This window comes from Pseudomonas parafulva, from assembly GCF_000800255.1.
Taxonomy (GTDB): domain Bacteria; phylum Pseudomonadota; class Gammaproteobacteria; order Pseudomonadales; family Pseudomonadaceae; genus Aquipseudomonas; species Aquipseudomonas boreofloridensis.
The window spans coordinates 1,255,531-1,366,246 of sequence record NZ_CP009747.1; the positions used below are offsets into that span (position 1 = coordinate 1,255,531).

A 110,716-nucleotide genomic window follows, 5' to 3' on the forward strand; every position below is an offset into this window, starting at 1 on the left:
ACGCCAGTACCTTGGCAGGGTTGGCCATGCCGGCGAGCAGCAGGCCGAAGCCGAAGATCAGGCCAGCGAGAAGCGCGGTTAACCTGCGCATCTTCAAACCCCCAGCACGTGGCGCATGAGGTAGACCGTGGCAAAGCCAGCAGCCATGAAGCACAGGGTGGCCAGCAGCGAGCGAGGCGAGAGGCGAGAAATACCGCACACACCATGGCCGCTGGTGCAGCCCCCGCCGTAGCGCGTGCCGATGCCGACCAGCAGGCCGGCGATGGCCAAGATCGGCCAATTGGCGTGGATGTCGATCTCAGGCAGCACGGTGAACAGTCCCCACAGCAGCGGTGCCAACAGCAGACCCAGCAGGAATAGGGCCTTTTCACTCCAGCCCTCGCTGCCGCGCTGCAATACGCTGCCGAGCAGGCCGCTGATGCCGGCGATGCGGCCGTTGGCGACGATGAACAGGCTGGCGGACAGGCCGATCAGCGCGCCGCCGGCCAGTGACGCCCATGGCGTGAAATTGCTCCAGTCGATAGTCATGCGGCCTCTCCTGTGGAGACGGTTGTGTCGGAGTCTGGCGGGCGATGATAGCAAAATGGCTGTCTGGACAGCGTCGCCGCGGGCCCGGAAAATCTGACGTTTGAGCTGCGGACCAGGGCCGGTCATGAATTCTTCCTACAGCGCACTATTGCTCCCGCTGATTCTCGTTGTTACCTCGCTCGCTGCCTGCGTACCTTAGCAGCGCGAACGGCCAGCCTACGCGGACCTGTGCCAGTCCGCGTTCGAGTTCAAAGCAGTCGGCCCCAAAGGCGAAACCACGCTTCACCTGGAAACCTACCTCTACGATCATGCTGCGCGCTGGAGCGACCAGCCGTTCCAGCAGGTGCTGCATGTGCGGTATCCCGGCGAGCAATACAAGCGAGCGGAGTTCTACGTGCAATTGATCGCCTACAACGAGGACCGGCGCCGGCCCACGTTTACCTCCAGTCGCGGTGAAGCACCGATTCCGATGCTGTACGACAGCCGACAGGCGTACATCACTTTCGAGGACGGCTCACAGCTCAAAGCGCGGCCTGAAGTGTACGTGGGGAGCAACGAGACCTACGACTATCCATGGAAAGACGAGCGCGACGCTCGGCCTTCGCCGTACGACATCAACAGTGATGAAGTGCACCGGCTGATTCCAAAGATCACCAACAACACACGTTATGGCTCGACGTACGTGATTTTTCCGACGGATAAGTTCGCACCGGACTCGAAATGGACTATTCATCTGGGTGAGCTGCAGGTTCAGGGGCGCAGGATCGAGATCCCGCCGCTGGAGCTTTGTCATCATCCGGTCAAGCGCTGGATCGGTATCGAGCCTTTGATGCGGCCCTGATCATAAGGGCCGGCGCTCTATTTGCTTGCGACCCGTATCCTTGGCCAGTAGCCTCGACGCTTCCTTGCATCTGCTTCGAGGATGCTGCGGCCAGCCGCGACGCTCGGTAACCGGGCGATGTTGATCGGATTGAACGTTTCAGCTCGCGATTGCGTCGGTACTTCCAAGTGTCTTTCAACGGAGGTACCCCATGAAGTATCGAGCACTCGGCAACACTGGCCTGTTGGTATCCGAGCTGGTGGTGGGCACGGTCCCATTCGGTGGGCGTGGCGCATTCGGGAAAACCGGCAGTGTGGACGTTGATCTGGCTCGACGTCAGTTCGACCTGGCGTTCGAGGCGGGAGTCAACCTGGTCGACACCGCTGACTTGTACTCTCACGGTTTGGCTGAGGAAATCGTCGGCAAAGCACTGGGTGCCAAACGTCAGTCGATCATTCTCGCCAGCAAGGCGCGCAGCCCGATGGGGGATAACCCCAACGACAGCGGTGCCTCGCGTTATCACCTGATCCGCGCCTGCGAGGCCAGCCTCAAGCGCCTGGGCACTGACCATATCGACCTGTACCAGATCCACAACTGGGACGGTATCACCCCGGTGGAGGAAACCCTGGCGGCGCTGGAACACTTGGTGCAGAGCGGCAAGGTCCGCTATTTCGGCACTTCCAACTATACCGCCTGGCAGATGATGAAGACCCTGGGCAGCGCGCGACTCAATGGCTGGCAACAGCCGGTGTCGCAGCAAATCTATTACACCCCCGAGGCACGCGAGGCGGAGTACGAACTGCTGCCGATGGCGCTGGACCAAGGCTTGGCGACCCTCGTATGGGGGCCGCTGGGCGAGGGTCTGCTTACCGGCAAGGTGCGCCGTGGTCAGCAGACGCCGCCAGGCACACGCCAGGGTAATAACTGGCCAGAACCCTACGTGCATGACCGTGAGCGCGCCTACGACATCATCGAGACCTTGATCGAAGTTGGTCAGCGCCACGGCTGTTCGCCGGCGCGGGTGTGCCTGGCATGGCTCAAGGACCGCCCGGGCATCACCAGTGTGATCACTGCTGGCCGTTCGCTCGAGCAGTTGCAAGACAACCTGCAGGCGGTGGATCTGGTGCTGACGGCCGAGGATCTGGCACAGATCGAGCAAGCTACTCGCATTGCACCGCAGTATCCCTACTGGCATCGGATTGCAGCCGAGATGGATCGCATCGACCCGGCCGAGGCGCCGTTCATCGCACTGTATCGTGAAACCATGAAGCAGCGCGGCGAATGACAGGATGCGAGGCGGCAGTCTGTCTGCCGCTTTCCCACGACTCGGCGGCTGTCGGCCTTCCTACTGAAACAGTGATTTCAGGAACGAGCCAGGCCCTGGCAATGTTCCAATTTCGACCTCCGCGGCATCTGCCGCCTGAGCCCTCACCCCGAACACCGTACTGTGGTCGTCTTGACTGCGAGCGAAAGCGATATAGCCATTCTCCAAGGGATGCACGTACTCGCCGGAGCGATAGCCGGGATAGTTCGGCGTTTGGTGGAAGTCGCTCTTGAACGCGACGATCGTCACCAGTGCCTTGAAGGTCGGGCTGAAGTTTTCCGTAGCGTAGCTATAGCCCATTGAAAGGAGAACGCCGGCATACAGGGCGCCCAGACCATGGAAGATCATCATCTGGCGGGGCGGCCCGGTCATAGGCTTGCTTCGCCACGGGTTGATCAAAAAGGCCAATTGTTGCCACACCGCCTCGAAGGGCAGGGTGATGAAGGCGACGATCATGATCATTACCGCCGCCAGTCCGAGCAGGATCCCCACCACCGCAAACCAGGCTGGCAGATAGAACAGCGCAGCCAGGAAGCCGACTGTGAGATCGAAGCTTTGGGGCGGTAGGCCCAGGCTCTCGGCCACCGCAAATCGGGCGCAGGCAGTGGCGATCAGCAGCGCCAGCAAATGCAGCAAGATGATGGGCGTTTTTGCGAAGGGCCTGTCCCAGGCGGCGTGCACCCAACGCGTCAAAGGCAGGCACCAAGCGATGAATCCGCACAGTACCAACGCACTGGTCAGGCCGGTGAGCGCAGTGAGCGAAGGAAGCCCAGTCTTCAGGTGACAGGCGAAGCCGAGCAGGTAGAGGACTATCGATGCGAGGTAGAAACGGTGGGAGACGGGGGTGTGCCGGTAGGCGTCGAGCAGTTTGGTTTTTAGCGCGTTCATGGGCAGGTCAGATTCCATTCAGTCAGTTCAGCCACGACCGCACGCCTGGGTGGCGATGGATCGGTTGCGAATTTTCTGAGGTGGAAGCTGTTCCTGCAAGGTGAAGCAGGCGCGCCGCGCTGTAGGTCGGTTCGCAAAAGCCGCTTGTCGCCTAGGCGACAGGACGCTGGCAGCCGAAGTGCTGTCAGCGCCACGCCGCGGTTCAACAGACCGCGATATGCGAATCCGCTCGCGGCTCGGTGCCGCCGCACAGCACGCCCGTGACAGGGTCGCGCACGATGATCTGGCCGCGGCCGAAATCGGTCAGGTCATGGGCGATTTCCACTTGGTGTCCACGCCGGGCCAGGGCGAAGGCCAGATCTCGCGAGGCGCCTTGTTCGATACCGACCTTCATCTCGCCCAGCCACTGCCAGCGCGGGGCATCCAGGGCGGCCTGGGGATTGAGGCCGAAGTCCACCAGGTTCATCACCATCTGCACATGGCCCTGGGGCTGCATGTAGCCGCCCATCACGCCGAATGGACCGACCGCCACGCCGTCCTTGCTGAGAAAGCCCGGGATGATGGTGTGGAAGGTCTGCTTGCCCGGCGCCAGCGCGTTGGAATGCCCAGGGTCGAGACTGAACTCCGAGCCGCGGTTTTGCAGGCCGATGCCGCTGTCGGGCAGCACCACGCCGGAGCCGAACCCGTGGTAGGCGCTCTGGATGAACGAGACCATGTTGCCTTCGCCGTCGGCGGTGGCAATGTACACCGTGCCGCTGGCGTGCGGATCGCCGTGCAGCGGGGCCTGGGCGCGCTCGCCGATCTCGGCGCGGCGGCGGGCGGCGTAGGCTTCGCCCAGCAACTGCTCGGTGGCCATGCGCATGTGTTCGGGGTCGGTAATGTAGTGCAGTCCGTCGGCGTAGGCCTTCTTCATGGCCTCGAGCTGGCGATGCCAGGTGAGCTGGCTGTCGCGCTGGTCGAAGGTGTAGCCCTGGAGAATGTTGAGGGTCATCAGCGCGATCAGACCCTGGCCGCTTGGCGGAATCTCCCAGACGTCATAGCCGCGGTAGTTGAGCTTGATCGGCTCGACCCATTTGGGCCGGTAGCCGGCCAGGTCGGCGGCGCTCAGGTGTCCACCGCTGGCTGCCGCATGGTCGGCCAGGCGCTGGGCCAGCGGGCCGCGGTAGAAGCTTTCGCAGCGGGTTTCGGCCAGCTCGGCCAGGCTGCGGGCCTGGGCCGGATTGCGGAACAACTGGCCCGCCTGGGGTGCCTGCCCGTCGATCAGGAAGGTGTCGAACCAGGCTTGCAGGGCCGGTTCGCGTTCCAGGCTCGCCTGGTATTCGTCCTGGGCAATGCGCCACTGATGGGCGACCACCGGCGACACCGGGAAGCCATCGCGGGCCAGGGCGATGGCCGGTTGCAGCAGGTCGGCGAAGGGCAACTTGCCGAAGCGCTCGGACAGCGCGGCCCAGGCCGAGGGGATGCCGGGCACTGTGACTGGCAGCCAGCCGTGCACGGGCATCTTGTCGTGACCGGCGGCCTTTACCGCCTCGATCGACAGCGACGCCGGGGCGCGGCCGCTGGCGTCCAGGCCGTGCAACTGGTCTTTGACCCAAACCAGCGCGAACGCGTCGCCGCCGATGGCGCAGCCGGTGGGCTCGACCACTGTGAGCGCGGCAGCGGTGGCGATGGCGGCGTCGATGGCGTTGCCGCCGGCGCGCAGCATGGCGATGCCGGCCTCGGCCGCCAGGGGCTGCGAGGTGGCGACCATGCCATTGCGGGCGAAGACGCTTTGGCGCTGGGAGGCGTAGGGGTATTCGTGGGCGGAGAAATCAAGCATGTCGGGGACTCTTAAAAAGGGCTCTGCAGCCGTCATTGGCCAGTCTTGATCCGGGTCCATTCGCGGGTCATCACGCGCTGGATCTTCGGCGGCAGGTCGGCGGAGACGAACAGTTTCTCGATCACCGCGTCGCTGGGGTAGATGCCGGGGTTATCGCGCACCTTGGGGTCGAGCAGGGCGGTGGCGTCGCGGTTGGGGTTGGCATAACCGACGTAGTCGCTGACCTTGGCGATCACCTCGGGGCGCAGCAGGTAGTCGATCAGCGCCAAGGCGCCCTTGGGGTTCTGCGCGTCACGCGGGATGGCGAGCATGTCGAACCACAGGTTGGCGCCCTCCTTGGGGATCGAGTAGCGGATGTCGATGGGCTTGCCGGCTTCCTTGGCGTGGCTCTGCGCCTGCATGACATCGCCCGAGTAGCCGATCGCCACGCAGATGTCGCCATTGGCCAGGTCCGTGGTGTAGCGCGAGGAGTGGAAATAGGTCACCGACGGCGCCAGTTTCTGCAACAGGGCCGAGGCCTTGCGGTAATCGTCGGGATTCTGGCTGTTGGGATCCAGGCCGAGGTAGTGCAGGGCCTGAGGAATGATCTTCACCGGCGCATCGAGGAAGGCCACACCGCACTGATGGAGCTTGGCCAGGTTTTCCGGTTTGAACACCAGGTCCCAGGAGTCCACCGGCGCGTTGTCGCCGAGCACGGCCTTGACCTTGGCGACGTTGTAGCCAATGCCCACGGTGCCCCACATGTAGGGTACCGCGAAGCGGTTGCCAGGGTCGGCGGCCTCAAGGCGTTGCATCAGTCGCGGGTCCAGGTGCTTCCAGTTGGGTAACTGGCTACGGTCCAGCGGCTGGTAGATGCCGGCGTTGATCTGCTTGGTGAGGAACTGGCTGGACGGCACCACCAAGTCATAGCCGGAGTGGCCGGAGAGCAGCTTGGCTTCGAGCATCTCGTTGGTGTCGAAGACGTCGTACTGGACCTTGATGCCGCTGGCCTGATCGAACGCCTTGAGGGTGTCGGGGCCAATGTAGTCGGACCAGTTGTAGAAGCGTACCAGTGACTGGTCGGCCTGGGCGTTGACGCAGGCCAACAGGCCAAGTGCGGCGAGGGACGGCAGGGATGTGCGCATGGGTCGACCTCTACAGGACGCGGCTGAGAAATTCCCGCGTGCGCGGGTGGTGAGGGTTACCGAACACTTGGGCCGGCGGGCCTTGCTCGATCAGCTCGCCCTGGTGCAGCACCACCACGCGGTCGGCCACTTCGCGGGCGAAGCCCATCTCGTGGGTCACGACCACCATGGTCATGCCGTCCTCGGCCAGCTCCTTCATGACCTGCAGCACTTCGCCAACGGTCTCCGGATCGAGGGCGCTGGTGGGTTCGTCGAACAGCATGGCCTGGGGCTTCATGGCCAGCGCGCGGGCGATGGCGACGCGCTGCTGCTGCCCACCTGAAAGCTGCGCAGGGTAGTGCTCGGCCTTGTCGCTCATGCGCACCCGGGCCAGCAGCGCTCGGGCCTGCTCCAGTGCCTCGGCGCGGGGCACGCCGAGCACGCCGGTCGGGGCCTCGATGATGTTCTCCAGCACCGTCATGTGCGGGAACAGGTTGAAGCGCTGGAACACCATGCCGATGTCGCGACGGCGGCGGGCGATGTTGCTTTCGGAGTCACGTACGCGCTTGCCGTCAGGGCGCTCGCGGTAGCCCATGAGCTCGCCGTTGACGCGGATGCTGCCGCCCTGGATGTCCTCGAGCAGGTTGATGCAGCGGATGAAGGTGGTCTTGCCGGAGCCGGAGGCGCCGATCAGCACCACCACCTCGCCTTTGTGCACCTCCAGGGACACGCCCTTGAGGATCTGCAGTTCGCCGAACGACTTGTGCACGTCGTTCGCCTGGATCACCACCGGGTGATGTGTGCCCGTCATCTCAGCGCCCCCTCAGCAGTTTCATGGCCTGCAGGCCGAACATTCGTCGTGGTGCCGACGCCACGTGGCCGTCGGCGCGCCCGAAACGTTTCTCCAGCCAGCGCTGGAACAGGCCCCAGAGCGTGGTCAGTGCCAGGAAGTAGATCGCGACCACCAGATACAGCTCGAACACCCGGAAGGTCGCGGAGGTGACCATCTGTGTGCTCAGCAGCAGTTCCTGAACGCCGATCACGCTGACCAGCGTGGTGTTCTTGAGCATCACGTTGAACTCGTTGCCCAGCGGCGGCACGATCACCCGCAACGCCTGGGGCAGCACGATGCGCCGCATCAGTCGAGCAAAGGTCATGCCCAGCGAGCGTCCGGCCTCGTACTGGCCCTTGTCTACCGCGCCGATGCCGGCGCGGATGATCTCGGCCATGTAGGCGCCTTCGTTCAGGCCCAGGGCGATGATCGCTGCCTGGATGTTGCCGGGCAGCACGAACAGCCCCAGGTCCAGGTCCTGGAAGCGGAAGATGCCGCCGGCGGCCAGTGCGGTGTAGAGAAACACGATCTGCACCAGCAGTGGCGTACCGCGCATCAGCCACACGTAGCAGCGCACCGGATATTGCAGCAGCGGGTTGGACGACAGCCGCATCAGGGCTGCCAACAGGCCCAGCAGACACCCCAGGAGCATGGCGCTGACCGCGATCACGCAGGTCAGCCACAGGCCGTACAGGTAGATGTCGCTGGGTCGCAGCAGGTATTGCCAAAACACGTCCCAATTGAAATTCATCGTGGTCGCCTCAGGTCAGTCCAGCTTGTCGCCTTCGATGTGCCACTTGGCGAGCAGCGCCTGGTAGCTGCCGTCGGCCTGCATGTCCTTGATGATCTGCGTCACCGCCGCGCTCAACTGCGGGTCGTCCTTGCGAAAGCCGAAACCGGTGAGGATGCGGGCGAAGGCCGGCACGCCGGTCTCGAACAGGTCGGGGGCCATGCCCTGGTAATAGCCTGCGGTTTCCAGGGTGGTGCCGTAGGCATCGGCCTGCTGGATACGTAGGGCTTGGAAAGCGTCGGTGTCGGAGTTGTACACCACCACCTGCATGGGCGCTTTGCCGGCCTGCTTGAGTTTTTCGTTGTGGGCTTCGAGCAGGGTGCGGATGGTGGAGCCGTTGAGCACCGCGACTTTCTTGCCGGAGAGGTCATCCAGGGTATGGATGCCCTTGGGGTTGCCCTTGCCGACCACCACGGCCTGGCTGGAATACATGTAGTTGACCATGTCGATCACTTCGCGCCGTTCGGGCTTGTCGAACAGTTGGTCGGCGAGCATGTCGCACTGCCCGGCCAGCAGCGCCGGAATCAGCCCGGAGAAGGGCGTCACCCGCCAGTCGATGGGCTTGTCGCCCAGGCGTTTGGCAATCGCCTGGCCCAGTTCCACGGTGACCCCGGCCGGTTTCTGCGCGGCGTCGAAGAAGCCCATCGGCGGCGAGTCCATGGCACCGCAGAACACCAGTTTGTCGGCGTGCTGCAGACGCTCGGGAATCTTGACCGCATCGGCATGCGCCAGGGGCGCGGCAAGGCAAAGGGCGATGAGGCACTGCGGGATCCTGCGTACGAACATGGTCAGCTCCAGAAGGTGAGGTTGCCGTGGCAGTTCAGTGGGACAGTCGAAGTGCGGGTCTCAGGTGCCCGTTGCTTCGAGGAATTCCAGCAGCGAGGGCACCGTGCCCTCGATGTGTTCGCAGAGCACGCGCTGGGCCTGGACGGCATCGCCGCTGCGCAAGGCATCGAGGATGGCGGCGTGTTCTTCGCGGGCGCTCAAGGGTTTGTCGACATGCTGCAGCCACAGGCGCAGGTGCGGCTCGATCACCGAGTACAGCGCGCTGATCTGGCGCAGCAGGCGCGGGCGCTCGGCCAGGCTGCACAGGTAGTGATGAAAGGCGCGGTGACGGCCGATCCATTCGGCGCTGTCGTCGCGGCACTCGTCCATCTCGTCGAGCAACCGCTCCAGGCGATTGAGGTGGCGTTCGTTCAGGTGCGCGACGGCGAGGCGGATGGCCAGGCCTTCGAGGGCGCTGCGCATCTCGAACACTTCACGCATTTCTTCGATGTTCAGGCCGCTGACGATGGCGCCACGGTTCGGCCGCAGGTTCACCAGGCCTTCGGCGGCCAGGCGGCGGAACGCCTCGCGCACCGGCATGCGGCTCATGCCGATGTCATTGGCGATGTCTTCGGCGATCAGCCGGTCACCGGTGCGGTAGCGGCCCTTGCAGATGGCGTCGAGTAGAAAGGCGTAGGCCTCTTCTTCGGCGGTGGCGGGCTGACGGGGGTAGGGCGAGACCAGATGCATACCGGATTCCTTGTGGATTTTTGTATCCAATTATCCATGTAGGCAGTAATGCACGGCGCGTGCCAGTTTTTGTGTTCGAAGCAAGCTGTTGAATGGCAAAGGAATGTTGAAAAGACGCGGGTGCGATTGCTGCGCTGAGTCGGAGCAGGTGTCACTTTTGTGCCCCGTCGGCGGGCGTCTGGAAACGTTCGGTAACAAAGGGGGCTTATTGCTGGCCACGCCCGTATCAACCGCTTTTTGAGAGGCGGTTCACGTCTGGAGCGTGGACAAGTCGACCGCTGAGCAATCTGCGTTGCTCTCAAGGGAACGTATCCAAGTCGCTGATTTCATACGCTCAGAATCCGCTAATCGTGCCGTAAAAACCCTGATGGTCCGCCCAACATGAACTCAATCAAGGACAGCGATACATCCCGTACTCGCTCGCTTGAGCCCGGCTTTCTGCGCGATGGCGGAACGGTCGCCACGTTGCTGCAGCAGCGGGACTGGAGCGCGTCGCCCCTGGGCGATCCTCAGGGCTGGCCGCTGGGCCTGAAAACCTTGATGGGCACCATTCTTCCTGCCCAGGCGCAAATCGTACTGTTCTGGGGGCCGCAGTACTTAGCGCTGTACAACGATGCGTACGCCCCGACCATCGGCGCCAAGCATCCGCATGCCTTGGGCCGCCCGGCCATCGAGCACTGGCGCGAGCTGTGGGACGACCTTGAGCCGCTGTTGCGCAACGTGCGCGAGACCGGCGAGACGTTTTCTGCCAAGGACCGTGCCTTTTACCTAGAACGTCACGGCGTCGGTGAGACCGTGTATTTCGATGTGTCCTATTCGGCGGTGCGCGAGGCCGATGGCAGTGTCGGCGGCGTGCTGTGCATCGTCACCGAGACCACTGAGCGGGTGCAGTTCGAGCGGCGCCAAGCGTTTCTATTGGCGCTGGGCAAGGCCTTGCCGGAGATCGCCGAGGCCGAGGCCATCGAGGTTCACGTCACACGCAGACTCGGCGAAGAGTTGCGCGCGTCACGGGTGTGGTTGGCCGAGGACCTGGGCGATGGCGAGCGCTATCGTGTCACCCGCGACTGGGTCGACGGCGTACCGTCGCAGACCGGTGAAGGCGCCTGGAGCGAGCACGGCGCACAGGTGCACGCGTATTTGCAGACCGGCCATCCGCTGTTCGGGGATCGTCTGGCCGGCGCATCGGCTGAGCCTTGCGCCAGCCTGAAGGTGCCGTTGTTACGTGCGGGTGTGTTGGAGGCGATGCTGTGCGTGGATTTCGACCGTCCCCAGGTGCTCGCCGTGGACCAGTGTCGCCTGGTGGAAGAAGCCGCCCAACTGGCCTGGTCGGCGATCCTCCATGCCCGCGCCCAACAGGCGTTGCACGCCAGTTCCGCGCACCTGGAAGCCACGCTGCTGGAATTGATGACGCTCAATGCCACGCTGGAGGAGCGCGTCGCCAGCATGCTGGCAGAGCGTGAGTCGGACCTCATGCAGTTGCACGAAGCGCGCAAGATGGAAACCGTCGGTCAGCTCACTGGCGGTATTGCCCATGACTTCAACAACATGCTCACGCCCATCATCGCTACGCTGGAGCTGATCGCACGACGCCCCGACGACACCGCGCGCTCGGCGCGCCTGATCGAAGGTGCGCTGCAGGCGGCGGACCGCGCCCGCAGCCTGGTCGGCCGCCTGCTCAGCTTTGCCCGGCGCCAGACCCTCAAGCCGCAACCGGTGTCACTGGCGACGCTGGTCAGCGACATGCACGAACTGATCAGCCGTTCGCTGGGGCCGACCATCGCTATCCACATCGACATTGCCGCCGACCTGCCCGCCGCGGTGATCGATCCGCATCAATTGGAGGTGGCGCTGCTCAACCTGGTGGTCAACGCCCGTGACGCCATGGCTCAGGGCGGTCACCTGCGGATCAGCGCCGGCCTGGACAGCGCGCGCGAGGATCGTCCGGCAGGCTTGGAGGCAGGCGAGGTGATCTGGTTGGAGGTGGCCGACACCGGCTGCGGCATGAGTGAAGACGTGCTGGCCCGCTGTTTCGAACCGTTCTATTCCACCAAGGGCGTCGGCAAGGGTACCGGGCTGGGACTGCCCATGGTTCAGGGGCTGTCGCTGCAGTCCGGCGGCGACTTCGCCATCCGCTCGCAACTGGGCAAGGGGACGGTAGCGACGCTGTGGTTACCAGTGAGTGCCGATTACCGGCCAAGCCGGGAAGACTACGCACAGGAGGTGCCCAGCGCCCAAGGGCCGGTGCGGGTGCTGTTGGTGGACGACGAAGCTATCGTGCGTCAGGTGACGGCCATGCAGTTGCGCGATCTGGGCTACCAGGTCACCGAGGCCGCCAGTGCCGCCGAAGCACGGACGCTGCTGGAGCAGGGCTTGGCGCTGGAGGTGCTGGTCACCGATCAGGTGATGCCCGAGCAGACTGGGGCCGAGCTGGCCAAGCACTTACGCATGCATCTGCCCGAACTGCCTGTGCTGATCATCACCGGTTACGCCAACCTCACGCCCCGTGAACTGTGCGGGTTCGAGGTGCTGCGCAAACCCTTTCGGCGGAGCGAGCTGGCCCGTAGCCTGGCGCGGCTGGTGCCGTCGGTCTGACGCCGAGTTCGCGCGACGGGCGGTGCTAGCCGCCCAGGACGCTGTCGAGCAGCTGACACACCTGTTCGGCCGAGTAAGGTTTGGCCAGGAAGGGAAAGCCTTGATGGCCGCCTTCAGCGATGGCATCGCTGTATCCGGAAGCCAGGATCACTGGCAGGTGCGGTTGGCTGCGACGCAGTTGGCGGGCCAGGGCCAAGCCGCCCATGCCAGGCATCACCACATCTGAGAACACCACGTCGAAGGGGTCTTCGGTCATGTGCATCTGCGCCAGGGCATCTTCGGCCGAGGTGGCCCAACTGACTTGGTAGCCGTGGTCCTTGAGAATCTGCGCGGTGAAGCTGCCCAGGTCGCGGTTGTCTTCCACCACCAGTATTCGCCGTGGCCCGTGCTCCACGGTGACCGGCGAGCTGGGCTCGGGGGCGGCGTGGGCGTCGGTAGCGATTTCCTGCGGCAGATAAAGGGTAAAGGTGGTGCCCTGGCCGGGCACGCTGGTGACCTGGACGTCGCCGCCGGATTGCTTGACGAAACCGAACACCTGCGACAGGCCCAGGCCCGTGCCCTGGCCGGACGCCTTGGTGGTGAAGAACGGGTCGAAAATACGTTCGAGCAGGTCCTGGGCGATGCCCACGCCGTTGTCGATCACCGAGATCGCGGCGAAGGTTCCACCCAGGCCCGGTTGCCCATGCAGCGTCGGCGCCACCTGGTCCGGCTGCAGGCGCAGGCGCAGCACGCCTTCACCATTCATGGCATCGCGGCCGTTGATCATCAGGTTGATCACAGCCGTCTCCAGTTGGGCGAGGTCGGCACGGATATGGCACGGCTGGTCCGGCAGTTCCAGGTTGACCTGGATGCGTGCGCCGGTCGCGGTATCGAGCATTTCGGCCATGGCCTCGAGCCGTGGCCCGGCTTCGAATACCTGCGGGCTGAGGGCCTGGCGCCGGGCGAAGGCCAGCAACTGGCCGGTGAGCTTGGCGCCGCGATCGACGGTGTCGGCCACGGTTTTGAGATAGCGCTGACGGCGGCTGTCGTCCAGGTCCGGACGCTGCAGGAAGTGCAGGGAAGAGCGGATGATGGTCAGCAGGTTGTTGAAGTCGTGGGCCACGCCGCCGGTGAGCTGGCCGATGGCTTCGAGTTTCTGGGTCTGGCGCAGCAGCGCTTCGGTGTGCAGCAACTGTTCGGTGCGTTCCTCCACCCGCTGTTCCAGCGTGGCGTTGAGCACCTCTAGCGCCTGTAGCGTCTCGCGCGCCTCGGTGCTGGCCTGCACGCGCTGGATGTGTGCCCAGGAGCGCTCGGTCACTTCGCTGATCAGCGCGTACTCGTAGCCGGTCCACAGCCGGGGCTGCTGGTCGTTGATGGCCATCAGGGCCGTCAGGCGCCCGTCCTTGACCAGCGGCCTGCAGATCGTCGCGCTGACGCCCATGCCGGCGAAAGCCACGGCCTCGGCGGGATCAAGTTCGGCGTCGCGGTCGTTGATCACCAGCGCATCACCGGCGCGCAGGCGCTGCTGGGCCAACTGCCCGAAGTCGGCCAGCCGGTACTGGCCAAGCAATTGCGGTAACCCAGGGGCGACCCAGTCGCCGCAGACGGTGAAGCCATCCTGGTCCGGGGCCATTAGCGCGTAGGCGCAACTGGACAGGTTCAGATGCTCGCCCAGTCGAGCCGTGGTGATGGCCAGAATGCACTCCGGCTCGGTGACGTTGGCCACGGCGCGGCCAAGGTCGTCGAGAAATTTCAGACGCTGGTTGGCCACCACGTTGGCGGTGGTTTCGTTGACCGTGTCGAGCATGCCGACCACGCGACCGTGCTGGTCACGGATCGGGCTGTAGCAGAAGGTGAAATAGGCCCGTTCGGGCCGATCATGGCGTTCGATGATCAACGGGAAGTCTTCGATGTACACGGCTTCACCCGCGAGGGCGCGCTGCGCCATACCTTCGATCTCGCTCCAGGCCTCCTGCCACACATGGCTGAACGGACGGCCCAGGGCCAGGGGCTTGTCCCCGAGGATTTCGATGAAGGCGTCGTTGTACAGGGTGATCAGCTCGTCGCCCCACAGCACCGCCTGGGCGAAGCGCGAGCCCAGGCACAGCGCCACGGTGGTCTTGAGGACATCGGGCCAAGTGTCCAGAGGGCCAAGCGGCGTTGCCGCCCAGTCGTGGGTGCGGATGCGCTCGGCCATGTGTCCGCCGCCTTCCAGCCAATTCGCCATGAAAATTGCCGCTTCGCTTGTCAGGAGCGCATAGGGTGCACCGGGAATGGCTGGCTGGCGAGCGATTTGTGCCGATCGGACGTGCAGTGCGGCTCAGCGCATGAAGTGCACTTTGCCGCTGTCGTCGTTGCCCATGTATATGCCATACACACCTGCCTGGCGTTCGAGGATATAGCGCTCGAGGATCTGCCGGATCGCAGGGTAGTAGATCTCGTCCCAGGGAATGTCTTCGGGTGCGAAGAAACGGTAGTCGAGGGTTTCGGGGCCGAATTGGCCGGTTTCCTCGGTGGCGATGGCGCGGAAGACGATGTACACCTCGCTGATCTTCGGCACGCTGAAGATCGAGTAAGGCGAGACGATGTCGGCGCGCACGCCGGTCTCCTCCCACACCTCGCGCAGCGCCGCCTGCTCGGTGGTTTCCCCGGCCTCCATGAACCCGGCTGGCAGCGTCCAGGTACCAGGGCGCGGCGGGATGGCGCGCTGGCACAGCAGGTAGCGACCGTCGCGCTCGATGATGCAGCCGGCGATGATCTTCGGATTGATGTAGTGGATATAGCCGCAGGCCGGGCAGTGCTGGCGAGCATGGGTGTCGCCGGTGGGGACGCCCCGGTCCAGTGCCGTGGTGCAGTGCGGGCAGTAGCGCGGGGCGTTGGGCATGTCAGCGGCCTATGCGAGGGTCCTTCAGGGCCAAGGGCGCGACGATGTCGCGCACCTGGGCGTTGTCGTCCTGCTTCTGGCGCAGGTACTCAAGGGCCACCTTGGCGGCGGCGCGCACGTGATCGACGGAGGCCTGGTGCGCTGCTTTCGGGTCGCCGCTCTTGATCGCCTCGACCATCTTCTCCATCTCCCGGTTGCTGGCCCCACGGCGGTTCTGCTGCGACACCGAGGTGGCGCGCAGGTAGCTGATGCGGGCCTGCAACTGGCGCAACTGGGTGGCGGCGACGTGGTTGCCCGAGCCTTCGAGCAGCACATCGTAGAAGCCTTGCACCGAATCGAGCACCTGCTGCAGCTCGCCTTCTTCCAGCGCTTCACGGTTCACTTCCAGGGCACGCTCGAGGGCGCGGATGTCCTTGGCCTTGGCGTTGAGGGTGAACAGTTGGACGATCAGCCCTTCGAGTACGCAGCGCAGCTCGTAGATGTCGCGCGCATCCTCCAAGGTGATGATTGCCACTCGCGGGCCCTTGGCGTCGGCGAACTCCACCAGGCCTTCGGACTCCAGGTGACGCAGCGCTTCACGCACCGAGGTGCGGCTGACGCCCAGGCGGTCACAGAGGTCGCGCTCGACCAGGCGGTCGCCGGGCAGCAGGTGGAAGTTCATGATCGCCGCGCGCAGCTTGTCGAGCACGATTTCGCGGAGCGTGACGGGGTTGCGGTTGACCTTGAAGCTGTCGTCGAGTGGCTGGCGTTTCATCAGGGGAGCTCTGTGTGTGGCTGTTGCGCCAGGCTCGAAGCGCCCCGAACCCAGACGCTCCTTGCAGTGGTTCGACAGCCCGCTGTTAACGGGTGGGCTCCGCGTCGGCTTCGGCGAACGCTTCGCGGGCCAGGCGGAAGCTGTCCACCGCCGCGGGTACGCCGCAATAGATGCCGACCTGGAGCAGGATTTCACGAATCTGTTCCCGGCTCAGACCATTACGCAAAGCGCCGCGGATGTGCAGCTTGAGCTCGTGGGGGCGGTTGAGGGCGGAAATCATCGCCAAGTTTATCATGCTGCGCTCTTTGAGCGACAAGCCGTCACGGCCCCAGACATGGCCCCAGCAGTATTCGGTGACCAGGTCCTGCAGCGGCTTGGTGAAATCGTCGGCGTTCTGCATCGAACGGTTGACGTACGCCTCGCCCAGCACCTGGGTGCGGATCTGCAGGCCTTTTTCGTACTTCTCGTTGCTCATCGGCAGGGCTCCTGGAGAGGGTCGATAAGATGAAATGAGCGCGAAGGCTGGGGTGAATCCATCGTCGGCTCACCGACGATGAATTCAACCCCGGTTCTCAGCCCAGCGGCGGCAGCGCGCCGAGCTTGCCCTTGTGATAGAGCATTGGCGTCACCGGTTCGGCCGGCAGCACCAGGTTCTTCACGGCGCCGACGATGATCGCATGATCACCGCCATCGTACTCGCGCCACAGCTCGCACTCGATGATCGCCGTGGCCTTGGCCAGCAGCGGGTTACCCAGCTCGCTCAGGTGCCAGTCGATGCCCTTGGCCTTGTCCTTGCCTTTGCCCGCGAAGGCATAGGCCTCGGCCGTCTGCTCGGCGGACAGCAGGTGGATGGCGAACTGCTTGCTGTCGCGCAGGATCGGGTAGGTGTCGGAGGCGTAGTTGGGGCAGAACAACACCAGCGCCGGTTCGATCGACAGCGCACTGAAGGCGCTGGCGGTGATGCCGACGATACCGCCCTGCGGATCGAGGGTGGTGACCACGGTGACGCCGGACGGGAAGGAGCCCATCACGTCTTTGTAGATGCCAGGTTCGATCATCTCGTGCTACCTCTTCAACGCATCACAAACGGATCGGGCATCGGCGCGGTGGACAAGTTGATCCACACGGTCTTCAGCTCGGTATAGGCGAGCACCGAATCGATGCCGCTCTCACGGCCGTAGCCGCTGTTCTTGAAACCGCCGATCGGCGCCATGGCCGAAACGGCGCGATAGGTGTTGACCCAGATGATGCCCGAGCGCACGTCGCGCGCCAGGCGATGGGCTCGGCCCAGGTCGCGGGTCCAGATGCCGGCGGCCAGGCCGAACTGCGAGTCGTTGGCCATGGCCAGGGCCTGTTCCTCGGTCTTGAAGCGGATCACTGCCGCGACCGGACCGAACACTTCCTCTTGCATGATGGTCATCGAATGGCTGTCGCATTCGAACAGGGTCGGTTCGTAGAACCAGCCGTCGCCCTCGACCTCGGCGCGCTTGCCGCCCAGGCGCAGCTTGGCGCCTTCGGCCTGGGCCGCGGCCACCAGGCCTTCCACCACCGCCAGTTGCTGGGCCGTGGCCATGGGGCCCATTTCGCTGGCCTCGTCCTGCGGGTTGCCGATACGAATACGCTTGGCGCGCTCGATCAGGCGTGCGACGAACTCATCGAAGATCTCGTCCTGCACCAGCAGGCGCGAACCGGCCACGCAGCTTTGCCCGGAGGCGGCGTAGATACCTGCGACCGCGCCATTGATGGCACTGTCCAGGTCGGCGTCGGCGAAGATGATGTTGGGCGACTTGCCGCCCAGTTCCAGCGACAGCTTGGCGAAGTTTTCGGCACTGCTGCGCACCACATGGCGGGCCGTGACGGCGCCGCCGGTGAAGGCGATCTTGCGCACCAGCGGGTGACGGGTGAGGGCGGCACCGGTACTGGGGCCGTAGCCCGTCACCACGTTGACCACGCCCGCAGGGAAGCCTGCCTCGAGGGCCAGGCGGGCCAGTTCGAGAATGGTCGCCGAGGCGTGCTCGGACGGCTTGAGGACGATGGTGTTACCGGCGGCCAGTGCCGGGGCCAGCTTGATCGCGGTCAAGTACAACGGGCTGTTCCAGGGGATGATGCCCGCTACCACGCCGATCGGCTCGTGCACGGTGTAGGCGAACAGGTCGGGCTTGTCCAGCGGCAGGGTGCCGCCTTCGAGCTTGTCGGCCAGACCGGCGGTGTAGTGGAAGAACTCCGGCAGATAGCCGACCTGGCCGCGGGTCTCGCGGATCAGCTTGCCGTTGTCACGGCTTTCCAGTTGCGCCAGGTGTTCCTTGTTCTCGGCGATCAGGTCGCCGAGGCGGCGCAGCAACTTGCCGCGCGCAGTGGCGGTGAGGCTGCGCCAGGCTGGGTTGTCGAAGGCGCGTTGGGCGGCCTGCACGGCCAGTTCGACGTCCTGCGCGTCGGCATCGGGCAATTGCGCCCAAGCCTGGGCGGTGGAAGGATCGAGGCTGTCGAAGGTCTTGCCGCTCTGGGCATCGCGCCACTGGCCGTCGATGCACATCTGGAAACGAACGAGGGTCATGCAACTATCCCCTTGGCGGATTCGGTGAGGGTGCGCGCTTCGCGCAGGAAGTCCAGCAGCATGCGGTTGACGTCACGTGGGGCTTCCACCGGCATCATATGCCGTTGCTCGGCCAGCACCACGCTGCGGGCGCCGGGAATGCGCGCGGCGAGCTGGCGGGTCATGGCCGGGGTGGAGCCGGTGTCGAGTTCGCCGGTGGCGATCAGCGTCGGCACCTGGATGCTGCCCAGGTCGGCTTCGCGGTACATGTCCTGGGTGGCGAACAGCGAATAGGTGGTGTGGTAGCCCTGCGGGTCGTTGCCGGCCAGCACCTGACGGATGGCCGCGACCTGGGCCGGATTGGCGGCCTTGTATTCACGGCTGAACCAGCGCTCCAGCGCCGCATCGACGTTGGCGTCCGGGCCCAGTTCGGCGGCCTGGGCGGCGCGGGCGATGACCCCGGCGCTTTGCTCGGGGCTGCGGTTGAACACGCTGTTGAGCACCACCAGCGCCGACAGCCGCTGCGGATAGTGCAGGGCGAAGGCGCGAGCGATCAGCCCGCCCATGGAGAAGCCGATCACGGTGGCCTGGGCGATCTGCAGATGATCGAGCAACTCGACCAGTTGCGCGGCGTAGCCTTGCAGGTCGGTATCGACAGCGGGGCGAGCGCTCTGGCCATGGCCGAGCATGTCGTAGGCGATGACCCGGTAATCGGCGGCCAGGCCGACGAATTGTCCGCCCCACATTTCCTTGTTCAGGCCCACGCCGTGGATCAGCACCACGGGTTGGCCCTGGCCGAGGCTCAGGTAGCTGGTCCCGGCCGGTGTACGTTCAGCGACAGGCTGAATCATGGGTGGTGCTCCTTGAAGGCCGCAGCGTCGACGCGTCGCTGCGGCCGGTGTGCAGGTCGTTATTGGGCGCTGGCTTTCTCGGCCGCCAGTTCTTCCAGGTCGATGTAGCGGTTACCGATGCGCGGATGCAGGCGGCCGCCGTCGGCTGCGCCCAGGACCACGACGATCTCGTCGGCGCGCGGGGCGTCTTCGATCTGCATTTCCAGGGTGATGTAGTGCGAACGCAGGCCCTCGTCGTCCTTTTGCATCATCGGGATCTGGATCGAAGTGCCAGGGCCGCCGCGCTTGTTTGTGAAGCTCAGGTAGCTCTTGGCCTGCACGGCCTCGCGGTAGTGATTGCCGAAACGCAGGGTGTGGATCACCGCCGAGGCGTGCTCGATCTCGCCGTCGGCACCCACTACCGCTGCCTTGCCGTAGGCTTCGATCTTGTCCGCGCCGCCGATGGCTGCCGTGAGGCGCTCGACCATGAGGGCGCCCAGCTCGGAGCAGTTGGCACGGATTTCTGGCTTGAGGTCTTCAACGAAACCGCGACCGGCCCATGGGTTCTTGATCACCACGGCCAGGCCGACCATGGTCACTGGCTTGTCGGTGGCCTTGCCGCCTTCGATGCGGGTTTCTTCGGAGTAGGTGACGATCTTGCGGATTTCGAAACTCATGGGGGGCTCCTGGTGAGGAAAGACAGTGATTAACCAGTTTTGTCTTATGGTATGCCATAATACCAATTATGGAAGTGCCAAGTGGCGAGCTTCAAGCGGCAAGTCAACGCAGGCTGCGATCAACCTGCCGCTTGTGACGGCCTGTCTCAGGCAAAGGCCGGGACCACTTCCTTGATGAACAGCTCCAGCGACTTGCGCTTTTCTTCGTGCGGCAGGCTGTTGTCGCACCAGAAGCTGAACTCATCGACACCTAACGCCTGGTAGTAGCGGATGCGCGCGATGATTTCTTCGGGGGTGCCGATCATGGTGTTCTTGCGGATGTTGTCCAGCGCGAACGCCGGCACTTCGGCGAACTTGGACTCCGGGCTCGGCTCCAGGAAACCATCGACCGGCGTGGTCTTGTTGCCGAACCAGGCGTCGAAGGTGCGGTAGAAGCGCGAGATGGCCTGGGCGCCGACTTTCCAGCCGTCCGGGTCGGCCGGGCTGTGCACGTGGGTGTGGCGCAGCACCATCAGTTGCGGGCGTGGCACCTCGGGGTTGTTATCCAGAGCGGCCTGGAACTTGTTTTTCAGGTCCAGCACTTCCTCGTCGCCCTTCATCAATGGGGTGACCATGACGTTGCAGCCATGCTTGACCGCGAAGTTGTGCGAGTCCGGGTCGCGCGCAGCGATCCACATCGGCGGCATGCCCGCCTGTACCGGCTTGGGCACGCTGGTCGAGGTGGGGAAGTTGTACACCTCGCCTTGGTGGGCGTAGTCGCCCTGCCACAGCGCGCGCACCGCCGGGACCATTTCGCGCAGGGCCTTGCCGCCGTCGGTGGCGGGCATACCGCCGGCCATGCGGTCGAACTCGAACTGGTAGGCGCCGCGGGCCAGACCCACTTCCATGCGGCCGTTGCTGATGACATCGAGCAGGGCGCATTCGCCCGCCACGCGGATCGGGTTCCAGAACGGCGCGATGATGGTGCCGGCGCCCAGGCGAATGGTTTCGGTGCGGGCGGCCAGGTAGGCCAGCAGCGGCATTGGGCTTGGCGAGATGGTGTATTCCATGGCGTGGTGTTCGCCGATCCAGACCGTGCTGAATCCGCCGCGCTCGGCCATCAGGGTCAGTTCGGTCAGGTCCTCGAACAGTTGGCGGTGGCTGACCTGGTCATCCCAACGTTCCATGTGCACGAACAGCGAAAATTTCATGGGGTTTTCCTCGGAGCGAGTGGTGGTCGCCTGGCGGGGCAGGGGGCGGATGACAACGGCTCGGGCCGTGTACTCAGGTCAGATCCCTGTCGCTCGCTCAGACAGGTGGTGTCAGGCGAGCGCGGGCAGGCTGGCCATCTTGCCGCGGCAATAGATCATCGGGCTGGGGGCCTCGTCGGGGACGATCAGGTTGTGCACCTTGCCCACCATGATGGCGTGATCGCCGCCTTCGTATTCGCGCCACAGCTCGCACTCGATGATCGCCGTGGCACCGGTCAGCAGGGGATTGCCCAAGGCGCTCAGGGTCCACTCGATGCCGTTGGCCTTGTCCTTGCCCTTTTTCGCGAACGCATAGGCTTCGGCCTGCTGATCGCCGGAGAGCAGATGGATGGCGAAGCGCTTCTGCTTGATCAGCACGGGGTAGGAGTCGGAGCTGTAGTTGGGGCAGAACAGCACCAACGGCGGGTCCATCGACAGGGAGGAAAAAGCGCTGGCAGTGAGGCCGACGACCGAGCCGTCGTCGTCCAGGGTGGTGATGACGGTGACGCCGGAGGGGAAGGAGCCCAGGACGTGCTTATAGAGGGTTGCGTCGATCATGGCGTTACCTCGATGGGGCGTGCGGTGGTCCGCGGTTTTTATCGTTGATGTGTCTGATGGTATACCGTAATACCTATATTGCAAGCGAATTTTTCCGCGACCCAGGGGCGGCGATGAACGGTGCAAAGCCCGTAATCACTGGTCCGCTGGGCTAGGCGACTGCCCTGGCGTGAGGCGCTAAACGGATCAGGTGCGCCGAAAAAGTGCGGAGCAGTGTTGTCAAAAGTTTGGAATACCATAATATGGTCTTCAGCTGAGAGGCCGCCCAGAGCGGTTTCCATACAACGATAAAAATGATCCTTTCGAGCTGAAATCCTATGTCCCAACCGTCGTCGCAACACCAGTTTGTCGAGAATCATACGGTCGATCATGTTCCCCCCTCCGAGCGCCACGGGAAGGCGCGCGACCTGTTCACCCTCTGGTTCAGCACCAACATCGCCCCCCTGCCGATCGTCACCGGCGCGATGGTGATCCAGGTGTTTCACCTGAACCTGATGTGGGGTCTGGTCGCCATCGTGATGGGGCATCTGCTGGGCGGTATCGTCATCGCCCTGGCCTCTGCGCAGGGACCGCAGCTGGGCATTCCGCAGATGGTGCAGAGCCGCGGTCAGTTCGGGCGCTACGGCGCGTTGCTGATCGTGTTCTTCACCGCGTTGATCTACGTCGGCTTCTTCATTTCCAATATCGTCCTGGCGGGCAAGTCGATCCATGGCATCGCCCCGAGCGTGCCGATGCCGAGCGCGATCGTGATCGGCGCCCTGAGCGCTACGGCCATCGGGGTGATCGGCTATCGCTTCATCCATAGCCTGAACCGCATCGGCACCTGGGTGATGGGTTCGGCGCTGCTGGCCGGCTTCATCATGATGTTCGCCCAGGACCTGCCGGCCGACTTCTACAGCCGCGGCGCCTTCAACCTGTCGGGCTTCATCGCCACCGTGTCGCTGGGCACCATCTGGCAGATCAGCTTCTCGCCCTACACCTCGGACTACTCGCGCTATCTGCCCAAGGAAATCGGCATCGCCAAGCCATTCTGGGCGACCTACTTCGGCGCCACCCTGGGCACTATCCTGTGCTTCAGCTTTGGCGCGGTGGCGGTGTTGTGCGTGCCCGAAGGCACCGATGCCATGGATGCGGTGAAGCAGGCCACCGGCTGGCTCGGACCGATTCTGATGGTGCTGTTCCTGCTCAACATCGTCAGTCACAACGCGCTGAATCTGTACGGGGCGGTGCTGTCGATCGTCACCGCGATCCAGACGTTCGCCGCTCGGTGGACGCCGAGCGTGCGCGTGCGGGTGGTGCTGGCTTCGCTGATTCTGCTGGGCTGTGCGCTGGTGGCACTCAACGCCTCGGCCGGCTTCATCGGTCAGTTCATCGGCTTGATCCTGGCACTGCTGCTGGTGCTGGTGCCCTGGGCGTCGATCAACCTGGTGGACTTCTACCTGATCAAGAAGGGCGTGTACGACATCGCCTCGTTCTTCCGCGCAGATGGCGGCATCTATGGACGCTTCAACCATCACGCCATCGTCGCCTACGTGTGCGGGATTCTGGTGCAGTTGCCGTTCGCCAATACCGCGCTGTATGTGGGGCCCTACTCGAATCTTGTCGAAGGTGCGGACTTGTCGTGGTTGTTCGGTCTGCTGGTGACCGTGCCGCTTTACTACTGCCTGGCCACGCGCGGGCAGCCGGTGAAGGCGGGGAGGGTGGTGCGGGTAAATGAATGAAGCGCTAGGGGCCGCAGGGCGGCCCCGGTCTCTCTGAATCAGACTTTGAACTTCGCCACCATCCCATTCAACTCCACCGCCAGGCGCGATAGGTCCTGCGCCGCCGCGCTGGTCTGGTTGGCTCCCGCCGAGGTCTGCATCGCCAGGTCACGGATGTTGACCAGATTACGGTCCACTTCGCGGGCCACCTGCGCTTGCTGTTCCGAGGCACTGGCGATCACCAGGTTGCGCTGGTTGATCGCCGCGATGGCCTCGGCGATCAACTCCAGCGCTTGGCCAGCGGCCTGGGCCACTTTCAAGGTGCCGCTGGCACGCCCCTGACTGCTGTGCATCGAACCGACGGCGCGCTCGGTGCCGGTCTGGATACCACCGATCATCTGTTCGATTTCCGCCGTGGACTGCTGCGTGCGGTGCGCCAGTGCCCGCACCTCGTCAGCCACCACGGCGAAGCCGCGTCCGGCTTCGCCCGCGCGCGCCGCTTCGATGGCCGCGTTGAGTGCCAGCAGGTTGGTCTGCCCGGCAATCGAGCCAATCACATCCAGTACGCGGCTGATCTCATTGGCGCTGGTGGCCAGCGCTTCGATCTCGCTGGAGGTGCCGGTAACGTCTTCGACCAGATGCTGGATCGAGCTCAAGGCCTGGTTGACCTGATCGCGGCCGTCGCGGGTGGTCTGGTCGGCGCCTTTGGACGCATCGGCCGTGCTGACCGCGTTGTTCGCCACTTCTTCTACCGCCGCCGTCATTTGGTTGACGGCAGTGGCCGCCTGATCGATCTCGGCACTCTGCTGATGCAGGCCGCGGCTGGTGTCTTCGGTGACCGTGTGCAGCTCTTCGGAGGCCGAGGCCAGTTGGTCTGAGGACGCTGCGATCTGCCGGATGGTGTCGCGCAGGTTCTGCTGCATGCGGCTCAGGGCGCGCAGCAGCAAGGCCGGCTCGTCACGGCCGACGATGTGAATCTCTTGGGTGAGGTCACCGGTGGCCACGCGTTCGGCTACCCGCACGGCCTCGCCCAAGGGCAGCACGATACTGCGGGTCAGCAACACGGCGATGGCGGCCAGGGCGATGAGAATGGTGACCAGCGCGGCGACGATCAGCAGGAAGGCTTCGTCGTAGGTGTCGCTGCTCAGTTGAGAGGCTTTGTCCGCGCCGTTGGTGTTGTACTGCATCAACTCGCCGAGGGCTTTCATCATGGTGTCGGCGTATTCGGCGAGCGGGCCGTTGACCAGGCGCTGGGCCTGGGCGATATCGCCATTGGCGGCAGCCTCGCGGATGGACTTCTGCAGGCCGTGGTAGCGCTCGGACAAGCGGGTGAAGGTGTTGAACAGGGCGCGGTCGTCCTGTTCCTCGATGGTAGCCTCGTAGGTCTTGATACCTTCGGCAAGCTCGTTGTTGATGTCGCCGATGTGGCTGAGCGTGGCTTGGCGTGCGGTGGGGTCTTCTTCGATCACGCTGCGCAAGGTGAGTGCACGGGCCCGGCCCAGGCTGGTACCGACCTCATTGAGGGCGATGATCGCCGGCATCCAGGTCACGCGGATTTCGTCGGTGGCGCTGTCCATGCGCCGGGTCTCGTACAGGGCGACCAGGCCCATGATCAGCACCAGCACGCCCAGCAGTGCGAAGACACACGCCGCCCTGATTCCGATCTTCATATTCCTTAACTGCATCTCGCTACTCCTTGGATGTGGCAGGCAGGCCCTCGGTGGCCGGCGTGTCGCGGGATCTAGGCAAAACATCTGGCGCCGGGTGAGCTACGGCAAAGTATGCTTTCGTCACGATGTGTAAGATTTTTGACGTCAATGATGCCATGTCGCCACGATTCGTGACCACTTGTTCGATGTAACAACGTTTACAAACTGATACGTCATTCTTTGACGAATCTGTCAGATTTTATCTGTTAAGTGACTGCTTTGCGGTGTTCTAAAGCCGGTTTTGCGTCTGTGATCCGCCGCGACCCTGGGTCGCAGTCAGCTACTTCGCGCATCTCGCGTCCTCATGGTTTCCTCCGCGCTGCGTAGCCGCTAAGGTGCGCGGCATACTCCGCCCGGTATGAATCTGACCATGACAAGTCCCCGCACCTTGACTTCACCCGCCGCCGCGTCAATGAGCCGAGGTCTGGTGATGCTGCTCGCGTTCTGCTGCGGCGCCATCGTCGCCAACCTGTACTACGCCCAGCCCATGGTCGGCCTGATCGCGCCGGACCTGGGGCTGTCCACCGAGCGCGCCAGTCTGATCGTGTCGCTCACCCAGATCGGCTATGCCCTGGGCCTGCTGCTGCTGGTACCGCTGGCCGACTTGCTGGAGAACCGCCGGCTGATGATCGCCACGGCTGTCCTGGCGTGCGTCAGCCTGTTGCTGGCCGGCAGCAGCGGCCAGGGGCAGGGCCATCTGTTCCTGGCCTATGCCTTGCTGATCGGCTTCAGTTCGGTGTCGGTGCAGATGCTCATTCCGCTGGCGGCCCACCTGACACCGGAGCATCAACGCGGGCGTGTGGTGGGCAACATCATGGGCGGTCTGCTGCTGGGGATTCTGCTGGCGCGTCCGCTATCGAGCCTGATCGCCGACCATTTCGGCTGGCGTGCCGTATTCATCGCGGCCGCGGGGCTGATGGCGGCGATGGTGCTGTTGCTGGCACTGACCTTGCCGCGTCGGGTGCCTGAACACAGGGCCAGTTATGCGGCGCTGATGGCCTCGTTGGCCGGGCTGTTGCGGCGCCACCGGCCGTTGCGACAGCGCGCGTTGTATCAGGCGCTGATGTTCGGTGGGTTCAGCCTGTACTGGACTGCCGTACCCCTGGCGCTGACGCAGGAGCACGGTTTGTCGCAGAGCCAGATCGCCGTATTCGCCCTGATCGGCGCGGTGGGCGCGATCGCCGCACCGATTGCCGGGCGCATGGCCGACGCGGGCCATGCGCGTCTGGGCACCCTGTTGGCCCTGACGCTGGCGCCGCTGTCGCTGCTGTTCGGGCTGACAGCGCCGGGGGCGAGTGTGGTGGGCCTGGCGCTGACCGGTGTGCTGCTGGATTTTGCCGTGCAGATGAACATGGTGATCGGTCAACGCGAGGTGTATGCACTGGATCCGGCCAGCCGTGGACGGCTCAATGCCCTGTACATGACCAGTATCTTCATTGGCGGCGCGCTCGGCTCAGCGGTGGCCAGCGCCGTTTACGCCGGGCACGGCTGGACAGGCGTGGTGCTGGTGGGCGCGGCGTTGCCGGCAATCGGGCTGTTGGTCTTCCTGATACAGGGGCGACGCGCTCGGGGTTGAGCGCTGCGCCCCTGGCATTCGTGCATCAGGCGTTGGCTTGCATGGACCTGATCAGTGTCCATAGGCGCGGGTCCTGGTAATCGTCGATCACCAGTCCTGCCCCCGCCTGCAGCAGGCGCTCGGCCGGCTGGGTGGTGGCCAGGGCCACGGTGAAGATGCCGGCATCGACCGCTGCTTTCACGCCCGGCAGCGAATCCTCGAAGGCCAGCGCCTGCTCGGCCTTGGCGTTCAGGCGTTGCAGCCCAGTGAGATAGGGCAGGGGATCGGGCTTGGGCCGCGCCAGCTCGTCAGCCACCAGCACATGCTCGAAGCGTTCGATCAGCCCCAGGGCCTGAAGCATGTGTTCGGCATTCAGGCGTGGCGCATTGGTGACCACGCACATACCCAGGCCTTGCTGCTCGGCGTGCGCCAGCAGGCGCAGCAGACCGGGCAGGGGTTCGAGGCGGGGCGACAGCTCGCGGAACAGTGCCTCCTTGCGTTCGGCCAAGGCCTGGCATTGGGCGGCATCGGCCTGAGGGAACAGTTCCTTGAACAGCAGGCCGTTGGAGCGACCGCTGACCTGTTCGTTGAACTGTGTCTGGGTCAGCTCGCGACCGTCGTGATCGTGCAGCAGCTTGCGAAAGGCCTGCAGGTGCAGGGTGTCGGTATCGGTAAGGGTCCCGTCGAGGTCGAACAGCAGGGCGGTCAGCATCGGGCTTCCTGTCAGGTGAAGAAACAATTCAGCGGCCACTATAACCAATGTGGCGACGAAGGGGGCTGTTCAGTGTTTTACGAAAAGAGTACAAATGTGCTCCATGAATACGCTCACTCCCAAACGCCGCGCCATCCTCGACTTTATCCGTGAACGCATCGCCGAACACGGTCAGCCACCGAGTCTGGCCGACATCGCCCAGCGCTTCGGCTTCGCTTCGCGGAGTGTGGCCCGCAAGCACATCAGCGCCTTGCATCAGGCGGGGTTCATCGAGGTCACGCCCAACCAGGCGCGAGGCATTCGCCTGGCCCAACCCGCGCGCCGTCCGCAGGTGCTGGAGTTGCCGGTGCTCGGTCGGGTGGCCGCCGGTGCGCCGATCGGGCCGGATCTGGACATCCACGAGCAACTGCTGATCGACCCCAGCCTGTTTCGGCTCACACCGGACTATCTGCTGAAGGTGCGCGGCGACTCGATGATCGGCGACGGCATACTCGATGGCGATCTGGTGGGCATCCTGCAGCAGGCCGAGGCCCGCGACGGGCAGATCGTCGTCGCCCGGCTCGACGGCGAGGTCACCATCAAGCGGCTGGAGCGGGTCAACGGTGGGTATCGGCTGCTGCCGCGCAACCCGGCCTATGCTGCTATCGAGGTCGGCCCCGAGCACGACTTCTGCATCGAAGGGGTGTTCTGTGGCCTGGTGAGGCGTGACTGATGGGCGCGGTGGTCGATCTCGACGCGCTGCTCGACCAGCGTCGTGTCTGGCGCGGGCGACAGGCTCAGCCCCGTGCCCTGGGCCTGCAGCCCACCGGTCATGCCGACCTGGATGCACGCTTGCCCGAAGGCGGCTGGCCACCGGCGGCGCTCAGTGAACTGCTGCTGGCCAGCCCGGGCTGCGGCGAGTTGCACTTGTTGTGGCCGACGTTGGCGCGCCTGAGCGGTGAGGGCGGGCGGGTGCTGCTGGTGGCGCCGCCGTTCATTCCCTATGCCCCGGCCTGGCAGGCCGCCGGGGTCGACCTGCGCTGGCTGGCGCAGGTCGAGGCCAAACCGGACGAAGCGCTCTGGGCTGCCGAGCAATGCCTGCGTTCGGGCAGTTGTGCGGCGGTGCTGTGCTGGCCGGAGCGGGTCGACGATCGCGCCTTGCGTCGCTTGCAGGTGGCTGCCGAAACCGGTGAGGCGCTGGCGTTCGCCTGTCGCCCGCAACAGGCGGCACACAACCCATCGCCTGCGGCCCTGCGCATCGCTATCGATACCCGCCCGGCGCAGTGGCGGGTGCTCAAGTGCCGCGGTGGCCTGGTGCCTGCGGCCCCCATCAGCACTGCCGGGCGAGGTTGATGCGCCATGCTCTGGGCTTGCATCCTGCTGCCGCAACTGGCGCTGGACACCGTCCTGCGCGGACGCGACGACGCCGATGCGCCGCTGGTGCTGTTGGCCGGTCCCGCGCAGCGTCGGGTGTTGCAAGCGGTCAATGGCGCCGCCGCAGCGCTGGGGCTGCGTGCGGGCCAGACGCTGACCGCCGCCCGCGCCTTGGCCGAAGGATTCACCTGTGTCGAGGTGGAACCGGCGCGCATCGAGCAGGTCCAGCAACTGCTGGCAGCCTGGGCCTACCGCTTCAGCGCCCAGGTCAGCCTGCACTACCCACGCGCACTGCTGCTGGAAGTGGGCTCGAGCCTGCAATTGTTCGGCCCCTGGTCACGTTTCGAGGCGCGCCTGCGCGAAGAGCTGCAGGCGTTGGGCCTGCGCCATCGCATCGTGCTGGCGAGCAATCCAGTGGCCGCTCGCATGCTGGCAAACGGTCACGATGGCCTCGCGCTGACCTGCCCCGAGCAGACCCGCGCCGCGTTGGCGAACATGCCGCTGGACCGCGTCGGTTTGCCGACCGAGGCTGCCCAGGCGTTGTCCCGCATGGGCCTGCATCGACTCGCGCAGGTGCAGGCTTTGCCTCGCGATGCCGTGGCCCGACGCTTCGCCGCCAGTGTGCAGTTACACCTGGATCACCTGTTCGGCCTGCGTGCCCTTGGCCTGGATTTCTATCAGCCGCCTGATCGCTTCGAGTCACGGCTGGAATTGAATTTCGATGTCGAGTCGCATCAGGCGTTGCTGTTTCCGTTGCGCCGTCTGCTCAACGACCTGGCAGCCTTTCTTGCCGGACGTGACTGTGGCGTGCAGCGCTTCGAGCTGCACCTGGAGCATGTCGAAGGTCCGGACACCGTACTCAAGGTTGGCCTGCTGGCTGCCGAGCGGGAGCCTGCGATGTTGTTCGAGCTGGCGCGTGGTCGCCTCGAGCCCTTGCGTATTGCCGCCCCAGTGCGCACCTTGCGCTTGCTGGCCGAGGACCTGCCAGCGTTCGTGCCCCAGCACCGAGCGTTGTTCGACCCGCGTGCGCAGCAGGCCCAGCCCTGGGAGCAATTGCGCGAGCGTCTGCGCGCCCGCTTGGGCGACGAGGCGGTCAAGAGCCTGTGCGCCGCTGCCGATCATCGTCCGGAACACGCTTGGCAGACAGCGGAGCAGGGCGCGGCGAGCGGCCTTGTGGTCATCCCTGGCAGCCGTCCTGGCTGGCTGCTGAGCCAGGCTCAAGCCTTGCCCGAATCGGGTGTGCACTGGTTGGGCAAGGCCGAACGCATCGAGTCGGGCTGGTGGGACGGTGGCGACGTGCGCCGCGACTACTACCGCATCGAAACCCGCGACGGCTTGCGCGGCTGGGCCTATCGCGATCTCGCGCAGCCTGGACCCTTGTGGCTGCAGGGCTGGTTCGCATGACGCCGCCCGAATACGCCGAGCTGCACTGCCTGTCGAACTTCAGCTTCCAGCGCGGCGCCTCAAGTGCCGACGAGCTGTTTCGTCGGGCAGGTGAGCAGGGTTACCAGGCCCTGGCCATAACCGACGAATGCACCTTGGCCGGTATCGTCAGGGCCTGGCAGGCGGCCCGCGAGCACGGCGTGCGGCTGATCGTCGGTAGCGAAGTGCGGATGCACGACGGGCCATGCCTGGTGCTGCTGGTCGAAAACCTCGAGGGCTACCAGAATCTCTGTGCGCTGATCACCCGTGCGCGGCGCCGGGCTGAAAAGGGCGAGTATCAATTGCTTGCCGAGGACTTGGAGCATCGCACCCAAGGTCTGCTGGCGCTGTGGGTTGCCGATTCACTCGCCGATCATGCCGATGCCGATTGGTTGCAGCGCCTGTTTCCCGAGCGCTTGTGGCTGGCGCTGCACCTGCACCGTGGCCCCGACGACGATCAGCGCCTGCGAGCAGTCCAGCTTCTCGCGCAGCAATTGCAATTACCGCTCGTGGCTTGCGGCGATGTGCACATGCATGTGCGCGGTCGCCGGGCCTTGCAGGACTGCATGACCGCCATCCGCCAGCACTGCAAGGTGGCTGAGGCAGGCCGCTACCTGTACCCCAACGGCGAGCGACATTTGCGCAGCCGCGATCAACTCGCTCAGCTGTATCCCGCGCCACTGTTGGCCGAGACCCTGGTCATCGCCGAGCGTTGCCGGTTCGACCTGAGCGAGCTCAAGTATCAGTACCCGCGCGAGTTGGTGCCAGACACCCATACCCCCGCCACCTGGTTACGTCACCTGTGCCTGCAGGGCGTACCGGAACGCTGGCCAGACGGCGCCGAAGACGAGGTTCATCAGGCGTTGCAACGCGAATTGGCCTTGATCGAAGAACTGGGCTACGAAAGCTACTTCCTGACGGTGCACGACATCGTCGCCTTCGCTCGACGCCAAGGCATTCTCTGCCAGGGCCGGGGCTCTGCCGCCAACTCAGTGGTGTGCTTCGTGCTGGGCATCACCGAGCTGGACCCCACCCGCCATCACCTGCTGTTCGAGCGTTTTCTGTCACGCGAACGCAATGAGCCGCCGGACATCGACGTGGACTTCGAGCACGACCGGCGTGAAGAGGTCATCCAGTACGTGTTTCGCCGGTATGGTCGTCATCGCGCAGCACTGACTGCGGTGGTCAGTACCTACCATGCTGCCGGTGCGGTACGCGATGTGGCCCGGGTGCTGGGCTTGCCGGCCGACCAGATCGATGCCCTGGCCCAGTGCTGCGGACGCTGGAGCGACCGCATACCCGACGCGCAACGCCTGAGCGAGGCCGGCTTCGAGGCGCAGAGCCCGTGGTTGCGGCGCATTCTGGTGTTGGCGGGCGAATTGATCGGCTTCCCCCGACACCTGTCGCAGCACCCCGGCGGCTTCGTCATCTCCGAGCAACCGCTGGATCGCCTGGTGCCGGTGGAGAACGCGGCGATGCCCGAACGCACGGTGATCCAGTGGGACAAGGACGACCTGGACATGGTCGGCTTACTCAAGGTCGATGTGCTTGCCTTGGGCATGCTCAGCGCTTTGCGTCGCTGCTTCGACCTGCTCAGGCAGCACCGGGGTCGTGATCTGACCCTGGCCACCATCCCCCAGGAAGACCCGGCCACCTATGCGATGATCAGCCGCGCCGAGACCATGGGCGTGTTCCAGATCGAGTCGCGGGCGCAGATGGCCATGCTGCCGCGCCTGCAGCCACGCACCTTCTATGACCTGGTGATCGAGGTGGCCATCGTGCGGCCTGGGCCGATCCAGGGCGACATGGTGCACCCGTACTTGCGTCGTCGCATGGGCGATGAGCCTGTCAGTTACCCGTCGCAGAAACTCGAAGCGGTGTTCGAACGCACCCTGGGTGTGCCTTTGTTCCAAGAGCAGGTGATGGAGCTGGCGATGGTCGCGGCCGACTACAGCCCAGGCGAGGCCGACCAATTACGTCGCAGCATGGCGGCATGGAAGCGACACGGGGGGCTGGAGCCACATCGTGTGCGGCTGCTCGAAGGCATGCAGCGCAACGGATACGAAGCAGCCTTCGCCGAACGCATCTTCGAGCAGATCAAGGGCTTCGGCAGTTATGGGTTTCCCGAATCCCATGCGGCCAGCTTCGCCTTGTTGTGCTACGCCAGCAGTTGGCTGAAGTGCCATGAGCCGGCGATCTTCACCTGTGCGTTGGTCAATAGCTGGCCCATGGGTTTCTACAGTCCCGACCAGTTGTTGCAGAACGCGCGTCGGCAGGGCATTGAGGTGCGTGCGGTGGATGTGTTCCACAGTGCATGGGACTGTACGTTGGAATTGAGGGAAGACGGCGACTTGGCGATCCGTCTGGGGTTGCGGCAGATCCGCGGCTTCAGCGAGGAGGATGCGCGGCGTCTGGAGCAGGCGCGGGCGCAGCGTGCCTGGCGCGATGTCGAGGATTTGTGTTTGCGTGCCGCCCTGGACAGCCGCGCCCGCGCGCGTCTTGCCGATGCTGGAGCCCTGAGGGCGCTGGCTGCGGACCGGCACCAGGCGCGCTGGCAGGTGGCTGCTGTGCAGGCGCAGTTGCCCTTGTTCGCAGGGCTCGAACCTGTGGCGGAAGCGGCGGTGTCATTGCCGGTGCCGACGGTGGCTGAGGAGGTGTTTGCCGACTATGCCTCGTTGGGTACGACGCTCGGACCGCATCCGTTGGTTCTGTTACGACGGCGTTTGCGGGGGTTGGGGTGCCGCAGTCTGGTGGAGCTCGAGGCGTTGGGGCATGGGGATGCGGTTGCCGTGGCTGGGATCGTGGTGGGGCGGCAGCGACCGCAAACTGCCAGTGGGGTGACCTTTGTGACGCTTGAGGATGAGCATGGGTTGCTGAATGTGGTGGTGTGGCGGGAGTTGGCGGAGCGGCAGCGGGGGGTATTGGTGGGGGCTCGGTTGTTGAAGGTCAGGGGGAGGTTGGAACGGGAGAAAGGGGTGCTGCATCTTGTTGCTCGGCGGCTTGAAGATGTCAGTGGGTTGTTGGAGGGGCTTGAGGTTAGGAGCCGGGATTTTCATTGATTCTTTTGGGGAGGGGACGGGTGGTTTGGGGGCTTATCCGGTGGCTTTGTTGAGGCTGAGTCACCTTTTCGCCCTTACGGCGACCCTCTTTTTTTCTTGGAAAAAAGAGGGGCAAAAACCGCTTGCTCCCGCATACGGCCCCTTCGCTGCGCTGCGGGGTTCCCTCGCGCCGGTGGCACTCCGGGGGTACCGCGCTTAGGGGCCATCCTGGCCCCAAGCGCTTGACGGGCATCCATGCCCGTCAACCCCCTCCATGCCACCTCTGCTCGGCCTCCTGAGGTCGCGATGGGCGGCGTCTGAACTGGCGCGCGCTTAGAAGCTGGGCGGTGGGGCAGATGTTCTGGAGCGCTGCGCGATCAAATCGGCGTTGCCGTTGCCGTTGCCGTTGCCGTTGCCGTTGCCGTTGCCGTTGCCGTTGCCGTTGCCGTTGCCGTTGATCTTGATCTTGATCTTGATCTTGATCTTGATCTTAGTGCGCGGTAGTTCAAACACCGCCAACCGCGACCTCAGGAGGCCGAGCATAGGCGTTGCGCAGGGAGGTGACGGGCATGGATGCCCGTCAAGCGCTTGGGGCCAGGACGGCCCCTAAGCGCGGTCCTCCCGGAGCGACGCCGGCGCGAGGGGACCCCTGCGCGCAGCGCAGGGGCCGGATGCGGGAGCAAGCGGTTTTTGCCCCCCTTTTTTCCAAGAAAAAAAGGGGGTCGCCGTAAAGGCGAAAAGGTGACTAAAACCCAATACAAATCAAAGAGATGCAACAAAAAATAGCAGGCACCACCAGCCCCCCTACAACCCCAACCGCCCCCGAACAACCTGCTCCAAGACCCCCCACATCCCCTCATCCAAACTAAACGCCACATTGAACCTCATCCACCCCGTCACCCCCGCATCGACCATGAACAACTGCCCAGGCCCCAACATCACCCCCGCCTCGAGCGCCTCGTCCAACAACGCCGCGCTATCAGGAATCCCCGGATGCCGCGTCCAGATATACATCCCCTCATCCGACTCGGTGAACAGCTCGAACCCCATCCGCTGCAGGCGCCCCCCGACCACTTGGTGCGCTTGCGCCAGGCGCTGGCGCAGACGCTTGAGGTGTTTGCGCCAGCGCCCATCGATCACCGCCGCATACACCACCCGCTCCATCACCTGAGAGGTGGTCAGCCCCGAGCGCATCTTCAACTGCAACAACCTTTGCATCAGTTCCGACTCAGCCACCAGATAGCCGACCCGCACGTTCGGCGAGATGCTCTTGGAATAGCTGCCCACATACACCACCTGCTGCAAGTGGTCGAGGCTGGCCAGGCAAGGCTGCGGATTGGCGATCATGTCCGCATACAAGTTGTTCTCCACCAAGCGCACCCCATGCTGCGACGCCAGTTGCAGCAGACGGTGCAGTTGCGCCAGCGGCGTGCGCGAACAGGTTGGGCTGTGCAGGTGCGGCTGGGTGAAGAACACCGTCGGTCGATGTTCGGCCAGCAGCCGCTGCAGTTGGTCCAGGTCATAGCCAGCCGGCGTGCGCGGCACCCCCACCAGCGTGGCACCCTGAAAGCGCAGGATGCTCATCAGGTTGGGATAGCCCGGGTCGTCGACCAGCACCACGTCACCCGGGCGCACCAGCGTGCGTACCGCCAGGTCCAGTGCCTGACTGGCGCCGTGGGTGAGCATCAGCTGCGCCGGGTTGACCACGATCGACAGCTCCTGCTGCAGATTCTGCGCGGTGAGCGCGCGCAGCTCCGGCAGGCCCATCGGGTCGCCGTAGCCGGACAGCTCCAGCGGACTGCCGGCCACCTGGCGCATGCCCCGGCGCAGGCCGTCTTCATACATCCAGTCGTTGGGTAGCCAGCCGCAACCGGGCTTGAACGGCAACTGGCGGGTTTCGAAGATCTGCTGCAGGTACCATTCCGAGTTGAACGATGGTCGGGTTGCGTCTGCGGTCGGGGTCTGGGCGTCGAGCACCTCGCCGGCCGTGCGACTGACGAAGAAACCGGCGTTGCCGCGACTGACCAGCAGCCCTTGGGCCACCAAACGGTCATAGGCTTCGACGACGGTGAAGGTGCTCACCGAGTAGGTCGAGGCGAACGCGCGGATCGACGGCACCTTGGCGCCGGGCTTGAGGGTCTGGTTGTCGATGAGTGCGCGCAGGCCGTCGATGATCTGGTTGACCAGCGGGGTAGGGGCGTCGGGGTGTAGTCGCAGCATGGGGGGGCCTTCAGGGGTGCAGAGCGGCGGGCGCCTGCGCGGTGTCGCAGGTGTATTGCATGGGCGGCCTGTACAGTGCAGTGCGGATTTCATGCCACTGTGCATGGCTCTCTGTGTCGGACATTTTTACATTAGGTGTCAGATATCGCCAGATGTAGCACGTTCAGTACGTCCGAGCGGCCACGTTCGGACGCGTCAGCAGGCCGCCATGGAAGGTCTGCGTGTGTTTCTCACACCTCCTGCCCGCATTAGCGCTGATGTAAAGGTGAGGCCGATAACCATCGGGGTTTCACAGTTTTCCTTGGATAAAAAGAAACACGGGGTACACAACTGATGGACGCAACATCCACATCCTCCACCACCGCGAAAGGCGGGCACGAGAGCCAGCTCAGTGCCTCGCTCAAGTCGCGCCACCTGACGATGATGTCGATCGCCGGGGTGATCGGCGGCGCCTTGTTCGTCGGCTCCGGCAGCGTGATCCACAGCGCCGGTCCAGCGGCTGTCCTGGCGTATCTCGCCGGCGGCATCCTGGTGGTGCTGATCATGCGCATGCTCGGCGAGATGGCGACGTCTTCGCCGGACACCGGCTCGTTCTCCACCTACGCCGACCGCGCCATCGGGCGCTGGGCCGGTTTCACCATCGGTTGGCTGTACTGGTGGTACTGGGTCATCCTCATGGCGTGGGAAGCCTACGTGGCGGGCAAGATCCTGCACGGTTTCTTCCCCGGCGTCAGCGTCAACGTGTTCGTGTTGGCGACCACTTTGCTGCTGATCACTGTGAACTTCTTCAACGTCAAGCACTACGGCGAGTTCGAATTCTGGTTCGCCTTGATCAAGGTGGTGGCGATTGTCTGCTTCCTGGTGGTGTGTACCGCGGCGGTGCTGAACATCTGGCAATTCGGTGAGGTGCGCGGGATTACCCACCTGACCGCCGAAGGCTTCATGCCCAACGGCATCACCACGGTGATCGGTGCCTTGCTCGGGGTGATGTTCGCCTTTCTCGGCGCCGAGATCGTCACCATTGCCGCGTCCGAAGCGAAGGACCCGGCCACCCAGATCGTCAAGGCGACCAACTCGGTGGTTTGGCGCGTGTGCCTGTTCTATGTCGGCTCGATCTTCCTGATCGTCTGCCTGGTGCCGTGGAACGACCCGCATTTGGGCGTTTCCGGCTACGGCGCCTACCGTCGCACCCTGGAACTGCTGGGCGTGCCCTATGCCGAACTGCTGATGAACTTCGTGGTGCTGACCTCGGTGAGCAGTTGCCTGATTTCCGGCCACTACACCGCCTCGCGCATGCTGTTCTCGCTGTCCCAGCGCGGCGACGCACCGTCGTTCTTCAAGATCACCCGCGCCGGTACTGGCGTGCCGGTGTACGCGATCATGGGGTCGTGCGTGGTGGCGATTTTCTGCGCACTGATCAACTTCAGCGACACCCTGCGTCCGAAGGATGTCCTGGACACGCTGATGAACACCACGGGCATGATCGCCTTGCTGGTGTACCTGGTGATCGCCTTCTCGCAGTTGCGCATGCGTCGCAAGCTGATCGCCGAAGGCCGCGAGGTACGCCTGAAGATGTGGCTGTTCCCTTGGCTGACCTACCTGGTGATCGCCTTCATCGTGGCCGCACTGGTGACCATGGCGTTCATGGCTGACTACCAGGAAATCGTGCTGTCCACCGGTATTGCCGCGGCCGTCGTGGTGGCCATGGGCGTCGTGCACCAGATCCGCAGCGCCAAGCGTCACTGACGTTTCGCCGCTCGTCACGCGCGGTCGACTCTCCCAGGGTCGGCCGCGTTTTTGTATGTGGCCGCTAGCGGCGCCTGACCACGGTGATCCAGTCGGTGTAGTGGCTGACCGTGATGGGCAGCGCGGCCTCCAGCGACTGCAAGGCCTCGTCGCTGTCGTCCAGCGCCAGATCGTCGGCCACTCGCAGGTCGGCCAGCGAGGCGGCGCTGAATAGCAGCACGCCACGGTGATGTCGAGCCAGGCGTTCGAGCACTTCGTTCAACGCTTGGCCAGTGCCCGGCAGGCGTTCCAGATACCAGGCCGCTTGGGCATCGCCACCATCGGCCTTGATCGGTGTGCTGTGGCCTTGGGCATCGAAGCGCAGGTAATGACTGCGGTTCAGTGACAGGCGCCCATCATTGCCTTGGAATTCGACCCGACCGTCGAGCACGGTCACCTCGCTGCTGTCCTGCAGCCGTTCGACGATCAGCGTGGCGTCCAGTGGCCGTAGGGTGGCGTACGGGGTGACGATGTACAGCGGTCGGGTGTCGCCCCTGGCCGCTTCCAGCAGCAGTTGCCCCTTGAGTAGGTGGATGCGGCGTTGCGTCCTGTCGAACTCCAGATCCACGGCCGAGCCGTTATCCAGGGTCAGCAGGCTGCCGTCTTCCAGTTGCCGGGTCAGGCGGTTCTGGCTATCGGTGGACAGATCCGACACGTCGAAGCCTTGGCCCATCCAGGGCGAGGCGAGCAGCAGCGATGCGCCGACCAGAGCGAGGAGGGCGATGGGCAAGGCAAGGGGTGAGGAGCGCAAGGATTTCATGGTTGGCAGCATGTATGGACTAAGCGGATGACCTTCGCCTTCGTCTGTCAGTTCCAGCCTTCGCAGGCATGATCTGTTTCTGACGAAACGAATCGGTGCGGCACTTACCCCAGACCAGCACCGAAAGGCATATGCTGATACTTCCCCCTGCCCAAGGAGCTGCCCATGGCCTGGTCTGCCACTCAGTATTCGTTGTTCGAAAACGAGCGCACCCGCGCCGTGCGCGACTTGCTTGCGGCGGTGCCGCCGCGCCCGGTCCGTCACGCTACCGACCTGGGCTGTGGCCCCGGCAACTCCACCGAAGTGCTGCTGCAACAGTACGGTGATGCGTTGGTGGTGGCGTTGGACAGTGATCAGGACATGATCGACAAGGCCCGTGAGCGTGCCCGTCTGAAGGTGCCCCGGGTACGCTGCGAGGTGGCGGACATCGCGCTTTGGAACGCCGCCGAACCTCAGGACCTGATTCTCGCCAACGCCTCCTTGCAGTGGCTGCCCGAGCATGGCGCGCTGTACCCACACCTGGTGCAACAGCTTTCCGAAGGTGGCAGCCTGGCGGTGCAGACCCCTGACAACCTGGACGAGCCTGCACATCGGCGCATGCGCGAGATTGCCGGCCAAGGACCGTGGAAAGAAAAATTCACTGACTTCGCCCTGCCGCCACGGCACAGCGCCACGTTCTACTACGACCTGCTCAGCCCGCTGTGCGCACGGGTAGACGTCTGGCGCACCACCTATCACCACCCACTGAGCGGTGGCGCCGAAGCGGTGGTGGAGTGGTTCAAGGGCTCGGGTCTGCGGCCTTACCTGGCGCGCCTGGATGAGGACGAACGCGCGGCGTTCCTGCAGTTGTACCTGCAAGCGATGCAGCAGGATTACCCAGCCGCGACCGACGGCAAGGTGCTGCTACCCTTTCCACGATTGTTCGTGGTGGCCACGCGCTGAGTGCGGCGCCGGCGAGCATCAATCCTCGGCATTTTCCTGGACCATCTGCAGGAACGTCGCCACCACCCGGCGCGAGCGCTGCTCATCGAGGCACACCAGGGTTTCGCTCAAGCGCCGATGGCAGTCCTCGATCGGTAGTGCGCACAAGCGGGCATCGGCGCCGAATTCGGCCGCCGACACCACGCCCACGCCAATTCCCGCCACGACCGCTTCGCGCGCGGCTTCGCGGCCTTGCACCTCGATGGCCGTGCGCACGCGCAGGCCGGCGCGCTGCATTTCCTCTTCCAGTACCTGCCGGGTCACCGAGCCGGGTTCGCGCAGCACCAGTGGCGTGTCGTCCAGGTCGGCAAGACGGAGGGCGCCGCGTGTCGCCCAGGGGTGCTGGGCGCAAACGAATGCCACCAGCGGGTCGCTGCGGATCGGCAGGCAGAACAGCCGTTCATCCGTCACCTCGCAGGCGAGCAGCGCCAAGTCGGCCTGGTAGCGAAATAGCCGGGCCAGCGACTGGTCGCTGTTGCCCGTTTCGACCTTGACCTGGATGCCCGGATAACGCTGACAGAAGCGTGCGATCTGCGGCAGTACATGCACCGGCGCGTCCACCGCCAGCACCAGGCTGCCGGTGTCCAGGGCGCGGGAGTCCTGCAACAGCTCGACGGCCTCGGCTTCGCAGGCAAATAGCCGTCGAGTGATGCCGAACAGGCGCTCACCCAGGTCGGTCAGCCCCACGGTGCGCTTGTTGCGCTGGAACAGCAGGATGCCGAAGCGTTCTTCCAGCTTGCGTACTTGATCGGAGACGGCAGGCTGGGTCAGGCACAGATACTCGGCGGCACGGGTGAAGTTGTGATGCAGGGCGACGGCGTGGAAGGCTTTGAGCTGGGCGTGCGAAACCGACATGGACGTCTCCAACGACAGTAGTGAAAGCTTGGCTTATGACTGACATACGATAAATCGATTTTTCTTATTGTTCAGCGCTTGTTTTGATACCGCCCTGTCTTTTGCTTTCGTCTACAAGGAACTCGCGCAATGAGACCGTTCTGGCTGCAGCAGGCGCTGGCGTCACAGTCTGGGTCGCCGTGTCCCCCATTGCAGGGCGATGTGCGTTGCAATGTCTGCATCGTCGGCGGCGGCTACACCGGCCTGTGGACCGCGCTGATGCTCAAGCAGGCCCAGCCGACGCTGGATGTGCTGCTGATCGAGGCGGATATCTGCGGGGCCGGCGCGAGTGGTCGCAATGGTGGCTGTGCGCTGTCGTGGTCGGCCAAGTATTTCACCTTGGAACGGCTGTTCGGTGTGGCCGAGGCGGTGCGCCTGGTGAGCGAGTCCGAGCGCAGCATCGCCGCCATCGGCGCGTTCTGCCAGGCGCACGGCATCGACTGCGATTACCGCCGTGACGGCACGCTGTATACGGCCACTAATGCCGCACAGGTGGGCAGCACCGATGCGGTGATCGCGGCGCTCGAGCGCCAGGGCATCAGCAGCTTCCAGCGTCTGCCGTTGCCGCAGGTGCAGCGCCGCGCCGGCTCGCGCCGGCACCTGGAGGGCTGGTTCTCGCCAGCGGCGGCCACCGTGCAACCGGCGAAGCTGGTGCGCGGGCTGCGCCGGGTGGCGCTGCAGCACGGCGTGCGAATTCATGAAGGCACGGCGATGACGCAGTTGCAGCATGGCTCAGTGGTGGCGGTGCACACGCCTCACGGCACTGTCCGCGCCGATCGCGTGGTGTTGGGGCTCAATGCCGCGATGGCGCGCCAGTTCCGGGCGTTCGAGCGCAGCGTGGCGATCGTTTCCAGCGACATGGTCATCACCGAGCCGTGCGCTGAGCTGCTGCACCAGACCGGACTGGACAGCGGCGTCAGCGTGCTCGACTCGCGGATTTTCGTGCATTACTACCGCACTACCGTCGATGGTCGGCTGATGCTGGGCAAGGGCGGCAATACGTTCGCCTACGGTGGGCGTCTGTCCAAGGTGTTCGACCAGCCTTCGCCGTATCGTGCGCTGCTCCAGCGCACCTTGAGCGAGTTCTTTCCGAGTCTGGCCGAGGTGCCGCTGGCGGCGAGCTGGAACGGCCCATCGGATCGCTCGGTCAGCGGCCTGCCGTTCTTCGGTCGACTGGACGGGCAAGCCAACGTGTTCTACGGCTTGGGTTACTCCGGCAGCGGTGTCGGACCCTGCCACATGGGCGGACAGATCCTCTCGTCGCTGGCCTTGGGCCTGGATAATGCCTGGACCCGCTCACCGCTGGTGCGTGGGCCGCTGGGACTGTTTCCGCCAGAGCCCATCCGCTACCTCGGTTCGTTGCTGGTGCGCGAGGCCATCCGCCGCAAGGAGCGCGCCGAAGACCGAGGGCAAAGGCCTCGGCGGCTCGATGTTCGCCTGGCCAAGTTCGCGGCCGCGGCGGGGAAGGCCGACAAGGGGTGAGGATTTCTTGTCGAACCGGTCGGCGAGGGCGTATAAACTCTCCCCACTTTTTGGCCGGTCGCTTCCTGAACCGGCCGCGCAGACAAGAGAGTCGAGATGGGCGCACAGTGGAAAGCCAAACATAGAGAAGCCGCCGCCAATGCCAAGGGCAAGATCATGGGCAAGCTGGCCAAGGAAATTCAGATCGCGGCCAAGTCTGGCGCCGACCCGGACATGAACCCGCGCCTGCGCCTGGCCGTGGAGCAGGCGAAAAAGGCGTCGATGACCCGCGAGACCCTGGAGCGCGCGATCCGCAAGGGCGCCGGCCTGGATGGCGATACGGTGCAGTACTCGGCCGTGAGCTACGAGGGCTTCGCACCGCATCAGGTGCCGCTGATCGTCGAGTGCCTGACCGACAACGTCAACCGCACTGTCGCGCAGGTCCGCGTGCTGTTCCGCAAGGGTCAACTGGGCGCCAGCGGCTCGGTGGCGTGGGACTTCAACCACGTCGGTCTGATCGAAGCCACCCCGGTGGGCGACGCCGACCCGGAAATGGCTGCCATCGAAGCCGGTGCCCAGGACTTCGAGGAAGGAGACGAAGAAGGTTCGACCTTGTTCATCACCGACACCACCGACCTGGACGCGGTGCAGAAAGCCCTGCCTGATCACGGCTTCACCGTGACGTCGGCGAAGATCGGCTACACGCCCAAGAACCCGGTGAGCGCGGCCAGCCTGAGCGCCGAGGCCCTGGCCGAGGTCGAGGCGTTCCTGGAAGCGATCGACGAGAATGACGACGTTCAGAACGTGTATGTCGGCCTGACCGACTGATCAGCACCAAGCGCCGCTGCCGCCCCTTGGCCAATTCGCTCGCCACCGGGCGGCCAGCGTTTCAGGAAGGCCCGCCATGACCCCCACTTTCGCCTCCCTGAGCCTTGCCCACCTGCGTACCCTCGACTGTCTGCTGCGGCTGAAGAATCTCAGCCATGCCGCCGAGCGCCTGGGCTGCAGTCAGCCGGCACTGAGCCGTCAACTGGCCCATCTGCGCGACGCTTTCGACGATCCGCTGCTGGTGCGTCAGGGCCGTGGCTACGTACTCAGTGAGCATGCCGAAACCTTGGTCGAGCCGCTGCGTCAGGTACTCGAAGAACTCAGTGCGCTGCGCCAGCCGCCGGTGTTCGATCCGGCCCGGTGCGAGCGTCGGTTCTGTCTGGCTGCATCCGACTACGTGGCCGAGTTCATGCTGCCCGTATTGGTGGAAGCGCTGGAGCGTGAAGCACCAGGCGTGTCGCTGGAGTACCGCACTTGGCAGGCCGGGGAATACGGGCTATTGGCCAGCGGTGAGGTTGACCTCGCCACCACCCTGTTCGACGAGTCTCCGGCGAACCTGCATGGCCGCCTGCTCGGCGAGGATCAGGCGGTGTGCCTGATGGCCGCCGATCACCCACTGACCGCAGGCGTCGCCGTCAGTCAAGCGGACTATCTGGCCTATCGGCATGTGCGGGTGTCTGGCGGCGGTGACAAGGACAGCTTCATCGATCGCCACTTGCGCACTCAAGGCCTGCAGCGACGCCTGCAATTGCAGGTGCCGTTCTTTGGCGCCATGGTCAAGGTGATCGGACAGGGCCAGGCGCTGGCTACCGTGCCGGAACACATCGCCCGACAACTGTGCCGTCTGCACGGCCTGGCCTGGCGACCGCTGGGTTTCGTCGCCCACAGCCAGCGCTACTGGGTGGTGTGGCACCAGCGCTTGCAGGCGTCTGCCGAGCACCGCTGGTTGCGCAATCGGGTGTTCGAGCTGTGGCGTCAGTCGTCCTTCGGAGTCGAGGGTGGGCATGCGCACGTGCCATAGCAGCTATGCGCGAAGCGGGGTTATTGCTGGGAGGCGGCTGGCCTAGACTGGACCGATTGCCGCGTGTCTGGGGCTGCCCCGACACTTCATCCGCCCAGGAGCCCTCTTGTGACCCCCGAACAATTCCGTCAGCACGGCCACCAGCTCATCGACCTGATCGCCGATTACCGCCAGCGCGTTGGCGAGCATCCGGTGATGGCTCAGGTCGAGCCGGGCTACTTGAAGGCGGCGCTGCCCGAGCAAGCGCCACAACAAGGCGAGCCTTTCGCCGCGATTCTCGACGATGTGCTCCAGCAGGTGATGCCTGGCCTCTCCCATTGGCAGCATCCGGATTTCTACGGCTACTTCCCGTCCAATGGCACGTTGTCGTCGGTACTCGGCGATTTTCTCAGCACCGGTCTAGGCGTCTTGGGCTTGTCCTGGCAATCCAGCCCGGCCTTGAGCGAGCTGGAGGAAGTCACGCTCGACTGGCTGCGCCAGTTGTTGGGCCTGTCGCCGCAGTGGAGTGGGGTGATCCAGGACACCGCCTCGACCAGCACCTTGGTCGCGCTGATCAGTGCCCGTGAACGCAGTAGCGGCTATGCCTTGGCCCGGGGCGGTCTGCAAAGCCAGGACAAACCGTTGATCGTGTACGTCAGCGCCCAAGCCCACAGCTCAGTGGACAAAGCGGCGCTGCTGGCCGGCTTCGGCCGTGACAACATCCGCCAGATCCCGACCGACGAGCACTTCGCGCTGCGTCCCGAGGCGCTGCAAGCGGCCATCGATCAGGACCTGGCTGCCGGCAATCAGCCCTGCGCGGTGGTCGCTACCCTCGGGACTACCGCGACCACCGCACTGGACCCGCTGCGGGGCATCGGTGACATCGCCCAGGCGAGGGGCGTATGGCTGCATGTCGATGCGGCGATGGCCGGCTCGGCGATGATCCTGCCGGAGTGCCGCTGGATGTGGGACGGCATCGAGCTGGCTGATTCGCTGGTGGTCAATGCGCACAAATGGCTGGGGGTGGCTTTCGACTGCTCGCTGTATTACGTGCGCGATCCACAGCACCTGATCCGGGTGATGAGTACCAACCCCAGCTACTTGCAGTCGTCGGTGGACGATGAGGTGAAGAACCTGCGCGACTGGGGCATACCGCTGGGCCGGCGCTTCCGTGCCCTGAAGCTGTGGTTCATGTTGCGCAGCGAAGGGGTCGAGGCGTTGCAGCAGCGCTTGCGCCGCGACCTGGACAACGCCCGTTGGCTGGCTGAGCAGGTCGGCGCCGCGCCAGACTGGGAACTGCTGGCGCCGGTGCAGTTGCAGACCCTATGCTTGCGCCACCGTCCGGCGACGCTGGACGGCGATGCTCTGGACGCGCATACGCGCGGCTGGGCGGACCGGCTCAATGCCTCGGGCAAGGCCTATGTCACCCCCGCGACCCTGGACGGCCGCTGGATGGTGCGGGTGTCGGTCGGCGCGTTGCCGACCGAACGGGCGAATGTCGAGCGTCTTTGGGCGAACCTGCAGGCGGTGGTGGAGGCCCCTGTCAGGGGCTGACCACCTCGAAGCTGCTCTTGCGACTGGCATCGTACGCGGCTTTCTCCAAGGGCTTGGCCTGCGGATTACCCAGGTCGTCCATGGCCAGGCGGTAGGTTTCCGGGGCCAAGTAAGCGGCCAGCGCACAGACGCAAGTGATGACGAACGCCAGCCCGCCGACCACCAGCCAGATGTGCGTCGAGCCCGGCGGTGCGACGGCTGCGAACAGCGCCGGGAGCATGGCGGTGAGCATGGTGCCGATGTTCTGCGCGATGGCCATGGCCGAAACCCGGTAGCGGGTTTGGAACAGCTCGGGGTAGAAGCTGGGGAACACCGCGTTGTAACCCTGGTAGACCAGGCCCCACATCAGGATCGAGCCGGCGATGGCCAGCGGCACATTCTGGATGCTGATGGCGTACAGGTAGACGAACGCCAGCAGCCCCGAACCCAGGCAGCCGGCGATCATGGTCGGGCGGCGCCCGATACGGTCGGACAGGTTGCCGACGAAGGGAATCACCAGCACCGCGACGATATTGCCCACCACCGGGATCCACAGGTACACGCTCTTGTCGAAGCCGATGCCGTAGGCCGGTTGCACCGCATAGGCCGCGCCGAAGATGGTCGCCACCACCGGGATCACGTTCATCAGCGCCATGAACATCACCAGCACCATGTGCTTCCAGCTGTGGCGGAAGGCCTCGCCGATGGGCGACTTGGCCACCTTGTCCTGGCGCTCTTCCTGGACGAACGCCGGGGTTTCATGCACCTCTTTGCGAATGATGAAGCCGGCAATGAGCACCACGGCGCTCATCAGGAACGGGATGCGCCAGCCCCAGTCGTTGAAGGCTTCGCTGGGCATGAAGTAGGCCAGCGGCAGGAACACGGCCGCCGCCATCACCTGGCCGGCCTGCACGCCTTGCAAGGTATAGCTGGCGTAGTAGCCACGGCGACCGAACGGCGCGTGCTCCATGATCATCGAGCTGGCGCCGGAAATTTCTCCGGCCACGGCGAAGCCTTGGATCAGGCGCAGCACCACCAGTAGCGCGGGGGCGAGCAGGCCGATGTCATGGTAGGTGGGCAGCAGGCCCACGGCCATGGTCGACAGCCCCATCAGGAACATGCACAGCAGCAGCACGTTCTTGCGCCCGCGGGTATCGCCCCAGTGCCCGAGCACGAAGGCGCCGACGGGGCGGGCCAGGTAGCCGACGCCATAGGTGGCCAGGGAGGCAATGATGGCGATTTTCGGGTCGGTGGATGGGAAGAAGATCTGCGGGAAGATCAGTGCTGCCGCCTGGGCATAGATGAAAAAGTCGTAGTACTCGAGGGCCGAGCCGATCCAGCCACTGGCGGTGGCTTTCTTGGCCTGGGAAGAATGGGCCATGGTGTCTCCGTTGTTCTTGTCTGTTGTCGGAAGGCAGTCGCCCTCGGGCAGGCATGGGCCCGGATGGCAGCGACGAACGCATGGTTGTCCAGAGATTCAGAGTGAATCAATTGGCGTTGATGGGTTCTGTTCGATTACCGAACGCAAACTAACCATTTCGTACAAAGAGCGTTGCCGATGCGACTTTACCTGCGAATAATCGATCCTGCCATCGTCGAGAACAAGCGGGCTCTTCGGTAGACGAACCGGTGCCTGCGCGAACAACAAGGGACTTACCATGCAGCGCTCCATCGCCACCGTATCCTTGAGCGGCACCCTGCCTGAGAAGCTCGAAGCCATTGCTGCCGCTGGCTTCGACGGCGTCGAGATCTTCGAGAACGACCTGCTGCACTATGCCGGGTCCCCACGGGAAATCCGCCAGTTGTGCGCGGACCTGGGCATTGCCATCACCTTGTTTCAACCGTTCCGCGACTTCGAGGGATGCAAGCGCGAGCGCCTGCAGAAAAACCTCGACCGCGCCGAGCGCAAGTTCGACCTGATGCAGGAACTGGGCACCGATCTGGTGCTGGTGTGCAGCAATGTGCAGGCCGATGCCTTGGGCGAGGAACAGGTGCTGGTCGATGACCTGAGGCTACTGGCCGAGCACGCGGGTGCACGTGGCTTGCGCATCGGCTACGAAGGTCTGGCCTGGGGCCGACACGTCAATACCTGGCAACAGGTGTGGAACCTGGTGCGCCAGGCCGATCACCCCGCGCTGGGCGTGATTCTCGACAGCTTCCATACCCTCTCGCTCAAGGGCGATCCGCGCGGCATCCGCGACCTGCCCGGCGACAAGATCTTCTTCGTGCAGATGGCCGATGCGCCGATCCTGGCCATGGATGTGCTGGAGTGGAGCCGACATTTCCGCTGCTTCCCCGGCCAGGGTGAACTGGACCTGGCGGGTTTTCTCGCGCCGATCATTGCCAGTGGCTATCGCGGCCCGCTGTCGCTGGAAATCTTCAACGATGGCTTCCGTGCGGCGCCGACTCGGCAGAATGCCGCTGACGGACTGCGTTCGCTGTTGTATCTGGAGGAAAAGGCACGTCTGCGCCTGGCTGAGCAAGCCCAGGCGGTGGAGCCCGGTATCTTGTTCGCGCCGCCTGCGGCCAGTCGCTACGACGGCGTCGAGTTTCTCGAGTTCGCGGTGGACGAGGCGGTCGGTGCGCGTCTGGGCGGCTGGTTGAAACGGCTTGGCTTTGCCGAGGCGGGCCAGCACCGCAGCAAGGCGGTCAGGCTGCTGCGCCAGGGTGACATCAATCTCGTGCTCAACGCCGAACCCTATTCGTTCGGCCACAACTTTTTCGAGGCGCATGGCCCGTCGCTGTGCGCGGCGGCGCTCCGGGTGGACGATGCGCAGGCCGCGCTGCAGCGCGCGGTGGCCTACGGTGGTCAGCCGTTTCGCGGGCTGGTCGGGCCCAACGAGCGTGAGCTCGCTGCCGTGCGCGCGCCCGATGGCAGCCTGATCTACCTGGTCGAGTCTGCCACGGCCGGGCAGAGCATCTATGACAGCGACTTCCGTGTGGACCCACAGGCCAGCGCTACGGGTGGGCTGCAACGCATCGATCACATGGCCCTGGCGCTGCCGGCCGATGCTCTGGACAGTTGGGTGTTGTTTTATAAGAGCCTGTTCGACTTCACGGCCGATGACGAAGTGGTGTTACCCGACCCCTATGGCTTGGTGAAGAGTCGGGCGCTGCGCAGTCCCTGCGGGACGTTGCGTCTGCCGCTGAACATCTCGGAGAACCGCAATACTGCCATCGCCCATGCGCTATCGAGCTATCGCGGCTCGGGCGTACACCATATTGCCTTCGATTGTGCAGACATCTTCGCCGAGGTCACGCGTGCCAAGGACGCCGGGGTGCCGTTGCTGGAGATCCCCCTGAACTACTACGATGACTTGGCGGCGCGCTTCGACTTCGACGACGAATTTCTCAGTGAGCTGGCCTACTACAACGTGTTGTACGACCGCGATGCCCAAGGCGGTGAGTTGTTCCATGTGTACACCGAGCCGTTCGAGGAACGTTTCTTCTTCGAGATCATCCAGCGCAAGGGCGGCTATGCAGGGTATGGCGCGGCGAACGTGGCGGTGCGTCTGGCGGCGCTGGCCAAGCTGCGCGGTAGTGCGACGAAGTAGCCAGATGTGGGGCTTCGCTGGGGCCTTCAGGCGTCGCGACGAAGCCCTTCGAGCGCCAGGTCAGAACCAGCGGTCATTGCGTTTACGGCCGCGGGTCAGCGCCGGCAAGATCAGGCCCACCAACAGGCCGGCGCCGGCAATGCTGCCGCCGTACACCATGTAGCGCATCATCACCTGCTTGTTCTCGTCGCCCAGGCGCGCCTGGGTATCGCGCAGCGTCGACTGGGACTGCTCGAGCTGCTCATCCAAGGTTTTGTTGCGCGCTTGCAGCTCGTCGATCAACGCCTTGCGTGAGTCCAGGGTCTCCTGCATGCCTTGCACGCGAGTCTTCCAACTGTCGTCGATGGTCTTGAGCTGACCAGAGAGCTCCGCCACCTGAGCATCGAGCTGGGGTAGGCGCTCATTCTGGCCGGGCACCGCTTGCAGGTCGCTGGTGAGGATCCACACCAGGTCGCCGCTTTGGCCGCGCACCTGGCTGTAGTTGCCCTGGCTGCTGACCAGCGTCACCTTCTGTCCGGATTTCAGCGTGCCGACGATACGGTGGCCGTCGGTCGGACCGCTGCGCACATAAGTGCTGAGGCTGTCACTGACCCAGCGCGCATCGGTGCTGGCCTCTTCGGCATCGGCCAAGGGGGCCGCAACGAGCAGCGAGGCGAACAGCACGGGGAGGGCGAGGGTGGCGCGGCGGAATTCGGGCATGGTGGTCTTCGCAGAAGCAGTAACGGATGAAAAGCCCGGTGAATGGGCCGTGAGCCGATCGGTGGATTGACCGTCAGCCAAAGACCTTTTTTTTGTGGTCTGGTTCACTGCTCAGCGGAGGAAAAGTCTGCGAGGTGTTGCGAGAAATGTATTACCCACGACATCCTTCGGTGAAGGAAGCCGCAGCGACGAAGCGCCGCTGCGGCAGAGGCAAAATTCCAGGAACTCAGGTCACGACCTGATAGCACGGCACATAGGCCGCACCGCCAGGAAGCTTCATCCGGTGCTGGTCGACGAACGCCTGCAGCAGCTTGCCGAGCGGGTCGAGAATCGCCTGATCACCGCGGATCTGGTAAGGACCATGCTCCTCGATCAGGCGGATGCCCTTGTCCTTGACGTTGCCCGCGACGATGCCGGAGAACGCCCGACGCAGGTTGGCGGCCAGTTCGTGGGGCGGCAGGTCGCGGCGCAGGGCCAGGTCGGCCATGTTCTGGTGGGTGGGGTCGAACGGATGCTGGAAGCCGCCGTCGATCTTCAGCAGCCAGTTGAAGTGGAAGGCGTCGTTGCGCTCGCGGCGGAACTGCTTGACCGCCTTGAGGCCTTCAACCATGTGTCGAGCCACTTCGGCCGGGTCGTCGATGATGATCTGGTAATGACGCTGCGCGGCCTCGCCGAGGGTGGCGCCGACGAACGCATGCAGTTGCTGCAGGAACGGCTCGGCGCTGCGCGGTCCCGTGAGAATGACCGGGAAGGGCAGGTCGTGGTTGTCCGGGTGCATGAGAATGCCGAGCAGGTACAGGAACTCTTCGGCCGTGCCCGCGCCACCGGGGAAAATGATGATGCCGTGGCCGACACGTACGAACGCCTCCAGGCGTTTTTCAATGTCCGGCAGGATCACCAGTTCGTTGACGATGGGGTTGGGCGCCTCGGCGGCGATGATGCCCGGCTCGGTCAGGCCCAAGTAGCGGCTGCCGGCCATGCGCTGCTTGGCATGGGCGATGGTGGCGCCCTTCATCGGACCTTTCATCACGCCGGGGCCGCAGCCGGTGCAGATGTCGAGCTTGCGCAGGCCCAGTTCGTGGCCGACCTTCTTGGTGTACTGGTATTCCTCGGTGCTGATCGAGTGACCGCCCCAGCACACCACCATCTTCGGCTCCACGCCCGGGCGCAAGGTGCGCGCGTTGCGCAGCAGGTGGAAGACATAGTCGGTGATGCCCTGTGAGCTCTCCAGGTCGATGCGCTGGCTGGCCAACTCGCTTTCGGTGTAGACGATGTCGCGCAGCGCGCTGAACAGCATTTCGCGGGTGCTGGCGATCATTTCACCGTCGACGAACGCGTCGGCCGGTGCATTGAGCAGCTCCAGGCGCACGCCTCGGTCCTGCTGGTGAATGCGCACCTCGAAGTCCTTGTAGGCTTCAAGGATGGTCTTGGCGTTGTCGACATGCGCGCCGGTGTTGAGGATGGCCAGGGCGCATTGGCGGAAGAGGGTATAGAGGCTGCCGGTACCGGCCTGACTCAGTTGCTGGACTTCACGTTGCGACAGTGTCTCCAGGCTGCCCTTGGGGCTGACGGAGGCGTTGATGACATTGCGGTGGGGCATCAAAGTCTTTCCTGTGCGGGTAAAACATCCTTCTTTGACACCACCATACCGACAATTGCACCTGGCAACGAGAGGGCCGGCAAAGAATCTGCGGCTGCGCGTTCGACGTGCGCGCGGCTGCTCAGGCCTCGATGGAGGAGTGATGGCCGGTGATCAGCCACTGCGCTTCGATGCGTTCGAAGGTGAACAGGAAACGGGCAGGCACCACCCGCTGCTCGCCGGCCTGGCGGTAAACGAAGGTGTACAGGCCGCCGACCACCACGGTGCCGAGCTTGCGGCTGACGCGCTTCTTGAACACCTGGATATCGCAGACCAGGCCGTCGTTGGCCAGGAAGTTCTCGAAGTAGTTGCGGCGACTGTCCTGGCAATCGCGTACCTGATTGGACAAGGTCGGCACCAGGATCGCGTCTTCGGCGTAGAGGGCCAGCACCTGGTCGACATCTCGCGTGGCCACGGTCGCGGCCCAGCGATAGAGCGCGGCCTTGGCGCCGGCGAGGCAGGCCATCTCGGTGTCGGCGTAAAGGTCGGTTGGATGGGAGGCGACTGCTGGGTGCTGGGTCATGGTGAGCTCTGGAGTGAGGGTGGGAGGGGAGAAGACGATTGGAAAGCTGATGATTGTTATAATATAACATTTTCAGTTTTGTCAGAACGCTTCAGTCCAGAGCCCCGCCCGACCGGCATACCGCTGTCGCCGACCGGCCTTGCCGGTGCCGGCGACAGCAGTGGTCTGCATCAGACCACGTTGAACACATGACGCAGGTAGGCGACGAAGTTTTCGTCACGGCATTGAGTCTTGCCCGGGCTGTCGGAAATTTTCGCCACCGGCGCGCCGTTGCAGGCGGTCATCTTGATCACGATGTTCATCGGTGTCACATCGGGAATGTCGCAGGTGAGGTGGGTGCCGATGCCGAAGCTGACGTTGATGCGCTCATGCAAGGCGCGGTAAAGCTGCAGCATCTTGGCGAAGTCCAGGCCGTCGGAGAAGATCAGGGTCTTGCTCAACGGATCGATGCCCAGGCGCTGATAGTGGGCGATGGCTTTTTCCGCCCAGGCCAGCGGATCGCCCGAGTCGTGACGCAGGCCATCGAAGAGCTTGCCGAAATACAGATCGAAGTCCCTGACGAACGCGTCCATGCCGATACAGTCGGTCAGCGCGATGCCCAGCAAGCCGCGATATTCGCGCACCCAACATTCCAGTGCGGCCACTTGGCTGTCGACCAGGCGCGGACCGAGTTGCTGGTGGGCCATGAACCACTCGTGGGCCATGGTGCCGATCGGCCGAAGTTCATATTCACGGGCCAGGTGCACGTTGCTGGTGCCGACGAAACGGCCCGGAAAATCGTGCTTGAGGATGCGTACCACCTGCTCCTGGACCGGATAGGAGAATCGACGGCGGGTACCGAAGTCGGCCAGTTGCAAGCCCGCCAGTTCATCGGCGCTGGCTTCGCGCTTGAGCCAGTCGAGCTTTTGATACAGGCGTTCGCCGACCTGCTCCATGGTCACTTCCCGATAGCGGTAGCGGTTGCGCACCTCGGAGACGATCGCCAGCAGAGGGATTTCGTAAAGGATCACGTGCAACCAGGGCCCGCGCACGCGGATCGCCAGTTGCCCGGCATCGTCCAGCCCAACTTGGACATACCGCAGGTTGAAGCGGAACAGGCTGAGAAAGCGGATGAAGTCCGGCTTGATGAAGGGGATCTTCTCCAGATAGGCGAGTTGGTCGTGAGTGACCGAGACATCGGCCAACTGTTCGATCTGATAGCGGATCTCTGCAAGGTAGGGCGACAGGTCTTCGGCGTTGCGGCAGCGGAATTCCCATTCCACTTCGGCGTTAGGGTAGTTGTGCAAGACCGCCTGCATCATGGTGATCTTGTAGAAATCGGTGTCCAGCAAGTTCTGGATGATGCGTGGGGCGAATACGTCGTCGCTCATGGGCGGGTCTCCTTGAGCAGGGCCAGTTGGCGGTCGAGTGCGGCTTCGTCAGGGCATGTCAGCACGCCGGCGCGGATCAATTCGGAGCAGGCGTCTTCGCCGCCCTGGGTGCTGAGGGAGCGGCAGGCTGGGAGGTACAGCAACACCTGGAAACCCGCGCGCCTGAGCTGCAAGGCGGTGGTTCGCACGCAGTAATCCAGCGCCAGGCCGCCGACGATCACCGTTTCCACGCCTTGCACCTTGAGAAATTCGATCGCCCCGGTGGAGCGACGCTCGGCCAGGTCGTGGTAGCAGGCGCCGTAAGGATGCAGATCGGGTTCCACGCCTTTCCAGACGAAGTAGTCGTAGTCGATCGGGGCCGGCAGGCCAGGCAGCAGTTCGAAGCCTGGCGTGCCCGGCACGCAGTGGCTGACCCAGGTCAGGTCGGCGTTGGCCAGCGGCAAGGGTTGCAGCATTTGACTGGCCTCATCGACTGTCCAGGCCGCCTTGGCCGGGTGAGCGTCCTTGCTGCCCAGACGCAGATCGGCGCGGCGGGCCATGGCATTGAGTGCCGGGACGATCAGATGGCCGTCAGGCACAGGCAGCTCGAGCGGGGCGTTGGCAGTGAAGCCGTTCTGGGCGTCTACGTCGAAACTGGCGATTTTCATCGGAAGGCTCCTCGGCTGGAATGGCTACATAATCCATCTGGTGGTTTAAGTGTGTCAAGCGCTTTTATTTATGGGATTTGGCTTGCATCATAAAAAATACCTGGTGGAATATAGGCTGAAAAAAAGGAGTCGGGATGAGTTCGATAGCCGTCATGGCCAGCGTGGACATCGTTGCCTTGCGCCTGGATTTGCAGGCGCAGCGCCTTCAGGTTCTGTTGCATCGCCGCGAACGCGAACCGCATCTGGGCCAATGGGCGTTGCCGGGGGTGATCGTCAATGGCCGTACACCAGACAACAGCTTGGATGCCGCCGCCGCGCGAGCGTTGCAGGAAAAAGCTCAGGTGCGGCCACGGCACCTGGAGCAGGTCGGTACCGAGGGCAACGCGTTTCGCGATCCACGGGGTTGGTCGCTGAGCACCTACTATCTGGCCCTGCTCGATCCGGCACAGGTGCTCGACGGTGAACAGCAGGCGTTCTTCGACCTGGACGACTTGTCGGCGCGCAAAGTGGTGCTGCCATTCGACCACGCCCTGCTGATCCAGCGAGCCTGTGAGCGTCTGGCCGCCAAGAGCCTCTACAGCAGCTTGCCCCTGTACCTGTTACCCGCACGTTTCACCGTGCTCGAGGCGCTGACTGCGACCCAGGCGTGTCTGGGGCGAACGGTCAACAACACCTCATTGCGCAAACGCCTGGAGCGCCTGAAGGACGCGGGCTGGGTGGGTGATACGGGCGAGCGCATTCAGCCACGGTTGGGTCGACCGCAGCAGGTCTACGAGCATCTGCCGCATGCCAACGGGCCGTTTCTGTTCGAGCGCAGTCTGTTGCCGGAGGGCTGAGGGCTCAAGATCGGCGGTTTGCGGTCGATAAACAGGCTTGATCAAACGCTTTGCGGAGACAGGAAATGGTCGGAATCACCGGCGTCAACTTCACGATTCAAGGGACGCAATCCTCTGCTCAGGCCAGTGGAGACAGTGAGCAGACGACTGCAAAGGCGAATACCGTCGAGGTGCAGATGCCCACGCAGGCGAGCAAGGCCGAACAGGCCAAGGCCAGCGAGCAGAGCGATGAGCCAGCGCATATCAAGCAGATGCGTGACCTGATCAAAGAATTGCAGAAGCAGTTGGCCGAGGCACAGAAACGCTTGGCTGAGATTCAGGCGCAGCCGATGGAGGAAAAGGCCAAGATGGCTGCAGTTGCAGGCGCTCAGGGGCAGATCGCGGCTATCAATGGCCAGATTCTCAAGGCCACTGCTGAGTTGCTGAAGGCCCTGACCAAATCGGGTGGCAGCAGCTCGGGCGGTATGGTCAGCACCCAGGCCTGAAACGGGCGGCCCTGGGTGGCCGCCCGCGTGTGTCACTCCACCCGCGCTCGACCCTGGCGATCGGACTTGTACTGCATCGCCACCGCCGGTGCGGCCTTGGCCGACCCGGTTTCCAGCCACTGGCGCAGGCGCCCGGCATCGGCGAAGTGGGTGAATTTGCCGTACGCGTCGAGGATCACCATCGCCACCGGACGGTTGTCCATGCGCGTCAGCAGCACCAGGCAATGCCCTGCTTCATTGGTGAAGCCGGTCTTGGTCAGCTTGATGTCCCAATTGCTCTTGTTGACCAGATGGTCGGTGTTGCGAAAGCCCAGGGTGTAGTTGGGCTTTCTGAACGCCACGGTCTTCTCGCGGGTGGTCGACAGTTCACTGAGCATGGGGTACTTGCGCGAGGCGATCAGCAGCTTGGCCAAGTCGTGGGCGGTCGAGACGTTCTGAGTCGACAGGCCCGTCGGCTCGACATAGCGCGTCTTGCTCATCCCCAGGCTGCGCGCCTTGGCGTTCATCGCTTTGATGAACGCCGGATAGCCGCCAGGATAGTGGTTGGCAAGGCTGTTGGCCGCGCGGTTTTCCGACGACATCAGGGTGATTAGCAAGGTCTCGCGGCGGTTCAGTTCGCTGCCGGGCCTGACCCTGGAAAACACGCCCTTGAGGTCTGGGTTGTTGGCGATGGTCATGGTGAGCATTTCGTCCATCGGCAGTTTGGCGTCGAGCACCACCATCGCGGTCATCAGCTTGGTGACCGAAGCGATAGGAACAACACGATCGGCGTGGCTGGCGTACAGCTCCTTGTTGGTGTTCAGGTCGATCAGCAGCGCGCTGCCGGACGCCAGGTGCAGCTTGGAAGGGTCGCGCTGCTCCTGAATCGAAGACTGCGCAGCCGCGGTCGTCGGGAATGTCATTGTTCCTGTGAGCGCCAGCAAGAGGCTGAAGATGGACAGGGAAGTTTTCACGTTGAGGCTCACTACTCTTGGGTATGTCGTTGCTGGGCAAGGGTTTCCCCTTGGCTGATCGGCGCATTCTGGAGTATGGCCCGATCCCTGTCGAATGCCTTATTCCGAATGGGCGCAAGGTGAAGGAAATTTAATTCTTGTTTCGATTTCGCGCCGGTGACCTGGACAGGTCTACGGGTGGATTCAGCGCTGAGGTGACACCACCTGCAGTTTCTCGCTGCGCTGGAGCGAGGACAGGAAACGTTGCCGCGTTGTACCGCACAACTGGGGTGCGCAACCTGGACGGCGGCCTCGGTCATCCCGCCATATGCGGCCAGATCGAGACACGTTCATCATGCGTTCCTTGGCTGGAGACTACCTAATGCGGATTACCGAGCAGCAATTGCTGCACATACTTCCCAACTCGCGCCCCGTCGCCGAATCGTTCCTGCCCGCCCTCAATGGTGCTGTATCGCAGTGGGAAATCGACCGCCCTCTGCGACTCGCCGCCTTTATCGCCCAGGTGGGACACGAGTCGGCACACTTGTGCTGCCTTGTAGAAAACCTCAACTACAGCGCCGATGCCTTGTTGCGGACCTGGCCCAAGCGGTTTGACGCGCAGACCGCTAAAGCCTGCGCGCGTCAGCCGGAGAAAATTGCCAATCATGTCTACAGCGCCCGTATGGGCAATGGTCCGGCAGACTCAGGCGATGGCTGGCGCTATCGCGGACGCGGTCTGATCCAATTGACCGGACGGGACAACTACCGTGCGGCCGGTAAGGCACTTGGGCTGCCCCTGGAGGAGCAACCGGAACTGCTGGAGGGGGCCGAAGCCGCTGCGCAGTCCGCAGCTTGGTGGTGGGCCAGTCATGGTCTGAATGAACTGGCCGATGTGCAGCGAATCGCCGATATAGGCAGCATCATCAACACCGGCCAGCCCGGACGTGTTGCGCATGGCGCTGCGCAACGGATGGCGCTGTACCAGAGAGCGCTGGAGGTGCTAGGTAAACCGATCGGCTCAGCGTAGCGCAAAAAAAACCCGCCAAAGGCGGGTCAAGAGAGCTTAAGGAGCAACGCAAGAACAGGTGTTTCAGGCGGTCAGCACGTCCGCTTCCAGTCGGTCTGCCATGGCTTGCGCCATGTGCCGCGACGTCACCGGGCCGCCGACCGGTTCGCCATTGCGCACCAGATACCAGCAAGCCAGCAGTCCTTGCGCACGTAGCGTGGCCGGGACTGCACTGCCTACGACTGAGACGATTTGGATAGTGGGCATGATGAACCTCCTGCAGAACATGTTGCTAACTTACCGAGTCCCTGGGGTGGGTGAAAATCAACTTCATCGATAGTGGTCATTAGTTTTATCAACGGTCGCCGTGGCTCACCACCGCGGCGGGCCGTAATACACCGGCGGTGGTCCGTAGTAGCGGCGATACACCGGGGGTGGCGCCGGTACGTAACGTTCGACCACGTAAGGTTGGTAATAACCCGGAGGTGGCGGCGGGGGTGGCGGCGCCTGTACATACACCGGTGGAGGCGCGTAGTAGGTCGGCGCGCGCTCGACATACACCGTGCGGTCATGCCCTCCGTAGACCGTAGCGCCAACGACTGCACCGACCACTGCGGCGCCAAGCACCGGACCTGGACCCCAGCCGTGACCATGGGCCGCCGCAGGGCCGCTGACGGCCAGGGCGCCGACCAGCAGGGCGATTCCGGGGATGAGACGATTCATGAATGGATCCTCGCGATGACCCCACCTATGGGGCTTGCTCATAAGACCGGGAAAACCGTCAAGCCAGTGCGAAGACAAGGTAAAGGTTATGTAAGGACGACAGGCGGTCGTCTCTGCTACGCTGCGCGAATCGATTCAGCTCGCAAGGACTTCCGCTAAGATGACCATCGCACCCAGCAGGGACACCACACTGTGCATTTCATTGGCCGGTCGGCCGGGCACCTTTGGCGTGCGCTTTCACAATCATCTCTACCAGCAGTTAGGTCTGGACTATTACTACAAGGCCATGACCACCGAGGACCTGCCGGCCGCAGTGGCCGGCATCCGCGCCCTGGGCATTCGCGGCTGTGGCGTATCCATGCCCTACAAAGAGGCGTGCATGGCGCTGGTGGACGAAATCGATCCCTCCGCTGCGGCGATCGAATCGGTCAATACGCTGGTCAACACGCAGGGCCGTCTGAAAGCCTACAACACTGACTACCTGGCGGTGCGCCAGTTGTTGGAGCAGCACGGGCTCGACCCGCAAACGGCCTTCGCCCTACGCGGCAGCGGCGGCATGGCCAAGGCGGTAGCCAGTGCCTTGCGCGATGCCGGATTCAATCAGGGGCTGATCGTCGCCCGCAACGAGCAGGCAGGGCGCCAGTTGGCAGATGTCTGCGGTTACGCCTGGCAGCCCGAGCTGGGCGACCTATGTCCGCCGATGCTGATCAACGTCACGCCCATCGGGATGGCCGGTGGCGCGGACGCGCAGGCGCTTGCATTCCCGCATGCGGCGGTCGCCGCTGCCGAGCGGGTATTCGATGTGGTGGCATTGCCGGTCCGTACGCCCTTGGTGCAACTGGCCGAGAAGCTGGGTAAACCTGTGATCACAGGGTTGGAGGTGATCGCGTTGCAGGCGCTCGAGCAGTTCGTGTTGTACACCGGGATCAGGCCGACGCCCGAGCAAGTCGAATCCGCCGTGGCCTACGCACGGGAAGGTTAAGCGGCCATCACGGATCAGCCCGTGATGGCCGCTACAGGTTCAGACAACCTGTTGTCCCCGGTCCAAGCGCTCATCCACGAGCGCCCGTCCGTGCGCCAGTGACACATGCTGGGCGTTCTCCAGATCCGAGAAGAACTTCATGGGTATCGAGAAGCGTCGGCTGGTATGACCCTCTGGATCAGTGATCAGGCAGCCAGCGGCGTAGGGCAGGGGAGAGTCAGGGTGCGGCATCACGCTGGCGGTGATGGTGTGATCGCGGTACTCGCAATGAAGGGATTGCATCGTGATTACCTCGCTGTGGTGGTGTGCAAGGGCCTCTTGCTATGTACCACAACGAAGGGCCGGAAGTTCCCGGCCCCGACGAGCGTGTGGGCTGGAGTCAGCCTTTGAGTTCGGTAGGTTGGATCACCTCGACCCAGTAGCCGTCCGGATCCTTGATGAAAGCCAAGTGGTTCATCCGCCCGTCCTGCAGGCGTTTCTGGAAGGGCACGCCGAGCGTTTCAAAGCGCTCGCAGGCGATGCGTACATCGGGTACCGAGACACAGATGTGACCAAAGCCGCGTGGATCGGTATTGCCATCATGGTAGGCAAACTCGGGATCTTTCTCGGTGCCGTAGTTGTGGGTCAGTTCCAGAACACCGGGAATTGATTTCATCCACTGGTGACGTGCGGCGTCATCGACGGGAATCTGTGCCGGATCCACCAAGGCCAGGAAGTACAGGCTGAACTCGGCAGCGGGGAAGTCACGTTTGTCGACAACGCGAAAACCCAGAACGCGGGTGTAGAAGTCCAGCGACTTCTCGATGTCCTTGACCCGCAGCATGGTGTGGTTGAACACGAACTGGGCGGTTGCGCTGTCGGGCTGGGCAGTAACGCCAGGCAGTGTTTGCAGATCATTCAGGCTCATGGGAACTCCACAGACGGGGTCGACACATGAGTGTCGACGGAAAAACAGAACGCCCATGATACGGCACTGAACCGATTGCGCAAACGAAAGCGCCCTGCATGAGCAGGGCGCTAGAATTTAGAGGCCCGCATGTGCGGGCGCTTGATGGGGTCGCTAATCCTTTAGCTGGTTCAATATTCGCCCACGGCTTGTGAAAAAACTGTGAAGCGGGCGTTGACGTTTCATCAGCGAACCCAAGAATCCACAGTGGCTGCACCGTACTGTTCTTTCCAGGCCTTGAGGCCCCGATGGTTGCCCCCTTTAGTTTCGATCAGCTCGCCGGTATGCGGGTTTTCGTAGACCTTGACTACACGAGGCCTGCGATGCTGTTTCGGCGCACTCCCTGTCGTCTTTGCGGGCGCTTTGGAGCCCTTTGGATCAAGGATCGCGACGATTTCACGCAGGCCCTTGTCATAGGTCTTCATCAGCCCGAGAAGTTTCTGTTCGAATTCCATTTCACGTTTGAGACTGGAATCCTTTTTCATGGCTTCCAGTTGGGCGATTTGCTCCTGGAGTGCTTTTTCCGCTGCGCGAAACTCTGCAAGTCTGGACACTATGATTACTCCCGTCAGTTGGCGCGGCAGGCTGTAAAAAGCATGCTCGAACAATTAAGGCTGGCCGCTTGGATAAAGAAACTGCTTATGTGTTGGGAGTGTAGTCGGGTGCTGGAGTTCGGTAAACCTCAACTTTTATATCTGAATGTTTGAACTTTCCCGTTAGCCCGTGCTGCATCTTTGGGGTGTTTATCGCATTCATCCGTGGTCGGGATTCAGCCTTCGGAACGGGATGCAAACCGATGCATAACCTGTTGCGCTAATCCGGCGCTCGATCCCGATTGCCGGTCTGGCACCGAAAACGCGCTCACGCCAGCCCCGAGATCGAGCACGCTGGCCCTGCGTGCCCCATGCCGACGCGTACTCTTCATCATTGTTCATGCGCGCGGTTGGCCCGCAACCTGCAATATCTCGATGGCGATCTCGCACAGGCCACCCACACCCAGCCTCGCACTTAGGCGCGTCGGTGACTCGAAGGTGGCCCGAACCACGGATTTCAGGGGCGGCAGGATGGCGTTCGCGCTACAACTCGATAATTTGCACCATGACCAAGGCTGGAGTGCGTTCCTGCAGTTGCGCTTTGTTCAACGCGAAACTGTGACCCGCCTTGGTGCGCGCAAGCATTTTGGCCCTCTTCTGGTGCAGCGTCCGTTCTATCCGGAGGGCGCGCCCTGTCACGTCTATATTCTCCATCCGCCCGGCGGCATCGTGGCCGGTGACCGTCTGGAGCTCGACATACAGTTGGAGTCGGGCAGCCATGCCTTGCTCACCATGCCCGGCGCGAGCAAGTTCTACCGCAGTATCGGGCCGACCGCCCAGGTCGCCCAACATTTCCATCTGAGGGCCGGCAGCACACTGGAGTGGCTGCCCCAGGACAGCATCCTGTTCGACGGGGCCCGAGTGCGCCTGGAGAGTCGTTTCACGCTTGAGCCTGGCGCTCGGTTACTGGCCTGGGAAACGCTGTGCCTGGGCCGACCAGCCATGAACGAACGTTTCGATCACGGCGCCCTGGACAGTTGCTTGCGCATCGACCTGCCGGACGATCCAGGCCTGCACGAGCGCTTGCGCATCGAAGGCGGGCGGCTGGAAAAGCTCGGCGGTCACCCCCTCGTGGCGACGTTCTGCGCCGCGCCGGCCAATACGCACCTGCTCGACCAGGTGCGTCAGTTGCTCGAGGAACTGAACATCCCGGCTGGCGCCACGCTGCTCGGGCCTTTACTGGTCATCCGCCTGCTCGACCACGACAACCAACACTTGCAACGTACCCTGCAGCGCCTCTGGCATGTGCTGCGCCCGGCCGTTCTCGGCCTGGCACCGTGCCCGCCGCGCATCTGGGCCACCTGAGAGAGCCCGCCATGGAGCTGACCCCCCGAGAGAAAGACAAACTGCTGCTGTTCACCGCCGCGCTGGTGGCCGAGCGTCGCCTGGCCCGTGGACTGCAGCTCAACTACCCCGAAGCGGTGGCGCTGATCAGTGCTGCGGTGATGGAAGGCGCCCGCGATGGCCGTACGGTCGCGGAACTGATGAGTCTGGGACGCGAGGTGTTGAGGCGCGATCAGGTCATGGACGGCGTGCCGGAGATGATCCATGACATCCAGGTCGAAGCGACCTTTCCTGACGGCACCAAGCTGGTGACCGTGCACGAGCCGATCGTCTGAACCTGCCCAGGAGGCAAGCATGATTCCCGGAGAAATCCAGGTCGCCGCGGGCGACATCGAACTCAACGTCGGCCGCGAGCGGGTCAGCGTCAGTGTGGCCAACCACGGCGACCGCCCTGTCCAGGTCGGCTCGCACTATCACTTCTTCGAGGTCAACCAGGCGCTGGTCTTCGAACGCGCACCGACGCGCGGGTTTCGCCTGGACATTCCCGCCGGCACAGCCGTGCGCTTCGAGCCTGGCCAATCGCGCACCGTGCAACTGGTGAGCTACGCCGGCAAGCGCGAAGTCTATGGTTTCCAAGGCCAGGTGATGGGCACGCTGGAGGGCAGGGCATGAGCCGCATTTCTCGGCGGGCTTACGCCGACATGTTCGGCCCCACCGTGGGCGATCGCGTACGCCTGGCCGATACCGCGCTGTGGGTCGAGGTGGAAAAGGACTTCACGCTGTATGGCGAAGAGGTCAAGTTCGGCGGTGGCAAGGTGATTCGCGACGGCATGGGGCAAGGGCAGATGGTCGCCGCCGACGCGGTCGATCTGGTGCTGACCAACGCGCTGATCATCGACCACTGGGGGATCGTCAAAGCCGACATCGGCGTACGTGGCGGGCGTATCGTGGCCATCGGCAAGGCTGGCAACCCCGATGTGCAACCTGGGGTCACCATCCCGATCGGCGCCTGCACCGAGGTGATCGCCGCCGAAGGCAAGATCGTCACCGCCGGCGGCATCGACAGTCACATTCACTTCATCTGTCCGCAGCAGGTGGATGAAGCGCTGGCCAGCGGCGTCACCACCTTCATTGGCGGCGGAACCGGACCTGCTACCGGCACCAACGCCACCACCTGCACCCCGGGCCCCTGGTACTTGGCGCGCATGCTCCAGGCCGCGGACTGTCTGCCGATCAACATCGGCTTGCTGGGCAAGGGCAATGTCTCCAGACCCGAGCCCCTGCGCGAGCAGGTTGCCGCCGGGGCCATGGGCATGAAGCTGCACGAGGACTGGGGTTCTACGCCGGCGGCCATCGATTGCTGCATGGGCGTGGCCGAGGAAATGGACATTCAGGTGGCCATTCACAGTGATACCCTCAACGAGTCCGGCTGTATCGAAGACACCCTGGCGGCCATTGGCGACCGCACCATCCACACCTTCCACACCGAGGGTGCTGGTGGCGGGCATGCACCGGACATCATCCGCGCAGCCGGCCAGGCCAACGTGCTGCCATCCTCGACCAATCCGACACTGCCCTACACCCGCAACACCGTCGATGAGCATCTGGACATGCTCATGGTCTGCCATCACCTGGACCCGAGCATCGCCGAAGACGTGGCCTTCGCCGAGTCGCGCATCCGCCGCGAAACCATCGCCGCCGAAGACATCCTTCACGACATGGGGGCGTTTTCCATGACCTCCTCCGACTCCCAGGCCATGGGCCGGGTGGGCGAGGTGGTGCTGCGTACCTGGCAGGTGGCGCACCAGATGAAGCTGCGTCGCGGCCCGCTGGCGTCCGATGGCGACTACAGCGACAACTTCCGGGTCAAGCGCTACATCGCCAAGTACACCCTCAATCCGGCGCTCAGCCATGGCATCGCCCACGAAGTGGGCTCGGTGGAAGTGGGCAAGCTGGCCGACCTGGTGCTCTGGTCGCCCGCCTTCTTCGCCGTCAAGCCGGCGCTGGTGATCAAGGGTGGGATGATCGTCACCGCCCCCATGGGCGACGTCAACGGCTCGATCCCCACGCCGCAACCGGTGCATTACCGGCCGATGTTCGGCAGTTTCGGCGATGCGCGCCACGCCACGCGCATGACCTTTCTGCCCCAGGCTGCCCTGGATCGCGGGCTGCCCGACGAACTGGGGCTGCGCAGCCTCATCGGCGTGACCCAAGGCTGTCGTCGGGTGCGCAAGGCGGACATGGTCCACAACGGCCTGCAACCGGTGATCGAAGTCGATGCCCAGACCTACCAGGTGCGTGCCGATGGCGAACTGCTGGTCTGTGAGCCGGCCAGCGAACTGCCGCTGGCCCAGCGCTATTTTCTGTTTTGAAGGAGCAAGCATGATTGTCCTGACTCGCCGCATCGCCGAGGCCGCCTCGGTGACCGGCACCGTTACCTTGGACGTGGACAGCCGGATCAAGAGCCGCCTGCGCGTGACCCTCGATGATGGCCGTGAGGCCGGCCTGATGCTGGCGCGCGGGCATTTGCTGCGCGGCGGCGAACTGCTCGCCGATGCCGACGGCCTGCACGCAGTGCGCGTGCTGGCGGCGCCCGAGCAGGTGTCGACGGTGCGCAGCGCCGATCCGCTGCTGCTGGCCCGCGCCGCCTATCACTTGGGCAACCGTCACGTACCGCTGCAGATCGAGCCCGGCCTGCTGCGCTACCAGCACGACCATGTGCTGGACGAAATGGTACGCGGCCTGGGCCTCGATGTGCTGCTAGAACAGGCACCGTTCGAGCCGGAGGCGGGCGCGTATCAGAGCGCTGCGCACGGGCACAACCACAATCACCCCTTCGTCCGCCTGTAAATCCATTGAAGAACTGCCTTGGAGCCTATGATGAAAAAAGCCCTAGCCCTTGCGTTGCTGATGATTGCCCTGCCAGCCTTCGCTCATCCCGGTCACGACAGCAACCCGTTGCAGGATGGCCTGCTGCACCCCTTGACCGGCCTGGACCATCTGCTGATGTTGCTGGGGACCGGCGTATTGGCCGCGCTGACGGGTCGTACTCTGTCGCTGCCTCTGGCCACGCTGTCGGCGATGTTCGGCGGCGCTGTGCTGGGTCATCTGTTCGGTGACCTGGTCGGTGTCGAAACCCTGATCACCCTGTCGCTGGTCGTGGCTGCCGGCGCACTGTTGCTGCCCAGCCGGCAAATGCTGCTGGCCTTGGTCATGCCGGTGTTCGCCCTGTTCCATGGCTGGGCCCACGGTGTCGAGGCCACCCCGAGCGCATTCTGGGTGTTCAGCGCAGGTTTCGTCAGCGTCAGCGCGTTGCTGTTGGTGGCCGGCTTCGGCGTCGGTTGCCTGCTGCGTCGCCATAGTAAGTTGCAGCAGTTGTTCGGCGGCGGTCTGCTGGCGGGCGCTGCTTTCGTGCTGGTCGGCTGATGAGCGCCGACCTGGCGCTGCTGCGCCTGCTGCAACTGGCCAGCCCCGGCCTGCCTGTGGGTGGCTTCACCTACTCGCAGGGCCTCGAGTGGGCCGTGGAAGCAGGCTGGGTGCGTGATACCGCGGGCTTCTGCACCTGGCAGCGCGAGCAACTGCACGACACCCTCGGCGGGCTGGACTGGCCGCTGTTGGCGCGCTTGTATCAGGCCTGCCAAGACGATGATGCCGACGCCTTCGGCCATTGGACCCGCTTTCTCCTGGCCAACCGCGAGACGGCCGAGCTGCGCCTGGAGGAGCGCCAGCGCGGCAGCGCGTTTGCGCGTCTGCTCGACGGCTGGCAACTCGCTCAAGCCCCGGCCTGGCGCGACAGTCTCGAGCTGTCGCAGCTCGGCGGCATGGCCTGGCTGGGCGCGCACTGGGCCATTCCCTTGCGCGACCTGGCCCTGGGCCACGGCTTCGCCTGGCTGGAAGGTGCGGTGATGGCCGGTGTCAAGCTGGTGCCGTTCGGCCAGCAGGCGGCCCAGACCCTGCTACGCGATCTGAGCGCCGAGTTGCCCACTGTGCTCGATCAGGCGCTGATACTCGAAGACCACCAGCTCGGCGGCGGACTGCCATTGCTGGCCATTGCTTCTTCGCGTCACGAAACCCAATACACCCGATTGTTCCGTTCTTGAGGACTACCTGCATGCAAAGCTATCAGCAACCCCTGCGCGTCGGTGTCGGCGGCCCGGTCGGCTCCGGCAAGACCGCGCTGCTCGAAGCGCTGTGCAAAGCCATGCGCGAGCACTACCACATCGCCGTGGTCACCAACGACATCTATACCAAGGAAGACCAGCGCATCCTGACCGAAGCCGGCGCGCTGGAGCCCGAGCGTATCGTCGGTGTGGAAACCGGCGGCTGCCCGCATACCGCAATCCGTGAGGACGCCTCGATGAACCTAGCGGCGGTAGAAGCGCTGGCGCGCAAGTTCGGCAACCTGGAAGTGATCTTCGTCGAGAGCGGTGGCGACAACCTCAGCGCCACCTTCAGCCCCGAGTTGGCCGACCTGACGATCTATGTGATCGATGTGGCCGAAGGCGAGAAGATTCCACGCAAGGGTGGACCGGGGATCACCAAGTCGGACTTCCTGGTCATCAACAAGACGGACTTGGCGCCTTACGTGGGTGCGTCGCTGGAGGTTATGGAGCGCGATACCAACCGCATGCGCCCAGCGCGGCCGTGGACGTTCAGCAACCTGAAGAAAGGCGAAGGCTTGCAGGCGATCATCGATTTCATCGTTGATCGCGGCATGCTCGGGGTCAGGGGGTAGTGTGGGGCGTCTGGGCGTAGGCGGTGCGTGCAATCGCGGCGCCTGCATCGCGGCTGTGGCCGCAGGGCAGGCGCCGCACGGTGTCGCTCATCACGCCGCGATCTTCGCCGGATCCGTCTGCAGCCACCACTGGCTGCGCTGGCCCTGCAACAGCCCTTCGAGCACTGATACACCGCGGTCGCGCTGAGCGATGCGCTCTTGCTCGAACGCGTCCTTGAGCAGGCTTTGCAGGTTGCGCGACTGGGTCACGGCCTTGGGCGTGGTCACGTCGCTCTTCAGGTCGCCGTTGACGTAGGTGAGGATGCGCTCCTTCTGGCTGGCCTGCTGGGTAGCACTGGCTTCGACCAGCTTGCCCTTGTCGAAGCCCAGGCGCGTGGTGCTGCTGGCCTGGTCGTCGATCACATGGTAGCTGTAGTTCTGCGATTCGCGGTCGCTGCCCAGCGACAGCGCCATGAGCGGATTGGCACCCTGGTGGAACGAGGCATCGAGCTTGCTTTGCTGGCGCTGCTGCACCGAATAGTCCTGCAGGCCCTGGCGTTGAATATCGGTCTGCTGCGACGCACTGAAGGTGAAACTGTCCGTTTCGTCCTGGCGCATCGGGTTGCTACGTTGTGCAGTTTCGCTGATCGAGGCGCTGAAATCGGCCAGGCCACTGAGCAGGGCGCGGTCTTTGTCGGTCATGGAGAACGGTTTCTGCACAGCGGTCGGGCGGGTGTCGTCCAGGCTGTTGAGCTGGCTGAAGGCGTCCTTGAACAGGCCCATCAGATTCTCGTCGGCACGGCCGCGACGCTGGGCGGCATCGAACTGGTTCAGGTAGTTGGCGATCGCGGCCTTACGTTGATCTGCGCTGCCCAGCAGCTCGCCGTCATGGGTGTCGAGGCTCAGGCGAACCACCCCCATGGGGCCTTCCAGGCTGAGCTTGCGCGTGCGCTCGTTGAGGTCGAGGGAGAAACGCTGTTCGCCGGTGGGCGTCTGCAGTTTGGCGTTCATCTGCAGCGACGAGAACAGGGTGGTGTCGAGCTTGGCCAGTGCGCCCAGTTTCAACTGCGGGGGCTGTGCGTTCAAGCCATCGATGGTCGACTGGAAGCTGTCGGCGAGTTTGCCCAAACCGCGCAGTTCGTCGTCGCTCAACTCGCCGCCATCCACCTCGGCGCTGACCGCCAAGCCTTTCTCGCCGCTGGCCAGCGACAGCCTGATGGTCGCGCCAGAGGCCGTGGTCAGGCTTAAGCTGACGCCATTGTCGGGGTTCTCGCGCAAGCGTGTCTGCTGCAGCTTCAGCACCGCAGGGTTGATGGGCGAGTCGTCGCTAACGGCGAAAACCGATTGCGAAATGCCGCTGCCGCCGTTGCGTACCAACTGCTCGATCAACGCCGCGCCGATGCCGTTGAAACGTCCGGCGGTACTGGACGTCTTGAACGCTGTGAGCAGCGAGGTAGCCAGCTTGTCCTGGCTGTCGTTCTCCCAGACATAGCGCGTCTGCCCGGGCAGCAGCCCTTGGCGAGTGTAGGTTTGCGGCTCGCTGGCGATGGTCGGCTGCCCCAGGGAGACGGTGCTGCTCGGGACATTGGCGGCGGCGGTCAGGGTATCTGCGGCGCTGGTCAGTGCTGTGGGCGGTTGCGCGAGGGCGACCCTCGGGGCGAGGGTTTGCACGGCGGTGATCGAAGTCATGAGCGTCCTGCCGATTCGAGTGGATATCGGGGTATCGGCCGGGCAATGAAATGCATGAGGAAAATGGCGGAGCGTTGGGGCGGTGAAAGCCGCTCCGAGAGGGAGCGGCTCTACCTTGGTGTAATGGATAAGCGGCGACGATCAGCGGCGGCGGAACAGGGGCAGTGGCTCGTCGGTGGCGCCTTGGTAGGTCACCGAGAAGTCTTTCAGGCTTTGCAGTGCATCCTGCGGATCCTTGTCGGCACGGATAGCGAAGGCATCGAAGCCGCAGCGCGCCATGTAAAACAGCTGGTCGCGCAGTACATCGCCGATGGCACGCAATTCGCCCTTGTACTGATAGCGATCACGCAGCAGACGGGCGTTGGAATAGCTGCGTCCGTCGGTGAAGGCCGGGAAATTCAGCGCGATGACCTGGAAGTGCTGCACCTGCTCGCCGATTTCCTCGGCTTCCTCGTCGCTGTCCAGCCATACGCCCAGTCCGCCGTCACGCGCGAGCAGCGCGTGGCCATGATCGCGCCACATCTGCAGCGGTACGATGTAGTCGTCGCAGTTGCTCAGCTCATCGAAAGAGGCGTCCTTGGGCAGCAGGTGCCAGGTCTCGTCGACGATTTCGTTGTGCTTAATGATTCGCTGCATAGACGCGTTCCTTGAATGGGTCGATGCCGATACGCTGATAAGTGTCGATGAAGCGTTCGTCTTCGTTGCGTCGTTCGACGTAGACGTTGATCAGTTTCTCGATCACATCGGCCATGTCGTCCTGGGCGAAGGACGGGCCGAGGATCTTGCCCAGGCTCGCATCGCGCGCAGCGTTGCCGCCGAGCGAGACCTGGTAGAACTCTTCGCCTTTCTTGTCCACGCCGAGGATGCCAATGTGGCCCACATGGTGGTGGCCGCAGGCGTTCATGCAGCCGGAAATGTTGAGGTCGAGCTCGCCGATGTCGAACAGATAGTCCAGGTCGTCGAAACGGCGCTGGATGGATTCGGCGATCGGGATCGACTTGGCATTGGCCAGGGAGCAGAAGTCACCGCCCGGGCAGCAGATGATGTCGGTAAGCAGGCCAATGTTCGGCGTGGCGAAACCGCTTTCGCGCAGTTCCAGCCACAGCGCGTGCAACTGGCGCTGCTCGACGTCGGCAAGAATGATGTTCTGTTCGTGCGAGGTGCGCAGGTGGCCAAAGCTGTAGCGATCAGCCAAATCGGCGACGGCATCGAGCTGCTTGTCGGTCAGGTCGCCCGGCGCCACGCCGGTGGGCTTGAGCGACAGGGTAACGGCGACATAGCCGGGCTTCTTGTGGGCACGGGTGTTGCGCGAGCGCCAGCGGGCGAAACCTGGGTTTTCCTGCTCCAGGGCAGTGAAGTCGACGTTGTCGAGCGCCAGATACTGCGGGTCGACGAAATGCTTGGCCACGCGCTGCAGCTCCGCCTCGGTCAGCGTGGTGCTGCCGCCGCGCAGATGGGCCATCTCGGCCTCGACCTTTTCGGCGAAGACCTCAGGGGTGAGCGCCTTGACCAGGATCTTGATGCGCGCCTTGTACTTGTTGTCACGTCGGCCGTAACGGTTGTACACGCGCAGGATCGCATCGAGGTAGCTGAGCAGGTCCTGCCAGGGCAGGAACTCGTTGATGAACGCACCGATCACCGGGGTACGGCCCAGGCCACCGCCGACCAAGACTCGGAAGCCCAGCTCTCCGGCCGCGTTATACACCGGCTCCAGGCCGATATCGTGCACTTCGATGGCGGCGCGGTCGTCCTTCGAGCCGTTGACGGCGATCTTGAACTTTCGCGGCAAGTAGGCGAATTCGGGGTGGAAGGTGGTCCACTGACGTACGATTTCGCACCATGGGCGCGGGTCGATCAGTTCATCCGCCGCGACGCCGGCGAACTGGTCGGTGGTGACGTTGCGCAGGCAGTTGCCGCTGGTCTGAATCGCGTGCATCTGCACCGTGGCCAGCTCGGCCAGGATCTCGGGAACGTCCTCGAGCGCCGGCCAGTTGTACTGCACGTTCTGCCGGGTGCTGATGTGCGCGTAGCCCTTGTCGTAGTCGCGGGCGATCTTGGCCAGCATGCGGACCTGGCGCGCGTTCAACTGACCGTAGGGCACGGCGACGCGCAGCATCGGGGCGAAACGCTGGATGTAGAGGCCGTTCTGCAGGCGCAGAGGGCGGAATTCTTCTTCGCTCAGCTCACCGGCCAGGTAGCGGCGGGTCTGATCACGGAACTGCTTGACGCGGTCCTCGATGATCCGCTGATCGTACTCGTCGTATACGTACATAAAAGTCCTGTCTCAGGCTGCATGCAGCTAATCGCGCGCACGGCCGCGCACTCCCGATCGGAGCGGGGCAACGATAGCAGAGTGCATTTATGCGCAAAAGTGATGTTTTTGCATATGAAAAGAACCATTTGGACTAAGTGAGATTGTCTGCTATTTGCTCTAACCCTCCAGCTAGGCCCGTATACTGTTTCCCTTTATGCTGTAGGGATTTTCCTAATGCTCTTCAGAGCACTGTGTCACGGCCTTTGTCTCGGGTTGGCGTTGATGGCCAACGCGCAGGCGGCCTCGGTAGTGTTTCTCAACCCGGGCCTTTCAGATGAAACATTCTGGGTCAGCTATACGCGGTTCATGCAGGCGGCTGCGGACAATCTGGGCATGCAGTTGCAGGTGCAATACGGTGAGCGTCAGGCCGAACGGCAACTGGCTCAGGTCCGTGCGTTGCTGCGCAGCCCACACAAACCCGACTATCTGATGTTGGTCAACGAACAATATGCAGCGCCGGAGGTGATGCGTCTGACCCGTGGCAGCGGGATCAAGCTGGTGCTGGTCAACAACGGCCTGACGCGCAGCCAGGCCGATGCGGTGAAGGCGCAGCCTGGTAGCTATGCACCTTTGCTGGGCGCGCTGATCACCAACGACGAGCAGGCCGGTTACCAGATGCTGCGCGATCTGGTCGCCAGTCTTCCAGCGACGAGCGGCCCCATCGAGTTGTTGGCCTTCTCGGGCATCAGCACCACGCCTGCCTCGCAATTGCGCGAGCAGGGCATGCGCCGAGCGCTCGCTGATTTTCCCCAAGTCCGTTTGCGTCAGGTGGTTTCCGGTGGCTGGAGCCGCCAGCGGGCTTTCGAGCAGGCGCAGATTCTGGTGCAACGCTATCCGAAGGTGCGTCTGGTGTGGTCGGCAAACGACGAGATGGCCTTTGGGGCCATGCAGGCGTTCGAAGCGGCGGGCAGGGTGCCGGGCCGCGATGTGCTGTTCAGCGCGATCAACAGTTCCCCCGAAGCGCTGCGGGCGCGAATCGATGGGCGACTAAGCGCACTGGTCGGTGGGCATTTCAGCCTGGGCGGCTGGGCGATGGTGATGCTGCACGATGATGCCTTGGGCCTGCCGCTTGATCGTGACGGTCACACGGTGCGCACCCTACCGGTATTGCAGCCGATCGACCCGGCGAAGGCGCGGCGCTGGTTGGCATTGCAAGAGCGGGCAGACTACGGCATCGATTTCCGTCGCTACAGCGCGCAGGGCAAGGCCAGTGATTACCGCTACCCATTTTTGACGTCACCCGTCGATTACTGAAAGACCTTGCTTGAGCAAAGGGCATTGCTGGGCTTTACTGCTGAGTGACGTGCATTCCGATAATCACTCCAAGAGGCAATGCAATGGCTAATCCTACCAAGCTGCGCAAACCCGCCGTCAGCGTCGACACCTGGGCGATCCTGTGTCTGATCGTGCTGGTGGTGGTGACCGCTGTCTATTGGCTCGGACATCCCTGAAGCAAAGCTGTCGGTTCACGCCGAGCTTAGCGCCCCACCCGTTTACCCCGTTGCTGGCCGACATCCAGTGCCTGCCCGTCGCGTTGCTTCCCTTGGCGAGCAAGCCCTTCAAGTTGCGGAATGAGCATGCCTTCAGGCAAATGCCGCCAGAACCTGCCAGGCATGTGCAAGCGTAGCGCGTCGGGATTGAGCCGAGCAGGATTGAATGTGGAGCGGTAGTAAGTGCGCCAGAGCTCCGCGCCGGGGTCTTCGGCGTGCCTGGCCCACTCGATCCATTCGGGCGGACAGCGTCGGCGGTAATCCAATTGCGCCCCATCGAAACGGATGCCATCTTCTGGCGTCGCGATCAGCCAGCGCTGGCGTCCGAGGCGGTCGGCGAAGTGACTGCTGGCGCTTTCGAGAATGTCGTGTGCGGGCTCGTGAAAGGCCACCAGATCCAATTGCAAATGGCTGGCAATCGGCTCTGGCAATGGGACGAAGCGAAGAAACGCGTGTAGGTGGTGTGCTTCACGACTGACCTGTTTGATTCGCCTGTGCAACTCGCTGCCAAGCCGGTCGCCGGCCAGCATGGCCGTGCGGTCGCCATGGGCGACGCGCCACAGCACCTCGTACAGCATGTTCCAGCGCTGATCACCCCGGTAACGTGCGGCCTGTTCAAGCTGCTCCAACAGCGTAGCCGGTATGCGCGCTCTGAACGGGCCTGGTCCTTCGGGTAGCGGAGTCGGCAGTGCGAGCAGATCGTCGATTGGGCCTTGACCCCAGGTGACCTCGCTCGGGTCGATGCCGTGCCCCAGTAGCGTACGCGCCTGTGAGCGCCAGGTGCTGAACAGGTCGTCGCAGTCCAGCGCGATCATGCCCACAAGCCCATCTGCACGGGCGCTTGCGGTTCGCGCAAGCGCTCTCGCAGCAAACCGCTGCGCAATTCGCTTTGGGCAGGTCGGTAATCGGTGGTGACGATGAACGGGCGCGCCTTGTCCAGCACACAGCGCAATTGAATCAGGTCATCGTAGCGAATGCGCCGCTCGCGTCGCAGCGCCACCAAGCGCTGAACGCTGCGCAGGCCAATGCCGGGAATGCGGGCGAGCAGGGCGGGTTCGGCACGGTTCAGATCCAGCGGGAAGACGTCGCGATTGGCCAGGGCCCAGGCCAGCTTGGGGTCGACGTCCAGCGCCAGGTTGCCGGTCTGGCCGAGGAGTTCGCCGGCTGTGTAGCCATAGCCGCGCATGAGGAAATCGGCCTGGTACAAGCGGTGCTCACGCAGCAGCGGTGGGGCGGCCAATGGCACGCTGTTGGGGCTGTCAGGAATGGGGCTGAAGGCGGAATAGTAGACGCGCTTGAGGCCATAGCCCTGGTAGAGCGATTCGGCATTGCGCAGCAGCGTACTGTCGTCGGTGGCATCGGCACCCACGATCACCTGAGTACTTTGACCGGCCGGGGTGAAGCGCGGTGCTCGCGGCTCGCCGGCCACCGCCTGCTGGCCCTGATGAATGATGCCCATGGCCTGGCGAATCGTGTGCGCCTGCTTCTCCGGCGCCAGGCGTTTGAGGCTGGCGTCGGTGGGCAATTCGACGTTCACGCTCAAGCGATCGGCCAGACGTCCGGCTTCCTCGATCAACATCGGATCGGCATCGGGAATGGTCTTGAGGTGGATGTAGCCGCGGAAACCATGTTCTTCGCGCAGCAGGCGTGCGACGCGGTTCAACTGCTCCATGGTGTAATCGGCCGAGCGGATGATGCCCGAGCTCAGGAACAGACCACTGATGCAATTGCGGCGGTAGAAATCCAGCGTTAGACGCACCACCTCCTCGGGGCTGAAACGCGCTCTGGGTACATTGCTGGAGCGGCGGTTCACGCAGTACTGGCAGTCGTACAAGCAAAAGTTGGTGAGCAGTATCTTGAGTAACGACACGCATCGACCGTCAGGCGTGTAGCTGTGGCAGATGCCCATGCCATTGGTTGCGCCCAGGCCCTCTTGCCCGCGAGAACTGCGCTTGGGCGCGCCGCTGCTGGCGCAGGACGCATCGTACTTGGCGGCGTCGGCAAGAATGCCGAGCTTGGCAATGAGTTGCATGCAGGCTTCTCGATATACTGGTTTTTCATACAGTATTGAGAGAATGGCTGGCTTGCAAGAGCCTTTCCGATCAGCGGGCGAATGGATGCCCTGTAGCAAGACGGCCCGCCCGAGGACGAGGAGCAAAGTCCTCGTTCGGAACGGGCCGTCTGCTGGCGTGGTGTTGGAGCGCCTATTGCTTAGACTTCAGCGTCCCACGCGCGGTCGCCGTGTTCGTCCTTGACCCGGGTCGGCAGACCCATCACGTCCAGCGCCTTGAGGAACGGCTCTGCCGGCAACTCTTCGACGTTGACCATGCGCTTGGCATCCCATTCGCCACGCGCCACCAGCAATGCAGCGGCTACAGGCGGCACACCGGCGGTGTAGGAAATGCCTTGGCTGTCGGTTTCGGCATAGGCTTCTTCATGGTCGGCGACGTTGTAGATGAACACTTCGCGCGGCTGGCCATCTTTGGTGCCCTTGACCAGGTCGCCAATGCAGGTCTTGCCGGTATAGCCCGGGGCCAGGGAGGCCGGATCGGGCAGAACCGCCTTCACCACTTTCAGCGGTACCACTTCGAGACCCTCGGCGGTCTTGACCGGCTGCTCGGAGAGCAGGCCGAGGTTCTTCAAAACGGTAAACACATTGATGTAGTGCTCGCCGAAGCTCATCCAGAAGCGCACGTTCGGCACGTCTAGGTTCTTCGAGATCGAATGCACTTCGTCGTGCCCGGTCAGGTACAGGTTCTGCGAACCGACCACTGGCAGGTCGTCGGTGCGCTTGACCTCGAACATGGTATTGCGGGTCCACTGGCTGTTCTGCCAGCTCCACACCTGCCCGGTGAACTCGCGGAAGTTGATTTCCGGATCGAAGTTGGTGGCGAAGTACTTGCCGTGTGAGCCGGCATTGACGTCGAGGATGTCGATCGACTCGATGTGGTCGAAGTATTGCTGCTGGGCCAGTTTGGCGTAGCTGTTCACCACACCCGGGTCGAAGCCGACGCCGAGAATGGCGGTAATGTTCTTCTGCTGGCATTCCTCGAGGTGCTTCCACTCGTAGTTGCCATACCAGGGCGGGGTTTCGCAGATCTTGCCCGGTTCTTCGTGAATCGCGGTGTCCAGATAAGCGACACCCGTATCGATGCAGGCACGCAGCACCGACATGTTGAGGAAGGCGGAACCGACGTTGATCACGATCTGCGATTCGGTCTCGCGGATCAAAGCCTTGGTCGCCTCGACATCAAGGGCGTTGAGCGAGAAGGCCTGGATGTCGGCGGGTACCTTGAGGCTACCCTTGGCCTTGACGCTGTCGATGATGGCCTGGCATTTGGAGATGTTCCGTGACGCAATGGCAATACGACCGAGTTCGTCGTTATGCTGTGCGCACTTGTGGGCCACCACCTTGGCGACACCTCCTGCACCAATGATAAGAACGTTCTTCTTCAATTTACTCGATGCTCCTTGTTGAAAAGGCCTGTCGTCACGACAGGCTGGAAACGTAGTCGTCGAACCCGAACTCGCGTTTGACCTCGATGCTGCCGTCGAGCTGCTTGACGACGATCGCCGGCATCTTCAGGCCATTGAACCAATTCTTCTTGACCATGGTGTAACCCGCCGCATCGACGAAGGACAGACGGTCACCGATGGCCAGCGGCCGTTCGAACTGATATTCGCCGAAGATATCGCCGGCCAGGCACGATTTGCCACAGACCATGTAGGTGTGCTCACCGTCATTGGGTGCCATCTTGGCATTGAGACGGTAGATCAGCAGGTCGAGCATGTGCGCTTCGATCGAGCTGTCGACCACGGCCAAGTGCTTGCCGTTGTAGAGCGTGTCGAGCACGGTGACTTCCAGCGAAGCGCTGTTGGTGATGGCCGCTTCGCCTGGCTCCAGATACACCTGCACACCGTACTGCTCGGAGAAGCTTTTGAGGCGGGCGCAGAACGCCTCGAGCGCATAACCTTCGCCAGTAAAGTGGATGCCACCGCCGAGGCTCACCCACTGCACCTTGTGCAGTAGGTGACCGAAGCGCTCTTCGATGTGCGACAGCATCTTGTCGAACAGGGCGAAATCGCCGTTCTCGCAGTTGTTGTGGAACATGAAACCGGAGATCTGCCCGATCACCTTCTCGATCTTTTCCGGGTCCCATTCGCCGAGACGGCTGAAAGGACGTGCCGGGTCGGCCAGCAGGTAGTCGGAACTGCTCACCTGCGGATTGACGCGCAGGCCGCGGGTCGTGCCTTCGGATTGCTCGGCGAATCGCTCGAGCTGGCCGATGGAGTTGAAGATGATCTTGTCGCAGTTTTCCAGCATCTCCGGCACTTCATCATCCGCCCAGGCCACGCTGTAGGCGTGGGTCTCGCCGGCGAACTTCTGACGGCCGAGCTTGAGCTCGTAGAGCGAAGAGGAGGTGGTGCCGTCCATGTACTGTTCCATCAGGTCGAACACCGACCAGGTGGCGAAGCACTTGAGGGCGAGCAGGGCCTTGGCGCCGGAGTGCTCGCGCACATAGGCGATCTTCTCCAGGTTGCCCAGCAGCTTGGTTTTGTCGATGAGGTAATACGGCGTTTTGATCATTTCAAAGGCCCCCGGCCAGGCCGGCCAAAAAAAGGACACGCATTGTGCCTGCCCTCGCCGTAGATCGAAAGGGCACGAGACGGATTTCGCGTGGTGCATGCCCTGTGCGGGTGCGCGTTCATCTGGATTGAATCTTTTCTGTCGATGTCCACTCAGTTGAACAGAGGATTGTGACCATCTGAATCAACCGAACAGGTTGGCGAAGGAGAAACCCATGAGTTCCAAATACAAGGCGGGCGACAAGGTGCATTGGAATTCCGAGGCCGGGATCATCCACGGCTCGGTGGTCAAAGTGCATACCCGCGATGTGGCGTTCATGGGGCGCCAGCGGCATTGTTCGAAAGAGGAGCCGCAGTACGAAGTCAAGAGCGACAAGACCGGGCATCTGGCGATGCACAAGGAGTCGGCCTTGCATAGGAACTGAAACGGGCCAAGCCGCACAGCGGCAAGATCACCGAGGACGAAATGGACCATTGTGACGGTCCCGCCTACCTTATCCCTCCCTTGAACCGCGCCTCGGCGCGGTTTTTTTTGCCTATCACGCACGCCTCGGTGAATGCCGGCCCGTTCAAGTTTCCGGGAGGCGGTGCTTGCTCAGTACGGTTGTTTGTTCAGCCAGTCCCGAATCTGCTCGAGCGTCGCGGTGGCCCCGCCGCAGACGATCATCAAGACACGCTCATAGCCGTCAAGTCTGCCAGGCTCGTAGGCCAGCGCCAACGCTGCACCGCAGGCTGGCTCGACCAGCAGTCGGTGATCGCGCAGGAAATCCTCGCAGGCTTGCAGCGCGGCACGGTCGGTGACCTGTTCACTGAACACGGGATGCTGCTGTGTACACGCGAACGCCTGATCGGCCACCCGTTTGGCCCCCAGTGAGGTCGCTACCGAACTGAGCGCTGGCAGCTCGACGGGGCCGCCGGCGACCATGGCCGCCTGCAGCGACGCGGCCCCCTCGGTTTCCACTGCCAGTACCGGCACATCGTGCCAACCGTTGCGCTGCAAGCCCTCGACCACGCCGCTGAGCAGCCCGCCACCGCCTACCGACAGCACCACCGCGTCGGGCTTCACGCCGCCCTGGGCGACTTCGTCGATCATGCTGGCATGACCCGTCCACAGCAGTGGGTCATCGAACGGGTGGATGAACGCATCGCCTGGCTGCAGCAAGCCTTGGGCATGCTGGTTGGCTTCCTGCCAGGAGCTGCCGGTGATCACCACTTCGGCCTGTTCGAGCTTGAGCAGTTCGATGGCTCGGGCGCTGGTGGTTTCAGGCACCACCACCGTCACCGGCACACCAAGCGCGCGTCCGGCATAGGCGACGGCCAGGCCGGCATTGCCGCCCGACGACGAAATGAAATGACGGGCGCCTCGGGCATGGTGCACCTCGCAGGCATGTCCCACGCCGCGCAACTTGAACGAGCCGGGCGGCTGCAAGGCTTCGAGCTTGAGCCACACGGCGCGTCCCGCTGCCAGTGACAGCGGACGGGATTCGATCAGGGGGGTAGCGATATGCAAGGTCATGGGCGCTCCGCGTTCAGCGTTGGCAGGCAGTGGGCGTGGCGTCGCCTCGCAACTGCTCAAGGTAGTTGTAGATGGTGTAGCGGGTCACGCCCAAGGCGTCGGCGGCTTTTTCCACGCCGCCTTTGACGATGAACAATCCACGTTCCTGCATCAGGCGCACTGCCTCGACCTTGGCCTGCTTGTTCAGACGACCTTGGCCACTACGCTGCAGGGCGTCTTCGATGATCTCGGCCATCAGTTGCGGCAGGTCGGCGGCATCCCCAGGCGTTTGCTCAACATCTCCAGCGCCTAATGGCTGGAAGTGGCGAAGGAAAGTCATCGCAGCGTCGAGGCCGGTCAGGTCAGTGTTAACGCAGAGGCTGGCGAAAGGATGCCCGCCGCTGTCGCGAAAGATTGCGGTGGCGCTGCGCAGGCTGCGGCCTTTGAGTGAGGTGGGGTAATCGTTCAACACCACCGGGTCGCAACCCTGTTGATCGCGGCTGGCTTGCATCAGTGCCTTGAAGCCTTGGTCCTGTTCAGGAGCGGCCAGAATCGGACTGCCTACACGTCGGCCCGAGAGATGACCGTTGACGATGGCGATCACCGAGTGCTCCGGTCGATCAAGGTCGTGCAGGAGGATTTCCAAGTTGCCCGGCGCGACGCTGCCCAAGGCTTGCAGGGCAGCTTTGAGCACGGTGAGTGTGAGCTGGCGCTCTTGTTGGAGAGATAGGGGTGGCATGGAGGCTCGCCAAATTCACAATTATGTTGAATTTTACACAATTGGTTGAATTTGGCGAGTCGTGCGTGAGTTTCCAGGGTTAACGTTTCAGCGCGGGTGTGCGCGGTGGAATCATGCGCCGCGATCCAGTCGCTTCGAACCCCGCAGCGAAACGCAGCAGCGCGTTGTCGTCATAGGCACGTCCGGCGAAGGTCAGGCCCACTGGCATGCCGATGTCGGCCATTACACCCATCGGCACGGTGACAGTGGGTACACCCAGGTGACGGATCGCCAGGTTGCCATTGGCGACCCACACACCATTGCTCCAGGCGATGTCCGCCGACGCAGGGTTGACGTCGGCGTCGGCGGGGCCGACATCGGCGACGGTGGGAAAGATCACAGCATCCACACCCTGCTGGTCCATCCACGCTTCCAGATCCATCTTGCGGGTCTGTTCCAGGCCGCGCAGACCTTCCGGGACGCTGGCGATCTGGTCCCAGTCCTTGAGGCCACGTTTGGCCATGTTCACGTACTCGTCCATGCCGGCCGCGAGATCGTCTTCGCGGTTGGGCAGGGTGCCAGGGTCGTGGGGGAAGATTTGCGGTCCGTCGACGTCGGCCAGACGGTTGAGCTGAGGGTCGCCGTTAGCGCGCAGGAAATCGTCGAACGCCCAGCCTGAAAGCTCCCAGAGTTCGTCATGCAGGAATTCCCGTGTGACGATGCCGCGGTTGTACACGGTCGGGGCACCCGGGCGGTCGCCTTCGCAATTGGAAACCAGTGGAAAATCGGTTTCCACCACTTCGGCGCCTGCGGCTTCGAGGGCCTGCCGAGCCTGTTGCCACAGGTCGATCACGCTGGCGCGGGTATGGATGCGCTGGCCGGTCGGCCCGCCGATCCCGGGCTTCTCCGAGGTGCCGGCGTCGGCATCGGCATTGATGTACATGCGCGGCACTGCGAAGCGCTTGCCCTTGAGCGCGGCGCTGCCGGTGGCCAGTGCCAGATAGCTCTGCGGGCGAACGCTGGAGGCAGGGGGAATCGGCACCCAGGGCTGCATGCGCCACAGGTCGCCACGGGTGTCGGCGTCGTCGGCCACCACCACATCGAGGATCTCCAGCAAGTCAGCCATGGTCCGTGCATATGGCACTACCACGTCCATGGTCGGCGTCAGCGGCCAGTTGCCGCGCACCGAGATCACCCCGCGCGAGGGGGTGTAGGCGCACAGCCCGTTGTTCGAGGCCGGGCCGCGTCCGCTCGACCACGTCTCCTCGGCCAGGCCGAACGCGCTGTAGCTGGCCGCCGTGGCGGTGCCGGCGCCATTGGAGGAGCCAGAGGCGAACGGTGCGGTGAGGAAGGCCGCGTTGTACGGACTCTCGGCGCGGCCGTACACGCCTCGCTGCATGCCGCCGTTGGCCATGGGCGGCATGTTGGTCTTGCCCAGGCAAATGGCGCCGGCTGCGCGCAGGCGCTCGACGGTGAAGGCGTCGCGTTGGGCGACCAGGTGCTTGAATGCCGGGCTGCCGGAGGCGGCGGTCAGGCCCTTGACCAGGTAGCTGTCCTTGGCGGTGTAGGGAATGCCGTCCAGCGGGCCGAGGGTCTTCCCCGCAGCGCGTCGTGCATCGGAGGCCGCCGCTTCCTCGAAGGCCTGGGGATTGCGCACCACCACGGCATTGAGCGCGGTCGGCGTATCGGCGCCGTCATAGGCATCGATCCGGGCCAGGTAGGCCTGGACCAGCTCGACCGCTGTGGTGCGACCTGATTCGAGCGCATCGCGCAGCTCGGCAATGGAAACCTCGGTTACCTCGATCATGCTGTCACCAAACTGTACAGGTGGATTTCATGCCGGCGAGTGTACAAGAAGCCCTGCGCAGACGCAGGTTTGCGCAGGGGAAAAACCCGTTTGCAGCGGGGCACGGCAGTGCAGCGAAGGCATGGCGATACCACCGAGCGCTGTAGGAAAAAGCCCTGGGTAAGAATAAAGAATGTCTGATATTTCTTGTCCGATAAAACCTTCAGCGTCTACCGTTTGTCGTAGGTAACCGTGCGCATGAAGCGCCAAGCTGGAGAGTAATCGTACATGGCAAGATCCCCCGAACCCCCGCGCAGTCCCACCATCAATCCACCGGTCTTCTGGATCTCTGCCGTCATATTGTTGCTGCTGGTGCTCTACGCCAGCGTATTCCGCGATCACGCCCAAGAATTGTTCGCCCACATTCAGGGCTGGATCATCGGCAATGTCAGCTGGTTCTACATTCTCGCGGTGGCGCTGATCCTGGGCACGGTGGTGTTCCTGGGGATCAGCCGCTACGGCGACATCAAGCTGGGGCCGGACCACAGCACCCCCGACTACAACAACGCCACCTGGTTCGCCATGCTGTTCTCCGCCGGGATGGGCATCGGCCTGATGTTCTTCGGCGTCGCCGAGCCGGTGATGCACTTCCTCAAGCCGCCGCTGGGTGAGGGTGGAACGGTGATGGCTGCGGGCGAAGCGATGCGCATCACCTTCTTCCACTGGGGCCTGCACGCGTGGGCCATCTACGCGGTGGTGGCGTTGATCCTGGCCTACTTCAGTTATCGCCACGGCTTGCCGTTGACCCTGCGATCTGCGCTGTATCCCTTGATCGGCGAGCGTATCCATGGCCCGCTGGGCCATGCGGTGGACATTTTCGCCATCATCGGCACGGTGTTCGGTGTGGCGACCTCGCTGGGCTTTGGCGTGTCGCAAATCAACACTGGGCTCAATGCGCTTTTCGGTGTGCCGGTATCGATACCGGTGCAGATCGCCTTGATCATCGGTACTACATTCCTGGCTACGCTGTCGGTCATGTCGGGTCTGGACAAGGGCATCCGTCGTCTGTCGGAGCTCAACCTGGGCCTGGCCGTGTTGCTGCTGCTGGGCGTGATGCTGCTGGGGCCGACCGTGCTCATTCTGCAGACCTTCGTGCAGAACACCGGCGGTTACCTCAGTGAAATCGTCAGCCGTACCCTGAACCTGTACGCCTATCAACCGACCGACTGGATAGGTGGCTGGACGCTGTTCTACTGGGGTTGGTGGCTGGCCTGGTCGCCCTTCGTCGGGCTGTTCATCGCACGCATCTCGCGCGGTCGGACCATCCGCGAATTCGTCACCGGCGTATTGCTGGTACCGACCGCGTTCACCCTGCTGTGGATGACGGTGTTCGGTAACACGGCCATCCACATGATCCTCGACCAAGGCCTCACCGATCTGGCGGCCGCCGTGGAGAAGGACACCTCGCTGGCGCTGTTCGCCTTCCTCGAGCACTTCCCGTTCGCCAGCGTGATCAGCACCTTGGCAGTGGTGATGGTGGTGGTGTTCTTCGTCACCTCGGCCGACACCGGCGCGATGGTGGTGGACATGCTGGCCTCCGGCGGCCAGGAAGGCACGCCGATGCGCCAGCGAATTTTCTGGGCCTCGACCATGGGCATCGTGGCCATTGCCCTGTTGCTCGCTGACGGTCTCAAGGCGCTGCAGACCGCTACCATCGCCAGTGCGCTGCCGTTCACCGTGGCACTGCTCCTGAGCATGCGCGGGTTGCTCAAGGCGCTCAAGCTCGATGCCACCAAGCGCGACTTGCGCTACCAGGCGCTGGCGATTTCGCCGACGGCATCGCGCGCGGCTGGGAATTGGCAGCGGCGCCTGCGCACCTTGGCGATGTTCCCGCGCCGTTCGCACGTGCAGCGTTTCATCTCGGAAGTGGCGTTGCCGGCTTGCCAGTCGTTGGTCGAAGAATGGCGCCGACAGGGCTATGACTGCAGTGTCGAAGAGGGTGAAGGCGGGCGCGTAACGCTCAAGCTCGGCCCCAGCGACGACCTCTTCATCTACGAGATTCGTCCGCGTGCCTATGCCATGCCCAGCTTCGTGCTCAGCGACATGGCCGGGGAGGAGCGCAAGTATTTCCGCGCCGAAGTGCATTTGCGCGAGGGCGGGCAGGATCACGATGTGATGGGCTGGTCGAAAGACGAGGTGATCGGCGACATTCTCGATCACTACGAACGTCACCTGCATTACCTGCATTTGGTGGGGTGAGTCGCAAACGAAACGGGCCGCAGATGCGGCCCGTTTCAATTGGCAAGGCTGAAGTAGAACACGCCTCAGTGTTTGGCCGCCTGGATCGCCAGCACGACACCATTGGTGGTCTGCACCAGGACATAGTTGTTGGCCATCTTCACCCAGTGACTTTCTTTCTCGGGTGCTGGCAGGCCTTTGGCCTTCCAGTCGCGCACGGCTTCGTCGTCACGCTTGTACTGGTCGGGCGCCTTGTCGCCGACTTTGAGTTCACGGTTATGCGACTCGGGCGCCTTGACGCTCTCGACGTTGGACTCGGCCGCCTGCGCGCTCAGTGGCAGTTGGGTCAGGGGCAACGTGAAGAGCAGGGCGCACATCAGGGAACGGGTTTTCATGCAGGCTTTCCTCATGGACATTCTGTAAATACGACAGCGACCTGTGCGTGACAATTCACTCCATGCGAAGCGCAGTGCTACAGTCGCTTCTTTTTTCTACCGAGGATGCAACATGCGAGCACTATTGCCGCTGGCCGCGGCGCTGCTGATGATCGGTTGTGCGTCGTCGACGATGGAGGCTGCACGCACCGGTCAGCCCGGCGCGCGCCTGGATTCGCAGAAGGCGCCGGAGATAGTCGCCCAATGCATACAGTTCAGTTGGCAGGAGGAGGCGCACTTCGGCGTCGACGCCAGTGGCTATCTGGAGCCGCGCAAGGCCGGAGGCTTCACCGTCTACACGCGCGAGGCGGAATCGTTCGTCGACGTCTACCCGCAGGCCAGCGGGACGCGGGTCGACTACTACGCGCAAAAGAGCGACATGGTCGCGCTGCAGCGCAAGGCCGCGGCTGCGACCTGCCTGTAAGTCATCGCGGCATGTAGCGCAGTTGCCAGCGCCGCGGAATTTTCCACGAGGCCAGCGCCAGCATCACGGCCACTAGCGCGCTGGCCAGCAGTGCGGCGCGCTCGAAGCGTTGCTCGAGCAGTACGCCAAGCACGGCCCCGATGAACATGCCGCTCCACGGCACCAGTTGCACACGCCAGCCCAGGCGCTGTTGACCCAGCAACGTACGTCCCAGGCCTCGGCCAAAGCGCGAAAGAGCGCCCGTCACATAGGTGAGTCCGATCGGCAAGCCGTTCACTTCTTCGACCACTGCGTTGATCATGCCCATCGCTGTGACCGCCGCCAGCAGTGCGGCCAGTTGCAGCGCTTCGGGCAGCAGCCCGGCCAATGCAAGCAACAAGCCGATCAATCCCAGCAAGGGCCAGTGGCGCCGGCCACTGCGGGCCGCGACGATCACGCCGAGCGCGTTGCCCAGGATGAAGGCGCCAATCACCAGCGCCAGGCGCACGATGGGCCCCCACTCGGCATTGCCCAGGGATACCGCCAGGCGCGTGGTATTGCCGCTCATGAACGAGACGAAGTCGCCGGTGGCCAAAAAGCCGATGGCGTCGGTCATGCCGGCCAGTACCGACAAGGCGGCGACGAAGTACAGCCCCACCGTGCCACGGCGCTGCAGATGACGTTGGCGGTGGCTGTTGGGTGACGGACTGCGGGGCAGCATCGCGGGGTTCCTCCAGTCTGGCCGGGCGTCAGTGGCCCGGCGGTTGCGGCTGGCGGAGTATATCCGAGGATGGCAGCGCGATACTGACCAACGGCAGCTTGCCGCTGCTGGTGTCGATCAGGACAGGAAACCGCCGTCGACGTTGAGGGCGGTGCCCGTGGTGTAGCTGGAGGCGTCGCTGGCCAGGTACAGCACTGCGCCGGCCATTTCGCTGGGGTCGGCAACACGCTTGAGTGGAATCTGCTGCAAGGCGGCCTTGAGGATGGCGTCGTTCTTCACCAGCGCCGAGGCGAACTTGGTGTCGGTCAGGCCCGGCAGCAGGGCGTTGCAGCGGATGCCGAACTGCGCGCATTCCTTGGCGAACACCTTGGTCATGTTGATCACCGCCGCCTTGGTCACCGAGTAGATGCCCTGGAACAGCCCGGGTGTGACGCCATTGATCGAGGCCACGTTGATGATGCTGCCGCCGCCGTGTTCGCGCATCAGCTTGCCCGCTTCCACCGACATGAAAAAGTAGCCGCGGATATTGACGTCCACGGTCTTCTGGAAGGCGCCGGCATCGGTGTCTAGCACATTGCAGAACTGCGGGTTGGTGGCAGCGTTGTTGACCAGGATGTCCAGGCGTCCGAACTGCTCGCGGATACCGGCAAAGACCTGCTGGATCTGCTCCAGCTCGCCGATATGGCAGGCCACGGGCGTGGCCTTGCCGCCGGCCGCGATAATCGCGTCGGCGACCTGTTGGCAGCCGTCCAGTTTGCGGCTGGAAACGATCACATGGGCGCCTTGCTGGGCCAGCAAGTGGGCGATGGCCTCGCCGATGCCGCGGCTGGCGCCGGACACGAAGGCGATCTTGCCATCGAGGTCGAACAGGGAGGTCTTGGACATGCCGGGGTTCCTTGTGGTGAAGTTCAGGACCTGCGCAGTTCAGAGAGAAGACGCGTCGATCACCTGCAGCGCCATGTGCTCCAGCAGACGGTTCATGTGGATGAACTGGGCGAAGCGCTTGTCCTGGGTCTGGCCGTGGTGGAAACGGTAGTAGATCTGCTGGACGATGCCGGCGAGGCGGAACAGGCCATAGCAGTAGTAAAAGTCGAAATTGTCGATGCGAATGCCGGCGCGCTCGGCGTAATAGTCGACGAATTGTCTGCGCGTGAGCATGCCGGGTGCATTGCTGGGCTGGCGGCGCATCAGTTGCACGGCGGCGGGATCGTCCGCTTCGATCCAGTAGGCCAGGCTGTTGCCCAGATCCATCAGCGGATCACCGAGGGTGGCCATCTCCCAGTCCAGTACGCCGATGATGTGCATGGGATTCTCTGCGTCGAGGATCACGTTATCGAAGCGGTAGTCGTTGTGGATGATGCCTGGCCGTGGGTGGTCTTCAGGCATCTTCTCGCGTAGCCAGGCGACTACCGTTTCCCAAAGGGGGGCATCGGGGGTCAGGGCTTTTTCGTAGCGGCTCGCCCAGCCTTCGACCTGGCGTTGTACATAGCCGTCGGGCTTGCCCAGGTCTGCCAGCCCGCAGTGGGTGTAGTCCACCTGGTGCAGTTCGACCAGGCGATCGATGAAACTCTTGCACAGGGCTTCGGTGCGACGGGCATCGAGGCCCAACTCGGGCGGCAGGTCCGAACGCAGGATGATGCCCTTGACCCGTTCCATCACATAGAACTCGCCGCCAATCAGCGATTCATCGGTGCAGTGCGCATAGGCTTTTGGGCAATAGGGGAAACCGGCGTGGAGCTGGTTGAGAATGCGGAACTCGCGGCCCATGTCATGCGCCGACTTGGCCTTTTGCCCGAACGGTGGCCGGCGCAGTACCAGCTCGCGCTGAGGATAGGCAATCAGGTAAGTCAGATTGGACGCGCCACCCGGAAACTGGCTGATGATCGGATGGCCGTCGAGGCCGGGCACATGCGCTTTGAGATACGGGTCGATGCGAGCGGCGTCGAGTTCTTCGCCGCGGCGTGCCTCGGTGGGCTGATCGGTGAGCGTCATGCCTTTTCCTTATTCCGGTTGGCAAGGATGATTGGCTAATCTAATGGCCTGGCCAGTATGGGACAAGCGTGCCAGATGGCCTATCGACGCGGGTGTTGCCGGTCGATCACTGTCCCTGATGAACCCTGCAAAGGCGCGGGCGAAAAAAAAACCGAAGCGGCTACAGCTTCGGTTCTTTTCGATCAGCGCGGCGCCGCACTCAGGAGGGGAACAGCTCGCTCAACTTCATCGACAGCATCATGTCGCCTTCAACACGCAGCTTGCCACCCATGAAGGCCTGCATGCCGTCGGTCTCGCCGCTGACGATGCCTTTGAGGGTTTCGCTGTCCATTACCAGGGTGCAGTTGGCGTCCGGATTCTCACCTTCCTGCAGCGCGCAGGTGCCATCTTTGACGATCAGCGCGTAGTGCTTGTCTTCGTCGGTGATGTTGAAGCCGAACACCAGGTCCAGGCCGGCGGCCGCAGCTGGGTTGAACTTCTCTTGCATCTTCTTCACGGCATCGGCTACGGAGGTCATTGTGCATTCCTTATTGAGGGATAGTCAGGTCCGCATAGGGACAGGATGTGCCGGGCTCTAACGATAGGTGAGGAGCTCGGGTGTCTTCAGCAGCCGTACATGTGCCTGACTGTTGAAGGTGGCCAGGGTCACGTCGCTGCCACGGAACTTCAGGTGGCTCAGCGAGGTGTTGATGATCTGCCAGTTCAGCGCGAACGCCTGGGCTGGCGGGATGCCGGTCAGCAGATGGAGCAGGGCGGCGATGGTGCCGCCAGAGGTGAAGATGGCGATGGAGTCGCCACTGCCGGCTCTGGCCAGTACGCGATCCAGACCGCCGGCGACACGATCGAGGAAGTTGCCCCAGGTTTCCAGGCCGTCGTGCGCGTCGTGCTCGTCGTCGTGCCAGCGCTGGACCATCAGTGCGAACAGGCGCTGAAACTCGGATGGGTTCTGCGCAGCATTGCGCAGCACATGCAGCGCTTCAGGCTCGTCTGGCAGCAAGGCCGGGAGCAGGGCGCGGATCACACCCTCGGCATCGAATTCATTGAATGCCGCGTCGGTCTCCAGAGCCGCGACCTGGCGTCCTGCGCCGGTCATTGCCGCCAGCGTCAGGCGTGCGGTGTCTTGCTGGCGGCGCAAGTTACCTGATAGGCAGCGGTCCAGATCCACACCGAGCAAGCCAAGGTGATCGCCCAGCACCTGGCTTTGGCGGATGCCCACGGGCGAAAGGACGTCATAGTCGTCGGCACCGAAGGAGGCTTGGCCATGTCGGATCAGGTAGATGTCGCCCACTGCATTGTCCGGCTGGATGATGAAGTTGTTGCGAGGTTAGGGCGGCCTGTGAAGGCTGTCAATGGAAAAACATACAAGCGTTTGAAAAGGTTGTTTGAACTGTGTTGCCAGCATTTTCCCACGCTGGTAGCCGCCCAAGCGCACCGGTATGCTTGCAACAGTTTCGCGCCCTGGGGCGTAGGTTCATTAAGGAGTCACTGTGGAGTTTCTTGCCGAATACGCAAGCTTTCTCGCCAAAACGGCCACGCTGGTCATTGCCATCCTGGTCATTCTCTCGGGGATCGCCAATCTGCGCGGTAAAGGTCGGCGCAAACCGGGTGGGCAATTGCAGGTCACGCGCCTGAACACGTTCTACAAAGACTTGCGCGAGCGTTTGGAAACGGGTCTGTTCGAAAAGGCTGAGCTCAAGGCGTTGCGCAAGCAGCAGGCCAAAGCTGAAAAACAGGTCAAGAAGGGCAAGGCCAACCCGCAGGAAAAAGGCCGTGTCTATGTGCTGGATTTCGATGGCGACATCAAGGCCTCGGCGACCGAGAGCCTGCGCAATGAAATTACTGCGTTGCTCACCCTCGCCACGCCCCAGGACGAGGTCGTGTTGCGTCTTGAAAGCGGCGGTGGTCTGGTCCACAGCTACGGTCTCGCCGCTTCTCAATTGGCCCGCATCCGCCAGGCGGGCATCCCACTGACCGTCTGCATCGACAAGGTCGCTGCCAGCGGCGGTTACATGATGGCTTGTATCGGCGACAAGATCGTCAGCGCGCCCTTCGCCGTGCTCGGCTCCATCGGCGTCGTCGCCCAACTCCCCAACGTCAACCGCTTGCTCAAGAAGCATGACATCGACTTCGAAGTCCTCACCGCCGGCGAGTACAAACGTACCCTGACGGTCTTCGGTGAAAACACCGAGAAGGGACGCGAAAAGTTTCAGGAGGACCTGGATGTCACCCATCAGTTGTTCAAGGACTTCGTTGCCCGGTACCGCCCGCAGTTGCACATCGATGAGGTAGCCACCGGCGAAGTGTGGTTGGGCGTTGCCGCACTGAATCGCAAGCTGGTGGATGAGTTGAGTACCAGCGATGAGTACCTGAGCACGCGCGCTCGGGAAGCCAACCTGTTCCACGTGCATTTTGCCGAGCGCAAGTCGCTGCAGGAGCGTATCGGTGTGGCGGCCAGCGGCGCTGTTGAGAAGGCGCTGATCGGTCTTTTGAGCAAGCTCGGCCGTCTGCGCTAACACCTTGAGCCCCTTGAAGATTTTTTTCTTTCAGGGGGTTGCAAGGGGCAAGGAATGCCGACATAATGGCGTCCATCGAAACGCAGCTTTCTTGAAAAAGTTAAGCAGTTTCAAGGAGATAGCGAAAGCTGACTCCAACTTTGAGGCCGAGTAGCAAAGTGGTTATGCTCCGGATTGCAAATCCGTCTACGCCGGTTCGATTCCGACCTCGGCCTCCACCATTCGAAAGCCCCGCAGCCGTTGAGGTTGCGGGGCTTTTTTCATGCCTGCCGATTGTCCATTCCCGCTGCATTTGGGACAGATTTTGGAACAGGCTCGCACCTACCCCCACCTAGTGCTGTTTTATGTTGCCCGCCGAGGACCTCAATAGATCTCTGAAGCCGGGCATCACCGGAGTATGTCGATCTGCCATCGCCTCAAAGGCGGTGAATGAGCCGAAGTCCGCTGAAAGCAATCTTCAAAATACTGGTTGAATATACAGTATTGGTGTGGCATGGTTCCTTCCATCAGCGACAGGTCTGAAGTTGATGAAGCCTCGTCATCCCTGACCTTAGCGTGAAGACCTCGAGTCCCGAGCCATCGCCCATGAGCGCCATACGCCCAATACAGAGGCCTGAACTTAAATCAGCTCAGTAACGGAGTTTAAAATGGAAAAGGCAAACTCGGCGTCTCAAACCATGCAAGATCTTTGGACTCAAGTAGAACCGGTGGCTAACACCGGCATGCTTAGGCGCGTGGTTTTTGCGGATGGCAAGTTTTATGCGGCGGGTGGCAACGGTCTTCCCACCACCACTCAGGTTATCAGCGGAAACGCGACTGGTACGGTATGGACCAAGCTCAAGGGCGCCGTCACGTCTGATAGCGGAAAAGTTATCAACGAGCTGTACTGGAACGGTATTGGGACTACGCTTCAAGCCCTTTCTCAATCCGGCAACGTGAGCTACGGCAGCACAGCGCGCCCTTCAAGGGATTGGACAGACCTTACGGCAACTGTACGCGCGTCCGGAGACTTATATGGCATTCTGTATTATCCGCCCATTTTGGGAACCTACGCGACCTGGATATTGGTTGGGTCTAACGGTAAAGTCTTTTCCCGTTATGGCGATTGGTCAGGCCAAGTGGAGCGCACTACGACTTTCACGTCTAGCGAGACTGTGTACTGCGTCAATGTCATTGGCGACTTTGTGTTGATTGCGGGATCGAGTGGGAAGCTGCTTAGCGCTACTAAGATGCCGACGAGTAATGTGCAATCATTCTCGAGCAGAACCAGTACTTTCGGTACTAGTACCATCCTTTCCATGAAGCTTTGCAACGGAAAAATGTTTATCGTTGGCGCAGATGGCAAGATGGCATATTCATCTAACGGAAATTACTGGACTGCTGTTGAAGATACCAGTTTCGGCGGAACCATCATCCGCGACATCGCTTACGGTAATGGCAAGTATGTAGCTGTCGGCGACGGCGGCAAGACAGCCGTTTCCGAGGATGGGATCGGCTGGGTTCAGCAAGCTAACACTTTCGCAGGAACCGATATCCGGAGCGTTGCCTACGGCAACGGTAATTTTGTAGCTGTTGGTGCAAGCGGCAAGATTGCTTACTGGACTCCGTGATCTCCAATCTCTTTGCGTGACAGAGCCCAGCCGTCGCGCTGGGCTTTTTCACTTCCCACCCACGTCTGTTGCTCACCAACATATTCACTGCCTGTCTTGATGAAAACCTGTTCGGGCGTTGTATGGGTCTGAATTCGATTCCATGCATAGAAACCACCACTTCCATAGGAAGATGGACCTATTCCATGATCTGGCTGACCAAAATCTCAAAAGCTTTACTGGCAGGTTGGCCAACCAATTTTTTGTGCAGCGACCTGTATCTGATTCTCGCTCGCAGGTTCAGAACCGACACAGCCGTAAAGCGCAACACAACTGAACACGATATTGCTGATTTTAGATGGCGTCATAGGGCTGCCCCTAGTTTCTGATCCCGCTGTGAATTGTGTCGAGGTGGTAAGCACGTACTCTTGACGCAAGTTTTAGTCAAGCGTCCGTGTAGCTCTACTCAACGCTAATCCTATGGACGACCGGAAATTTGCGGAAAAACCCCAGAGCTCGAACTTTAGTGTATTGTGTGATTGGAGATCGAGTCGGTTCGACGGTGGAGCCAGTGGGTGATCCATTCTCGCGAACAACTCAACAGCAGGCGCGCCTGTGAGACGGATAGCAGGCATTGATTAGAAATGGAGTTGCAGTGTTAAAAGCATGCGGTGTTTATGGACTTGGAATCTGCTTGGCAGGGATGGGTGCAATGGCCAAGGCCGAGGAGCGCCCACTGCATTGTGGCTCGGCAGCTACGATTACCAAGATTGATGGTGTCCTGGTAGTGCAGACATCAGACGGGCAGAAATTGACTTCAGTAGGCGAACATTTCCGCTACTTCCCCGAACGCGTGCTAAGGATCGAACGTCAATTCAACGACGGTTCAACCCTTTATATAAACGTCGCGCCGTCCGAATTAGCCTTCCAAAAGGCCGGCGGACCGATTGAGAAGTGTACAGGCTCTTGATGAGGCTTGTGTAAGGGTGTGAAGGACTCCCCGTAACGCTGCCCTCTATCGCATTGCTTTGGCGCAATGGGGTGCTGTCTATCAAGGCTGGGCAGCATTGGCGTCTTTCAAATCTTCTTGCGTGCAAGCCACTGATTGACCGGCTTGCAGTCGTATACCGAAGCCTCGAAGACGCCCCCATACCATTCCACCCTATCGTCATGGTCAGGATGAGCAGGATTGGCCATGGCGTCGAGGAAGTCCTGATAGCCAGGCGCTCCACCGACATCTTCCGGTGGGCAAGCATTCTCTCCCTCGATGCAATAATGCTCCTGAGGTGCCGAGATCATCGGCAAGCGCTTTTCAACCGTGATTCGGTGTTCCCAGCTATCACCGAAATCGTAAAGATACCCAAACCTCTTTTTGCCCTGTAGGGCATTGACCAGTGTCTTGCGCGTTTCTGAGTTCACCGGCGCCCCCCAATCATCGGAGCTGGGAGTGCCATATTTCTCACCGGCAATATCGAATTCGTGCAGATGGCTGTCAGTCCAGCCCATCACGGCTTGGATCACCCGGTGCAGTTTGCCCAACGTGATGGTTTCAGGAACCAGAAAGCGACGCCAGATCGTAGGCTCGATGTCGTTCAGTTCGATGTGCAGTAGCAGAAGTTCAGCCGGAGCTTTCGGTCGCCTTGCGGTGGCATCCATTGATCTAGCAGCCTTGTCATCATGAGTGTGGGTGAGAAGAGTCCGCTCCTGATCGCCATGATCAACCGTTGAGCTTCGCATCTCGCCGCTTATCTGGTGGTGCATGCCTATCCCTCCGGCAGCCCGACACCGCAAATGAACGTATCACTTCCAAGCCGATGCGAACCATATTCCACCACGTAGCCAGTGCCTCGCCGCTGCGCCTCTGCCTGGGCGGTTGACCGATCGGCGTACACGTCAACGAAATGCCAGGGATGTCGGTCCTTCAGAACCCCCCACCCCAGCACACATCCCTTTCTGGCAGGATCGGCAGGTAGGTTTCTTGCCAGGCTGCGAATACTCATGGTGCAGTCCTCTGAGTTCAATAGCATCAGTAAAAGTGGCTTTTGCCGATTGATCAAGCGCACGGGGCATACCACGGGTTGCGACGAGCCAACACAGTTCTCAGCGGAAATCCCTCATTGCACGATTCATCGGCGTTGCGCATGCTCGGGCTCGTTGGTCAATCAATCGATGGAGGTGGAACATGTCCGATCACGCACACGTCAGTAAGGCCCCCAGACCTGATCCTGCGGAGAAAAACGCCTTTTTCCCGTCCGACTACTCCCTGCAGCAATTCACCTCGCCCACGTCGGACCTCAACGGCGCCAACTATCCAGCACCCTATACCGGGACAAAGAGAATTCTCATGATTGGCGCCGACGAGCGCTATTTGCTGACCGATAACGGTAGTTTCTTCTCCACGGGCAATCATCCGGTAGAAACCCTGTTACCGATGTATCACCTTGATGCCGCCGGTTTCGCGTTCGATATCGCGACCGTTTCCGGCAATCCGGTCAAGTTCGAGTTCTGGGCCATGCCAGGCGAAGATCAGGCAGTGGCAGGCTTTTTCGACAAGTACCACGGTCAATTCCAGCAACCTCAGCGTCTGGCTGACGTGCTGGCGGCGGGCCTGGACACGTATGCGGCCATCTTCATTCCTGGGGGGCACGGTGCGCTGATCGGCATTCCCGAAAGCGCCGAGGTGGGTGAGGTGCTGAAGTGGGCCGCCGCACATGAGCGCTTCGTCATCTCGCTGTGTCATGGGCCGGCAGGGTTCCTCGCCGTGGGTGAGAGCGACCTGTACCGCGGCTACAAGATCTGTGCGTTTCCCGATGCACTGGATGCGAAAACGCCGGAAATCGGCTATATGCCCGGCCATTTGACCTGGAAGTTTGGCGAACGACTCAAGTCGCTAGGCTTCGAGATCGTCAATGACGATATCAGCGGAGCCGTCCATCGCGACCGCACCCTGATTACCGGCGACAGTCCGCTCGCGGGAAACAATCTGGGCAAACTGGCGGCTGAAGTCCTGCTCAAGGAAGTGACGGCGTAGTGTCCGGCGCTAGCGCCCTGGAGGCGGTGTTGCGCTGCGCGGCGACCGTGGAGGTCGCCGAGTCGCTCGATCAGGTCCGTGACGACGTTCGACGCTTCTGTGCGGGCCTGGGTTATGACCGCTTCATGCTGTTTTCGACGTCGGCTGGGCAGAGCGAGCCGGTGGAGCGTATCTATTGGCTGGAAGGGGACTGGTTCGGGACGGGTGAGGCGGTTGACGCCAAGACCTACATGCAGCGCTGTCCGGTCACGCGCCATGTTGTGACTGCACGCGAGCCATTTTTCTGGACCAAGACACGGCACGCGGCGGACGGTGAACTGTATCGAATCGTGACCACGCCCCGCGGCCCCGGCATCCATGGGCTGCAAGTGCCATTGTTCGGGCCCTTGGGGTTGGAAGGCGCGATGAGCTTGGGGGGCGCGAGCATCGACGCCAGCGTTCAAGCGCGCTGGGCCGTGAAGGTCGTGGCCGAGGCCGCGTTTCTGGCCGCGCGTCGATTGCTGGCACCACCCCCGGAGGTCGCGCCGGGTCAGTTATCCACGCGTGAGCGCGAGGTGTTGGCCTGGATTGCTGCAGGGCGGCGACAGGGCGATATCGCGGCGACATTGGCGCTGTCTGAGCGCACGGTGGAAAACCACCTTAGGCGTATCCGCAAACGGCTCGAAGTCAAGACCACGGCCGAGGCGATACGCGTCGCCATACGTAATGGCGAAATCGGTGCCTGATACAGCGCGGTCTCAGTCGCAGCTGCTGGAGCCAGAGTCACCGCCGCTGTCACTGGAACTGCCGCCGTCGCCGGACGAATGCGTGCTGTGGTCCGACCCGTAGCAGTGGTTGTTGGAGCGATCGGAGGTCGAACAATCCGATGATTGCAGGCTGTGCAGCGTGCCGAGTGTACCCAGGGTGATCATCGGATCGACCCCCTGGCCCTGTCGAACACCCTCCAGGCCCGCGTTGCGGGTTGGGCTGTTCCGTCTGCGTTTGAATAACCGAGTCATGAAGTTGAACATGTCCATCCTTGTACGCCTGCCAAGGCGGCGTTGTGTGATTTGGCGGCAGCTGGCGTTGAGGCTTCACGTGCTTGCACTTCGATGCGCTTGGCCCGCGCCAGCCGGAGAATACTATCGCTTGAAGCAAGACGCATGAGTTGATGCGCAATCAGCGAAGTGGTTCTCGAATGACGGCCATTCACAGGGCCGTGCGCAGTCCGGTCCGGTGTAACCATGCGTTGATAGGTCACCGCCCGTGCGGCAAACTCCGGCGTACTGAAGTGGCTGAGACTGTACCGTCAGCTATGCAACGGTATGCAAAAAAACTGCAGACGAGTATTCCCGGTGCGCAAAGCTGATCGCCTTTTCCAACTGGTCAATTTGATCCGCGTTCATCAGCCTGTGACTGCCGAACAGCTTGCACAGCGAATCGGTGTGTCCGTGCGGTCGATCTACCGCTATATCGATGATCTTTCAGTCAGCGGCATTCCCATCTATGGCACCGTGGGTGTGGGGTATGCCCTGGCTGCTGACTTCGAACTGCCGCCGCTGACGTTGAACACGCTCGAGTTGGACGCGCTGATGCTGGGCGTGGAAATGCTCATGGCGGCTGCCGATGATGACCTCGGCAGTGCAGCGCGCACCGTGTTGAGCAAGATTTCAGCCGCTCTCAAGCAGCCGCCGAAAGATGCGGGCGCGGGGACGCTCAGAGCCCTTGGCAACCTTCCGGACTCATCACGTCGCCATCTGGGCGTGCTGCGAAGAGCCATCGAACAGCGGGCGGCGCTGAAGATCAGCTATCGCCGTATGGATGGCGAGCTTTCCCAGCGCCTGATTCGTCCCCTTGGCCTGTTTTATTGGGGAGGAAAATGGACGGTCGGAAGTTGGTGCGAAGCGCGAGCGGCGTATCGCGATTTTCGTGTCGATCGCATTATCGCGGTCGCGGTGGCAACTCAAACGTTTCCTGATAATCCTGCTGTCGATCTTCGCCTGTACATGAATCATCAGGCGAGTCAGTGGCGTGCCATCACGGGCACTGACAATACGGTGTCAGTATGAGTCTCTGACAATGGGGCCTTCCCTACACACTGGAAGTCATCCCCATGCAACACACCGCTCAGGTACTCGAGTTGGCTATTTTCAAAGTCAAGCAGGAGTGCGTGGCGCAGATGCCGGCATTGCGCTCCGGACTTCGGGAAACCTTGAAGTGCTTTCCCGGCTTGATCGATTACCGCGCCTATGCGCCGCTGGGCGATGACCGCGTGTTCGTGGATCTAGCGATGTGGGAAAGTCTTGAATATGCCCAAGACGTGGCAAAAGCGTTCAGTGAAGGTGATGCACGATTCGCTGAGTACGCGCACGCCATCGAAGACCTGACATTCATGAACCACTTCGCCGTGTCCTGACCACGTTTGCGCGGCCGGTGTCTGCGCTGTTGCCGGCCGCTCCCCGGTCGTTATCGAGAACGTGCGCTGGGTCTGGAAAAAATCCGAACGTAGCGGCTTCCCCGGTATCCAAGCCAACATGGCCAAGATTACCGATGGCGCTGAAGTTTCCTGCACAGTGATAGTGCGTGTGGGAAGTTGCCGAAGCCGCCTTTAGTGTGAGGAAAGCGCAGTGCCCAACAGCGATCTCAGAGTTGACAATCGATTCACTGCCGAGGTCCTTGGTCATCCTAAGGACATCTTCTTCGCGGCGGTTGAAAGCACCCGCATGCCGATGATCGTCACCGATCCCAATCAACCCGATAACCCGATCATCTTTGCCAACCACGCCTTTCAGGAAATGACGGGTTATGGGCTGGAGGAACTGCTGGGCAGCAACTGCCGGTTTCTCCAAGGCAAGGACACCGATCCGGAGGTGGTTGCCGCCATTCGCCAAGCAGTCGAGCAGCGTTACGATTTTTCCACCGAAGTGCTCAACTACCGCAAGGATGGCAGTTCGTTCTGGAATGCACTGTTCATTTCTCCGATCTACAACGACGCCGGTAAACTGACCTACTTCTTCGCCTCGCAACTGGATGTCAGCAGGCGCCGGGACGTCGAGGAGGCGCTGCGGCAGTCGCAGAAGATGGAGGCGCTGGGGCAACTGACCGGTGGCATCGCCCACGACTTCAACAACTTGCTTCAAGTGATTGGCGGCTACGTTTCGCTGTCCAAGGCGGCGGCCGAGAAGGACCAACCCGATTTCGCCAAGATCGTGAGAAACCTCACTTATGCCAGCAACGCCGTGGACAAGGCCAATACCCTGACTCGGCAGTTGCTGGCGTTCTCTCGAAAGCAATCGCTTCAGGGACGGGTCATCAATATCAATCAGATCGTCACCGACGCGAAGGTGCTGATCAACCAGACATTGGGGGATGGGGTCAACGTCACGTTGGACCTGGATCCGAATCTGCACAATTGCCGTATCGACCCCGCCCAGGCACAGATCGCCTTGCTCAATGTGGTCATCAATGCCAGGGATGCGATGGCGGGGGATGACGATCCCGCTTTGAATATCGAGACCCGCAATGTGATCGTCACCCCGGACGCGCGCGCCTCTTACGAGGGCTTGCTGGCGGGTAGTTATGTCTGCATGGCCGTGACCGACAACGGCGATGGAATGTCGGAACTGGTACGCGATCGCGCCATGGACCCGTTCTTCACTACCAAGGATGAAGGCAAGGGCACTGGCCTCGGCCTGTCCATGGTCTACGGGTTCGCCAAGCAGTCGGGCGGGGCGGTGAAGATCTACTCCGAAGAACACGTGGGTACCACACTGCGTTTCTACTTCCCCGCCGACGCCAGCGAGCTCCAGCCCATCGAGCAGCGCTCGGCCAGCTACGCCAAAGCAGGGCACGAGCGCATCCTCATCGTCGAGGACCGTCTGGACGTCGCCGAGCTGGCCCAGGTAATCCTGCAGGAGCATGGCTACAAGACCCTGGTGGCCAAGGATGCCCAGCAAGCGCTGGAACTCTTCGAGGGCGATGACGCATTCGACCTGCTGTTTACCGACCTGATCATGCCAGGCGGCATCAATGGCGTGACCCTGGCGCGCAGGGTGCAGTCGCAGCGACCCGCCATCAAGGTGCTGTTGACCACCGGTTACGCCAAGAGCTCCATCGAGCGCACCGATATCGGAGGCGCGGAGTTCGAGGTCATTTCCAAGCCTTACCTGCCACAGGAACTGGCGCGCAAGGTGCGTCAGGTGCTGGATTCCCCAGGCGGGGTGTGAGGATGAGCTTGAACTGCATGTCCGCGAGGATGCCCAACCTTTGACAGCCACGGAGCACTGCACATGACCGATCAGCAGCAAGACCCCAAGCAGGACCAGGTACCCGCTCACTCCACTGAGGCGGAGAGGGCGCGACTAAAGGACAAGCATAAGGACGCCATCCCGCCAGGGGCGGAATGAAGCCGCGTAGTTGAACGTGGCAAGCCTCAGGCTCGCCAGCACTCCCCCTCGAATCGAGGCCCTGTTCAGGGCCTCAGTCAATTTCAGCGTCTGGATCACAGTGCCGTCGGCGTTCGATCCCTGGCCATCGATCAGTTACCATCACGTCGCAGGCACTCAAAAAGTGCTTTGATTTCAATTTGATGGCGCTGAGACCGCCGTCGCCGGCGACAGGATCCATGTTTTGACCCACCCCGTGCAAAATCCGGTGTTGCAGTACCTGGCGCGTCTGGCGCCGTCCAGCCAGATGACCCTGCGTTACATCCTTCAGGATGCCGCCGACCGCCTGGGCTTTGCCGATCACGATATCGCCACGGTGCCTTGGCACGGGCTCGAGGCGGGCCACATCATTGCGCTGGTGGCGGCGCTGCGTACCGATGGCTATGCCCCTAATACGTCATCGCTGTACGTCAACGCTGTGCGCGGGGTGATGAACGAGGCCTGGCGCCAGGGACTGATCGACCACGAGCACCTGCTGCGCATTCGCGAGGTCAAGCCCGCCAGTGGCACGCGCCTGCCGCCAGGACGCAACCTGAAGCGCAGCTTGATTCGCGAACTGATGGACGTCTGTGCTGCCGACCCGCGACCGCAGGGCGTGCGCGATGCGGCCATCATCGCCTTGCTGTACGGCACCGGCATGCGCAAGTCCGAGTCGGTCGATATCGACCTGGCCGATGTCGACTTCCAGGAGCGCAGCCTGCGGGTGGTGGGCAAGGGCAATCGGCAGTTGATCAAATATGCCCCGCCGTGGGCGTTCGAGAAGCTTGGCGCCTGGCTGGCGTTGCGTCGTGAGCACCTGCCGACCGGCGTGACGGACGACAGCTTTCTGTTCAACCGCATCCGTCGTGGCAATCACATTACTCGGGCACGTATCACCAAGCATGCCATCTACTACATCGCTCGGCAGCGCGGCGCGCAGGTGGGCGTGAAGATCATGCCACACGATTTTCGGCGTGCATTCATTACGCGGGTGATCGAGGAGCACGACCTGTCCATTGCCCAGAAGCTGGCGCACCACGTCAACATTCAAACCACCGCAGGCTACGACCGCCGCGATGACAACGAGCGGCGGCGGGCGGTTGAGCGGTTCGATTACTGAGCTTGAGGCAGAGAAGTGTCAGCGGGCGAGTGTGGAGGGCAGGAGGTTTTCTTCCAGGCTAAAGCGGTAGCCCACATCGATGTCGTCCGTGGGACGCTGGCAGTGCGTGCGCTTGAGCACGAACTCGAATGCTGGCTCATAGAAGCCCTCTCTCAACACTGCACCGGCCAGCACCTCGACGTGGTACCAGCCGTTGTCCAGTTCGATGATCGGACGGCCAGGCACTTGATAGCGGGCCAATAGATCGCCCAGGGTCTTGTGGGTGAAATGCTGCAGGATGCGCCAGGTGAACAGCATCAAGGCGCGATGTTCGACCTGCAGCACGTACCCTGCGCGGCGGTGTGCGACGCGGTTGCCGGGTTCCAGCAGGGCGGGGATGGGTTCGTCCAGGCTGAAGATGATGCGGTAGGGCAGGTTGTCGACCCCCGCCAAGGGCATAACCACGCCTTCGAGCACCGCACGATCGCCACTGTCGCCGGAGGTGAACGCGCGCGCCAGATCGTCCGGCAGGTCGTTCTCCTCCTTGAAACGCGCCAGACGCTGAATGTCGGCGAGCAGGAAATAGTCGATCAGGTCGTTGAGCACTTCGCTGAATTCGTGGCGCATCGATTCGGTTCCTTGGGCGCGGCGTCAATGACGCTGGCTGAGCTGGATCAGGTTGCCGCAGGTGTCGTCGAACAGCGCCACGGTAGTTGACCCGGTCACAGTGGGCGGCTGGGCGAACTGCACGCCACTGGCGCACAAGCGCGTGTACTCGGCCTGGATATCCCGCACCGCGAAGGAGGTGGCGGGAATGCCCTCGGCCTTGAGCGCAGCCTTGTAAGCCTGGGCGGCGGGGTGGGTATCCGGCTCGAGCAGCAGTTCCACTCCGTTCGGATCGTTCGGCGACGTCAAGGTGAGCCGGCGATGCCGGCCCATGGGGATGTCGTCCTTGGGCTGGAAACCCAGTATGTAGTGGTAGAAGGCCAGGGCCTTGGCCTGGTCGTCGACAAGGATGCGGGTGACCACGATCTTCATAGGCGGCTTCGCTGCTGAGGGGCATAGCCCTAAGTAAAGACGCTGCGCTGCATTTGACCAGCCTTCACTGCGGCGAGCCGAACACGCCGGTCCAGTAGATGCCGGCATCGCTCTTCGGATCCACCGCATAGGCCGCGCCCAGGTCACGGTAGTCGGGGTTCATCAGGGTAGCGCAGTGGCCAGGGCTGGCCAGCCAGCCATCGACCACCTTGCGCGGCGTGTCGCGCCCTGCGGCGATGTTCTCGCCAATCTGCTGGTACAGATAACCCGCAAGTTCTGCGCGATCGCCAGGGGTACGCCCGTCGTGGTCGATATGGTCGAAGAAGTTCTGGTTGGCCATGGCGCGGGTGTGATTGGCCGCGACATCGGCCAGGGTGGCATTCCAGTTCAAGGGCTGCGCTGCGGCGAAGGGCTGGCCGCCGCACTGGCGCGGCAGCTTGCGCGCGGCATTGACTTCCTGCAGCAATTTTTGACCCTCGGCCTGCCAGTCACCGAGGCGACCGCTGAGCAGCGGGCGCGCCAGCACGATGCGCCAGTCGCGGCCTTCCTGGCTGACGCCGATATCGACGAACTGCGGATCGAGCACCACCTGGCAGAAACTCTCCTCGATGGCGCCCATGGCCGCTTTTGCGTCCCGTGGGCCAGACAGGCTGATGGCCTGGACGTTGACCATGGGGTAGGCGGCGCGCGTCATGGCCTGCTGCAGGTCGCGGGTGCCTTCCGGCGACAGGGCCAGGCGGGTGTCACTGTTGAGCGGCGGCAGCTCGAGCGACGCCTCGCCACCGCAACGTTGGGTCTGGCTGCGGTAGAGGTTGATCGCTTCGATCAGTTGCGCTTCATCGCCGCTCGACGCCTGGACGTTGATCGGGTTCAGCAAACCCAGCGACAGGGCGCCAAGGCAGGCGAGGGATGACAGGACGCGCATCAAGAATCTCCCTATGACTGGCAGTGGCCTGGTGGGGGCGCTGCCCATCCTACACAAGCCACCGGTTTTTGGCCTGGCTTGTGTGTTGCGGTGAGCCATCGGTGAGCCGATGGCGGCAAAAGAGGCAGTAGACAGGCCGCGCGCGAAAAAGTGCGATTTGTTGGAAATAATTCGCAACATCGATTATAAACGCGATTCACTTGCAATAATGCTGGCCAGGAAGGCTCTTCAATCACCTACTCAGGAGCCTTTCATGGCCTACACCGGTCCGATGCGTCCGACCTTGATCGCGCTTTGCTGTTCCGTCGGTCTGAGCGCCCAAGCGGCGGACGGCCCCCTCGTACTTGACGCCACTGCCGTCAATGCCGACGCCTTCAAACCGGCCTCCAGCCCTTTGCCTGAAACGTTCGCCGGTGGGCAAGTGGCCCGGGGCGGGCAGATGGGCGTGCTGGGTAATCAGGACATGATGGACGTGCCGTTCACCCTGACCAGCTATACCGCGCAACTGATCGAGGATCAGCAGGCCGAAGACATCGGCGATGTGCTGCTCAACGACCCCTCGGTGCGCCAGTCCTTTGGTTTCGGCAATCAGTCGCAGGTCTTCGTGATCCGCGGGCTGCCGCTCAGCGGCGACGATGTGGCCTTCAATGGCTTATATGGCGTACTGCCCAGGCAAATGATTTCAACCGATGCGGTAGAGCGGGTGGAACTGTTCAAAGGGCCCAACGCTTTTCTCAACGGCGCCAGCCCCACCGGCACGGGGCTGGGTGGCAACGTCAACCTGCAGCCCAAGCGCGCTGACGACATCCCGACCCGCCGCTACACCCAGGACATCACCACTGACGGGCGTATTGGCGAGCATCTGGACATTGGCCAGCGCTTTGGCGAAGACAACCGTTTCGGTGCGCGCTTGAACCTGTCCCAGCGCGAGGGCGACACGGCGGTCGACGATCAGAATCAGCGCAGCAAGCTGTTCGTTGCAGGCCTGGACTACCGCGGCGATCAACTGCGTGTCTCGAGCGACTTCGGCTACCAGAAGCAGCGCGTCAACCACTTGCGTAACTCCGTGCGCCTGGGCGCGGGTGTCACGGATATCCCGCATGCGCCCAGTGCTGATCACAACTATGGCCAGGACTGGTCCTGGACCGAGACCGAAGATACCTTCGGCATGCTGCGGGGCGACTACGACTTCAACGAGCATTGGAGCGGTTACCTGGCTGGCGGCATCAAGCACACCCGCGAAACCGGCTTCTACGGCACGCCCGTGCTGACCAACGCGGCCACCGGCGCTGCGACCATCGCCGGTTCGCAAATTCCGCACAATGAAGACAACGCGAGTTTCATGACCGGGCTCAACGGTCGCTTCCAGACCGGCCCGGTCAGTCACCAACTGAACCTGGGCGCGGCGAGCATCTGGACCGAACAGGAAAATGCCTACGTTTTCTATAAGTCTCAGCCGACCAATATCTACGACACCTTGCCGGTTCCGCGTCCTGCCAGCGTGAGCGCGAGCGCGGGCCTCCTGAGCGACCCGGGAGTCACGGGCAAGACGCGCAACCGCAGCGTGGCCCTGTCCGATACGCTTGGTCTGTTCGACGACACCTTGCTGCTCACCGCTGGCTTTCGTCGTCAGCAACTGCGGGTAGAGGGCTACGCCTATCGCGGCACGGGCGTCGACGGGGGGCGCACCGCGTTCTATGACGAGGCGGTCACCACACCGGTCTATGGCATCGTCTACAAGCTCACGCCAGCACTGTCGCTGTACGCCAACAGCATCCAGGGCTTGGCCCAGGGCGCCACGGCCAGTGGCGAAGTGGTCAACGTCGGCCAGGTATTCCCGCCGGCCAAGACCAAGCAGGTCGAGGCCGGCATCAAACTCGACCAGCAGCGCTATGGCGCCAACCTGGCGGTCTATCGTATCGAGCGGCCCACTGACGGCTACCGCGAAGGCAACGTCTTCGTGCAGGACGGCCAGCAGATCAACAAAGGCGTCGAACTCAGCGTGTTCGGTGAGCCGCTTCAGGGGCTGCGTCTCATGGCGGGCGGCACACGCATGGACACCGAGCTCAAGAACACCCAGAACGGCAGCAACGATGGCAATCATGCCGTGGGTGTGCCGACGTTCCAGCTCAATGCCAGCGTCGATTGGGACGTTCCCGGTCTTCCCGGCGTAGCGCTCAATGCGCGCATGCTGCGCACGGGTGGGCAGTACGCCAACCCGGCCAATACCCTCAGCCTGCCGACCTGGAATCGCTTCGACCTAGGCGCACGCTACCGCTTCAAGGTTCAGGACAAAGACATCACCCTTCGCATGAACGTGGAGAACGTGGCCGACACGTCATACTGGGCGTCGGCCAACGGCGGCTACCTGACCCAAGGCGATCCACGCCTGGTCAAGCTCTCCGGCACGGTCGACTTCTGACGTTGACGTGTCAGCGAGCCGGGCTCAGCGTGCCAGCGCTGTGCTGGGGCGGTAAAAGAAGAAATGGCGGGTCTGGGCGGTGCGCCGATACGTCTTCGCCCAGCTCGGTCGCACATGGCGGTCGTGGAAAAACAGCGCGCCGGCGGTGCTGTCCGGCAGTTGCTGGTTGAGCGCCTTGCGCGCGATTTCCTTGGCGATGTCATAGCGCGGCGGCTCCTCGACTTGATCCGGACGCCCGTCGCACCACCAGGAAAACTGGCAACTGCGGTTTTCCACACCCTGCTTGACGACGCCGCAGATGGAGTCGGGGAAGCCCGGTTTGCCCAGGCGATTGAGCACCACATTGGCGACGCCGCGCATGTCCTTTTCGTCGGCGCCCTTGGCTTCCCAGTAAAGGGTGCGTGCCAGACAGGTGATGCTGTCGTCCAGCGGCGCCTGGCCGGCCGGGTCGACGGCCTTGACCTCGGCAGCGGTGATCTTTTCCGGGGGCTTGGGCGGTGGCGCGTCGTCGATCACCTTCTGCTCGAGCGCCTGGGCCTTGTCTTCGGCGATGGCGGCTGTGTTGCTGTCGGCGGCGTGCACCTGTGTGAAGGGCAGAGCGATGAGCAGGCTGAACGCAATCCACCGGTGGCGCATGATCGGATGTCCGTGTGACTGGGATCCGAGCATTCTAACCACGCGGCTTCAACCCAGGGTAAGGCTTAGCATCAACGGCAACGTCACGGCCGCCGCCACGGTCTGCAAGGCGATGATGGTCGCCATCAGCGGCGCGTTGCCGCCCATCTGCCGGGCCATTACGTAGGAGGACGATGCCGTCGGCAGCGCCTGGAACAGCACCGCCACCACGGCCGCCTGACCGCCGAGCCCGAGCAGGCGACACAGGCCGAAAGTGGTCAGCGGCATGACCAGGAACTTGAAGACCGAGGCGGCCGCCAGCGGCTTGACCTGCTGGCCCATGCGCGCGCCGCCCAATGCCGCGCCCACGCACAGCAGCCCAAGGGGCAGTGCCGCCTGGCCCAAGGCCTTGATCGTTGGTTCCAATCCGGCGGGCAAGCCGATGCCGGTGACGCGCAGCAACAGACCCCCGGCGCAGCCGATGATCAGCGGGTTGGCGAAGATTGCCTTGAACACCGTGAACGGCGAGCTGTGCCGGGCGCTGAAGCGGGCGAACACCAGCACGCAGAGCAAGTTGACCAGCGGCACGATCGAGGCATTGGCCACGGCCGCCAGGGCGATGCCGGCGCTGCCATAGATACCCGCCGCCAGCGTCGCGCCGATGTAATTGTTGAAGCGGACTCCGCCTTGGAATACCGAGGTGAAGTCGGCGCCATCGTGCTGCGCCAGTCCTTGGTAGAGCACCAGCAGCACGCCGCCGACGAGGGTCGAGAGCATCAGCACGGCGACCATGCCCAGCACGGGTACGCCATCCAGATTGGCGGTGGCCAGGCCATGCAGGAACAGCGAAGGCAGCAGCACGTAGTAGCTCAATCGCTCGGCGCCTGGCCAGAAGCTGTCGGCGAGAAAACCGCGTACGCGCAGCACGGTGCCCAGGGCGATGAGCAGGATGATGGGCACGAGCGTGGTGAGTAGCAGGGGCAGCATGAGCACGGATCCGAGGTCGGGTACCGGCACAGAGTACCCAGCCGCGCAGGCGGAGGAAACGCGTGTTTGCGCTCAGTAGACCCACACCTCCACCCGGCGATTGCGCAGGCGTCCGTGTTCCTGCTCGTTTCCGGCCACGGGCAACTCATCGCCCATGCCTAGCACATCCTTCACCTGCACCCCGTCGCGCGCCAGTTCGCGGCGCACCGCCATGGCCCGCAGGCGTGAGAGCAGTGCGGCGCGACCAGGGGTTTCCTTGGGGTCGCTGAAGCCGACCAGTACCGCCTGGTCCTGCAGCTTGCCGACTTGACGCAGGTAATCGCCCAGGCGTTGTACATCGCGCAGCGCTTTGTTATCCAGGCTGGCGCTGCCCTCCTGAAAGCGGAAATTGACACTCAGGCGCTGCGCTTCGTTCGCCAGGGCGCGATACGGCGCGGGCATCCGTGGCTGCGCGGCGATGGTCAGTGGCGTGATGCCTTGGGAGACGAAACCCTGGGCGGCGACGATCGCCTGACCGGTTGGGCTCTGGCTGAACTCGGCAAGGGCCTTGGCGGGTGCGCTGGGGTTTGTGGGCAAATAGAAGAACAGCCTTCGCGACAGTGGATAGTCTTCGCTGGCCACGTTGGCCGAGGTGGGCAGCAGGGCCGGCGCGTCGCCCTCGGCGATTGCCAGCGCTTTGCCTTCGTGCACGGTGGTCAGGCTGCTGAAGCCGATGGCCGCCGGATCGGCCTTCACCTGTGCCGCCAAGGTTTCGCCGGATTCGAAGCGGGCGGCCTGGGGTGACAGCTCCTGGCCCTGCGGGCGCAGTACCAGGGTGCGAAAGGTGTCGAAGGTGCCGGAGCGATCGTCGCGCGCGTACAGGTGGATTGGGCCAGCGTGCCCGCCCAATTGCTCCCAGCGCTGGATCTGCCCGGAGAAGACCTTGGCCAGTTCGGCGATGGTCAATGCCTGCAAAGGGTTATCGGGATGCACGACCACGGCCACGCCATCGAGGCCGATCACCTGCTCGCTGGAGACGCTGCGCAGGTCGCCCAGGTGCACCAGCTCGCGGGCCTCCTCGTCGCTGATCGGTCGCGAGGCGGCCGCTAGATCGGCCTCGCCCTGGGCCAGGGCGCTGAAACCGGTGCGGGTGCCGTGGGCAGCGATACTGATCCGCAGGGGCGCGCCGTGGGCATTAATGGCGCTGACCTCGACCTCGTTGGCCTGCCCGCCAGACTGGCTGCGGATAGCCTGTGCGCCTTGGCCTTGCAGGAATCCGCGCACCAGCGCCGGTGCCAGCGCTGCGCCAATGGTGTTCGAGCCTTGAATACTCAGCCAGGCCGGCTCTGCGCGGACCAGCAGGGGTAGCAGGCAGAGCAGCAGGGCGAGTGGGCGACGCATGCCGGAGTCCTTGGGCATAGGAATGTCCGGCAGATTACGACAGGCGTGTGACTGAAAAGTGACGGCGCCCGTGCGCTAGTGCGCCGGCGGCTCGATCAGTTCGGCCGGTGCCTGCCTGGCCTTGCCCCGTGCAATCCAGTAATACAGCAGACTCGGCACCACCAGGCCGATCAGCCAGGACACGTCGACCCCGCCCAGGTGCGCGACCATGGGACCTGTGTAGAGCTTGGTGTCGATGAAAGGCATCTGGATCAGCACGCCGAGGCTGTACACGCCGATGCCTGGCCAGTTCCAGCGGCCGTAGCGCCCGTTCGGGTCGGCCAGCGCCGGGATGTCGTAGCGTTCGCGGGTGATGAAGTAGTAGTCCACCAGATTCACCGCGCTCCATGGCACGAAGAAGGTCAGCAGGAACAGGATGAACGACTTGAACGCGGTGAGAAACGCATGTTGGCCCAGCAACGCCACCAGCGTCGCCGCGCCGACGATGCCGAGCACGAACAGCAGGCGCTGGCCCCGGCTGATCTGCACGCTGCCGCGAAAGCCGCTGATGATGGTGGCGATACACATGAAGCTGCCATAGCTGTTGAGGGTGGAAATGGTCACTTTGCCGAAGGCGATGGCGAAATACAGCAACGCCGCTGCACCGCCGGCGCCGCCGAGGCCGACGATGTACGCCACCTCGTGCCCGGAGAACTGGCTGCCGGCGATGGCGGCGGCGAATACCCCCAGCACCATCGACGCCTGTGCGCCGATCACCGAGCCCAGGCCGGCGGCGAAGAAGGTCTTCAGCGCCGAGGTACTGCGTGGCAGGTAACGGGAGTAGTCGGCGACATACGGACCGAAGGCGATCTGCCAGGAGGCGGCCAGCGACACCGCCAGCAGAAACGAGGCCCACCTGAAGTGGCGGTTGTCCAGCAACTGGCCGATGTCGGCGAGCATCAGGATGCGACTGAACAGATAAACGAACGCGATGATGCCCAGCACGCTGGCCACGCGGCCGATCCAGTGAATCACTCGATAGCCGGCGAGGGTGGCCAGAACGATGACGCCGGCGAAGATCAGGATGCCGAGGCTGTCGCTGACGCCGAGCAACTGGCCGATGGCCTGGCCCGATAGCACGGTGCCCGTGGCGGTGAAACCCAGGTACATCAGGCACACCAGCAGCATGGGAATGGCCGCGCCATAGACCCCGAACTGCACGCGGCTGGAGATCATCTGTGGCAGTCCCAAGCGCGGGCCTTGGGCGGCGTGCAGGGCCATCACCGTGCCGCCGATGAGCTGGCCCAGCAGCAGGCCGATCAGCGACCAGAACACATCGCCACCCAGCACCACGGCCAGTGCGCCGGTGACGATGGCCGTGATCTGCAGGTTGGCGCCCAGCCACAGGGTGAACTGGCTGTAGACGCGTCCGTGGCGTTCGGCGGGAGGGATGTAGTCGATCGAGCGGCGCTCGATTACAGGCGTGGTGGACATGCTGGACTCCGCGTGGTTGTTGTTATGGGCGGGTGAGGCAATGCATGTCATATGAGCATGTATATACAAGATGGTCAATCCGTTCGCGTGGCCCAACTTTCGGCGTGCAGAGGAGGCGAGTCAGGATCGATCAGGCCCGCGGCGCGTGTCGTCACAGCCTACTGTTGTGCAACCCTTGGCTTTAACTGTGCTGGTCGCTGCAACGGGAATAGCCTTATGCTGTAACGAAATATGTCTATAAAAGCCTGAACAAGGAACCGTGCAATGCCAGTCAAGGACCTGCTGATCGCTCTGGTGGTCATCATCGCCTGGGGCGTCAACTTCGTGGTGATCAAGGTCGGACTCGACGGCTTGCCGCCCATGTTGCTGGGGGCCTTGCGCTTCCTGCTCGTGGCCTTTCCCGCCGTATTGTTCATCAAACGACCCAAGCTGCCATGGCGCTGGCTGATCGCCTATGGCGCCACCATCTCCCTAGGGCAGTTCGCCTTCCTGTTCCAGGCCATGTACAGCGGCATGCCCCCAGGTCTGGCGTCACTGGTCCTGCAATCGCAGGCATTCTTCACCTTGGGTTTCGCCGCGCTGTTTCTCGGTGAGCGGCTGCGACCTGCCAGCGTGCTCGGGCTACTGGTCGCGGCGGGCGGGCTGGCGCTGATCGGCAGTGAGGACAGCGGCCATGTACCGTTGGTGGCGCTGCTGCTGACCCTGTGCGCGGGCGCCATGTGGGGCATGGGCAACATCATCACGCGGCGATTCGGCTCGGTCGATCTGGTGGCGCTGGTGATCTGGGGCGGACTGATTCCGCCACTGCCGTTCCTGGCCCTGTCCTGGTGGCTTGAAGGTCCTGAGCGCATGGGGCATGCGCTGACCAATATCGGCATGAGTTCGGTGTTGGCGCTGCTGTACCTGGCGTTGGTGGCCACCATGCTTGGTTACAGCCTGTGGAGCACATTGCTGTCGCGTCATCCGGCAGGCAAGGTGGCACCGTTCTCGCTGCTGGTGCCGGTGATTGGCCTGAGTTCATCGGCATGGCTGCTGGGCGAACGCTTGAGCAGCGTCCAAGGCTGGGGCGCGTTGTTGGTGATGGCGGGGCTGCTGATCAACGTGTTCGGACCGCGTGTGGTCCAGCGCCTGCGGGCGGTGCATGCCCAGTAAACCTGTAGGCGTCATGGATGACGCGCTAGGTAGCGGCAATGTGCCACTTGTCGGGCAAATCCCATTTGCCCCGGCGGTTAGCGTTCCACCGGCTAGCCTCAACTCGCGCGCTGCGCTCTTTCAGGTCGGTGAATGGCCGGCGCCGTTTAACTTTTAGCCGAACGGCACGTGTATCTCCTGATGTCTTGATCCGGCGCAGTGGAACGGCGGCTTATGCTCGCCGTAGAGGCATCACTGTGGTTTTCTTATGCGGCATTTGGGAAAAGGAGGATGGACTTCCATGAGAGTCAGGGATGAGACCTATTGGAAATGGGCGGATAGCCAACTGCACAGTCGCTGCCATGACGAAGAGTTGAGCGACGGCACCAGCATCGACGTGCAGGTTCGTCTGTCGCGCCTTGGCGCCACCCAGTTGTTCTTGGGCGTGTATGCCCAAGGCGGCAAGGCGCTGTGCGAGGAGTATCACCGCTCATTGCCCGGACAGACCATGACCCGCGCGCTGGTGTGGGGTGTGGACCGCGCCCGAGCCTTGGCCACCGGCGCTCTGGTGACACCGCCCTTGGCGCGACGCCAGGCATGAAAAAGCCCGGCCTTGTGGGCCGGGCTCAAGCAGTGGCGAGCCACTCAGTCGAGTGGGTCGATCACCTTGACGGCCTGCTGCTCACGGGCGGCAGGCCATTGCTGTTGCAGGGTCATCAGCACTCGCTCGACGAAACCGGTATCGGCTGCGGCCTTCTTGCCGACGTAGCCTTGGCCGCGGCGGTAGACCTTGAAGCGGGCGCACATGCTGTCAGGCATGTGCCGGTCGGATTCGGCCTCGACAGTGTTGGCCGGCAGACGATCGAGGCGAACCTCACCGGTCTGGCTGACCCACAGCAGGTGGTCGTCGTGGCTGTCCTTTCGCGCTGCGAACAGCCGGGCCAATTGGTCGATCGTCGGATTGTTGTTCAGGTTCATCATAAAGCCCCCATTTCCCATTCGTTGGTGATTTTCACAGTTGGCGCTACCACGATGTAGCGCACTACCTAGGCTGCTACAGCAGCATCGCAACAGGGGCTTTCTCACGCTGCCTTTTGGACAGATTCCCTCTCCACGAACGGCCTGCGTTACCGCGCAGGCCGTCTGGAACACCCTTGCCACCGCTCCCGATCAGGGAGACGGCCTCATCATGCCCAAGGCTGAAGAATGTCGTCAATGGTTTTGTAGTGAAAATTTTCAGGCACTACATATTGTCGGACAATCCTGATTAAAAAGGCGGCAATGGCCTCAGTGCGAGACCAGAGCAAGGATCGCGTGGGCCGCGCGAACCCGGTCGTCGTTGGGGTAGTTACGGTTGGCGAGCAGGGCGATCGCCACGTTCTTCGACGGCACGAAAGCCACATAGGCACCGAAGCCGTTGGTGGCTCCGGTCTTGTTGTACCAGTAGGCTGCGCCGTCCGGTTGCGCAGGCTGCAGCCGTCGAGTGACTTGAGGCTCCCGGATCATTTGCGCGGCATTGCCCTGGATCAGCGTGTCGAGCTTGACCGGGTAGGGGTAGCGTTCCCAGCCCAGGCCCTGGGTCATCTCGCCCACCTGGTAGTAGCCGCCGTGGGTGATGCCGATCGCCTGGCTGAGCGCCGCGGGCAAGCCTTGTGGGTCCAGTTCGGTGCGCAGGTAGCGCAGCATGTCGCTGGCACTGGTCTTGATGCCGTAGGCCTGGTCGGCGAACGGACCGGGGCCGACGCGCACCGGCCGCATCTGCGCGTCGTAGCCTTGGGCGTACTGCTCGCGGGCGCTGGTCGGTACCTGCAGGTAGGTGTGCTTCAGGCCCAGGGCTGGCAGCAAGGTCTGGGTCATCAGGTCAGCGAAGGGCCGCTGCTGCGCGCGCGCCGCCAAGTCGCCGAACAGGCCCAGGCTCGGATTCGAATAGCAGCGCCGGGTTTCAGGCGTGGTTTTCTGTTGCCAGTGTTGCAGGAAGTTCAGAGCCTGCTCGTCAGTGGTGACCTCGTCGGGAAACTGCAGAGGCAGGCAGTCGGCGCTGTAGGCGCCCAGGGCTCGCACGCTGGCCTTGCCCAGAGCGGTCCCGGCCAGTGCGGGCTGATAGCGGCTGGCGGGCGCGTCCAAGTCGAGCCGGCCTTCGGCACTGGCCAGGGCAACCAAGGTGGCGGTGTACGTTTTGCTCACCGACCCGACCTCGAACAGGGTGTCTGGGGTGACCGCACGCTTGTGCGCCTGATCGGCCAGGCCATAACTGAAATACCGCTCCTGGCCGTTGGCGTAGACCGCTACCACCATGCCGGGTATGTGCTGCGCCTGCATCAGCGGCTGGATGACGGCATCCACCTGGCGTTGCAGGTCGTCGGCCAGTACGGGCGCGCAGGCAGCGGTCATGGCCAGGGCCAGAAGAGAGGGTCGCAAGCTTAGCATTGTCAAGATCCTTGCATCGAAGCGGGCCGATGTCCGTTCAGCGACACCGGCGGGAGTTCCGGCGTTAGCGCCGAGCGAGCGCAGACCTTATCGTCGAGCCTTGCACCATGACAAGACGGATGCCCCATGAAGTACCTGCGCATGCTTTTCGACAAATTCACCCTGACGTTGCTGACGGTGGTCCTGATCGCCACCTTCCTGCCGTGCTCGGGCCAAGGGGCGGTGATCTTCGGTTGGTTGACCAACCTGGCCATCGGCCTGCTGTTTTTCCTGCATG

111 protein-coding genes, 1 tRNA gene and 1 pseudogene (2 of these 113 running past the window's edge) are annotated in these 110,716 nt (G+C 63.0%); 46 read left to right on the forward strand and 67 right to left on the reverse strand.

The window, feature by feature from the left end; translation table 11 throughout:
• The 3 genes in view from NJ69_RS05565 to NJ69_RS22850 are tightly spaced (at most 19 nt apart) and all read right to left on the reverse strand, a layout consistent with a single transcriptional unit that may run on beyond the window.
• Positions 1-91: the 5' end (the start) of a DUF6691 family protein gene (locus tag NJ69_RS05565; RefSeq protein ID WP_039576947.1), read on the reverse strand. The gene continues 320 nt to the left of window position 1, outside the view; 91 of the gene's 411 nt are visible here — the first part of the coding sequence; the start codon lies at positions 89-91; the stop codon falls past the left edge of the window.
• Between the two features lie 2 nt (positions 92-93).
• Positions 94-654 (reverse strand): YeeE/YedE family protein, encoded by a 561-nt coding sequence (locus NJ69_RS05570; protein WP_348529587.1) that lies wholly within the window; start codon positions 652-654, stop codon positions 94-96.
• Positions 655-673: 19 nt separating this feature from the next.
• On the reverse strand, positions 674-880 hold the full coding sequence (locus tag NJ69_RS22850) for a hypothetical protein (RefSeq protein WP_039576952.1): 207 nt from the start codon (positions 878-880) through the stop codon (positions 674-676).
• Positions 881-922: 42 nt separating this feature from the next.
• Between NJ69_RS22850 and NJ69_RS22855 the strand changes: the two genes are divergently transcribed.
• Positions 923-1,369 carry a hypothetical protein gene (locus NJ69_RS22855; RefSeq protein WP_245219508.1) on the forward strand — a complete coding sequence of 149 codons (447 nt, stop codon included), beginning with the start codon at positions 923-925 and terminating at the stop codon, positions 1,367-1,369.
• Positions 1,370-1,559: 190 nt separating this feature from the next.
• Positions 1,560-2,633 carry an aldo/keto reductase gene (locus tag NJ69_RS05585; protein ID WP_039576955.1) on the forward strand — a complete coding sequence of 358 codons (1,074 nt, stop codon included), beginning with the start codon at positions 1,560-1,562 and terminating at the stop codon, positions 2,631-2,633.
• A 60-nt stretch (positions 2,634-2,693) separates the two neighbouring features.
• On the opposite strand, the gene NJ69_RS05590 is transcribed toward NJ69_RS05585, so the two are convergent.
• From NJ69_RS05590 to NJ69_RS05620, 7 genes are all read right to left on the reverse strand, one after another.
• A complete protein-coding gene (locus NJ69_RS05590) occupies positions 2,694-3,578 on the reverse strand; it encodes a hypothetical protein (protein WP_155290517.1) in 885 nt (294 codons plus the stop codon).
• 184 nt (positions 3,579-3,762) lie between these two features.
• A complete protein-coding gene (locus NJ69_RS05595; protein WP_039576956.1) occupies positions 3,763-5,379 on the reverse strand; it encodes a gamma-glutamyltransferase family protein in 1,617 nt (538 codons plus the stop codon).
• Between the two features lie 32 nt (positions 5,380-5,411).
• Positions 5,412-6,503, reverse strand: coding sequence for a polyamine ABC transporter substrate-binding protein (locus NJ69_RS05600; RefSeq protein ID WP_039576958.1), 1,092 nt, complete (start codon positions 6,501-6,503; stop codon positions 5,412-5,414).
• Positions 6,504-6,513: 10 nt separating this feature from the next.
• Positions 6,514-7,293 carry an amino acid ABC transporter ATP-binding protein gene (locus tag NJ69_RS05605; protein ID WP_039576962.1) on the reverse strand — a complete coding sequence of 260 codons (780 nt, stop codon included), beginning with the start codon at positions 7,291-7,293 and terminating at the stop codon, positions 6,514-6,516.
• Position 7,294: 1 nt separating this feature from the next.
• Positions 7,295-8,065: an amino acid ABC transporter permease gene (locus NJ69_RS05610; protein ID WP_039576963.1), complete on the reverse strand. Its 771-nt coding sequence runs from the start codon at positions 8,063-8,065 to the stop codon at positions 7,295-7,297.
• Positions 8,066-8,080: 15 nt separating this feature from the next.
• A complete protein-coding gene (locus tag NJ69_RS05615; protein WP_039576965.1) occupies positions 8,081-8,890 on the reverse strand; it encodes an ABC transporter substrate-binding protein in 810 nt (269 codons plus the stop codon).
• 60 nt (positions 8,891-8,950) lie between these two features.
• Positions 8,951-9,619 carry a GntR family transcriptional regulator gene (locus NJ69_RS05620; RefSeq protein ID WP_039576967.1) on the reverse strand — a complete coding sequence of 223 codons (669 nt, stop codon included), beginning with the start codon at positions 9,617-9,619 and terminating at the stop codon, positions 8,951-8,953.
• Between the two features lie 381 nt (positions 9,620-10,000).
• On the opposite strand from NJ69_RS05620, the gene NJ69_RS05625 reads away from it, so the two are divergent.
• Positions 10,001-12,211 (forward strand): ATP-binding protein, encoded by a 2,211-nt coding sequence (locus tag NJ69_RS05625; protein ID WP_039576970.1) that lies wholly within the window; start codon positions 10,001-10,003, stop codon positions 12,209-12,211.
• 25 nt (positions 12,212-12,236) lie between these two features.
• On the opposite strand, the gene NJ69_RS05630 is transcribed toward NJ69_RS05625, so the two are convergent.
• From NJ69_RS05630 to NJ69_RS05675, 10 genes are all read right to left on the reverse strand, one after another.
• Positions 12,237-14,417, reverse strand: a complete 2,181-nt coding sequence (locus NJ69_RS05630; protein ID WP_039576973.1) for a GAF domain-containing hybrid sensor histidine kinase/response regulator — start codon at positions 14,415-14,417, stop codon at positions 12,237-12,239.
• 93 nt (positions 14,418-14,510) lie between these two features.
• Positions 14,511-15,074: an NUDIX hydrolase gene (locus NJ69_RS05635; protein WP_039576977.1), complete on the reverse strand. Its 564-nt coding sequence runs from the start codon at positions 15,072-15,074 to the stop codon at positions 14,511-14,513.
• A 1-nt stretch (position 15,075) separates the two neighbouring features.
• Positions 15,076-15,828, reverse strand: coding sequence for a GntR family transcriptional regulator (locus NJ69_RS05640; RefSeq protein WP_029613153.1), 753 nt, complete (start codon positions 15,826-15,828; stop codon positions 15,076-15,078).
• An 85-nt stretch (positions 15,829-15,913) separates the two neighbouring features.
• Positions 15,914-16,303, reverse strand: coding sequence for a 4-carboxymuconolactone decarboxylase (gene pcaC, locus NJ69_RS05645; protein ID WP_029613154.1), 390 nt, complete (start codon positions 16,301-16,303; stop codon positions 15,914-15,916).
• Between the two features lie 97 nt (positions 16,304-16,400).
• Positions 16,401-16,886, reverse strand: coding sequence for a flavin reductase family protein (locus NJ69_RS05650; protein ID WP_039576980.1), 486 nt, complete (start codon positions 16,884-16,886; stop codon positions 16,401-16,403).
• A 14-nt stretch (positions 16,887-16,900) separates the two neighbouring features.
• Positions 16,901-18,382, reverse strand: a complete 1,482-nt coding sequence (locus NJ69_RS05655; protein WP_039576983.1) for an aldehyde dehydrogenase — start codon at positions 18,380-18,382, stop codon at positions 16,901-16,903.
• Positions 18,379-19,212, reverse strand: a complete 834-nt coding sequence (locus tag NJ69_RS05660) for an alpha/beta fold hydrolase (protein ID WP_039576986.1) — start codon at positions 19,210-19,212, stop codon at positions 18,379-18,381. The genes NJ69_RS05655 and NJ69_RS05660 overlap by 4 nt, the downstream gene beginning before the upstream one ends.
• A 59-nt stretch (positions 19,213-19,271) precedes the next feature.
• Complete coding sequence (locus NJ69_RS05665; protein ID WP_029613156.1) at positions 19,272-19,868, reverse strand: amino acid synthesis family protein; 597 nt, start codon at positions 19,866-19,868, stop codon at positions 19,272-19,274.
• Positions 19,869-20,014: 146 nt separating this feature from the next.
• Positions 20,015-21,058, reverse strand: coding sequence for an LLM class flavin-dependent oxidoreductase (locus NJ69_RS05670; RefSeq protein WP_029613157.1), 1,044 nt, complete (start codon positions 21,056-21,058; stop codon positions 20,015-20,017).
• 111 nt (positions 21,059-21,169) lie between these two features.
• A complete protein-coding gene (locus NJ69_RS05675) occupies positions 21,170-21,655 on the reverse strand; it encodes a flavin reductase family protein (RefSeq protein WP_039576989.1) in 486 nt (161 codons plus the stop codon).
• A gap of 317 nt (positions 21,656-21,972) precedes the next feature.
• Here NJ69_RS05675 and NJ69_RS05680 point away from each other — a divergent pair, with 317 nt between their 5' ends.
• Positions 21,973-23,376, forward strand: a complete 1,404-nt coding sequence (locus tag NJ69_RS05680; RefSeq protein ID WP_039576992.1) for a purine-cytosine permease family protein — start codon at positions 21,973-21,975, stop codon at positions 23,374-23,376.
• Positions 23,377-23,414: 38 nt separating this feature from the next.
• Here NJ69_RS05680 and NJ69_RS05685 read toward each other — a convergent pair whose 3' ends face one another.
• Positions 23,415-25,109, reverse strand: coding sequence for a methyl-accepting chemotaxis protein (locus NJ69_RS05685; protein WP_432416630.1), 1,695 nt, complete (start codon positions 25,107-25,109; stop codon positions 23,415-23,417).
• Between the two features lie 325 nt (positions 25,110-25,434).
• On the opposite strand from NJ69_RS05685, the gene NJ69_RS05690 reads away from it, so the two are divergent.
• Positions 25,435-26,640 carry an MFS transporter gene (locus NJ69_RS05690; RefSeq protein ID WP_432416631.1) on the forward strand — a complete coding sequence of 402 codons (1,206 nt, stop codon included), beginning with the start codon at positions 25,435-25,437 and terminating at the stop codon, positions 26,638-26,640.
• Positions 26,641-26,665: 25 nt separating this feature from the next.
• On the opposite strand, the gene NJ69_RS05695 is transcribed toward NJ69_RS05690, so the two are convergent.
• Positions 26,666-27,331, reverse strand: a complete 666-nt coding sequence (locus NJ69_RS05695) for an HAD family hydrolase (protein ID WP_039576998.1) — start codon at positions 27,329-27,331, stop codon at positions 26,666-26,668.
• Positions 27,332-27,425: 94 nt separating this feature from the next.
• Here NJ69_RS05695 and lexA point away from each other — a divergent pair, with 94 nt between their 5' ends.
• Genes lexA through NJ69_RS05715 form a run of 4 tightly spaced genes read left to right on the forward strand, consistent with a single transcriptional unit; the run spans position 27,426 to position 33,165 of the window.
• The gene (gene lexA, locus NJ69_RS05700; RefSeq protein WP_039577002.1) at positions 27,426-28,043 is read left to right on the forward strand and encodes a transcriptional repressor LexA; all 618 of its coding nucleotides are present in this window, start codon (positions 27,426-27,428) and stop codon (positions 28,041-28,043) included.
• The gene (gene imuA / locus NJ69_RS05705; protein ID WP_039577004.1) at positions 28,043-28,663 is read left to right on the forward strand and encodes a translesion DNA synthesis-associated protein ImuA; all 621 of its coding nucleotides are present in this window, start codon (positions 28,043-28,045) and stop codon (positions 28,661-28,663) included. Before lexA ends, imuA begins: the two co-directional genes overlap by 1 nt.
• A 6-nt stretch (positions 28,664-28,669) precedes the next feature.
• The gene (locus NJ69_RS05710) at positions 28,670-30,088 is read left to right on the forward strand and encodes a Y-family DNA polymerase (protein ID WP_039577007.1); all 1,419 of its coding nucleotides are present in this window, start codon (positions 28,670-28,672) and stop codon (positions 30,086-30,088) included.
• Complete coding sequence (locus NJ69_RS05715; RefSeq protein ID WP_240326972.1) at positions 30,064-33,165, forward strand: error-prone DNA polymerase; 3,102 nt, start codon at positions 30,064-30,066, stop codon at positions 33,163-33,165. Before NJ69_RS05710 ends, NJ69_RS05715 begins: the two co-directional genes overlap by 25 nt.
• A gap of 312 nt (positions 33,166-33,477) precedes the next feature.
• On the opposite strand, the gene NJ69_RS05720 is transcribed toward NJ69_RS05715, so the two are convergent.
• On the reverse strand, positions 33,478-33,657 hold the full coding sequence (locus tag NJ69_RS05720; RefSeq protein WP_052192201.1) for a hypothetical protein: 180 nt from the start codon (positions 33,655-33,657) through the stop codon (positions 33,478-33,480).
• Positions 33,658-33,948: 291 nt separating this feature from the next.
• Complete coding sequence (locus NJ69_RS05725; RefSeq protein ID WP_039577012.1) at positions 33,949-35,364, reverse strand: PLP-dependent aminotransferase family protein; 1,416 nt, start codon at positions 35,362-35,364, stop codon at positions 33,949-33,951.
• A 333-nt stretch (positions 35,365-35,697) separates the two neighbouring features.
• Between NJ69_RS05725 and NJ69_RS05730 the strand changes: the two genes are divergently transcribed.
• A complete protein-coding gene (locus NJ69_RS05730; protein ID WP_039577013.1) occupies positions 35,698-37,110 on the forward strand; it encodes an amino acid permease in 1,413 nt (470 codons plus the stop codon).
• 64 nt (positions 37,111-37,174) lie between these two features.
• Here NJ69_RS05730 and NJ69_RS05735 read toward each other — a convergent pair whose 3' ends face one another.
• Entirely contained in the window at positions 37,175-37,909 is a 735-nt protein-coding gene (locus tag NJ69_RS05735) for a FecR family protein (RefSeq protein ID WP_162889506.1), read from the reverse strand.
• 165 nt (positions 37,910-38,074) lie between these two features.
• On the opposite strand from NJ69_RS05735, the gene tam reads away from it, so the two are divergent.
• Positions 38,075-38,851 (forward strand): trans-aconitate 2-methyltransferase, encoded by a 777-nt coding sequence (tam, locus tag NJ69_RS05740; protein ID WP_039577016.1) that lies wholly within the window; start codon positions 38,075-38,077, stop codon positions 38,849-38,851.
• Between the two features lie 18 nt (positions 38,852-38,869).
• Here tam and NJ69_RS05745 read toward each other — a convergent pair whose 3' ends face one another.
• Positions 38,870-39,745, reverse strand: coding sequence for a LysR substrate-binding domain-containing protein (locus NJ69_RS05745; protein ID WP_039577018.1), 876 nt, complete (start codon positions 39,743-39,745; stop codon positions 38,870-38,872).
• A 129-nt stretch (positions 39,746-39,874) separates the two neighbouring features.
• Between NJ69_RS05745 and NJ69_RS05750 the strand changes: the two genes are divergently transcribed.
• From NJ69_RS05750 to NJ69_RS05765, 4 genes are all read left to right on the forward strand, one after another.
• Positions 39,875-41,266: an FAD-dependent oxidoreductase gene (locus NJ69_RS05750; RefSeq protein WP_039577021.1), complete on the forward strand. Its 1,392-nt coding sequence runs from the start codon at positions 39,875-39,877 to the stop codon at positions 41,264-41,266.
• 96 nt (positions 41,267-41,362) lie between these two features.
• A complete protein-coding gene (locus tag NJ69_RS05755; protein WP_039577023.1) occupies positions 41,363-42,073 on the forward strand; it encodes a YebC/PmpR family DNA-binding transcriptional regulator in 711 nt (236 codons plus the stop codon).
• Between the two features lie 76 nt (positions 42,074-42,149).
• Positions 42,150-43,094: a LysR family transcriptional regulator gene (locus tag NJ69_RS05760; RefSeq protein WP_039577025.1), complete on the forward strand. Its 945-nt coding sequence runs from the start codon at positions 42,150-42,152 to the stop codon at positions 43,092-43,094.
• Between the two features lie 108 nt (positions 43,095-43,202).
• Complete coding sequence (locus tag NJ69_RS05765; protein WP_039577028.1) at positions 43,203-44,627, forward strand: DOPA decarboxylase; 1,425 nt, start codon at positions 43,203-43,205, stop codon at positions 44,625-44,627.
• Here the strand turns inward: NJ69_RS05765 and NJ69_RS05770 are convergent.
• On the reverse strand, positions 44,617-45,987 hold the full coding sequence (locus NJ69_RS05770; RefSeq protein ID WP_039577029.1) for an MFS transporter: 1,371 nt from the start codon (positions 45,985-45,987) through the stop codon (positions 44,617-44,619). The two genes, NJ69_RS05765 and NJ69_RS05770, sit on opposite strands and share 11 nt — an antisense overlap.
• Before the next feature lie 277 nt (positions 45,988-46,264).
• On the opposite strand from NJ69_RS05770, the gene quiC reads away from it, so the two are divergent.
• Positions 46,265-48,160: a 3-dehydroshikimate dehydratase QuiC gene (gene quiC, locus NJ69_RS05775; RefSeq protein WP_039577032.1), complete on the forward strand. Its 1,896-nt coding sequence runs from the start codon at positions 46,265-46,267 to the stop codon at positions 48,158-48,160.
• A 60-nt stretch (positions 48,161-48,220) separates the two neighbouring features.
• Here the strand turns inward: quiC and NJ69_RS05780 are convergent, their stop codons facing one another.
• From NJ69_RS05780 to NJ69_RS05800, 5 genes are all read right to left on the reverse strand, one after another.
• Positions 48,221-48,859: a TIGR04211 family SH3 domain-containing protein gene (locus tag NJ69_RS05780; protein ID WP_039577034.1), complete on the reverse strand. Its 639-nt coding sequence runs from the start codon at positions 48,857-48,859 to the stop codon at positions 48,221-48,223.
• 226 nt (positions 48,860-49,085) lie between these two features.
• Complete coding sequence (gene ppnN / locus NJ69_RS05785) at positions 49,086-50,459, reverse strand: nucleotide 5'-monophosphate nucleosidase PpnN (RefSeq protein ID WP_039577036.1); 1,374 nt, start codon at positions 50,457-50,459, stop codon at positions 49,086-49,088.
• Positions 50,460-50,580: 121 nt separating this feature from the next.
• The gene (locus tag NJ69_RS05790) at positions 50,581-51,021 is read right to left on the reverse strand and encodes a DUF4440 domain-containing protein (RefSeq protein WP_029614835.1); all 441 of its coding nucleotides are present in this window, start codon (positions 51,019-51,021) and stop codon (positions 50,581-50,583) included.
• Positions 51,022-51,191: 170 nt separating this feature from the next.
• Positions 51,192-52,391, reverse strand: coding sequence for a nicotinate phosphoribosyltransferase (gene pncB, locus NJ69_RS05795; protein ID WP_029614836.1), 1,200 nt, complete (start codon positions 52,389-52,391; stop codon positions 51,192-51,194).
• A complete protein-coding gene (locus NJ69_RS05800; protein ID WP_039577039.1) occupies positions 52,388-53,038 on the reverse strand; it encodes a nicotinamidase in 651 nt (216 codons plus the stop codon). The genes pncB and NJ69_RS05800 overlap by 4 nt, the downstream gene beginning before the upstream one ends.
• 134 nt (positions 53,039-53,172) lie before the next feature.
• Between NJ69_RS05800 and NJ69_RS05805 the strand changes: the two genes are divergently transcribed.
• Together NJ69_RS05805 and NJ69_RS05810 are read left to right on the forward strand one after the other, a co-directional pair.
• Positions 53,173-53,874, forward strand: coding sequence for an NUDIX domain-containing protein (locus NJ69_RS05805; RefSeq protein WP_039577042.1), 702 nt, complete (start codon positions 53,173-53,175; stop codon positions 53,872-53,874).
• A 65-nt stretch (positions 53,875-53,939) separates the two neighbouring features.
• Positions 53,940-54,359 (forward strand): hypothetical protein, encoded by a 420-nt coding sequence (locus NJ69_RS05810; RefSeq protein WP_039577044.1) that lies wholly within the window; start codon positions 53,940-53,942, stop codon positions 54,357-54,359.
• 32 nt (positions 54,360-54,391) lie between these two features.
• Here NJ69_RS05810 and pbpG read toward each other — a convergent pair whose 3' ends face one another.
• Positions 54,392-55,312: a D-alanyl-D-alanine endopeptidase gene (pbpG, locus tag NJ69_RS05815; protein ID WP_039583114.1), complete on the reverse strand. Its 921-nt coding sequence runs from the start codon at positions 55,310-55,312 to the stop codon at positions 54,392-54,394.
• A gap of 361 nt (positions 55,313-55,673) precedes the next feature.
• Between pbpG and NJ69_RS05820 the strand changes: the two genes are divergently transcribed.
• The gene (locus tag NJ69_RS05820) at positions 55,674-56,318 is read left to right on the forward strand and encodes a glycoside hydrolase family 19 protein (protein ID WP_039577047.1); all 645 of its coding nucleotides are present in this window, start codon (positions 55,674-55,676) and stop codon (positions 56,316-56,318) included.
• Between the two features lie 63 nt (positions 56,319-56,381).
• Here the strand turns inward: NJ69_RS05820 and NJ69_RS05825 are convergent, their stop codons facing one another.
• Positions 56,382-56,564, reverse strand: coding sequence for a hypothetical protein (locus NJ69_RS05825; protein ID WP_029614841.1), 183 nt, complete (start codon positions 56,562-56,564; stop codon positions 56,382-56,384).
• A 105-nt stretch (positions 56,565-56,669) separates the two neighbouring features.
• Positions 56,670-57,020 carry a hypothetical protein gene (locus NJ69_RS05830; RefSeq protein ID WP_039577049.1) on the reverse strand — a complete coding sequence of 117 codons (351 nt, stop codon included), beginning with the start codon at positions 57,018-57,020 and terminating at the stop codon, positions 56,670-56,672.
• Positions 57,021-57,180: 160 nt separating this feature from the next.
• On the opposite strand from NJ69_RS05830, the gene NJ69_RS05835 reads away from it, so the two are divergent.
• On the forward strand, positions 57,181-58,002 hold the full coding sequence (locus NJ69_RS05835; protein ID WP_039577051.1) for a shikimate 5-dehydrogenase: 822 nt from the start codon (positions 57,181-57,183) through the stop codon (positions 58,000-58,002).
• A gap of 39 nt (positions 58,003-58,041) precedes the next feature.
• Here the strand turns inward: NJ69_RS05835 and NJ69_RS05840 are convergent, their stop codons facing one another.
• The 3 genes from NJ69_RS05840 to NJ69_RS22335 form a co-directional block, all read right to left on the reverse strand.
• Complete coding sequence (locus NJ69_RS05840; protein ID WP_029614844.1) at positions 58,042-58,284, reverse strand: hypothetical protein; 243 nt, start codon at positions 58,282-58,284, stop codon at positions 58,042-58,044.
• Positions 58,285-58,381: 97 nt separating this feature from the next.
• Entirely contained in the window at positions 58,382-58,909 is a 528-nt protein-coding gene (gene gloA, locus NJ69_RS05845; RefSeq protein ID WP_039577054.1) for a lactoylglutathione lyase, read from the reverse strand.
• 224 nt (positions 58,910-59,133) lie between these two features.
• Positions 59,134-59,502: a histone-like nucleoid-structuring protein, MvaT/MvaU family gene (locus NJ69_RS22335; RefSeq protein ID WP_080754718.1), complete on the reverse strand. Its 369-nt coding sequence runs from the start codon at positions 59,500-59,502 to the stop codon at positions 59,134-59,136.
• Between the two features lie 510 nt (positions 59,503-60,012).
• On the opposite strand from NJ69_RS22335, the gene NJ69_RS05855 reads away from it, so the two are divergent.
• The 8 genes from NJ69_RS05855 to ureG are packed head-to-tail and all read left to right on the forward strand — an operon-like array spanning position 60,013 to position 65,560.
• Positions 60,013-60,846 (forward strand): urease accessory protein UreD, encoded by an 834-nt coding sequence (locus NJ69_RS05855; protein WP_039577060.1) that lies wholly within the window; start codon positions 60,013-60,015, stop codon positions 60,844-60,846.
• 11 nt (positions 60,847-60,857) lie between these two features.
• The gene (locus NJ69_RS05860; RefSeq protein ID WP_029614848.1) at positions 60,858-61,160 is read left to right on the forward strand and encodes an urease subunit gamma; all 303 of its coding nucleotides are present in this window, start codon (positions 60,858-60,860) and stop codon (positions 61,158-61,160) included.
• A gap of 19 nt (positions 61,161-61,179) precedes the next feature.
• Positions 61,180-61,497, forward strand: coding sequence for an urease subunit beta (locus NJ69_RS05865; RefSeq protein ID WP_029614849.1), 318 nt, complete (start codon positions 61,180-61,182; stop codon positions 61,495-61,497).
• Positions 61,494-63,197 (forward strand): urease subunit alpha, encoded by a 1,704-nt coding sequence (gene ureC, locus NJ69_RS05870; RefSeq protein WP_039577064.1) that lies wholly within the window; start codon positions 61,494-61,496, stop codon positions 63,195-63,197. Before NJ69_RS05865 ends, ureC begins: the two co-directional genes overlap by 4 nt.
• 10 nt (positions 63,198-63,207) lie before the next feature.
• The gene (ureE, locus tag NJ69_RS05875; RefSeq protein WP_029614851.1) at positions 63,208-63,675 is read left to right on the forward strand and encodes an urease accessory protein UreE; all 468 of its coding nucleotides are present in this window, start codon (positions 63,208-63,210) and stop codon (positions 63,673-63,675) included.
• Between the two features lie 30 nt (positions 63,676-63,705).
• A complete protein-coding gene (locus tag NJ69_RS05880; protein WP_039577069.1) occupies positions 63,706-64,251 on the forward strand; it encodes a HupE/UreJ family protein in 546 nt (181 codons plus the stop codon).
• On the forward strand, positions 64,251-64,925 hold the full coding sequence (locus tag NJ69_RS05885) for an urease accessory protein UreF (RefSeq protein WP_039577072.1): 675 nt from the start codon (positions 64,251-64,253) through the stop codon (positions 64,923-64,925). The genes NJ69_RS05880 and NJ69_RS05885 overlap by 1 nt, the downstream gene beginning before the upstream one ends.
• Positions 64,926-64,936: 11 nt before the next feature.
• The gene (ureG, locus tag NJ69_RS05890; RefSeq protein ID WP_039577075.1) at positions 64,937-65,560 is read left to right on the forward strand and encodes an urease accessory protein UreG; all 624 of its coding nucleotides are present in this window, start codon (positions 64,937-64,939) and stop codon (positions 65,558-65,560) included.
• Between the two features lie 90 nt (positions 65,561-65,650).
• Here ureG and NJ69_RS05895 read toward each other — a convergent pair whose 3' ends face one another.
• The 3 genes from NJ69_RS05895 to NJ69_RS05905 all read right to left on the reverse strand — a co-directional run bounded on the left by NJ69_RS05895 (position 65,651) and on the right by NJ69_RS05905 (position 69,500).
• Positions 65,651-67,228, reverse strand: a complete 1,578-nt coding sequence (locus NJ69_RS05895; protein ID WP_039577078.1) for a hypothetical protein — start codon at positions 67,226-67,228, stop codon at positions 65,651-65,653.
• 141 nt (positions 67,229-67,369) lie between these two features.
• Positions 67,370-67,864, reverse strand: a complete 495-nt coding sequence (locus NJ69_RS05900) for a DUF934 domain-containing protein (RefSeq protein ID WP_029614853.1) — start codon at positions 67,862-67,864, stop codon at positions 67,370-67,372.
• Entirely contained in the window at positions 67,848-69,500 is a 1,653-nt protein-coding gene (locus NJ69_RS05905; protein WP_029614854.1) for a nitrite/sulfite reductase, read from the reverse strand. Before NJ69_RS05905 ends, NJ69_RS05900 begins: the two co-directional genes overlap by 17 nt.
• Before the next feature lie 216 nt (positions 69,501-69,716).
• Between NJ69_RS05905 and NJ69_RS05910 the strand changes: the two genes are divergently transcribed.
• Positions 69,717-70,796 carry an ABC transporter substrate-binding protein gene (locus tag NJ69_RS05910; protein ID WP_039577080.1) on the forward strand — a complete coding sequence of 360 codons (1,080 nt, stop codon included), beginning with the start codon at positions 69,717-69,719 and terminating at the stop codon, positions 70,794-70,796.
• 223 nt (positions 70,797-71,019) lie between these two features.
• Here the strand turns inward: NJ69_RS05910 and NJ69_RS05915 are convergent, their stop codons facing one another.
• The 4 genes from NJ69_RS05915 to NJ69_RS05930 form a co-directional block, all read right to left on the reverse strand.
• Positions 71,020-71,853 (reverse strand): TIGR03915 family putative DNA repair protein, encoded by an 834-nt coding sequence (locus NJ69_RS05915; RefSeq protein WP_039577082.1) that lies wholly within the window; start codon positions 71,851-71,853, stop codon positions 71,020-71,022.
• A complete protein-coding gene (locus NJ69_RS05920) occupies positions 71,844-73,064 on the reverse strand; it encodes a putative DNA modification/repair radical SAM protein (RefSeq protein ID WP_039577085.1) in 1,221 nt (406 codons plus the stop codon). The genes NJ69_RS05915 and NJ69_RS05920 overlap by 10 nt, the downstream gene beginning before the upstream one ends.
• A 179-nt stretch (positions 73,065-73,243) precedes the next feature.
• A complete protein-coding gene (locus tag NJ69_RS05925; RefSeq protein ID WP_029614857.1) occupies positions 73,244-74,488 on the reverse strand; it encodes a saccharopine dehydrogenase family protein in 1,245 nt (414 codons plus the stop codon).
• A 34-nt stretch (positions 74,489-74,522) separates the two neighbouring features.
• Positions 74,523-75,620, reverse strand: coding sequence for a carboxynorspermidine decarboxylase (locus NJ69_RS05930; RefSeq protein ID WP_039583116.1), 1,098 nt, complete (start codon positions 75,618-75,620; stop codon positions 74,523-74,525).
• Between the two features lie 214 nt (positions 75,621-75,834).
• On the opposite strand from NJ69_RS05930, the gene NJ69_RS05935 reads away from it, so the two are divergent.
• Positions 75,835-76,044, forward strand: a complete 210-nt coding sequence (locus NJ69_RS05935; protein ID WP_029614859.1) for a DUF2945 domain-containing protein — start codon at positions 75,835-75,837, stop codon at positions 76,042-76,044.
• Positions 76,045-76,214: 170 nt separating this feature from the next.
• Here the strand turns inward: NJ69_RS05935 and NJ69_RS05940 are convergent, their stop codons facing one another.
• The 3 genes from NJ69_RS05940 to NJ69_RS05950 form a co-directional block, all read right to left on the reverse strand.
• Complete coding sequence (locus tag NJ69_RS05940) at positions 76,215-77,135, reverse strand: pyridoxal-phosphate dependent enzyme (RefSeq protein ID WP_039577088.1); 921 nt, start codon at positions 77,133-77,135, stop codon at positions 76,215-76,217.
• 13 nt (positions 77,136-77,148) lie between these two features.
• Positions 77,149-77,853, reverse strand: coding sequence for a helix-turn-helix transcriptional regulator (locus NJ69_RS05945; protein ID WP_039577090.1), 705 nt, complete (start codon positions 77,851-77,853; stop codon positions 77,149-77,151).
• A gap of 79 nt (positions 77,854-77,932) precedes the next feature.
• Positions 77,933-79,639: an amidase gene (locus NJ69_RS05950; protein WP_039577091.1), complete on the reverse strand. Its 1,707-nt coding sequence runs from the start codon at positions 79,637-79,639 to the stop codon at positions 77,933-77,935.
• 267 nt (positions 79,640-79,906) lie between these two features.
• Here NJ69_RS05950 and NJ69_RS05955 point away from each other — a divergent pair, with 267 nt between their 5' ends.
• On the forward strand, positions 79,907-81,877 hold the full coding sequence (locus tag NJ69_RS05955) for a BCCT family transporter (protein WP_029613244.1): 1,971 nt from the start codon (positions 79,907-79,909) through the stop codon (positions 81,875-81,877).
• Between the two features lie 65 nt (positions 81,878-81,942).
• Here NJ69_RS05955 and NJ69_RS05960 read toward each other — a convergent pair whose 3' ends face one another.
• On the reverse strand, positions 81,943-82,251 hold the full coding sequence (locus NJ69_RS05960) for an RcnB family protein (protein ID WP_029613245.1): 309 nt from the start codon (positions 82,249-82,251) through the stop codon (positions 81,943-81,945).
• Between the two features lie 112 nt (positions 82,252-82,363).
• Between NJ69_RS05960 and NJ69_RS05965 the strand changes: the two genes are divergently transcribed.
• Entirely contained in the window at positions 82,364-82,714 is a 351-nt protein-coding gene (locus NJ69_RS05965) for a hypothetical protein (protein WP_039577093.1), read from the forward strand.
• Position 82,715: 1 nt separating this feature from the next.
• Here NJ69_RS05965 and NJ69_RS05970 read toward each other — a convergent pair whose 3' ends face one another.
• From NJ69_RS05970 to NJ69_RS05990, 5 genes are all read right to left on the reverse strand, one after another.
• Positions 82,716-83,414 carry a YoaK family protein gene (locus NJ69_RS05970; RefSeq protein ID WP_029613247.1) on the reverse strand — a complete coding sequence of 233 codons (699 nt, stop codon included), beginning with the start codon at positions 83,412-83,414 and terminating at the stop codon, positions 82,716-82,718.
• 117 nt (positions 83,415-83,531) lie between these two features.
• Positions 83,532-84,299, reverse strand: a complete 768-nt coding sequence (locus NJ69_RS05975; protein WP_039577094.1) for an SDR family oxidoreductase — start codon at positions 84,297-84,299, stop codon at positions 83,532-83,534.
• A 39-nt stretch (positions 84,300-84,338) separates the two neighbouring features.
• Positions 84,339-85,406, reverse strand: a complete 1,068-nt coding sequence (locus tag NJ69_RS05980; RefSeq protein ID WP_039577095.1) for a phosphotransferase family protein — start codon at positions 85,404-85,406, stop codon at positions 84,339-84,341.
• A gap of 199 nt (positions 85,407-85,605) precedes the next feature.
• On the reverse strand, positions 85,606-85,923 hold the full coding sequence (locus NJ69_RS05985) for an SCP2 sterol-binding domain-containing protein (protein ID WP_039577097.1): 318 nt from the start codon (positions 85,921-85,923) through the stop codon (positions 85,606-85,608).
• A 57-nt stretch (positions 85,924-85,980) separates the two neighbouring features.
• Positions 85,981-86,694 (reverse strand): histidine phosphatase family protein, encoded by a 714-nt coding sequence (locus tag NJ69_RS05990; RefSeq protein WP_039577099.1) that lies wholly within the window; start codon positions 86,692-86,694, stop codon positions 85,981-85,983.
• Positions 86,695-86,893: 199 nt separating this feature from the next.
• On the opposite strand from NJ69_RS05990, the gene sohB reads away from it, so the two are divergent.
• The 3 genes from sohB (at position 86,894) to NJ69_RS06005 (ending at position 89,529) form a co-directional block, all read left to right on the forward strand.
• Positions 86,894-87,919, forward strand: coding sequence for a protease SohB (gene sohB / locus NJ69_RS05995; protein WP_039577101.1), 1,026 nt, complete (start codon positions 86,894-86,896; stop codon positions 87,917-87,919).
• Positions 87,920-88,063: 144 nt separating this feature from the next.
• Positions 88,064-88,137: transfer RNA gene (locus NJ69_RS06000), tRNA-Cys, on the forward strand.
• A 429-nt stretch (positions 88,138-88,566) separates the two neighbouring features.
• On the forward strand, positions 88,567-89,529 hold the full coding sequence (locus NJ69_RS06005) for a hypothetical protein (RefSeq protein WP_039577102.1): 963 nt from the start codon (positions 88,567-88,569) through the stop codon (positions 89,527-89,529).
• Positions 89,530-89,582: 53 nt separating this feature from the next.
• On the opposite strand, the pseudogene NJ69_RS23040 reads toward NJ69_RS06005, so the two are convergent.
• Positions 89,583-89,789 (reverse strand): annotated as a pseudogene (locus NJ69_RS23040) (hypothetical protein); the annotation flags it as partial.
• Between the two features lie 431 nt (positions 89,790-90,220).
• On the opposite strand from NJ69_RS23040, the gene NJ69_RS06010 reads away from it, so the two are divergent.
• A complete protein-coding gene (locus tag NJ69_RS06010; protein ID WP_039577103.1) occupies positions 90,221-90,478 on the forward strand; it encodes a hypothetical protein in 258 nt (85 codons plus the stop codon).
• A gap of 107 nt (positions 90,479-90,585) precedes the next feature.
• Here the strand turns inward: NJ69_RS06010 and NJ69_RS06015 are convergent, their stop codons facing one another.
• Both NJ69_RS06015 and NJ69_RS22860 read right to left on the reverse strand, forming a co-directional pair.
• The gene (locus NJ69_RS06015) at positions 90,586-91,164 is read right to left on the reverse strand and encodes a plasmid pRiA4b ORF-3 family protein (protein ID WP_039583118.1); all 579 of its coding nucleotides are present in this window, start codon (positions 91,162-91,164) and stop codon (positions 90,586-90,588) included.
• A gap of 107 nt (positions 91,165-91,271) precedes the next feature.
• On the reverse strand, positions 91,272-91,508 hold the full coding sequence (locus NJ69_RS22860; RefSeq protein ID WP_080754719.1) for a hypothetical protein: 237 nt from the start codon (positions 91,506-91,508) through the stop codon (positions 91,272-91,274).
• A 182-nt stretch (positions 91,509-91,690) separates the two neighbouring features.
• Between NJ69_RS22860 and hchA the strand changes: the two genes are divergently transcribed.
• Both hchA and NJ69_RS06025 read left to right on the forward strand, forming a co-directional pair.
• Positions 91,691-92,539: a glyoxalase III HchA gene (gene hchA, locus NJ69_RS06020; protein ID WP_029613257.1), complete on the forward strand. Its 849-nt coding sequence runs from the start codon at positions 91,691-91,693 to the stop codon at positions 92,537-92,539.
• Positions 92,539-93,264: a PA1136 family autoinducer-binding transcriptional regulator gene (locus NJ69_RS06025; RefSeq protein ID WP_052192003.1), complete on the forward strand. Its 726-nt coding sequence runs from the start codon at positions 92,539-92,541 to the stop codon at positions 93,262-93,264. The genes hchA and NJ69_RS06025 overlap by 1 nt, the downstream gene beginning before the upstream one ends.
• A 12-nt stretch (positions 93,265-93,276) precedes the next feature.
• On the opposite strand, the gene NJ69_RS06030 is transcribed toward NJ69_RS06025, so the two are convergent.
• Complete coding sequence (locus NJ69_RS06030; protein WP_039577105.1) at positions 93,277-93,555, reverse strand: hypothetical protein; 279 nt, start codon at positions 93,553-93,555, stop codon at positions 93,277-93,279.
• 318 nt (positions 93,556-93,873) lie between these two features.
• Between NJ69_RS06030 and NJ69_RS06035 the strand changes: the two genes are divergently transcribed.
• From NJ69_RS06035 to NJ69_RS06050, 4 genes are all read left to right on the forward strand, one after another.
• Entirely contained in the window at positions 93,874-94,587 is a 714-nt protein-coding gene (locus NJ69_RS06035) for a helix-turn-helix transcriptional regulator (RefSeq protein ID WP_039577107.1), read from the forward strand.
• A gap of 44 nt (positions 94,588-94,631) precedes the next feature.
• Positions 94,632-94,934 (forward strand): hypothetical protein, encoded by a 303-nt coding sequence (locus tag NJ69_RS06040; RefSeq protein ID WP_039577109.1) that lies wholly within the window; start codon positions 94,632-94,634, stop codon positions 94,932-94,934.
• Positions 94,935-95,145: 211 nt separating this feature from the next.
• Positions 95,146-96,744 (forward strand): histidine kinase famiy protein, encoded by a 1,599-nt coding sequence (locus tag NJ69_RS06045; protein ID WP_029613262.1) that lies wholly within the window; start codon positions 95,146-95,148, stop codon positions 96,742-96,744.
• A gap of 466 nt (positions 96,745-97,210) precedes the next feature.
• Positions 97,211-98,062: a site-specific integrase gene (locus NJ69_RS06050; RefSeq protein WP_080754801.1), complete on the forward strand. Its 852-nt coding sequence runs from the start codon at positions 97,211-97,213 to the stop codon at positions 98,060-98,062.
• 18 nt (positions 98,063-98,080) lie between these two features.
• Here NJ69_RS06050 and NJ69_RS06055 read toward each other — a convergent pair whose 3' ends face one another.
• The 3 genes from NJ69_RS06055 to NJ69_RS06065 form a co-directional block, all read right to left on the reverse strand.
• On the reverse strand, positions 98,081-98,668 hold the full coding sequence (locus tag NJ69_RS06055) for a hypothetical protein (RefSeq protein WP_039577113.1): 588 nt from the start codon (positions 98,666-98,668) through the stop codon (positions 98,081-98,083).
• A 24-nt stretch (positions 98,669-98,692) separates the two neighbouring features.
• Complete coding sequence (locus NJ69_RS06060; protein WP_039577115.1) at positions 98,693-99,079, reverse strand: VOC family protein; 387 nt, start codon at positions 99,077-99,079, stop codon at positions 98,693-98,695.
• 64 nt (positions 99,080-99,143) lie between these two features.
• The gene (locus NJ69_RS06065) at positions 99,144-100,004 is read right to left on the reverse strand and encodes a CAP domain-containing protein (protein ID WP_039577118.1); all 861 of its coding nucleotides are present in this window, start codon (positions 100,002-100,004) and stop codon (positions 99,144-99,146) included.
• A gap of 253 nt (positions 100,005-100,257) precedes the next feature.
• On the opposite strand from NJ69_RS06065, the gene NJ69_RS06070 reads away from it, so the two are divergent.
• Positions 100,258-102,426 carry a TonB-dependent receptor gene (locus NJ69_RS06070; RefSeq protein WP_039577120.1) on the forward strand — a complete coding sequence of 723 codons (2,169 nt, stop codon included), beginning with the start codon at positions 100,258-100,260 and terminating at the stop codon, positions 102,424-102,426.
• A 24-nt stretch (positions 102,427-102,450) separates the two neighbouring features.
• Here the strand turns inward: NJ69_RS06070 and NJ69_RS06075 are convergent, their stop codons facing one another.
• The 4 genes from NJ69_RS06075 to NJ69_RS06090 all read right to left on the reverse strand — a co-directional run bounded on the left by NJ69_RS06075 (position 102,451) and on the right by NJ69_RS06090 (position 106,881).
• Complete coding sequence (locus NJ69_RS06075) at positions 102,451-103,062, reverse strand: cell wall hydrolase (RefSeq protein WP_039577122.1); 612 nt, start codon at positions 103,060-103,062, stop codon at positions 102,451-102,453.
• Positions 103,063-103,110: 48 nt separating this feature from the next.
• Entirely contained in the window at positions 103,111-104,028 is a 918-nt protein-coding gene (locus NJ69_RS06080; RefSeq protein ID WP_039577124.1) for an AEC family transporter, read from the reverse strand.
• Positions 104,029-104,100: 72 nt separating this feature from the next.
• Positions 104,101-105,408 carry a substrate-binding domain-containing protein gene (locus NJ69_RS06085; protein ID WP_039577125.1) on the reverse strand — a complete coding sequence of 436 codons (1,308 nt, stop codon included), beginning with the start codon at positions 105,406-105,408 and terminating at the stop codon, positions 104,101-104,103.
• A 75-nt stretch (positions 105,409-105,483) separates the two neighbouring features.
• Positions 105,484-106,881, reverse strand: a complete 1,398-nt coding sequence (locus NJ69_RS06090) for a purine-cytosine permease family protein (protein ID WP_039577128.1) — start codon at positions 106,879-106,881, stop codon at positions 105,484-105,486.
• 264 nt (positions 106,882-107,145) lie between these two features.
• On the opposite strand from NJ69_RS06090, the gene NJ69_RS06095 reads away from it, so the two are divergent.
• Positions 107,146-108,033, forward strand: a complete 888-nt coding sequence (locus NJ69_RS06095) for an EamA family transporter (protein WP_039577130.1) — start codon at positions 107,146-107,148, stop codon at positions 108,031-108,033.
• Positions 108,034-108,313: 280 nt separating this feature from the next.
• Positions 108,314-108,613, forward strand: coding sequence for a hypothetical protein (locus tag NJ69_RS06100; RefSeq protein WP_029613269.1), 300 nt, complete (start codon positions 108,314-108,316; stop codon positions 108,611-108,613).
• Positions 108,614-108,657: 44 nt separating this feature from the next.
• On the opposite strand, the gene NJ69_RS06105 is transcribed toward NJ69_RS06100, so the two are convergent.
• Both NJ69_RS06105 and ampC read right to left on the reverse strand, forming a co-directional pair.
• On the reverse strand, positions 108,658-108,993 hold the full coding sequence (locus NJ69_RS06105) for a hypothetical protein (protein ID WP_080754720.1): 336 nt from the start codon (positions 108,991-108,993) through the stop codon (positions 108,658-108,660).
• Between the two features lie 306 nt (positions 108,994-109,299).
• Entirely contained in the window at positions 109,300-110,439 is a 1,140-nt protein-coding gene (ampC, locus tag NJ69_RS06110; RefSeq protein ID WP_039577135.1) for a class C beta-lactamase, read from the reverse strand.
• 126 nt (positions 110,440-110,565) lie between these two features.
• Between ampC and NJ69_RS06115 the strand changes: the two genes are divergently transcribed.
• Positions 110,566-110,716 carry the start of a bile acid:sodium symporter family protein gene (locus tag NJ69_RS06115; RefSeq protein ID WP_039577141.1) on the forward strand. Its footprint extends 842 nt past the window's final position, so the window shows 151 of its 993 coding nt (coding positions 1-151); its start codon is at positions 110,566-110,568; the stop codon falls past the right edge of the window.

What these genes read in the sequence shown, in the direction of transcription:
- NJ69_RS05570 (WP_348529587.1), bottom strand. Translation starts at nt 654, where the DNA reads ATGACCGGCCCTGGTCCGCAGCTCAAACGTCAGATTTTCCGGGCCCGC.
- NJ69_RS22850 (WP_039576952.1), bottom strand. Translation starts at nt 880, where the DNA reads ATGCAGCACCTGCTGGAACGGCTGGTCGCTCCAGCGCGCAGCATGATC.
- NJ69_RS05585 (WP_039576955.1), top strand. Translation starts at nt 1,560, where the DNA reads ATGAAGTATCGAGCACTCGGCAACACTGGCCTGTTGGTATCCGAGCTG.
- NJ69_RS05590 (WP_155290517.1), bottom strand. Translation starts at nt 3,578, where the DNA reads ATGGAATCTGACCTGCCCATGAACGCGCTAAAAACCAAACTGCTCGAC.
- NJ69_RS05595 (WP_039576956.1), bottom strand. Translation starts at nt 5,379, where the DNA reads ATGCTTGATTTCTCCGCCCACGAATACCCCTACGCCTCCCAGCGCCAA.
- NJ69_RS05600 (WP_039576958.1), bottom strand. Translation starts at nt 6,503, where the DNA reads ATGCGCACATCCCTGCCGTCCCTCGCCGCACTTGGCCTGTTGGCCTGC.
- NJ69_RS05605 (WP_039576962.1), bottom strand. Translation starts at nt 7,293, where the DNA reads ATGACGGGCACACATCACCCGGTGGTGATCCAGGCGAACGACGTGCAC.
- NJ69_RS05610 (WP_039576963.1), bottom strand. Translation starts at nt 8,065, where the DNA reads ATGAATTTCAATTGGGACGTGTTTTGGCAATACCTGCTGCGACCCAGC.
- NJ69_RS05615 (WP_039576965.1), bottom strand. Translation starts at nt 8,890, where the DNA reads ATGTTCGTACGCAGGATCCCGCAGTGCCTCATCGCCCTTTGCCTTGCC.
- NJ69_RS05620 (WP_039576967.1), bottom strand. Translation starts at nt 9,619, where the DNA reads ATGCATCTGGTCTCGCCCTACCCCCGTCAGCCCGCCACCGCCGAAGAA.
- NJ69_RS05625 (WP_039576970.1), top strand. Translation starts at nt 10,001, where the DNA reads ATGAACTCAATCAAGGACAGCGATACATCCCGTACTCGCTCGCTTGAG.
- NJ69_RS05630 (WP_039576973.1), bottom strand. Translation starts at nt 14,417, where the DNA reads ATGGCGAATTGGCTGGAAGGCGGCGGACACATGGCCGAGCGCATCCGC.
- NJ69_RS05635 (WP_039576977.1), bottom strand. Translation starts at nt 15,074, where the DNA reads ATGCCCAACGCCCCGCGCTACTGCCCGCACTGCACCACGGCACTGGAC.
- NJ69_RS05640 (WP_029613153.1), bottom strand. Translation starts at nt 15,828, where the DNA reads ATGAAACGCCAGCCACTCGACGACAGCTTCAAGGTCAACCGCAACCCC.
- pcaC (WP_029613154.1), bottom strand. Translation starts at nt 16,303, where the DNA reads ATGAGCAACGAGAAGTACGAAAAAGGCCTGCAGATCCGCACCCAGGTG.
- NJ69_RS05650 (WP_039576980.1), bottom strand. Translation starts at nt 16,886, where the DNA reads ATGATCGAACCTGGCATCTACAAAGACGTGATGGGCTCCTTCCCGTCC.
- NJ69_RS05655 (WP_039576983.1), bottom strand. Translation starts at nt 18,382, where the DNA reads ATGACCCTCGTTCGTTTCCAGATGTGCATCGACGGCCAGTGGCGCGAT.
- NJ69_RS05660 (WP_039576986.1), bottom strand. Translation starts at nt 19,212, where the DNA reads ATGATTCAGCCTGTCGCTGAACGTACACCGGCCGGGACCAGCTACCTG.
- NJ69_RS05665 (WP_029613156.1), bottom strand. Translation starts at nt 19,868, where the DNA reads ATGAGTTTCGAAATCCGCAAGATCGTCACCTACTCCGAAGAAACCCGC.
- NJ69_RS05670 (WP_029613157.1), bottom strand. Translation starts at nt 21,058, where the DNA reads ATGAAATTTTCGCTGTTCGTGCACATGGAACGTTGGGATGACCAGGTC.
- NJ69_RS05675 (WP_039576989.1), bottom strand. Translation starts at nt 21,655, where the DNA reads ATGATCGACGCAACCCTCTATAAGCACGTCCTGGGCTCCTTCCCCTCC.
- NJ69_RS05680 (WP_039576992.1), top strand. Translation starts at nt 21,973, where the DNA reads ATGTCCCAACCGTCGTCGCAACACCAGTTTGTCGAGAATCATACGGTC.
- NJ69_RS05685 (WP_432416630.1), bottom strand. Translation starts at nt 25,109, where the DNA reads ATGTTTTGCCTAGATCCCGCGACACGCCGGCCACCGAGGGCCTGCCTG.
- NJ69_RS05690 (WP_432416631.1), top strand. Translation starts at nt 25,435, where the DNA reads ATGACAAGTCCCCGCACCTTGACTTCACCCGCCGCCGCGTCAATGAGC.
- NJ69_RS05695 (WP_039576998.1), bottom strand. Translation starts at nt 27,331, where the DNA reads ATGCTGACCGCCCTGCTGTTCGACCTCGACGGGACCCTTACCGATACC.
- lexA (WP_039577002.1), top strand. Translation starts at nt 27,426, where the DNA reads ATGTGCTCCATGAATACGCTCACTCCCAAACGCCGCGCCATCCTCGAC.
- imuA (WP_039577004.1), top strand. Translation starts at nt 28,043, where the DNA reads ATGGGCGCGGTGGTCGATCTCGACGCGCTGCTCGACCAGCGTCGTGTC.
- NJ69_RS05710 (WP_039577007.1), top strand. Translation starts at nt 28,670, where the DNA reads ATGCTCTGGGCTTGCATCCTGCTGCCGCAACTGGCGCTGGACACCGTC.
- NJ69_RS05725 (WP_039577012.1), bottom strand. Translation starts at nt 35,364, where the DNA reads ATGCTGCGACTACACCCCGACGCCCCTACCCCGCTGGTCAACCAGATC.
- NJ69_RS05730 (WP_039577013.1), top strand. Translation starts at nt 35,698, where the DNA reads ATGGACGCAACATCCACATCCTCCACCACCGCGAAAGGCGGGCACGAG.
- NJ69_RS05735 (WP_162889506.1), bottom strand. Translation starts at nt 37,909, where the DNA reads ATGAAATCCTTGCGCTCCTCACCCCTTGCCTTGCCCATCGCCCTCCTC.
- tam (WP_039577016.1), top strand. Translation starts at nt 38,075, where the DNA reads ATGGCCTGGTCTGCCACTCAGTATTCGTTGTTCGAAAACGAGCGCACC.
- NJ69_RS05745 (WP_039577018.1), bottom strand. Translation starts at nt 39,745, where the DNA reads ATGTCGGTTTCGCACGCCCAGCTCAAAGCCTTCCACGCCGTCGCCCTG.
- NJ69_RS05750 (WP_039577021.1), top strand. Translation starts at nt 39,875, where the DNA reads ATGAGACCGTTCTGGCTGCAGCAGGCGCTGGCGTCACAGTCTGGGTCG.
- NJ69_RS05755 (WP_039577023.1), top strand. Translation starts at nt 41,363, where the DNA reads ATGGGCGCACAGTGGAAAGCCAAACATAGAGAAGCCGCCGCCAATGCC.
- NJ69_RS05760 (WP_039577025.1), top strand. Translation starts at nt 42,150, where the DNA reads ATGACCCCCACTTTCGCCTCCCTGAGCCTTGCCCACCTGCGTACCCTC.
- NJ69_RS05770 (WP_039577029.1), bottom strand. Translation starts at nt 45,987, where the DNA reads ATGGCCCATTCTTCCCAGGCCAAGAAAGCCACCGCCAGTGGCTGGATC.
- quiC (WP_039577032.1), top strand. Translation starts at nt 46,265, where the DNA reads ATGCAGCGCTCCATCGCCACCGTATCCTTGAGCGGCACCCTGCCTGAG.
- NJ69_RS05780 (WP_039577034.1), bottom strand. Translation starts at nt 48,859, where the DNA reads ATGCCCGAATTCCGCCGCGCCACCCTCGCCCTCCCCGTGCTGTTCGCC.
- ppnN (WP_039577036.1), bottom strand. Translation starts at nt 50,459, where the DNA reads ATGCCCCACCGCAATGTCATCAACGCCTCCGTCAGCCCCAAGGGCAGC.
- NJ69_RS05790 (WP_029614835.1), bottom strand. Translation starts at nt 51,021, where the DNA reads ATGACCCAGCACCCAGCAGTCGCCTCCCATCCAACCGACCTTTACGCC.
- pncB (WP_029614836.1), bottom strand. Translation starts at nt 52,391, where the DNA reads ATGAGCGACGACGTATTCGCCCCACGCATCATCCAGAACTTGCTGGAC.
- NJ69_RS05800 (WP_039577039.1), bottom strand. Translation starts at nt 53,038, where the DNA reads ATGAAAATCGCCAGTTTCGACGTAGACGCCCAGAACGGCTTCACTGCC.
- NJ69_RS05805 (WP_039577042.1), top strand. Translation starts at nt 53,173, where the DNA reads ATGAGTTCGATAGCCGTCATGGCCAGCGTGGACATCGTTGCCTTGCGC.
- NJ69_RS05810 (WP_039577044.1), top strand. Translation starts at nt 53,940, where the DNA reads ATGGTCGGAATCACCGGCGTCAACTTCACGATTCAAGGGACGCAATCC.
- NJ69_RS05820 (WP_039577047.1), top strand. Translation starts at nt 55,674, where the DNA reads ATGCGGATTACCGAGCAGCAATTGCTGCACATACTTCCCAACTCGCGC.
- NJ69_RS05825 (WP_029614841.1), bottom strand. Translation starts at nt 56,564, where the DNA reads ATGCCCACTATCCAAATCGTCTCAGTCGTAGGCAGTGCAGTCCCGGCC.
- NJ69_RS05830 (WP_039577049.1), bottom strand. Translation starts at nt 57,020, where the DNA reads ATGAATCGTCTCATCCCCGGAATCGCCCTGCTGGTCGGCGCCCTGGCC.
- NJ69_RS05835 (WP_039577051.1), top strand. Translation starts at nt 57,181, where the DNA reads ATGACCATCGCACCCAGCAGGGACACCACACTGTGCATTTCATTGGCC.
- NJ69_RS05840 (WP_029614844.1), bottom strand. Translation starts at nt 58,284, where the DNA reads ATGCAATCCCTTCATTGCGAGTACCGCGATCACACCATCACCGCCAGC.
- gloA (WP_039577054.1), bottom strand. Translation starts at nt 58,909, where the DNA reads ATGAGCCTGAATGATCTGCAAACACTGCCTGGCGTTACTGCCCAGCCC.
- NJ69_RS05855 (WP_039577060.1), top strand. Translation starts at nt 60,013, where the DNA reads ATGGCGTTCGCGCTACAACTCGATAATTTGCACCATGACCAAGGCTGG.
- NJ69_RS05860 (WP_029614848.1), top strand. Translation starts at nt 60,858, where the DNA reads ATGGAGCTGACCCCCCGAGAGAAAGACAAACTGCTGCTGTTCACCGCC.
- NJ69_RS05865 (WP_029614849.1), top strand. Translation starts at nt 61,180, where the DNA reads ATGATTCCCGGAGAAATCCAGGTCGCCGCGGGCGACATCGAACTCAAC.
- ureC (WP_039577064.1), top strand. Translation starts at nt 61,494, where the DNA reads ATGAGCCGCATTTCTCGGCGGGCTTACGCCGACATGTTCGGCCCCACC.
- ureE (WP_029614851.1), top strand. Translation starts at nt 63,208, where the DNA reads ATGATTGTCCTGACTCGCCGCATCGCCGAGGCCGCCTCGGTGACCGGC.
- NJ69_RS05880 (WP_039577069.1), top strand. Translation starts at nt 63,706, where the DNA reads ATGAAAAAAGCCCTAGCCCTTGCGTTGCTGATGATTGCCCTGCCAGCC.
- NJ69_RS05885 (WP_039577072.1), top strand. Translation starts at nt 64,251, where the DNA reads ATGAGCGCCGACCTGGCGCTGCTGCGCCTGCTGCAACTGGCCAGCCCC.
- ureG (WP_039577075.1), top strand. Translation starts at nt 64,937, where the DNA reads ATGCAAAGCTATCAGCAACCCCTGCGCGTCGGTGTCGGCGGCCCGGTC.
- NJ69_RS05895 (WP_039577078.1), bottom strand. Translation starts at nt 67,228, where the DNA reads ATGACTTCGATCACCGCCGTGCAAACCCTCGCCCCGAGGGTCGCCCTC.
- NJ69_RS05900 (WP_029614853.1), bottom strand. Translation starts at nt 67,864, where the DNA reads ATGCAGCGAATCATTAAGCACAACGAAATCGTCGACGAGACCTGGCAC.
- NJ69_RS05905 (WP_029614854.1), bottom strand. Translation starts at nt 69,500, where the DNA reads ATGTACGTATACGACGAGTACGATCAGCGGATCATCGAGGACCGCGTC.
- NJ69_RS05910 (WP_039577080.1), top strand. Translation starts at nt 69,717, where the DNA reads ATGCTCTTCAGAGCACTGTGTCACGGCCTTTGTCTCGGGTTGGCGTTG.
- NJ69_RS05920 (WP_039577085.1), bottom strand. Translation starts at nt 73,064, where the DNA reads ATGCAACTCATTGCCAAGCTCGGCATTCTTGCCGACGCCGCCAAGTAC.
- NJ69_RS05930 (WP_039583116.1), bottom strand. Translation starts at nt 75,620, where the DNA reads ATGATCAAAACGCCGTATTACCTCATCGACAAAACCAAGCTGCTGGGC.
- NJ69_RS05935 (WP_029614859.1), top strand. Translation starts at nt 75,835, where the DNA reads ATGAGTTCCAAATACAAGGCGGGCGACAAGGTGCATTGGAATTCCGAG.
- NJ69_RS05940 (WP_039577088.1), bottom strand. Translation starts at nt 77,135, where the DNA reads ATGACCTTGCATATCGCTACCCCCCTGATCGAATCCCGTCCGCTGTCA.
- NJ69_RS05945 (WP_039577090.1), bottom strand. Translation starts at nt 77,853, where the DNA reads ATGCCACCCCTATCTCTCCAACAAGAGCGCCAGCTCACACTCACCGTG.
- NJ69_RS05950 (WP_039577091.1), bottom strand. Translation starts at nt 79,639, where the DNA reads ATGATCGAGGTAACCGAGGTTTCCATTGCCGAGCTGCGCGATGCGCTC.
- NJ69_RS05955 (WP_029613244.1), top strand. Translation starts at nt 79,907, where the DNA reads ATGGCAAGATCCCCCGAACCCCCGCGCAGTCCCACCATCAATCCACCG.
- NJ69_RS05960 (WP_029613245.1), bottom strand. Translation starts at nt 82,251, where the DNA reads ATGAAAACCCGTTCCCTGATGTGCGCCCTGCTCTTCACGTTGCCCCTG.
- NJ69_RS05965 (WP_039577093.1), top strand. Translation starts at nt 82,364, where the DNA reads ATGCGAGCACTATTGCCGCTGGCCGCGGCGCTGCTGATGATCGGTTGT.
- NJ69_RS05970 (WP_029613247.1), bottom strand. Translation starts at nt 83,414, where the DNA reads ATGCTGCCCCGCAGTCCGTCACCCAACAGCCACCGCCAACGTCATCTG.
- NJ69_RS05975 (WP_039577094.1), bottom strand. Translation starts at nt 84,299, where the DNA reads ATGTCCAAGACCTCCCTGTTCGACCTCGATGGCAAGATCGCCTTCGTG.
- NJ69_RS05980 (WP_039577095.1), bottom strand. Translation starts at nt 85,406, where the DNA reads ATGACGCTCACCGATCAGCCCACCGAGGCACGCCGCGGCGAAGAACTC.
- NJ69_RS05985 (WP_039577097.1), bottom strand. Translation starts at nt 85,923, where the DNA reads ATGACCTCCGTAGCCGATGCCGTGAAGAAGATGCAAGAGAAGTTCAAC.
- NJ69_RS06005 (WP_039577102.1), top strand. Translation starts at nt 88,567, where the DNA reads ATGGAAAAGGCAAACTCGGCGTCTCAAACCATGCAAGATCTTTGGACT.
- NJ69_RS06010 (WP_039577103.1), top strand. Translation starts at nt 90,221, where the DNA reads ATGGCCAAGGCCGAGGAGCGCCCACTGCATTGTGGCTCGGCAGCTACG.
- NJ69_RS06015 (WP_039583118.1), bottom strand. Translation starts at nt 91,164, where the DNA reads ATGGATGCCACCGCAAGGCGACCGAAAGCTCCGGCTGAACTTCTGCTA.
- NJ69_RS22860 (WP_080754719.1), bottom strand. Translation starts at nt 91,508, where the DNA reads ATGAGTATTCGCAGCCTGGCAAGAAACCTACCTGCCGATCCTGCCAGA.
- hchA (WP_029613257.1), top strand. Translation starts at nt 91,691, where the DNA reads ATGTCCGATCACGCACACGTCAGTAAGGCCCCCAGACCTGATCCTGCG.
- NJ69_RS06030 (WP_039577105.1), bottom strand. Translation starts at nt 93,555, where the DNA reads ATGGACATGTTCAACTTCATGACTCGGTTATTCAAACGCAGACGGAAC.
- NJ69_RS06040 (WP_039577109.1), top strand. Translation starts at nt 94,632, where the DNA reads ATGCAACACACCGCTCAGGTACTCGAGTTGGCTATTTTCAAAGTCAAG.
- NJ69_RS06050 (WP_080754801.1), top strand. Translation starts at nt 97,211, where the DNA reads ATGACCCTGCGTTACATCCTTCAGGATGCCGCCGACCGCCTGGGCTTT.
- NJ69_RS06055 (WP_039577113.1), bottom strand. Translation starts at nt 98,668, where the DNA reads ATGCGCCACGAATTCAGCGAAGTGCTCAACGACCTGATCGACTATTTC.
- NJ69_RS06060 (WP_039577115.1), bottom strand. Translation starts at nt 99,079, where the DNA reads ATGAAGATCGTGGTCACCCGCATCCTTGTCGACGACCAGGCCAAGGCC.
- NJ69_RS06065 (WP_039577118.1), bottom strand. Translation starts at nt 100,004, where the DNA reads ATGCGCGTCCTGTCATCCCTCGCCTGCCTTGGCGCCCTGTCGCTGGGT.
- NJ69_RS06070 (WP_039577120.1), top strand. Translation starts at nt 100,258, where the DNA reads ATGGCCTACACCGGTCCGATGCGTCCGACCTTGATCGCGCTTTGCTGT.
- NJ69_RS06075 (WP_039577122.1), bottom strand. Translation starts at nt 103,062, where the DNA reads ATGCGCCACCGGTGGATTGCGTTCAGCCTGCTCATCGCTCTGCCCTTC.
- NJ69_RS06080 (WP_039577124.1), bottom strand. Translation starts at nt 104,028, where the DNA reads ATGCTGCCCCTGCTACTCACCACGCTCGTGCCCATCATCCTGCTCATC.
- NJ69_RS06085 (WP_039577125.1), bottom strand. Translation starts at nt 105,408, where the DNA reads ATGCGTCGCCCACTCGCCCTGCTGCTCTGCCTGCTACCCCTGCTGGTC.
- NJ69_RS06090 (WP_039577128.1), bottom strand. Translation starts at nt 106,881, where the DNA reads ATGTCCACCACGCCTGTAATCGAGCGCCGCTCGATCGACTACATCCCT.
- NJ69_RS06095 (WP_039577130.1), top strand. Translation starts at nt 107,146, where the DNA reads ATGCCAGTCAAGGACCTGCTGATCGCTCTGGTGGTCATCATCGCCTGG.
- NJ69_RS06100 (WP_029613269.1), top strand. Translation starts at nt 108,314, where the DNA reads ATGAGAGTCAGGGATGAGACCTATTGGAAATGGGCGGATAGCCAACTG.
- NJ69_RS06105 (WP_080754720.1), bottom strand. Translation starts at nt 108,993, where the DNA reads ATGATGAACCTGAACAACAATCCGACGATCGACCAATTGGCCCGGCTG.
- ampC (WP_039577135.1), bottom strand. Translation starts at nt 110,439, where the DNA reads ATGCTAAGCTTGCGACCCTCTCTTCTGGCCCTGGCCATGACCGCTGCC.